The organism is Sagittula salina, from assembly GCF_017813235.1.
In the GTDB taxonomy this organism is placed as follows: Bacteria; Pseudomonadota; Alphaproteobacteria; order Rhodobacterales; family Rhodobacteraceae; genus Sagittula; species Sagittula salina.
This window is the reverse complement of the sequence record NZ_JAGISH010000001.1, coordinates 510,214-622,186: the sequence shown is the minus strand read 5'-3', so window position 1 is coordinate 622,186 and position 111,973 is coordinate 510,214. Positions and strand designations below refer to the sequence as shown.

The 111,973-nt window shown below is 64.3% G+C and carries 108 protein-coding genes, 2 tRNA genes and 1 riboswitch (2 of these 111 running past the window's edge); of the genes, 30 read left to right on the top strand and 80 right to left on the bottom strand.

Annotated features, from left to right (window positions below):
* The 7 genes from rpe to J5474_RS02875 form a co-directional block, all read right to left on the bottom strand.
* A protein-coding gene (gene rpe, locus J5474_RS02905) for a ribulose-phosphate 3-epimerase (protein ID WP_209359128.1) crosses the window boundary here: on the bottom strand, positions 1 to 315 show its start. It extends 363 nt beyond the left edge of the window; the window shows 315 of its 678 coding nt (coding positions 1-315); it begins with the start codon at positions 313 to 315; its stop codon lies beyond the left edge, outside the window.
* 40 nt (positions 316 to 355) lie between these two features.
* Positions 356 to 1,285 carry a 2-hydroxyacid dehydrogenase gene (locus J5474_RS02900; protein WP_209359126.1) on the bottom strand — a complete coding sequence of 310 codons (930 nt, stop codon included), beginning with the start codon at positions 1,283 to 1,285 and terminating at the stop codon, positions 356 to 358.
* Between the two features lie 127 nt (positions 1,286 to 1,412).
* The gene (rodA, locus tag J5474_RS02895) at positions 1,413 to 2,552 is read right to left on the bottom strand and encodes a rod shape-determining protein RodA (RefSeq protein ID WP_209359124.1); all 1,140 of its coding nucleotides are present in this window, start codon (positions 2,550 to 2,552) and stop codon (positions 1,413 to 1,415) included.
* A gap of 139 nt (positions 2,553 to 2,691) precedes the next feature.
* On the bottom strand, positions 2,692 to 4,608 hold the full coding sequence (gene mrdA, locus J5474_RS02890) for a penicillin-binding protein 2 (RefSeq protein WP_209359121.1): 1,917 nt from the start codon (positions 4,606 to 4,608) through the stop codon (positions 2,692 to 2,694).
* A 21-nt stretch (positions 4,609 to 4,629) separates the two neighbouring features.
* Complete coding sequence (locus J5474_RS02885) at positions 4,630 to 5,169, bottom strand: rod shape-determining protein MreD (RefSeq protein WP_209359119.1); 540 nt, start codon at positions 5,167 to 5,169, stop codon at positions 4,630 to 4,632.
* Complete coding sequence (mreC, locus tag J5474_RS02880; protein ID WP_209359117.1) at positions 5,162 to 6,085, bottom strand: rod shape-determining protein MreC; 924 nt, start codon at positions 6,083 to 6,085, stop codon at positions 5,162 to 5,164. Before mreC ends, J5474_RS02885 begins: the two co-directional genes overlap by 8 nt.
* Before the next feature lie 133 nt (positions 6,086 to 6,218).
* Positions 6,219 to 7,265 carry a rod shape-determining protein gene (locus J5474_RS02875; RefSeq protein ID WP_005858869.1) on the bottom strand — a complete coding sequence of 349 codons (1,047 nt, stop codon included), beginning with the start codon at positions 7,263 to 7,265 and terminating at the stop codon, positions 6,219 to 6,221.
* A 478-nt stretch (positions 7,266 to 7,743) separates the two neighbouring features.
* Between J5474_RS02875 and J5474_RS02870 the strand changes: the two genes are divergently transcribed.
* Positions 7,744 to 10,248 (top strand): GcvT family protein, encoded by a 2,505-nt coding sequence (locus J5474_RS02870; RefSeq protein ID WP_209359499.1) that lies wholly within the window; start codon positions 7,744 to 7,746, stop codon positions 10,246 to 10,248.
* Between the two features lie 186 nt (positions 10,249 to 10,434).
* Entirely contained in the window at positions 10,435 to 10,884 is a 450-nt protein-coding gene (locus J5474_RS02865) for a YtoQ family protein (RefSeq protein WP_209359115.1), read from the top strand.
* 74 nt (positions 10,885 to 10,958) lie between these two features.
* On the opposite strand, the gene J5474_RS02860 is transcribed toward J5474_RS02865, so the two are convergent.
* Positions 10,959 to 11,657, bottom strand: coding sequence for a glutathione S-transferase family protein (locus J5474_RS02860; protein WP_209359112.1), 699 nt, complete (start codon positions 11,655 to 11,657; stop codon positions 10,959 to 10,961).
* A 145-nt stretch (positions 11,658 to 11,802) separates the two neighbouring features.
* Between J5474_RS02860 and mscL the strand changes: the two genes are divergently transcribed.
* The 3 genes from mscL to J5474_RS02845 all read left to right on the top strand — a co-directional run bounded on the left by mscL (position 11,803) and on the right by J5474_RS02845 (position 14,108).
* Positions 11,803 to 12,237 (top strand): large conductance mechanosensitive channel protein MscL, encoded by a 435-nt coding sequence (gene mscL / locus J5474_RS02855; protein WP_209359110.1) that lies wholly within the window; start codon positions 11,803 to 11,805, stop codon positions 12,235 to 12,237.
* A 71-nt stretch (positions 12,238 to 12,308) separates the two neighbouring features.
* A riboswitch (cobalamin riboswitch) is annotated at positions 12,309 to 12,483 on the top strand.
* A gap of 45 nt (positions 12,484 to 12,528) precedes the next feature.
* Positions 12,529 to 13,203 (top strand): 5,6-dimethylbenzimidazole synthase, encoded by a 675-nt coding sequence (gene bluB, locus J5474_RS02850; protein ID WP_209359108.1) that lies wholly within the window; start codon positions 12,529 to 12,531, stop codon positions 13,201 to 13,203.
* Between the two features lie 128 nt (positions 13,204 to 13,331).
* Complete coding sequence (locus tag J5474_RS02845; protein ID WP_209359107.1) at positions 13,332 to 14,108, top strand: transglutaminase-like domain-containing protein; 777 nt, start codon at positions 13,332 to 13,334, stop codon at positions 14,106 to 14,108.
* Between the two features lie 36 nt (positions 14,109 to 14,144).
* On the opposite strand, the gene J5474_RS02840 is transcribed toward J5474_RS02845, so the two are convergent.
* Entirely contained in the window at positions 14,145 to 15,131 is a 987-nt protein-coding gene (locus tag J5474_RS02840; RefSeq protein WP_209359105.1) for a class 1 fructose-bisphosphatase, read from the bottom strand.
* A 200-nt stretch (positions 15,132 to 15,331) separates the two neighbouring features.
* Positions 15,332 to 16,447: an alanine dehydrogenase gene (gene ald, locus J5474_RS02835; protein WP_209359103.1), complete on the bottom strand. Its 1,116-nt coding sequence runs from the start codon at positions 16,445 to 16,447 to the stop codon at positions 15,332 to 15,334.
* A 149-nt stretch (positions 16,448 to 16,596) separates the two neighbouring features.
* Here ald and J5474_RS02830 point away from each other — a divergent pair, with 149 nt between their 5' ends.
* Together J5474_RS02830 and J5474_RS02825 are read left to right on the top strand one after the other, a co-directional pair.
* Positions 16,597 to 17,055 carry an Lrp/AsnC family transcriptional regulator gene (locus tag J5474_RS02830; protein WP_209359101.1) on the top strand — a complete coding sequence of 153 codons (459 nt, stop codon included), beginning with the start codon at positions 16,597 to 16,599 and terminating at the stop codon, positions 17,053 to 17,055.
* 78 nt (positions 17,056 to 17,133) lie between these two features.
* Positions 17,134 to 18,720, top strand: coding sequence for a GMC family oxidoreductase (locus tag J5474_RS02825; RefSeq protein WP_209359099.1), 1,587 nt, complete (start codon positions 17,134 to 17,136; stop codon positions 18,718 to 18,720).
* An 82-nt stretch (positions 18,721 to 18,802) separates the two neighbouring features.
* On the opposite strand, the gene ccoS is transcribed toward J5474_RS02825, so the two are convergent.
* The 5 genes from ccoS to J5474_RS02800 all read right to left on the bottom strand — a co-directional run bounded on the left by ccoS (position 18,803) and on the right by J5474_RS02800 (position 24,105).
* Positions 18,803 to 18,964, bottom strand: coding sequence for a cbb3-type cytochrome oxidase assembly protein CcoS (gene ccoS, locus J5474_RS02820; protein ID WP_209359097.1), 162 nt, complete (start codon positions 18,962 to 18,964; stop codon positions 18,803 to 18,805).
* Between the two features lie 15 nt (positions 18,965 to 18,979).
* Complete coding sequence (locus J5474_RS02815) at positions 18,980 to 21,166, bottom strand: heavy metal translocating P-type ATPase (RefSeq protein WP_209359094.1); 2,187 nt, start codon at positions 21,164 to 21,166, stop codon at positions 18,980 to 18,982.
* 27 nt (positions 21,167 to 21,193) lie between these two features.
* A complete protein-coding gene (locus J5474_RS02810; protein ID WP_425342853.1) occupies positions 21,194 to 21,673 on the bottom strand; it encodes a FixH family protein in 480 nt (159 codons plus the stop codon).
* A complete protein-coding gene (gene ccoG / locus J5474_RS02805; RefSeq protein WP_209359092.1) occupies positions 21,673 to 23,091 on the bottom strand; it encodes a cytochrome c oxidase accessory protein CcoG in 1,419 nt (472 codons plus the stop codon). The genes J5474_RS02810 and ccoG overlap by 1 nt, the downstream gene beginning before the upstream one ends.
* A gap of 132 nt (positions 23,092 to 23,223) precedes the next feature.
* A complete protein-coding gene (locus tag J5474_RS02800; RefSeq protein WP_209359090.1) occupies positions 23,224 to 24,105 on the bottom strand; it encodes a LysR family transcriptional regulator in 882 nt (293 codons plus the stop codon).
* 96 nt (positions 24,106 to 24,201) lie between these two features.
* Here J5474_RS02800 and J5474_RS02795 point away from each other — a divergent pair, with 96 nt between their 5' ends.
* Entirely contained in the window at positions 24,202 to 24,357 is a 156-nt protein-coding gene (locus J5474_RS02795; protein WP_209359087.1) for a hypothetical protein, read from the top strand.
* Between the two features lie 718 nt (positions 24,358 to 25,075).
* On the opposite strand, the gene ccoP is transcribed toward J5474_RS02795, so the two are convergent.
* Genes ccoP through ccoN form a run of 4 tightly spaced genes read right to left on the bottom strand, consistent with a single transcriptional unit; the run spans position 25,076 to position 28,566 of the window.
* On the bottom strand, positions 25,076 to 25,972 hold the full coding sequence (gene ccoP / locus J5474_RS02790; RefSeq protein ID WP_209359086.1) for a cytochrome-c oxidase, cbb3-type subunit III: 897 nt from the start codon (positions 25,970 to 25,972) through the stop codon (positions 25,076 to 25,078).
* A gap of 13 nt (positions 25,973 to 25,985) precedes the next feature.
* Complete coding sequence (locus tag J5474_RS02785; RefSeq protein WP_209359084.1) at positions 25,986 to 26,171, bottom strand: cbb3-type cytochrome c oxidase subunit 3; 186 nt, start codon at positions 26,169 to 26,171, stop codon at positions 25,986 to 25,988.
* Positions 26,172 to 26,181: 10 nt separating this feature from the next.
* On the bottom strand, positions 26,182 to 26,943 hold the full coding sequence (gene ccoO / locus J5474_RS02780) for a cytochrome-c oxidase, cbb3-type subunit II (RefSeq protein ID WP_209359082.1): 762 nt from the start codon (positions 26,941 to 26,943) through the stop codon (positions 26,182 to 26,184).
* Between the two features lie 12 nt (positions 26,944 to 26,955).
* Positions 26,956 to 28,566 (bottom strand): cytochrome-c oxidase, cbb3-type subunit I, encoded by a 1,611-nt coding sequence (gene ccoN / locus J5474_RS02775; RefSeq protein WP_209359080.1) that lies wholly within the window; start codon positions 28,564 to 28,566, stop codon positions 26,956 to 26,958.
* A 195-nt stretch (positions 28,567 to 28,761) separates the two neighbouring features.
* Here ccoN and J5474_RS02770 point away from each other — a divergent pair, with 195 nt between their 5' ends.
* Positions 28,762 to 29,604 carry a universal stress protein gene (locus J5474_RS02770; protein WP_209359078.1) on the top strand — a complete coding sequence of 281 codons (843 nt, stop codon included), beginning with the start codon at positions 28,762 to 28,764 and terminating at the stop codon, positions 29,602 to 29,604.
* Between the two features lie 39 nt (positions 29,605 to 29,643).
* On the opposite strand, the gene J5474_RS02765 is transcribed toward J5474_RS02770, so the two are convergent.
* Entirely contained in the window at positions 29,644 to 30,102 is a 459-nt protein-coding gene (locus J5474_RS02765) for a MarR family winged helix-turn-helix transcriptional regulator (protein ID WP_209359075.1), read from the bottom strand.
* A 55-nt stretch (positions 30,103 to 30,157) separates the two neighbouring features.
* Here J5474_RS02765 and J5474_RS22970 point away from each other — a divergent pair, with 55 nt between their 5' ends.
* Together J5474_RS22970 and J5474_RS22965 are read left to right on the top strand one after the other, a co-directional pair.
* Entirely contained in the window at positions 30,158 to 30,331 is a 174-nt protein-coding gene (locus tag J5474_RS22970) for a DUF1428 family protein (protein WP_280842482.1), read from the top strand.
* Between the two features lie 34 nt (positions 30,332 to 30,365).
* Positions 30,366 to 30,509: a DUF1428 domain-containing protein gene (locus J5474_RS22965; RefSeq protein ID WP_342454001.1), complete on the top strand. Its 144-nt coding sequence runs from the start codon at positions 30,366 to 30,368 to the stop codon at positions 30,507 to 30,509.
* Positions 30,510 to 30,532: 23 nt separating this feature from the next.
* Here J5474_RS22965 and J5474_RS02755 read toward each other — a convergent pair whose 3' ends face one another.
* Positions 30,533 to 31,462 (bottom strand): PhzF family phenazine biosynthesis protein, encoded by a 930-nt coding sequence (locus J5474_RS02755; protein WP_209359073.1) that lies wholly within the window; start codon positions 31,460 to 31,462, stop codon positions 30,533 to 30,535.
* Positions 31,431 to 32,183: a transcriptional regulator FnrL gene (fnrL, locus tag J5474_RS02750; protein WP_209359071.1), complete on the bottom strand. Its 753-nt coding sequence runs from the start codon at positions 32,181 to 32,183 to the stop codon at positions 31,431 to 31,433. Before fnrL ends, J5474_RS02755 begins: the two co-directional genes overlap by 32 nt.
* 72 nt (positions 32,184 to 32,255) lie before the next feature.
* Between fnrL and hemN the strand changes: the two genes are divergently transcribed.
* Positions 32,256 to 33,611, top strand: coding sequence for an oxygen-independent coproporphyrinogen III oxidase (gene hemN / locus J5474_RS02745; protein WP_209359069.1), 1,356 nt, complete (start codon positions 32,256 to 32,258; stop codon positions 33,609 to 33,611).
* 30 nt (positions 33,612 to 33,641) lie between these two features.
* Here hemN and J5474_RS02740 read toward each other — a convergent pair whose 3' ends face one another.
* The 5 genes from J5474_RS02740 to J5474_RS02720 all read right to left on the bottom strand — a co-directional run bounded on the left by J5474_RS02740 (position 33,642) and on the right by J5474_RS02720 (position 40,527).
* Entirely contained in the window at positions 33,642 to 35,231 is a 1,590-nt protein-coding gene (locus J5474_RS02740; RefSeq protein ID WP_209359067.1) for an ABC transporter ATP-binding protein, read from the bottom strand.
* The gene (locus J5474_RS02735; protein ID WP_209359065.1) at positions 35,228 to 36,436 is read right to left on the bottom strand and encodes an ABC transporter permease; all 1,209 of its coding nucleotides are present in this window, start codon (positions 36,434 to 36,436) and stop codon (positions 35,228 to 35,230) included. The genes J5474_RS02740 and J5474_RS02735 overlap by 4 nt, the downstream gene beginning before the upstream one ends.
* 1 nt (position 36,437) lies before the next feature.
* Positions 36,438 to 37,523 carry a microcin C ABC transporter permease YejB gene (locus tag J5474_RS02730; protein WP_209359063.1) on the bottom strand — a complete coding sequence of 362 codons (1,086 nt, stop codon included), beginning with the start codon at positions 37,521 to 37,523 and terminating at the stop codon, positions 36,438 to 36,440.
* A 62-nt stretch (positions 37,524 to 37,585) separates the two neighbouring features.
* Complete coding sequence (locus J5474_RS02725) at positions 37,586 to 39,532, bottom strand: extracellular solute-binding protein (protein ID WP_245216194.1); 1,947 nt, start codon at positions 39,530 to 39,532, stop codon at positions 37,586 to 37,588.
* A 482-nt stretch (positions 39,533 to 40,014) separates the two neighbouring features.
* Positions 40,015 to 40,527 carry a c-type cytochrome gene (locus J5474_RS02720; protein WP_209359061.1) on the bottom strand — a complete coding sequence of 171 codons (513 nt, stop codon included), beginning with the start codon at positions 40,525 to 40,527 and terminating at the stop codon, positions 40,015 to 40,017.
* 170 nt (positions 40,528 to 40,697) lie between these two features.
* Here J5474_RS02720 and J5474_RS02715 point away from each other — a divergent pair, with 170 nt between their 5' ends.
* Positions 40,698 to 41,531: a prephenate dehydratase gene (locus J5474_RS02715; protein ID WP_209359059.1), complete on the top strand. Its 834-nt coding sequence runs from the start codon at positions 40,698 to 40,700 to the stop codon at positions 41,529 to 41,531.
* A gap of 144 nt (positions 41,532 to 41,675) precedes the next feature.
* Here J5474_RS02715 and J5474_RS02710 read toward each other — a convergent pair whose 3' ends face one another.
* Positions 41,676 to 42,125, bottom strand: a complete 450-nt coding sequence (locus J5474_RS02710; protein WP_209359058.1) for a methylated-DNA--[protein]-cysteine S-methyltransferase — start codon at positions 42,123 to 42,125, stop codon at positions 41,676 to 41,678.
* A gap of 176 nt (positions 42,126 to 42,301) precedes the next feature.
* On the opposite strand from J5474_RS02710, the gene J5474_RS02705 reads away from it, so the two are divergent.
* Complete coding sequence (locus J5474_RS02705; RefSeq protein ID WP_209359056.1) at positions 42,302 to 42,787, top strand: hypothetical protein; 486 nt, start codon at positions 42,302 to 42,304, stop codon at positions 42,785 to 42,787.
* 3 nt (positions 42,788 to 42,790) lie between these two features.
* On the opposite strand, the gene J5474_RS02700 is transcribed toward J5474_RS02705, so the two are convergent.
* The 3 genes from J5474_RS02700 to J5474_RS02690 all read right to left on the bottom strand — a co-directional run bounded on the left by J5474_RS02700 (position 42,791) and on the right by J5474_RS02690 (position 45,916).
* Positions 42,791 to 43,375, bottom strand: a complete 585-nt coding sequence (locus J5474_RS02700; RefSeq protein WP_209359054.1) for a TadE/TadG family type IV pilus assembly protein — start codon at positions 43,373 to 43,375, stop codon at positions 42,791 to 42,793.
* A gap of 11 nt (positions 43,376 to 43,386) precedes the next feature.
* Positions 43,387 to 43,920: a TadE/TadG family type IV pilus assembly protein gene (locus J5474_RS02695; protein ID WP_209359052.1), complete on the bottom strand. Its 534-nt coding sequence runs from the start codon at positions 43,918 to 43,920 to the stop codon at positions 43,387 to 43,389.
* 127 nt (positions 43,921 to 44,047) lie between these two features.
* Positions 44,048 to 45,916, bottom strand: a complete 1,869-nt coding sequence (locus J5474_RS02690) for a Tad domain-containing protein (RefSeq protein WP_209359051.1) — start codon at positions 45,914 to 45,916, stop codon at positions 44,048 to 44,050.
* 350 nt (positions 45,917 to 46,266) lie between these two features.
* Between J5474_RS02690 and J5474_RS02685 the strand changes: the two genes are divergently transcribed.
* Positions 46,267 to 47,694, top strand: a complete 1,428-nt coding sequence (locus J5474_RS02685) for a Glu/Leu/Phe/Val family dehydrogenase (RefSeq protein WP_209359049.1) — start codon at positions 46,267 to 46,269, stop codon at positions 47,692 to 47,694.
* 573 nt (positions 47,695 to 48,267) lie between these two features.
* Here the strand turns inward: J5474_RS02685 and J5474_RS02680 are convergent.
* A tRNA-Phe gene (locus J5474_RS02680) sits at positions 48,268 to 48,342 on the bottom strand.
* A gap of 135 nt (positions 48,343 to 48,477) precedes the next feature.
* Between J5474_RS02680 and mnmH the strand changes: the two genes are divergently transcribed.
* On the top strand, positions 48,478 to 49,545 hold the full coding sequence (gene mnmH / locus J5474_RS02675) for a tRNA 2-selenouridine(34) synthase MnmH (protein ID WP_209359047.1): 1,068 nt from the start codon (positions 48,478 to 48,480) through the stop codon (positions 49,543 to 49,545).
* Here mnmH and selD read toward each other — a convergent pair.
* The 20 genes from selD to J5474_RS02575 all read right to left on the bottom strand — a co-directional run bounded on the left by selD (position 49,527) and on the right by J5474_RS02575 (position 69,081).
* Positions 49,527 to 51,656 (bottom strand): selenide, water dikinase SelD, encoded by a 2,130-nt coding sequence (selD, locus tag J5474_RS02670; protein ID WP_209359045.1) that lies wholly within the window; start codon positions 51,654 to 51,656, stop codon positions 49,527 to 49,529. The two genes, mnmH and selD, sit on opposite strands and share 19 nt — an antisense overlap.
* A gap of 119 nt (positions 51,657 to 51,775) precedes the next feature.
* A complete protein-coding gene (locus J5474_RS02665) occupies positions 51,776 to 52,312 on the bottom strand; it encodes a chemotaxis protein CheD (RefSeq protein WP_209359043.1) in 537 nt (178 codons plus the stop codon).
* Positions 52,309 to 53,424, bottom strand: a complete 1,116-nt coding sequence (locus tag J5474_RS02660; RefSeq protein WP_209359041.1) for a CheB methylesterase domain-containing protein — start codon at positions 53,422 to 53,424, stop codon at positions 52,309 to 52,311. The genes J5474_RS02665 and J5474_RS02660 overlap by 4 nt, the downstream gene beginning before the upstream one ends.
* 66 nt (positions 53,425 to 53,490) lie before the next feature.
* Positions 53,491 to 53,847, bottom strand: a complete 357-nt coding sequence (locus tag J5474_RS02655) for a chemotaxis protein (RefSeq protein WP_209359039.1) — start codon at positions 53,845 to 53,847, stop codon at positions 53,491 to 53,493.
* Entirely contained in the window at positions 53,847 to 54,233 is a 387-nt protein-coding gene (locus tag J5474_RS02650) for a response regulator (protein WP_209359038.1), read from the bottom strand. Before J5474_RS02650 ends, J5474_RS02655 begins: the two co-directional genes overlap by 1 nt.
* 12 nt (positions 54,234 to 54,245) lie before the next feature.
* Positions 54,246 to 55,118: a CheR family methyltransferase gene (locus tag J5474_RS02645; RefSeq protein ID WP_209359036.1), complete on the bottom strand. Its 873-nt coding sequence runs from the start codon at positions 55,116 to 55,118 to the stop codon at positions 54,246 to 54,248.
* Entirely contained in the window at positions 55,115 to 55,582 is a 468-nt protein-coding gene (locus tag J5474_RS02640) for a chemotaxis protein CheW (RefSeq protein ID WP_209359034.1), read from the bottom strand. The genes J5474_RS02645 and J5474_RS02640 overlap by 4 nt, the downstream gene beginning before the upstream one ends.
* Positions 55,575 to 57,716 carry a chemotaxis protein CheA gene (locus J5474_RS02635; RefSeq protein ID WP_209359032.1) on the bottom strand — a complete coding sequence of 714 codons (2,142 nt, stop codon included), beginning with the start codon at positions 57,714 to 57,716 and terminating at the stop codon, positions 55,575 to 55,577. The genes J5474_RS02640 and J5474_RS02635 overlap by 8 nt, the downstream gene beginning before the upstream one ends.
* Positions 57,716 to 58,090 carry a response regulator gene (locus J5474_RS02630; RefSeq protein ID WP_209359030.1) on the bottom strand — a complete coding sequence of 125 codons (375 nt, stop codon included), beginning with the start codon at positions 58,088 to 58,090 and terminating at the stop codon, positions 57,716 to 57,718. Before J5474_RS02630 ends, J5474_RS02635 begins: the two co-directional genes overlap by 1 nt.
* Entirely contained in the window at positions 58,087 to 58,383 is a 297-nt protein-coding gene (locus tag J5474_RS02625) for an STAS domain-containing protein (protein ID WP_245216193.1), read from the bottom strand. Before J5474_RS02625 ends, J5474_RS02630 begins: the two co-directional genes overlap by 4 nt.
* A 407-nt stretch (positions 58,384 to 58,790) precedes the next feature.
* On the bottom strand, positions 58,791 to 60,989 hold the full coding sequence (locus J5474_RS02620; protein WP_209359027.1) for a 3-hydroxyacyl-CoA dehydrogenase NAD-binding domain-containing protein: 2,199 nt from the start codon (positions 60,987 to 60,989) through the stop codon (positions 58,791 to 58,793).
* Positions 60,990 to 61,030: 41 nt separating this feature from the next.
* Positions 61,031 to 61,954, bottom strand: coding sequence for a cupin domain-containing protein (locus tag J5474_RS23090; protein WP_209359024.1), 924 nt, complete (start codon positions 61,952 to 61,954; stop codon positions 61,031 to 61,033).
* A gap of 166 nt (positions 61,955 to 62,120) precedes the next feature.
* Positions 62,121 to 63,332: an acetyl-CoA C-acetyltransferase gene (locus tag J5474_RS02610; RefSeq protein WP_209359022.1), complete on the bottom strand. Its 1,212-nt coding sequence runs from the start codon at positions 63,330 to 63,332 to the stop codon at positions 62,121 to 62,123.
* A 33-nt stretch (positions 63,333 to 63,365) separates the two neighbouring features.
* A complete protein-coding gene (locus J5474_RS02605) occupies positions 63,366 to 64,004 on the bottom strand; it encodes a glutathione S-transferase family protein (RefSeq protein ID WP_209359020.1) in 639 nt (212 codons plus the stop codon).
* Between the two features lie 316 nt (positions 64,005 to 64,320).
* Positions 64,321 to 65,454 carry an acyl-CoA dehydrogenase family protein gene (locus tag J5474_RS02600; RefSeq protein ID WP_209359017.1) on the bottom strand — a complete coding sequence of 378 codons (1,134 nt, stop codon included), beginning with the start codon at positions 65,452 to 65,454 and terminating at the stop codon, positions 64,321 to 64,323.
* The gene (locus J5474_RS02595; RefSeq protein ID WP_209359015.1) at positions 65,451 to 65,972 is read right to left on the bottom strand and encodes a hypothetical protein; all 522 of its coding nucleotides are present in this window, start codon (positions 65,970 to 65,972) and stop codon (positions 65,451 to 65,453) included. The genes J5474_RS02600 and J5474_RS02595 overlap by 4 nt, the downstream gene beginning before the upstream one ends.
* The gene (locus J5474_RS02590) at positions 65,969 to 66,181 is read right to left on the bottom strand and encodes a hypothetical protein (RefSeq protein ID WP_209359013.1); all 213 of its coding nucleotides are present in this window, start codon (positions 66,179 to 66,181) and stop codon (positions 65,969 to 65,971) included. Before J5474_RS02590 ends, J5474_RS02595 begins: the two co-directional genes overlap by 4 nt.
* 42 nt (positions 66,182 to 66,223) lie before the next feature.
* Positions 66,224 to 68,005: an acyl-CoA dehydrogenase C-terminal domain-containing protein gene (locus J5474_RS02585; RefSeq protein WP_209359011.1), complete on the bottom strand. Its 1,782-nt coding sequence runs from the start codon at positions 68,003 to 68,005 to the stop codon at positions 66,224 to 66,226.
* 56 nt (positions 68,006 to 68,061) lie between these two features.
* A complete protein-coding gene (locus J5474_RS02580) occupies positions 68,062 to 68,463 on the bottom strand; it encodes a MerR family transcriptional regulator (RefSeq protein WP_209359009.1) in 402 nt (133 codons plus the stop codon).
* 225 nt (positions 68,464 to 68,688) lie between these two features.
* Positions 68,689 to 69,081, bottom strand: coding sequence for a MerR family transcriptional regulator (locus J5474_RS02575; RefSeq protein WP_209359006.1), 393 nt, complete (start codon positions 69,079 to 69,081; stop codon positions 68,689 to 68,691).
* Between the two features lie 367 nt (positions 69,082 to 69,448).
* Between J5474_RS02575 and J5474_RS02570 the strand changes: the two genes are divergently transcribed.
* On the top strand, positions 69,449 to 69,907 hold the full coding sequence (locus J5474_RS02570) for a PaaI family thioesterase (protein WP_209359004.1): 459 nt from the start codon (positions 69,449 to 69,451) through the stop codon (positions 69,905 to 69,907).
* Between the two features lies 1 nt (position 69,908).
* Positions 69,909 to 70,421 carry a PaaI family thioesterase gene (locus J5474_RS02565; RefSeq protein WP_209359002.1) on the top strand — a complete coding sequence of 171 codons (513 nt, stop codon included), beginning with the start codon at positions 69,909 to 69,911 and terminating at the stop codon, positions 70,419 to 70,421.
* A 426-nt stretch (positions 70,422 to 70,847) separates the two neighbouring features.
* Here the strand turns inward: J5474_RS02565 and J5474_RS02560 are convergent, their stop codons facing one another.
* Complete coding sequence (locus tag J5474_RS02560) at positions 70,848 to 71,594, bottom strand: recombinase family protein (RefSeq protein ID WP_280842481.1); 747 nt, start codon at positions 71,592 to 71,594, stop codon at positions 70,848 to 70,850.
* Positions 71,595 to 71,966: 372 nt separating this feature from the next.
* Between J5474_RS02560 and J5474_RS02555 the strand changes: the two genes are divergently transcribed.
* On the top strand, positions 71,967 to 75,362 hold the full coding sequence (locus tag J5474_RS02555) for an AAA domain-containing protein (RefSeq protein WP_209358998.1): 3,396 nt from the start codon (positions 71,967 to 71,969) through the stop codon (positions 75,360 to 75,362).
* A gap of 157 nt (positions 75,363 to 75,519) precedes the next feature.
* Here the strand turns inward: J5474_RS02555 and tnpC are convergent, their stop codons facing one another.
* Entirely contained in the window at positions 75,520 to 76,470 is a 951-nt protein-coding gene (tnpC, locus tag J5474_RS02550; RefSeq protein ID WP_425342856.1) for an IS66 family transposase, read from the bottom strand.
* Positions 76,471 to 76,594: 124 nt separating this feature from the next.
* Between tnpC and J5474_RS02545 the strand changes: the two genes are divergently transcribed.
* Positions 76,595 to 77,920, top strand: coding sequence for an MATE family efflux transporter (locus J5474_RS02545; RefSeq protein WP_209359495.1), 1,326 nt, complete (start codon positions 76,595 to 76,597; stop codon positions 77,918 to 77,920).
* On the opposite strand, the gene J5474_RS02540 is transcribed toward J5474_RS02545, so the two are convergent.
* Positions 77,901 to 78,974: a transglutaminase-like domain-containing protein gene (locus J5474_RS02540; protein WP_209358996.1), complete on the bottom strand. Its 1,074-nt coding sequence runs from the start codon at positions 78,972 to 78,974 to the stop codon at positions 77,901 to 77,903. The two genes, J5474_RS02545 and J5474_RS02540, sit on opposite strands and share 20 nt — an antisense overlap.
* Positions 78,975 to 79,257: 283 nt before the next feature.
* On the opposite strand from J5474_RS02540, the gene trpB reads away from it, so the two are divergent.
* The 3 genes from trpB to J5474_RS02525 all read left to right on the top strand — a co-directional run bounded on the left by trpB (position 79,258) and on the right by J5474_RS02525 (position 81,693).
* Entirely contained in the window at positions 79,258 to 80,478 is a 1,221-nt protein-coding gene (trpB, locus tag J5474_RS02535) for a tryptophan synthase subunit beta (RefSeq protein WP_209358994.1), read from the top strand.
* Between the two features lie 262 nt (positions 80,479 to 80,740).
* The gene (locus J5474_RS02530) at positions 80,741 to 81,190 is read left to right on the top strand and encodes a hypothetical protein (RefSeq protein WP_209358992.1); all 450 of its coding nucleotides are present in this window, start codon (positions 80,741 to 80,743) and stop codon (positions 81,188 to 81,190) included.
* Positions 81,187 to 81,693, top strand: coding sequence for a helix-turn-helix transcriptional regulator (locus J5474_RS02525; RefSeq protein ID WP_342454000.1), 507 nt, complete (start codon positions 81,187 to 81,189; stop codon positions 81,691 to 81,693). The genes J5474_RS02530 and J5474_RS02525 overlap by 4 nt, the downstream gene beginning before the upstream one ends.
* Positions 81,694 to 81,808: 115 nt before the next feature.
* Here J5474_RS02525 and J5474_RS02520 read toward each other — a convergent pair whose 3' ends face one another.
* From J5474_RS02520 to trpA, 9 genes are all read right to left on the bottom strand, one after another.
* The gene (locus tag J5474_RS02520; RefSeq protein ID WP_209358990.1) at positions 81,809 to 82,183 is read right to left on the bottom strand and encodes a DUF2237 family protein; all 375 of its coding nucleotides are present in this window, start codon (positions 82,181 to 82,183) and stop codon (positions 81,809 to 81,811) included.
* Positions 82,180 to 83,337, bottom strand: coding sequence for a serine hydrolase domain-containing protein (locus J5474_RS02515; RefSeq protein WP_209358988.1), 1,158 nt, complete (start codon positions 83,335 to 83,337; stop codon positions 82,180 to 82,182). The genes J5474_RS02520 and J5474_RS02515 overlap by 4 nt, the downstream gene beginning before the upstream one ends.
* Positions 83,337 to 84,014 (bottom strand): aminoacyl-tRNA hydrolase, encoded by a 678-nt coding sequence (gene pth / locus J5474_RS02510; RefSeq protein ID WP_209358986.1) that lies wholly within the window; start codon positions 84,012 to 84,014, stop codon positions 83,337 to 83,339. Before pth ends, J5474_RS02515 begins: the two co-directional genes overlap by 1 nt.
* Before the next feature lie 103 nt (positions 84,015 to 84,117).
* Positions 84,118 to 84,744 carry a 50S ribosomal protein L25/general stress protein Ctc gene (locus J5474_RS02505; RefSeq protein WP_209358984.1) on the bottom strand — a complete coding sequence of 209 codons (627 nt, stop codon included), beginning with the start codon at positions 84,742 to 84,744 and terminating at the stop codon, positions 84,118 to 84,120.
* A gap of 104 nt (positions 84,745 to 84,848) precedes the next feature.
* On the bottom strand, positions 84,849 to 85,271 hold the full coding sequence (locus tag J5474_RS02500) for a hypothetical protein (protein WP_209358983.1): 423 nt from the start codon (positions 85,269 to 85,271) through the stop codon (positions 84,849 to 84,851).
* A 303-nt stretch (positions 85,272 to 85,574) separates the two neighbouring features.
* On the bottom strand, positions 85,575 to 86,333 hold the full coding sequence (locus tag J5474_RS02495; RefSeq protein WP_209358982.1) for a pentapeptide repeat-containing protein: 759 nt from the start codon (positions 86,331 to 86,333) through the stop codon (positions 85,575 to 85,577).
* The gene (locus tag J5474_RS02490; protein ID WP_209358980.1) at positions 86,333 to 86,908 is read right to left on the bottom strand and encodes a hypothetical protein; all 576 of its coding nucleotides are present in this window, start codon (positions 86,906 to 86,908) and stop codon (positions 86,333 to 86,335) included. Before J5474_RS02490 ends, J5474_RS02495 begins: the two co-directional genes overlap by 1 nt.
* A 269-nt stretch (positions 86,909 to 87,177) precedes the next feature.
* Entirely contained in the window at positions 87,178 to 88,341 is a 1,164-nt protein-coding gene (locus J5474_RS02485) for an alpha-hydroxy acid oxidase (RefSeq protein ID WP_209358978.1), read from the bottom strand.
* A 159-nt stretch (positions 88,342 to 88,500) separates the two neighbouring features.
* Positions 88,501 to 89,292 carry a tryptophan synthase subunit alpha gene (gene trpA, locus J5474_RS02480; protein WP_209358976.1) on the bottom strand — a complete coding sequence of 264 codons (792 nt, stop codon included), beginning with the start codon at positions 89,290 to 89,292 and terminating at the stop codon, positions 88,501 to 88,503.
* Positions 89,293 to 89,375: 83 nt separating this feature from the next.
* On the opposite strand from trpA, the gene J5474_RS02475 reads away from it, so the two are divergent.
* On the top strand, positions 89,376 to 90,269 hold the full coding sequence (locus tag J5474_RS02475) for an NAD-dependent epimerase/dehydratase family protein (RefSeq protein ID WP_209358974.1): 894 nt from the start codon (positions 89,376 to 89,378) through the stop codon (positions 90,267 to 90,269).
* A 248-nt stretch (positions 90,270 to 90,517) separates the two neighbouring features.
* Positions 90,518 to 91,489, top strand: a complete 972-nt coding sequence (gene ppk2 / locus J5474_RS02470; protein WP_209358972.1) for a polyphosphate kinase 2 — start codon at positions 90,518 to 90,520, stop codon at positions 91,487 to 91,489.
* A 274-nt stretch (positions 91,490 to 91,763) separates the two neighbouring features.
* On the opposite strand, the gene J5474_RS02465 is transcribed toward ppk2, so the two are convergent.
* Positions 91,764 to 92,399, bottom strand: coding sequence for a TIGR02453 family protein (locus J5474_RS02465; RefSeq protein WP_209358970.1), 636 nt, complete (start codon positions 92,397 to 92,399; stop codon positions 91,764 to 91,766).
* Between the two features lie 263 nt (positions 92,400 to 92,662).
* On the opposite strand from J5474_RS02465, the gene J5474_RS02460 reads away from it, so the two are divergent.
* The 4 genes from J5474_RS02460 to J5474_RS02445 all read left to right on the top strand — a co-directional run bounded on the left by J5474_RS02460 (position 92,663) and on the right by J5474_RS02445 (position 97,424).
* Positions 92,663 to 94,162 carry an MATE family efflux transporter gene (locus tag J5474_RS02460; RefSeq protein ID WP_342453999.1) on the top strand — a complete coding sequence of 500 codons (1,500 nt, stop codon included), beginning with the start codon at positions 92,663 to 92,665 and terminating at the stop codon, positions 94,160 to 94,162.
* A gap of 220 nt (positions 94,163 to 94,382) precedes the next feature.
* On the top strand, positions 94,383 to 94,769 hold the full coding sequence (locus J5474_RS02455; protein WP_245216192.1) for a DUF805 domain-containing protein: 387 nt from the start codon (positions 94,383 to 94,385) through the stop codon (positions 94,767 to 94,769).
* A 395-nt stretch (positions 94,770 to 95,164) separates the two neighbouring features.
* Complete coding sequence (gene ychF / locus J5474_RS02450) at positions 95,165 to 96,262, top strand: redox-regulated ATPase YchF (RefSeq protein WP_209358968.1); 1,098 nt, start codon at positions 95,165 to 95,167, stop codon at positions 96,260 to 96,262.
* Positions 96,263 to 96,434: 172 nt separating this feature from the next.
* Positions 96,435 to 97,424 (top strand): SLAC1 anion channel family protein, encoded by a 990-nt coding sequence (locus J5474_RS02445; RefSeq protein WP_209358966.1) that lies wholly within the window; start codon positions 96,435 to 96,437, stop codon positions 97,422 to 97,424.
* 291 nt (positions 97,425 to 97,715) lie between these two features.
* On the opposite strand, the gene J5474_RS02440 is transcribed toward J5474_RS02445, so the two are convergent.
* From J5474_RS02440 to J5474_RS02370, 15 genes are all read right to left on the bottom strand, one after another.
* Positions 97,716 to 98,426 carry an FkbM family methyltransferase gene (locus J5474_RS02440; RefSeq protein WP_209358964.1) on the bottom strand — a complete coding sequence of 237 codons (711 nt, stop codon included), beginning with the start codon at positions 98,424 to 98,426 and terminating at the stop codon, positions 97,716 to 97,718.
* Positions 98,427 to 98,493: 67 nt separating this feature from the next.
* Positions 98,494 to 98,570: transfer RNA gene (locus tag J5474_RS02435), tRNA-Met, on the bottom strand.
* 161 nt (positions 98,571 to 98,731) lie between these two features.
* Positions 98,732 to 100,045, bottom strand: coding sequence for a P-loop NTPase family protein (locus J5474_RS02430; RefSeq protein WP_209358962.1), 1,314 nt, complete (start codon positions 100,043 to 100,045; stop codon positions 98,732 to 98,734).
* Between the two features lie 239 nt (positions 100,046 to 100,284).
* Positions 100,285 to 100,788: an A24 family peptidase gene (locus J5474_RS02425; RefSeq protein ID WP_209359491.1), complete on the bottom strand. Its 504-nt coding sequence runs from the start codon at positions 100,786 to 100,788 to the stop codon at positions 100,285 to 100,287.
* An 18-nt stretch (positions 100,789 to 100,806) separates the two neighbouring features.
* Positions 100,807 to 101,661 (bottom strand): tetratricopeptide repeat protein, encoded by an 855-nt coding sequence (locus tag J5474_RS02420; protein WP_209358960.1) that lies wholly within the window; start codon positions 101,659 to 101,661, stop codon positions 100,807 to 100,809.
* Between the two features lie 155 nt (positions 101,662 to 101,816).
* Positions 101,817 to 102,344, bottom strand: a complete 528-nt coding sequence (locus J5474_RS02415; protein WP_245216191.1) for a tetratricopeptide repeat protein — start codon at positions 102,342 to 102,344, stop codon at positions 101,817 to 101,819.
* 236 nt (positions 102,345 to 102,580) lie between these two features.
* Positions 102,581 to 103,552 (bottom strand): type II secretion system F family protein, encoded by a 972-nt coding sequence (locus J5474_RS02410; RefSeq protein ID WP_209358955.1) that lies wholly within the window; start codon positions 103,550 to 103,552, stop codon positions 102,581 to 102,583.
* A 13-nt stretch (positions 103,553 to 103,565) separates the two neighbouring features.
* Entirely contained in the window at positions 103,566 to 104,531 is a 966-nt protein-coding gene (locus J5474_RS02405) for a type II secretion system F family protein (RefSeq protein WP_209358953.1), read from the bottom strand.
* 61 nt (positions 104,532 to 104,592) lie between these two features.
* Positions 104,593 to 106,038 carry a TadA family conjugal transfer-associated ATPase gene (locus J5474_RS02400; protein ID WP_209358951.1) on the bottom strand — a complete coding sequence of 482 codons (1,446 nt, stop codon included), beginning with the start codon at positions 106,036 to 106,038 and terminating at the stop codon, positions 104,593 to 104,595.
* A gap of 14 nt (positions 106,039 to 106,052) precedes the next feature.
* Positions 106,053 to 107,297: a CpaE/TadZ family protein gene (locus J5474_RS02395; RefSeq protein WP_209358949.1), complete on the bottom strand. Its 1,245-nt coding sequence runs from the start codon at positions 107,295 to 107,297 to the stop codon at positions 106,053 to 106,055.
* 313 nt (positions 107,298 to 107,610) lie between these two features.
* The gene (locus J5474_RS02390; protein WP_209358947.1) at positions 107,611 to 108,285 is read right to left on the bottom strand and encodes an OmpA family protein; all 675 of its coding nucleotides are present in this window, start codon (positions 108,283 to 108,285) and stop codon (positions 107,611 to 107,613) included.
* A gap of 8 nt (positions 108,286 to 108,293) precedes the next feature.
* Complete coding sequence (locus tag J5474_RS02385) at positions 108,294 to 109,718, bottom strand: type II and III secretion system protein family protein (protein WP_209358945.1); 1,425 nt, start codon at positions 109,716 to 109,718, stop codon at positions 108,294 to 108,296.
* Positions 109,719 to 109,943: 225 nt separating this feature from the next.
* Entirely contained in the window at positions 109,944 to 110,795 is an 852-nt protein-coding gene (gene cpaB / locus J5474_RS02380) for a Flp pilus assembly protein CpaB (protein WP_209358943.1), read from the bottom strand.
* A 202-nt stretch (positions 110,796 to 110,997) separates the two neighbouring features.
* Positions 110,998 to 111,192, bottom strand: coding sequence for a hypothetical protein (locus J5474_RS02375; protein WP_209358941.1), 195 nt, complete (start codon positions 111,190 to 111,192; stop codon positions 110,998 to 111,000).
* Positions 111,193 to 111,400: 208 nt separating this feature from the next.
* A complete protein-coding gene (locus tag J5474_RS02370; RefSeq protein ID WP_209358940.1) occupies positions 111,401 to 111,598 on the bottom strand; it encodes a Flp family type IVb pilin in 198 nt (65 codons plus the stop codon).
* 371 nt (positions 111,599 to 111,969) lie between these two features.
* Here J5474_RS02370 and J5474_RS02365 point away from each other — a divergent pair, with 371 nt between their 5' ends.
* Positions 111,970 to 111,973 carry the 5' end (the start) of a lytic transglycosylase domain-containing protein gene (locus J5474_RS02365; RefSeq protein WP_209358938.1) on the top strand. Its footprint extends 866 nt past the window's final position, so 4 of the gene's 870 nt are visible here — the first part of the coding sequence; it begins with the start codon at positions 111,970 to 111,972; its stop codon lies off the right edge, out of view.

Sequence of the window (111,973 nt, the reverse complement as noted above, 5' to 3'; positions counted from 1 at the left end):
AAGCGTGCGGTGCGGGTGCGGTCCGGCCTCGACGTGGGCGGTCAGCATGTCGGCGCCCGCGTCGGCGTAGGCGTCGATGTAGGCGTCCACTGGGGCGATCATCAGGTGCACGTCCATGAAGGTTTTAACATGGTGGCGGAACGCCTTCACCGCCGGCGGGCCGAATGTGAGGTTCGGCACGAAGTGCCCGTCCATCACGTCGACGTGGATCCAGTCGGCGCCCTGCGCCTCGACGGCCTGAATTTCGCGACCGAAGTCGGCGAAGTCCGCGGACAGGATGGAGGGGGCGATTTTCACGCTGCGGTCAAAGGTCATGGGCTTGCGCTCCTGGGCAGGGACTGGACGTTCGGGCCGTTTAGTAGCCTGCGGTGCGGTCCACAAGGTGGTGGAGTGTCTCGCCGCGCTCGGCACGGGCGATATTGCGGGCAATGACACGGGCGGCGCTGTCGGGCCGCGTGGTGGAGGCGATATGCGGTGTGACGGTGATGCGCCGGTGGCACCAGAACGCATGGTCGCGGGGCAGAGGTTCAGTGCGGAAGGTGTCGAGCGTCGCGTGGGAGACGTTCGCATCGAGTGCTGTCAGCAAGGCTTCGTCGTCGATCAGCGGACCACGACCGGGGTTCAGGATCACCGCCCCCTGCGGCAGGCGGGCAAGGGTGTCGGCATTGATCAGGTTGGTGGTGGCGGGCGTGTCGGGTAGCAGAAGGATGAGGATCTGCGCGGTCGTCAGCGCGGCATCGAGACCTTCGGCCCCGGCAAGACAGGTCACGCCTGGCACGTCCTTTTTTGACCGCGACCAGCCGGTGACGTGGAAACCGATCTGTGTGAGCGCCCGCGCGCAGGCCTGCCCGAGTGCGCCCAGTCCAAGGATGGTTACGGGGCGGTCCTTTGCCAGCGGTGGCGGCGTGTCGTCCCAGATCCTTTCCGGGTTCACGATATGCGCGTCCATCCCCAGGTGATGGCGCAGGGTGTGGCCGGTGACCCATTCGACCATGCCCTGCGTCAGGCCTTCGTCGTCGACCATGCGGGTGAGGGGGGCGGCAAGCGTCGGGTTCTTCACCACCTTTTCCACCCCGGCCCAGAGGTTCATCACTGCCTTGAGCCGGGTGTAGGGGGTGAAGTCCCGTACCGTCGAGTTGGGTGCGTAGACGATGTAGTCGACCTCCGCGGGGGGCAAGTCGGTGGCGAGGGTGTATTGCAGGTCTTCGTCATCGAGTGCGCTGCGCAGGTGGGTTTCATAGTCGTCCCAGGCCTCGGTCAGGGCGGCGAAGAGGATGTTCGGCATGGTGTGTCCTTCGTTGGCCGGAGAGGGGCGCTGCCCCCCGGCGCTGCGCGCCTCCCCCGGGAGTATTTTCGCCAAGGAGAAGCAGCAGGGGCGCCCGGGTGCAAGCCGATAGCGCCCCGGCGGGAGGCTAGCGCGGGCGGTGTACGTGGGCGCTCTGGACCAGACCGAAGGCGAGCATGAGCACCAGCATGGCCGAGCCGCCGTAGGAGACGAGCGGAAGGGGCACGCCAACGACGGGGGCGAGGCCCATGACCATGGACATGTTGACCGCATAGAACAGGAAGAAGGTCAGGCCGATGCCGAGGATCAGTAGCGAGGAGAAGCGGTCACGGTTCTGGAGCGCGGCGGAGATGCAGAAGACGAGGATCAGCACGTAAAGCACCAGAAGGGAGAAGCCGCCGACGAAGCCGAACTCCTCCGCCAGGGTATTGAAGATGAAGTCGGTGTGCTTTTCGGGCAGGAAGTTCAGGCGCGATTGCGTCCCTTGCATGAACCCGCGCCCGGTCCAGCCCCCCGATCCCATGGCGATCTTGGCCTGGGTGATGTGATAACCGGCGCCCAGCGGGTCCGAAGACGGGTCGAGGAAGGTGTCGATGCGGCGGAACTGGTAATCCTTCAGGAGCTGCCAGTCGGTGCCGCGCGACTGGAACACCCCCCAGACGGCACCGACGCCTGCGCCGATCACCGTGGCGAAGTAGAGCCAGTGCACGCCCGCAAGGAACATCATCAGCCCGCCCGCGATCATCAGCAGAAGCGCGGTGCCGAGGTCGGGCTGGCTCAGCACCAGCCCCGTGGGGGCAAGGATGATGACGATGGGGATGAGCACCCAGAGCGGCCGCGATGTCTTCGACAGCGGGAGCCAGTCGTAATAGGCGGCAAGCAGCACCACGAGGCTGATTTTCATCAGTTCCGAAGGTTGCAGCCGCATGAACCCGAGCTCGATCCAGCGTTGCGCGCCCATGCCGATGGCGCCGAAGAACTCCACCAGAACCAGCAGGAAGAAGGACAGAGCGTAAAAGACCACCGCCATGTTGCGCCAGAACCAGATCGGCACCATGCCCACGACGAGCATCACCGCGAGTCCCACCACATAGCGTTTCATCTGCGGCTCGGCCCATGGCGTCCATGAACCGCCCGCGACGGAGTAAAGCATCAGGAAACCGATGCAGGCGACCGCCGAGAGCAGCAGCACGATGGGCCAGTTGATCGCCAGAACCTTGCGCCAGCCCGAAGGCACTGTCTTGACGTTATACTCCAGATAGGTCACGCGCGGCGTTCCTGCTTCTTTGGTTCGCAAATACCTCGATGGGGGTTCGGGGGAAGCAGCGCTTCCCCCGATTGCGCGCGCCCGCAGGGCGCGCGCCGGCCGCCTTGCTGCGCAAGGCGGAACCGCTTCGCCGCGCCCGTCACGCCCGGCTCGCCATCTGTTCGACCCGTGCCCGTCGCTCGCGTGCCAGCCGTTCCTGTTGCGCTTCGATGTGCTTTCGGTCCTTCGCGGGGTATGCGCCCAGCGGCGGATCGCCGTTATAGAGCGCCTGCAACGTGATGTCGCGCGCGATGGGCGCGGCCGTGCGCGAGCCCCCGACGCCGTGTTCCACCACCACCGCCACCGCGATCGTCGGGTTGTCGTAGGGCGCGAAATTGACGAACAACGCGTGGTCGCGGTCTTCCCAGGGGTCCGCCTCGGAGGTGATGCGGGACACCACCTGCGCCGTACCGGTCTTCCCCGCGAGCCGCATCCCCTCGGCGATGATGCGCGAACTGTAGGCGGTGCCTCGGCGGTCGTTCGACACTGCGTACATGCCTTTGCGCACCTGCATCAGGTGGTTGGGATTGAGCCCGAGGTCGTCACCGCCCAGGTGCGGTGTTTCGATGCCGTCGATCGACCGTACCAGCCGCGGCGAGACAGAGCGCCCGGTCGCCACGCGTCCAGCCATCACCGCCAGTTGCAGCGGCGAGGTCAACACAAAGCCCTGCCCGATGGCGGCGTTCACCGAATCGCCGATCACCCACTCCGCGCCGCGTTCGCGCCGCTTCCATTCCTTGTCCGGTACCAGGCCCGAAGTCACCGCCGACATGGGGATCGGGTGCGCCTGGCCAAGCCCCAGCCGCCGCGCCATGGCGGCGATGCGCTCGATTCCGACCTTCAGGGACAGGTCGTAGTAGAAGACGTCACACGAATGCTGCAGCGACCCCACGAGGTTCACATGGCCGTGGCCGGACCGCTTCCAGCACCGGAAGGAGCGTGACCCGACCTCGTAGCTGCCGGAGCAATACGTGGTGTCCTCGGGCGACAGCAGTCCCGCTTCCAGCGCCGCCAGCGCGGTTACCATCTTGAACGTGGACCCCGGCGGGTAGGCGTCCTGCACCGTCTTGGAGGCCAGAGGCCGGTGGTCGTTCTGGTTCAGCGCGTTGAAATCCGTGTGGCTGATGCCGCGCACGAAAAGGTTGGGATCGTAAGAGGGCGCGGAAGCGATGGCCAGCAGGTCGCCTCGCTCAAGTCCGAGCACCACGGCAGAAGCGCTTTCACCTGCCAGCCGCGCCTGAACGTATTCCTGCAGCTCCGTGTCCACGGTCAGCTGGATGTCGGAGCCGGAGGTGCCCTCGCGCCGGTCGAGTTCGCGCATGACGCGGCCGACTGCGTTGACCTCGACCCGTTTGGCGCCCGCGGTGCCGCGCAGCAATTCCTCGTGCTTGGCTTCCAGGCCGACCTTGCCGACCTGAAAACGCGGGATGCGCAGGAGAGGCGGCGGGTCTTCGTAGCGCGACAGGTCCCGTTCCGACACCGGGCCCACGTAGCCCGCCACATGCGCAAAGAGGTCGCGCTGGGGGTAGGTGCGCGACAGGCCGACCTCGGTGGTGACGCCGGGCAGGGCGGGGGCGTTCACTGCCACGCGGGAGATGTCTTCCCAGCTCACACGTTCCGCGATGGTGACGGGGATGAAGGGCGGCGTGCGTTCCATTTCGGTCAGGGCGCGGTTCAGGTCGTTTTCGTCAAGTTCGACCAGCTGGCCCAACCGCCCGATGACGGTCGTTACGTCGCCCGCGTCTTCGCGCGTCAGCGTGATGCGGTAGGTCGGTTCGTTGTCGGCGATGACCCGCCCGTTGCGGTCAAAGATGCGTCCACGCGCCGGCGGGATGAGCCGAATGTTGATGCGGTTCTCCTCCGCCAGCAGGCGGAATTCGTCCGCCTGATCGACCTGCAGGTGGTGCATCCGCGCGCCCAGCGTCGCGGCGAACCCCATCTGCAGGCCGCCGAGGATCAGCCCGCGGCGGGTGATGCGGCGGGCGCTGTCGATGGTTTCACGGGGGCTGCGTCGCATGGGCGGGTCCCTCAGGGCAGGTTACAGGCTGCGTCCGGTATGGTCGTATTCGCCGGGGGTGGAGCGGCGCACGCCGAAGACGAGGTAGGAAAGCGCGGCGACCACCGGGTAGGCGGCCACGGTCATACCATATTGCATCAGCGTCAACGACAGCATTCCGGGCGAGATGATCAAGATCGCGAGAGTGAGCCGGTAAAGCAGGGTGATCACCAGAAGCGTCATGGCGGCGGCCAGCCATTCGGCAAAGAAGGTGTTTTCGCGTACCTGACGCCCGCGCGATTTCAGAAATTCGGAAGCCAGCAACACCAGCAGCGCCCAGAGCGCGGGCGGGCGCTGGAACAGCAGGTCGGCCAGCAGCATGACCAGTGCGATCGACAGCGCGGGCACGTAGTCGGGGCGGCGCAGGCACCACGCAAAGGTCAGCACGGTCAGCCAGTCGGGCCCGGCAAAGCGCGCCGGCATCATCTGCAGCGGCAGCAGATGGACGAAGATTATCGCCATCGCCAGCGCCGGGTAGGCGGCGCGCATGGCCCAAAGCCGGGCGGGGCCGTTCTCAGCCATCGCTCGGGGTGTCCTCGGGGAGCGGGGCGCTTCCGGCGTCCGGGTCCGAATCCGGCAGGTCTTCGGGCAGAATCAGGCCGGAGGGGTTCGACACCCGCCGCGCGCCGTGATCGCGCAGGACTCGCAGGAATTCGAGCCGCTCGTAGTCGGCGGACAGACGCACGCGGAGGCGGCCGCCGGGATCTTCGGCGACCTGTCCGATCAGTAGCCCCGGCGGAAAGACCTCACCGTCGCCGGAGGTCACGATGCGGTCGCCCGGACGCACGAGATCGGGGTTTTCGAGAAAGTCGATGGGCGGCGCCGCAGTGTTGTCGCCAACGATCAGTGCGCGCTGACCGGAGGGCTGGATTTCGGCGGGGATGCGGCTGGTGGCGTCGGTCAGCAGGATCACGCGCGAGGTGTTGCGCCCGACGCCGGAGACGCGGCCGACAACACCGATGCCGTCCATCGTGGCCCATCCGTCGACGATGCCATCGCGGGAGCCGACGTTGATCAGCACCGACTGCCGGAAGGGACTGCCGGAATCGGCCAGTACCACGGCGGTGATATAGGTCAGGCGCGGGTCGAGGCGCACGTTGTTCAGGTCACGCAGGCGGGCATTCTCCTGCTCCAGTTGCAGGGCGGCCTCTTTCCACGCGGTCATCTGGCGCAATTCGCGGCGCAACTCGTCGTTCTGTTCGCCCAGCCGCTGGTAGGACTGAAAGTCGCGCACCAGCTTGACCGTGCCGGAGACGGGCGCCATGGCCCAGTCCATGTTCGGCACCACGCGGTCGATCACCTGCGCGCGAAACCGTTCGACGCGCGGGCTGTCGATGCGCCAGACGAGGAAGATGGCGAGCAGCACGATCACAAGCACCGCGAGAAGCAGACGCTTCAGCGGGCCGGTGTAGTCGTCGGATGTGCGGTCGCTGGCCATGGGTCAGGAATACCTAAGCCTGTGTGCGGGTCGCAAGACGGTGTGAGGAACGGCGCGCAAAACGGGCCGGTGTACGGAACCGGTCGGGGCGCGGGCTGATTTTTCTGCGAAAAATCAGCCCGCGCCCCATCGGTCAGCTATCGTAGTCGATGGCGTGGCGCAGCTGCTTCTCGTATTCCAGCGCCTTGCCGGTGCCAAGTGCCACGCAGTTCAGCGATTCGTCCGCGATGGACACAGCCAGCCCGGTCTGCTCGCGCAGGGCCAGATCCAGATCGCCCAGCAGCGCACCGCCGCCTGTCAGCATGACGCCACGGTCGACGATGTCGGCGGCGAGGTCCGGCGGCGTGGCTTCCAGCGCGGTCATCACCGCCTCGCAGATCGCCTGCACCGGTTCGGACAGTGCTTCCGCCACCTGTGCCTGCGAGATCTCCGTCTCCTTCGGGACGCCGTTCAGCAGGTCGCGGCCCCGGATCTGCATGGACGACCCGCGCCCGTCGTCGGGCATCCGCGCCGTGCCGATGGAGGTCTTGATCCGTTCGGCGGTGGACTCGCCGACCAGCAGGTTCTGCTGGCGGCGCAGGTAGTTGATGATGGCCTCGTCCATTCGGTCGCCACCCACGCGCACGGAGCGAGCGTAGACGATGTCACCGAGCGAGAGGACGGCCACCTCGGTGGTGCCGCCGCCGATGTCCACGACCATGTTGCCGGTGGGGTCGGTGATGGGCATGCCTGCGCCGATGGCCGCTGCGATGGGCTCCGCGATCAGGCCGGCCTTGCGCGCGCCGGCGGACAGGACCGACTGCCGGATGGCGCGTTTTTCGACGGGTGTCGCGCCGTGCGGCACGCAGACGATGATCTTCGGCTTGGAGAACGTCGAACGGCGATGAACCTTGCGGATGAATTCCTTGATCATCGCCTCGGCGGTGTCGAAATCGGCGATGACACCTTCGCGCATCGGGCGGATCGCCTCGATGGAGCCGGGCGTTCGGCCCAGCATCAGCTTGGCGTCCTCGCCCACGGCGAGTACTTTCTTCACCCCGTCCTTGATGTGGTAGGCCACGACAGAGGGTTCCGACAGGACGACGCCCTTGCCCTTGACGTAGACCAGCGTGTTCGCGGTCCCGAGGTCGATGGCCATGTCCGATGAGAACATGCCAAGGAGTCTGTCCATGCCAAACATTCGATACTGCCTCATTCGCGCAGGTTTTGCGCGCCCAATTGCCCGGTGGGTCCTCGACTCTGACGAGTGGGGACAGCGGCTCTTATAGGCAGGTGGCTTCGCTTGCGAAAGGGGGCGCGCCGCGCAAATCAGCGGGGAACCGCCGCAAGCGCCAGGTAGCATGGCATCTGACTGCCACGGCGGGCGCGGGCCGTCGTGGGGATCTCCTCCCACGGGGGGTGGGCGCCGCTGAAAACTGCCGTCGCGGGCGCCACTCTGCGGGTCGCGCTGTGCGGCAGTCGGTCAGTCTGCCGCGACGGCCCGCCTCCGGATCAATGGGCGACCGACGGTCTGGTCCTCTCCGACCTGCCGAACGGCCAAGGCCGCGCCGGCTGTCGGTTTTGGTTGGCGGAATGTCGGGTAGGCCGCGCGGCGTTGGGTGCTTGGGGTAATAAGGGTAAGAGAATCCATGCCCTCGAGACCAGCGGAGCGCACCACGATGAAGACCCATGTCAAAGCCCTTGTCGTCGGTGGCGGTGCCGTCGGCACCTCCATCGCCTATCACCTTGCCCGCGCGGGGTGGGACGACGTCATGCTGCTGGAGCGCGACGAACTGACGAGCGGCTCGACCTGGCACGCGGCGGGGCTGTTGCCGTACTTCAACATGAGCTACGCCACGACCCATATCCACGACTACTCCATCAAGTTCTACAAGACGCTGGAGGCGGAAACCGGGCTGGACGCGGGGTTCTTCGTGGTGGGCAACCTGCGCATGGCGCAAACGGATGTGCGCATGGACGAGTACATGGTTTATGCCACCACCGCCGAAAGCTGCGGCGTGCCCTACGAGTGGCTGTCCCCGGCGCAGATCGCGGATCGCTGGCCGCTGATCCGCACGGACGACCTGAAGGGCGCGCTCTACCACCCGACGGACGGCTACATAAACCCGGCCGACGTGACCATGGCCATGGCCAAGGGCGCCCGCCAGCGCGGCGTGACAATCGAACGCAAGTGGCAGGTGGACGGATACGAATGGACCGGCTCGGAGTGGCGCGTCACCGTCACGAAGATGGTGGAGCGGGGCGGCAACCTCGTGCCCTCCGACGAACGGCGGGTCATCACCGCCGAGCATGTAGTCACCGCCACCGGCAACCACGCGCAGCGTACCGCGTGGCTGCTGGGCATCAAGACGCCGGCCATCCCGGTGGAACATCAGTTCATTGTCACCGAACCTGACCCGGCGCTGGTGGACTGGCGCAAGACAAACGGCCAGCACCCGGTGATCCGCGACGCGGATGCGAAATGGTACGTGCGCGAGGAGCGCGGCGGCTGGATCCTCGGCCCCTATGAACGCAACGCGCCCGCGCGTTTCCGCCACGGGGTGCCCGACAGTTTCCGCGCCGATCTCTTCCCGCTGGATCTGGAGCGGATCGAGGAGGAATACATGTCCTTCATCCACCGCATTCCCTCGTCGGAAGAGGTCGGTCTGAAGGACGATTTCAACGGCCCGATCTGCTACACGCCGGACGGCAACCCGCTGATCGGTCCGGCGCCGGGGCTGCGCAACATGTGGCTGGCCGAAGGCTTCTCCTTCGGGATCACCGCCGCTGGTGGCGCGGGCCATTACCTCGCCCAGATGATGGTCGACGGGGAGGCGGAAATCGACATGGCCTCGCTCGATCCCAAGCGGTTCGGAGCCTGGCAGACGACCGACTGGGCCGTGGCAAAGAACGAAGAGGCCTACGAACACGTCTACATCCTGCACCACCCGGACGAGGAACGCCCCGCCGCGCGGCCCTTGCGCACTTCGCCCGCCTACGACCGGCAGGCAAAGCTCGGCGCGCAGTTCGGTTGCGTGAACGGCTGGGAGCGGCCGAATTATTACGGGCCGCTCGACGCGGGGCCGGACTTCGACCATGACGCCCGAAGTTTCCGCCGTGGCGGCTGGTGGCAATACGCCGTGGAAGAGGCCAAGGCCATCCGTGAGGGCGTCGGTCTGATCGACGCCACCGCCTTTGCCAAGCATCGCGTGACGGGGGCGGGGGCGACCGCCTTCCTCGACCGGTTGACCTGCAACAAGCTGCCGAAGGTCGGCCGGATCAACCTGACCTATGCCCTGACCACGCGCGGCACGACGCGGACGGAATACACCATCGTGCGCCACGCGGAGCAGGATTTCTACCTCGTCTCCGCCGGGGCCTGGGCGGCTTATGACGGCGACTTCCTTCAGAAGGCGGCAGAGGATTTCATGGCCGAGACCGGCCAGCTCGTGATCGTGCAGGACGTGACGACGCAATGGGGTGTCTTTGCCATCGCCGGGCCGAAGTCGCGCGCCGTTCTGGCAAAACTCATCCGCGACGCGGACCCGGGCACCGCCCTGTCGAACAAGCGCTTCCCCTGGCTCTCGGCGCGGCAGATCGAGCTGGGCATGGTTCCGGTCAATGCCATCCGCGTGGCCTACACGGGCGAACTTGGGTGGGAACTGCACCACCCCATCGAGATGCAGAACCACCTGTGGGATCGGCTGATGGAAGCAGGGGCCGAGCACGGCATCCGACCCGTCGGTGCTCGCGCCCAGAACTGGTTGCGGCAGGAGAAGTCCTACCGCGCCTTTGGCAACGAACTGGGCCGCGATGCGACGCCGCTGGAGGCCGACCTGCCGCGCTTTGTCGACCTCACGAAAGACTTTGCCGGCAAGGAGGCTATGCAGACGCTGGGCATTCGGTCAAAATGCGTGACGCTCCTGGTCGACGGGCCGGACGATGCCGACCCCTGGGGCCGCGAGGTGCTCTATACCGAAGGCGGCGAACGGGCTGGTCGCCTGACGTCGGGCGGTTACTCCGTGGCCTTCGGCAAGTCCATCGGCATGGGCTATGTGAAGCCCGACCTCGCCGTCGAAGGCACGCGTCTTAAGGTGAAGATGTTTGACTGCCTCTGGGAGGCCACTGTCACCTGCGACAGCCCGTATGACCCGAAGAACGAGACCATCCGCAAGGACGGCTGACCGCTCTCTCACCGCCGCGCGATCCGGCACTTTTGACCGGGACGCGCGCTCTGCTTCTTCGGTTGGCAAATACCCGCGGGGGTGTGGGGGCAGCGCCCCCACCGCGCCGCATGGGCGCGCGGGCATTGCCATCGGGGGACGGGTGCCTATGCTGCGGGTCAACCTGTAAATGAGGGAGGTCAGCACATGGCACTGAAAGTTTACCTCTCGGGCGAGATCCACACGGACTGGCGCGAGCAGATCATGAACGGCGCGGCGGGGCTCGATGTCACATTCGACGCGCCTGTGACGGATCACGCGGCCTCTGACGACTGTGGCGTCGCGATCCTCGGGGCGGAGCCGGACAAGTTCTGGCACGACCGCAAGGGTGCGCAGGTGAACGCCATCCGTACCCGCCGCGGGATCGAAGGGGCGGACGTGGTCGTCGTGCGCTTTGGCGAGAAATACAAACAGTGGAACGCGGCATTCGACGCGGGCTATGCTGCGGCATCGGGCAAGGCGATCATCACCCTCCACCCCGAAGAACACGATCATGCGCTCAAGGAAGTCGACGCCGCTGCGTTGGCGATGGCGCGCACGCCCGCGCAGGTCGTGCAGATCCTCACCTACGTGTTGAACGGCACCCTGCCGGGCTAAGGGTGCCGGGCTAAGGGACGGGCAGGTCGGGCAAATTCCCGGCCTGCCTATGGTCGACCCGAATGCGAGCAGGCTCAGCCCTCGCGCGGGGGAACCACCAGACCGCTCTGCACTGCCGGGCGGTCGAGGAAACGCTTCAGGTATGCCTGCACGCCCGGAAAACTGTCCCAGCCGATAGCCTCTTTCACGCCATAGAATTCGAGCGCGTTGATCCACGGACCCAGCGCGATATCGGCAATGGAGTATGGTCCGGCGATCCATTCGCGATCCGCCAGCCGGTTCTCCACCACGCGCAGCAGGCGCGCGGTTTCGGTCAGGTAACGTTCGCGCGGGCGCGGGTCTTCGATCTCCGACCCGGCGAATTTGAAGAAATAGCCCATCTGCCCGAACATCGGGCCGACGCCACCCATCTGGAACATCAGCCACTGGGTGACGGCGGCCCGTTCATGCGCGGTCTCGCCGAGGAACATCCCCGTCTTTTCCGCGAGATACAGCAGGATCGCCCCGGATTCGAACAGCGCCAGCGGTTCGCCGTCCGGGCCGTCGGGGTCGATTATGGCGGGGATCTTGCCATTGGGGTTCAGCGCGAGGAACGCATCGGAGCGCGTCTCATTGTCGAGCAGAGAAACCCGGTGCACTTCATAGGGAAGGCCGGTTTCTTCGAGCATGATGGAGACCTTCACACCGTTGGGTGTGGGGAACGAATAAAGCTGCAGCCGCTCGGGGTGCTGCGCGGGCCATCTGGCCGTTATCGGATGGTCGGGAGTTGTCATGTGGGGCCTTTCAGGGGTGTCCGACGGGAAATCTATTGCTCTTTTCCCGTATTCCCAACGCGGCGTCTGTGCGAAGGATCATTTTGCATTAAACATGCTCGGAACCCGGAAGGAAAAAGCCGGGCAATCAAACGGGAAACAGCACATGATCCAGGAATTCCGCGATTTCATCGCCAAGGGCAACGTCATCGACCTCGCCGTGGGTATCATCATCGGCGCGGCCTTCACCGCGATCGTCAACTCTCTGGTGGCGGATATCATCAACCCGATCATCGCGCTATTTACCGGCGGTGTCGATTTCTCGGGCTGGTTCTATGCGCTCGATGGCAGCGAATACGCGTCTTTGCAGGCGGCTACGGACGCGGGCGCGCCGGTCTTTGCCATCGGGAAGTTCGTCATGGCGATCATCAACTTCTTCATCGTGGCCTTCGTGGTCTTCATGCTGGTGAAGGCGGTGAACCGCGCCAAGAAGGCAGCGATCAAGGAACGCAAAGAGGGCCAGCCCGCAGAAACCACGCCCGCCGGCCCTTCGGAGCTGGATGTGCTGCTGGAAATCCGTGACGCGCTGAAAAAGACCTGAGAGAGGCAGAACCCCGGCCTGTCGGCAGGGCGAACCCCCGGGGCATTGGCTTGCCTTGGGGGTTTTTCTTTGCAATTCAGGGCGTGTCAGGTGCCCCCGAGGGGGAGAATCGGGAAGCCGGGGAAGAACCGGCGCGGGCCCGCCGCTGTGACGGGGACGGGGAGGCAAGAGCCACTGGGTCAACCGGGAAGGCGCCTTTTCCGGGTGATCCGAAGCCAGAAGACCGGCCTGACGGCATGATTCTCCTGCGTGGACGGCAGGGGGCGTTTGGCCATTTCGGGAGGGGTTCCCATGAGCCTTGAGTCCACCTGCGCGCCCAAGGCGGCGCGCGTTTTCACCGATGACGAACGGCAGGCGCTGCACGACGTGATCGCGCACCGGCGCGACGTGCGCAACGAGTTCCTGCCCGACCCGGTCGCGCCGGAGGTGTTGCGCCGCATCTTGATGGCGGCCCATGCGGCGCCCTCGGTCGGGCTGTCGCAGCCGTGGGATTTCATCCTGATCCGCGACCCGGGCATGCGGGCGCGGGTGAAGGCGCTGTTCGAGGCCGCGAATGCGCAGGCCGCCGCGATGTTTCCGGAGGAGAAGCGCAGCCAGTACGCCGCCCTGAAACTGGAAGGGATCGAGACGGCGCCTCTGAGCATCGCGGTCACCTGCGACCGGTCGCGTGGCGGGGAGGTCGTGCTGGGACGGACGCATCAACGCGACATGGACCTTTATTCCTGCGTCTGCGCGGTACAGAACCTGTGGCTTGCGGCCCGGGTCGAGGGCGTCGGCGTCGGCTGGGTCAGTATCGTCGAGGAGGCGGCGCTGGGCCCGCTCCTTGGACTGCCGGACCACGTCCGCGTGGTCGCATGGCTCTGCGTGGGGTACGTGCGCGATCTCTTCGACGGCCCTGAACTGGAAGCGCGCGGCTGGGCCCGCGCCCGCGCACTTGACGCCCACATCCGCGAGGAACACTGGTAGGCAGCTACGTGGAGAGTGCGCCTCTCCACGTAGCGCATCGCGCGCGACGAGGCGGAAACCGCCCGGCACACCTTGAACCCGCGTCACCGCGCGCCACGTCACGGGGCAAAGCCGGAGGCAAACAGACCATGCGCATGACCATCGACGTCGCGATGCACTACCGGGTGGCGGAGCCCACCACCGCCTTTCTCGCCATCGAGGCAGCCCGAACGGAGGGGCAGGTGGTACTCTCCGAGACCCTGGACCTGGGCACCGCCCAACCGTCGCGCATCGCGGGAGATTCAGGGGTGGGAGAGCGGCTCTGGCTGCAATTGCCGGGGGACGATCTGCGCATCACCTACCGCGCAGAGGTCGAGGTGAACCGCCAGGTGGCGGGGCTTGGCCAGCTTGCCGCCGTGCCGCTGCATCGCATCCCTGGCGACGTCGCGCCCTATCTCCGGCCCTCGCGCTACTGCCAGTCAGACAAGTTCGTGACCTTCGTCGGCAGACAGTTCGCGGGCCGCGAAGGCGGGGCGAAGGTAGCCGCCATCCGCGACTGGATCGAACGCGAACTGTCTTACGTGCCGGGCAGTTCGGACGCGGATACCAACGTGCTGGAGACCTTCGCAGGGCGGCAGGGCGTGTGCCGCGACTACGCGCACCTTATGTGTTCCATGGTGCGCGCCGCGTCCATCCCGGCACGCATGGTGGCGGCCTACGGCCCGGACGTGACACCGCAGGATTTCCACGCGGTGGCGCAGGTCTGGCTGGAGGACGGCTGGCACCTTGTCGATGCCACCGGCATGTGCGCGGCGGACGGTCTCGCGGTCATTGCGGTGGGGCGGGATGCCTATGACATCGCCTTTCTCGACACATGGGCGCCGGTCGAACTTGTCTCGCAGGAGGTCTACGCCCGGCGCACCTGACGCCTGGCGTGTCCGAAGTGGGGCGCGTCTGCGGTCCTATGCCGTCAGGTGATCTCCGATCACGGCGACCTCATTGCGGCTGCCAAAGACCAGCGGGGTCTTTGCGTGGTGGCTGGCGGGAGTCTTGTCGAGGATATCGACCCTTCCATCCGTGGCGCTGCCGCCCGCCGCCTCGATGAGGAAGGCGATGGGGAAGGCCTCGTAGACCAGCCGGAGGTAACCGTCGCGATAGGCCGGCCGCGGATCGGCGGGCAGCAGAAAGGTGCCGCCCTGCCGCAGGATCCGATGCAGATCGCCCACGGCGGCGGCAATCCAGCGCATGTTGAAATCGCGCCTGCGCGGCCCGTCCGCCCCTTGCAGAAGCCCGTCGACATAGGCGCGCAGACCCGGCTCCCAACGCCGCAGGTTCGAGGCGTTGAAGGCCACGGTGGACGACTCCGGCTGAATGCTGACCGATGGCGCATCGACGTGCCACTGCCGGCTGATCGGGTCCAGCGTCGCGATGGCGACGCCCTCTCCGGTCGAATAGCCGAAATCCACGCTGTGCCCGAAGGAAACATAGGCGGCGGCGATCATCTCGCGCCCCTCTCGGAGGAAATCGTGTCCGGCGGGGAAGATGGAAAAAAGTGCCCCCAGCGGCGCGCCGATGCCGATGCTGCCCGATCCGTCGATCGGGTCCATGGCAACGTCGTATTTTCCCTGGGGGTTCAGACGGATGACGCCTTCCGCCTCTTCCGAAAGGACCTGTGACACTGACGCACCCGCGAGCGCGTCGAGGTAGTGCAGATGCGCCGCGAGGTCGAGCGCCTTCACCCGGTCGCCGCTTTCGTTGGTGCCAACGATGGCGGTGGGATCGCCCGGCACATGGCCTTGCGCCAGACGCAGACCCAGCGGGATCGCCGCGTGCGCGATGGTGCGCAGCAGCGCCCCGAGGTCGGGGTCGATGGCGCACTGAGCCAGCACATCCGCGAGCAGCGGCGCGGTCGATTCACTGTCGAGGTCGAGCGAAAGGGGCGTTGTCATGGGACTAGGGCCTTTGGTCAGGGCCCCGACGCGGGGGCCATCCCTGTCTTCCCGAAGCCGGGCTGGACTGTCCAGCCGAATGTGCAGGCGCGACGCCGGTTGCGAATAGTGGAGAAGAAACCGCCCCTGAAACCTGAGAGGTGCCCGGGGCGCGCCCATATTCGACGACCCTGGCCGGGGACCGCGCCCGTGCCCCGCGCTCAGGCGAGCGCCGCTTCGGGCGTGATCGCCGGCAGTCCCAGCGCCTCGCCCACGGGCGCATTGGTGAGCTGGCCCGCGTGCACGTTCAGGCCGCGCGCGAGATGCGCATCGGCGCGGCAGGCCTGCCGCCAGCCTTTGTCCGCCAGTTCGAGCATGAAGGGCAGTGTCGCGTTGCCCAAAGCCAGCGTCGACGTGCGCGCCACGGCGCCCGGCATGTTGGCGACGCAGTAATGCACAATGCCGTCGACCTCGTAGATCGGGTCCTGGTGGGTGGTGGCCTTCGAGGTCTCGAAACAGCCTCCCTGGTCGATCGCCACATCGACGATCACAGCGCCGGGTTTCATCGTGGACAGTTGCGCGCGGGAGACCAGCTTTGGTGCGGCCGCACCCGGGATCAGCACGGCCCCGATCACCATGTCGGCCTCCGCCACCAGTTCCGCCGTGTTGCCTGCCGAGGCGTAGCGCGTACGGAAGACCGACCCGAAGGTGTCGTCGAGATAGCGCATTCGGGGCAGCGAGCGGTCAAGCACGGTGACCTCCGCGCCCATGCCCGCCGCGATACGCGCCGCATGGGTGCCCACCACGCCGCCGCCGATCACGGCGACCCTTGCAGGGCCCACGCCCGGCACGCCGCCCATCAGGACGCCGCGTCCGCCGTTGGCCTTTTGCAGCGCCCAGGCGCCGACCTGCGGTGCGAGACGCCCGGCGACCTCCGACATGGGCGCGAGCAGGGGCAGCCCGCCGCGCGCGTCTGTCACTGTCTCGTAGGCAATGCAGGTGGCGCCGGATTTCAGCAGGTCGGCGGTCTGCTCCGGATCGGGAGCGAGGTGAAGGTAGGTAAACAGTACCTGGCCCTCACGCAGCATGGCGCGCTCGGCGGCCTGCGGCTCCTTGACCTTGACGATCATGTCAGCCTCGGCAAAGACCTCCCGGGCAGTTTCGATAATCTGCGCGCCTGCAGCGGTGTAATCCGCGTCCGAAAAACCCGCGCCAAGGCCCGCGCCACTCTGGATAAGCACCTTGTGGCCGTGCGCCACGGCCTCCTGCGCGGCGTTCGGCGTGATGCCGACGCGGAATTCCTGGGGTTTGACCTCGGTGGGGCAGCCGATCTGCATGGCGGTCTCCTGTTGGCGGGTTGGCCGGTTGGGTTTGCGGCAGGATGCCACGATATACGCGCAAAACGGTGCCTGAATTGCGCTTGGCAGCGCTAATCCGTGCACGTATCTTCGACAACAAAGCGCTTTGGCCGGAGAAATCTTCGCACATGACCCTGGACGAGACGGATCGGCGTATCCTGCGGGAACTGCAGAAACGGGGTCGCATCTCCAACGCCGACCTGAGCGAGGCGGTCAACCTGTCGCCCTCCGCCTGCCATCGCCGCGTGCAGCGTCTGGAGGCGGACGGGTTGATCCGCGACTACGTGGCGCTGCTGGACGCGCGCCGGATGGGTCTGCCGACGACGGTCTTTGTCGAGATCACGCTGAGTGCGCAAGCCGACGAGGTGCTGGAAGCCTTCGAGACGGCAGTGCAGCGGGTGCCGGCGGTGCTGGAATGTCACCTGATGGCGGGCACGGCGGATTACATCCTGAAGGTGGTGGCCGAGGACACCGAGGATTTCGCCCGCATTCACCGCCAGTATCTGACCCGGCTTCCGGGAGTGGCGCAAATGCAGTCTTCCTTTGCCCTGCGCACCGTGTTCAAGACCACCGCCCTGCCAGTCTGACGCTGGCCCCGAAGGACGGGCTTGAGGCTGCCCACGCCCTGCGCCAAGGTGGCGCGACCAACGGGAGGGGAGAGCGGAATGGAAGGCGCCTGGGATCACATCGTGGTGGGCGCGGGCAGCGCCGGTTGCGTGCTGGCGCGGCGCCTGTCGGATGCGGGACGGCGGGTGCTGCTGCTGGAAGCCGGCGGGCGCGACACCTACCACTGGGTGCATATCCCGATGGGCTACCTCTACTGCATCAACAACCCGCGCACGGACTGGTGCTACCGCACCGCCGAGGAGCCGGAGCTGGGCGGGCGCTCTCTGCTCTACCCGCGTGGCAAAGTGCTGGGCGGCTGTTCCTCGATCAACGGGATGCTCTACCTGCGTGGCCAGGCGGCGGATTACGACGGCTGGCGCCAGATGGGGCTGACCGGCTGGGGCTGGGACGACGTGCTGCCGTACTTCAGGAAGTCCGAGGATTACGTTGACGGCCCGACCGAACACCACGGCGCGGGCGGCGAATGGCGGGTGGAGAACCAGCGCCTGCACTGGGAGGTTCTGGATGACTGGATCCGTGCGGCTGAGGCCGAGGGCATCCCGCGTAACGACGATTTCAACACCGGCGACAATGAGGGCGTGGGCTACTTCCGCGTCAACCAGCGCCGTGGCTTGCGGATGAACACCGCAAAGGCCTTTTTGCGCGGCGCTGCGGAGGGGCTTTTGCGGGTGGAGACCGGCTGTCATGTGAAGCGGCTGCTGATCGAGGGCGGCCGCGTGACGGGCGTGGCGTTTGACCAGGCGGGTGTGGCCCGCGAGGCGCGTTGCGGCGGTGAGGTGGTGCTGTCCGCCGGGGCGATCGGGTCGCCGCAGATCCTGCAATTGTCGGGCGTGGGTCCATCGGATCTGTTGCGGGAGCACGGCATAGACGTGCAGCGCGACGCGCCCGGCGTCGGGGCGAACCTGCAGGATCACCTGCAACTGCGCTGCGCCTGGCGGCTGACCGGGGCGAAGACGCTGAACACTCTGGCAAATTCCCTGATCGGCAAGGGGCTGATCGGCATGGACTACGTGTTCCGCAGGCGCGGGCCGATGTCGATGGCCCCGTCGCAGCTGGGAGCCTTCACCCGCTCGCGCGAGGGGCTGGCGACGGCAGATCTGGAGTACCACGTACAGCCGCTCTCGCTCGAGGCTTTCGGCCAGCCGCTGCACGACTACCCGGCAATGACGGCAAGCGTCTGCAACCTGCGCCCCGAAAGCCGGGGCACGGTGACCATCGCCTCTGCCGATCACCGCGACGCGCCCCGGATCGCGCCGAACTATCTGTCGACCGAAGGAGACCGCCGCGTTGCGGTGGATTCGATCCGGCTGACGCGGCGGATCATGGCGCAGAACGCGCTGGCGAAATACGCGCCCGAGGAGATCAAGCCGGGGCCGGGCTTTGGCACGGACGAGGAACTGGAAGCGGCGGCGGGGCAGATCGGGACGACGATCTTCCACCCGGTCTCGACCGTGCGGATGGGCATGGAGGAAGCCGCCCCCCTCGACGCGCAGTGCCGGTTCAAGAGGCTGCCGGGCCTGCGCGTGGCGGATGCCAGCGTGATGCCGCGGATCGTGTCGGGCAACACCAATTCACCCACCATCATGATCGCGGAAAAAGTCGCGGATTTGATGCTGGCCGGCTGAGGCACTGAGTATCGGTGGAGGGAACTCCGCCTCCCGCCTGCGGCTCCCCCCCGGAGTATTTTCGCCAAGAAGAAGCCTGTGGTCAGTCCTGCTTGGGCCGGTCGTCGTAGTCGCCAGACAGGATGCGCCGAGCGTCGCCTTCCGGATCTTCGTACTGGTTCGCGCGCAGGGTGAAAACGAAGAAGGCAAGCCCAAGCCCGCCGAGGACGAGGGAGATCGGAATCAGGTAGGTCAGGATGTTCATGCGGGTCCTCGCGGTCTAGCGCAGGCGCAGGGCGTTCAGGGATACGGTAATCGAACTCGACGACATGGCCAAGGCGGCGATCAGCGGCGAACACAGCCCCGCCACGGCCAGCGGCACGGCGATGACGTTGTACCAGGTGGCAATGGTGAAGTTTTCGCGGATGCGTTTGACGGCTTTCCGGGCGGTGTTCAGCGCCTCGGGGATCGGGGCGAGCGACTGACCCAGCAGCACGATGTCGGAGGCGACGCGGGCGGCGTCCAGCGCCGAGGCCGGGCTGATCGAGGCATGGGCGGCGGTGAGCGCCGCCGTGTCGTTCAGCCCATCGCCCACCATGAGCACGCGGGCGCCCGCGTCGGTCAGGGCCTGCACGCGGGCGGCCTTGTCGGCGGGGAGGGCTTCGGCCATCCATTGGGCGATATCCAGGCGGCGGGCGAGGCTTTCGACGGCACCGGGGGTGTCGCCCGAGAGCAGGACGACGGTCAGGCCCTGTGACTGCAAGGCGGCGACCGCCTCTGCGGCGCCTTCGCGCAGGCGGTCGGTGAAAAGGAAGGGCTGCGGGTCGCCGTCGCCCACACGGAGCCATGTGGCGGTCTGGTGGGTGGGCGTGGCCCTTACCCAGGCGGCGCGGCCAAGGCGGACGGGCTGGCCACGCCAAAGCCCTTCGGTGCCATACCCGGGGATCTCGCGCAGGTCGGTCACCTGCGCGCGGGGTATGTCGGCCGACCGGATGGCGGCGGTCAGGGCGCGGCTGAGCGGGTGGTTCGAGCCCTCGGACAGAGCGCGCGCGACGGAGAGATCGGCGGTGGTGAAAGCGTCGAGGCCCACCAGCTCCGGGATGCCTGCCGTCAGCGTGCCGGTCTTGTCAAAGACCACCGTGTCGACCTGAGCCAGCCGCTCCAGTGCGGTGGCGTCCTTGATCAGCAGCCCCTTGCGAAACAGCCGTCCGGAGGCAGCCGTGGTCACCGCTGGCACGGCAAGCCCAAGCGCGCAGGGGCAGGTGATTATCAGCACGGCAGCGGCGATGTTCAGGGCTACGCGCAGGTCGCCCGAGTAGACCAGCCAGCCGACGAAGGCGAGGGCCGACAGGATGTGCACGCCCGGCGCGTAGAGTTTCGCCGCGCGGTCGGCCAGCGAGGTGTAGCGCGAGCGTCCGGATTCCGCGATGGCGACGAGGTCGGCCATGCGCGCCAGCGAGGTGTCTCGGCCGACGGCGCTGGCGCGGATGGTGAGTGGGCCGGTGAGGTTGACCTCGCCCGCGCCGACGGCGCGGCCCGGTTCGGCGAGCACGGGCAGTGTTTCCCCCGTGAGGAGCGAGCGGTCGAGTTCCGATGTGCCGTCGGTGATTTCTCCGTCCACCGGCATCCGGCCGCCGGGACGGACGCGGATCAGATCGCCGATGCGCAGGACAGCGACGGGCACCTGTTCTTCGCCGGTATCCGTCACACGGAAGGCGCGCGGCACCTCCAGGGCGGCCAGTTCCTCCGCGGCGGAGCGCGCCACCGACCGGGTGCGGTGGTCGAGGTAACGCCCGGTCAGCAGGAAAAACGTCAGCGCGATGGCGGCGTCGAAATAGGCGTGTTCTCCCGACAGCGCGGTTTCATAGAGCGAGGTGACGATGGCCAGCCCGATGGCAAGGCTGATCGGCACGTCCATGTTCAACTGCCGCGCCTTCAGCGCCATCCATGCATTGCGAAAAAACGGCTGCGCGGAAAACGCCACGGCGGGCAGGACAATGACGGCGGAGATCCAGTGGAACATGTCGCGCGTCTCGCCCTCCGCTCCGGACCAGACGGCCACCGACAGCAGCATGACGTTCATCGCGGCGAACCCCGCCACGGCGAGCCGCATCAGGAGGTCGCGGCCCGCGCGGTCGGTGGCGGTGGCACCCAGCGCGGTGGCGTCCAGTTCGTGCGCCTCGTAGCCCGCGCCTTCGACCACGGGGATGACGTCCTCTGCGGTCAGGTCTGGCGAGGCCTCAATGGCGACACGCTTCATGGTCAGGTTGACGCGGGCGGAGCGGACGCGCGGGTCCGCCTGCAGCGCGCGTTCCACCGTGGACATGCAGGCGGCGCAGTGGATCGTCGGCAGCGACAGGACGATATGCGCGTCGCGGGGCAGGTCGCGCGACGCCAGCGCCTCTGCCGCAGGGGCGGCGACGCAGGCGGGGCAGGCAGAGGCGGAGGGGCGCAGCGTGGCGGTCATGAGCGTCATCGTGTCGGGGCTGGGGCGTCAGAAGGGCATGCGCAGTTCGAGGCGTTGCTCGAAGGGCGTACCGTCCTCTGCGCGTGCCTTGATCCACAAGTCCCAGTTGCCGGGGTTCAGGGTTTCCTCCGCCACATAGGCGGTGCCGTCCCAGTCGAATTCCGGCACCACATCCTCCGACACGTTGGTCGGGCGGCCCAGCGTGACGTCCAGAGCATTCACCCGCACCGGATAGCCCTTTGCATCATTGATCGTCAGGATCAGCCGCCCCGCGTCAAGCCGCGCCGCCACGTCCCAGCCCAGTGCCTGCTGCGCATCGCGCCGCGCGTCAAAGGTCTGGCTGGCGATATAGCCGTTCTCCACCTCCAGCCCCGGAAAGGTCTTTACCGCGTTCACCGCGAGCGCGATGTTCACACCGATGATCACGGAGAAGGCCCCGGCGAAGCCTGCGAAAACGTGCCATCCCTTGAGCCGAAAACCGGTATCCTGTGGGTCCGTCGTCATCATCAGTTCGCCCTTCCGTTGAAAATGGTGTCCTTGTATGCGCGGTCGCCGTTCGACAGGTCCTCCACCCAGAAGCGGAAGGGGGTGCGCTCGGCCTCTGCCGGGGCGGCGCCCTTCGGCGCGATCACGTAGACTTTCTGCAGGTAGGTTTCGTTTGCCGGGACGGTGACCGTTTCGTAGGGCGTGCCCTCCAGCTGGACGCGCAGGAAATCGTTGCCGTTCAGCGTGATCCGGAAGGGCCGGTCCTCGCCGTGCTTGTTCAGCAGGCGCAGGTCATAGGTGTTGCGGATCGACCCGTCCGAGAGTGTCACAAAGGTCGGGTTGCGCACCGGGGCCACGGTCATCTCGATCTCCGGCCGGATAAAGAGCGCAAAGACCAGCCCGACGCCGACCAGCGACCAGAGCGCCGTATACATCAGCGTGCGCGGCCGGAACACATGCTGCCAGACCGGGCGCGGGCTGTGGCCCTGGCGTTCGCGCGGCTCGTCAGAAAGCGCGAGGTAGTCGATCAGACCGCGCGGCTTGCCCACCCGGGCCATCACGTCGTCGCAGGCGTCGATGCAAAGCGCGCAGGTGATGCACTCCAACTGCTGGCCGTCGCGGATGTCGATGCCCATCGGGCAGACGTTGACGCAGGCGTTGCAGTCGATGCAGTCGCCAAGGGCGTCGCGGTCCTTGCCCTTGCCGCGCGGCTCCCCGCGCCATTCGCGATAGGCCACCGTCAGCGTATCCTCGTCCATCATGGCGGCCTGGATACGCGGCCACGGGCAGGCGTAGATACAGATCTGTTCGCGGGCGAAACCGCCAAAGAAGAAGGTGGTCAGGGTCAGGATCAGCATTGTGGTATAGGCGACGGGGTGCGCGTTCAGCGTCACCAGATCGCGCAGGAGCGTCGGCGCATCGGCAAAGTAGAAGACCCAGGCCCCCCCGGTCGCCAGGCCGATGAGGAACCATAGAACCCATTTGGTCAGCCGCAGGCGGAGCTTCGTCAGGTCCAGCTTCTTTTGCCGGTGCAGGCGAAGGCGGGCGTTGCGGTCACCCTCCACCCAGCGTTCCACGAGTATGAAAAGATCGGTCCAGACGGTTTGCGGGCAGGTATAGCCGCACCAGACCCGCCCCAGCGCGGAGGTGAACAGGAAAAGCCCGAGCCCCGCCATGATCAGCAGACCGGCGACAAAGTAGAACTCATGCGGCCAGATCTCGATCCAGAAGAAGAAGAACCGCCGCCCGGCGAGGTCAATCAGCACCGCCTGGTCGGGCAGTTGCGGACCCCGGTCCCAGCGGATCCACGGCGTGATGTAGTAGATCCCCAATGTGACGATCATGATGATCCATTTGAGATTGCGGAACGGCCCGCTGACCCGCCGCGGAAAGATCGGTTCGCGCGCGGCGTAAAGGCTGGGGGGGCTGCTGTCCGACACGGGGAATCGCTCCGTTTTTCTGCGTCTTCAGGGGTGCTTTTCCCAGACAGGCGTTGCGGGATCCTTGACCTGCATCAATTTCTGACTCTGGGACTGAGGTTTTCCGGCAGGCCGACGTCTCTTCGACCCGCGTCAGGCTGTGGCGGGGCGCGCGGCGCGCCGCATCCACCGCAGGAATGCCTTCAACGGCGGGCGTGCGATTCCGGGGCGAGTGACGATCCAGTAGCCCAACGTTTCCTTGTCGGTAAACAGGACCCGCAGGCGTCCGGCGGCAATGTCCGGCTCCGCCAGCAGGCGGGCGAGGATGGCAACGCCCTGACCCTGCCGGGCGGCCTCCAGCATCAGGTTGCCGGGCAGCGAGGTCATGCCAAGCCCGGCGTCCGGCGTCAGCCCATGCTGTGCGAACCACGCGGTTGCCTCGTTGGTGCCAAGCTCCTGCAGCCAGTGGTAGCGGCGCAGCGCTTCGGGGTTTGTGATCTCCCTGTCACCGATGAGACTGGGCGTCGCGACCACCGCGATGGGACTGCGCAGGATCAGTTCCGCCTCCAACCCGGGCCAGTGGCCGTCGCCGTAGCGCAGGGCAACGTCGATGCCGCCCGGCTCCAAGGGACGCAGGGCAGCGGTGGGATCGATCATCAAACCGATTTCGGGGTGTTCGGCGCGAAACCGTGCCAGGCGCGGCATCAGCCACGCGGTGGCGAAGGTCGGCGTAGTGGACACCTGCAGGGGCCGCTCTGCCTCCGCTCCGGTCAGCATGTCGACGGCGGCGGTGATCTGGCCAAAGCCCTCGCGCAGGGCGCGTGCCAGCGTTTCGCCCTCGGGGGTCAGGGCCATGCGGCGACCCTCTCGGTTCAGAAGCGGGATCCCGAGGTGCGCTTCGAGTGCGCGCAGTTGCTGGCTGATGGCAGCGTGACTGACATTCAGCAAGGCACCGGCGGCATTGATGTTACCCGCCTCCGCATAGGCGTGAAAGGCGCGGAGGGCGGACAGCGGGGGCAGGCGGGAGAGGGACATGCGAAAGCTGGGCTTACATTTGGAATATCTTCCGGAGTCGCATGGCGCGGGCCTACGCGTCAAGGTGAGGCAGGACGTAGCGGAAAGGAGACCGCCATGATGAAGACGCTCGCCCGCAGCTTCATGCTTGCAACTTTCACCCGAACCGAGGGCTGTGCTCCGACCCAGCAGTGCTACACGGCCCGGGTCGACCTGCCGCGCCTGCGCTGGCAACCCGAAAGCCCGCCGCACCGGACCCCGATACCGCAGTAACCGGACTCCCGGGGGGACGCCGTCGTGCGTGCCGTCGAATGGTCCGACGAGTGGTCCGCGACTGGACCGGAGATGGGTCCGCCCACCGGGCCGCCCTTCGTGCGGGATACGCCCACCGATGGTTGCTCGCTTTTATCTGAAACGAAATGGCGCCGGTGCCCCAGGAAACGCGCGAACAGGACAGGACACCGACGCCATGCAACCCGGTCTTGTCTCCGGGTATCTTGCGGTACGAGGGTGATGGCCCCGAACCTTGTAACCCTTATGTGGGATTCGGTTTAAGGAAGCCTTGACCTGTATCAATATCCGGTAAATGGGCAGATATTGCGACCGCTGGTGTGGTCGAGTCTTTCGGCAATTCCATCCCGGCGCCACCGCCGTTGCTGGTGGTGCAGTTTGCCAGGTGTCAAGCGGCGTGTCCGCACATTTCCCCCAGCCATCGAGGGGGCGATGTCGGCGGCCAGACCCGCGACGCCAGAGATTGTCGTGAGCTGCGGCATGTCCTCGTCCGCATGCCCATGAACGGCAGGGAGGAAGAACCTCAGCACCCGCATTCCGAAAGAATTGAGGCGGACGGCCCCGCTCTGCCCTGTGATGGGCGGGCTGATGGCGTCAGGTCCGTTGAAATGGCGAAAACGGGCTGTGCGGCGCGCGTGAAAAAGCCCCCCGGCCTTTCGGACGGGGGGCGAAGGGACGAAACATGGTCTGAGGCGGGGCGCTACTCGCTCGCCTCGCCGCCGCCCAGACCGTGGACATACAGGACCACGGCGCGGACTTCGGCCTCCGACAGGTCGGCCCCGCCCATGGGGGGCATCTGGCCGTAGCGGGCGTTCCAGACGGTTTCGTGGATCGCCTCGTAATCCCCGCCATAAAGCCAGATGGAATCCGCGAGGTTGGGCGCGCCCTGTGTCCGGTCGCCGGTGCCATCGTCGCCGTGGCAGGCAGCACAATTGTCGGCAAAGACCTGCGCGCCGTCCTCGACCAGCGCGGGGTCGCGCGGCTCTTCGGACAGGGACATGACGTAGTTCACCACGGCTGCGATCTGAGGCTTGTCCAGCAGTTCGTCGCGGCCAAAGGCTGGCATCTCCGAAGTCCGCACGTAGTCCTCGTCCGTGGGCTGGCGGATGCCGGTGTGCACGGAGGTATAGATTTCCTCGACGGAACCGCCCCAGAGCCAGTCGTCGTCCAGCAGGTTGGGATAGCCCTTGTTGCCCGCCGCGCCATCGCCGTGGCACTGTGCGCACCAGGACCGGAAGATCGCCGCGCCCGCATTGCCCGCGTAGCGGTGCAGGTCGGACCCGGTGTCCTGTGACAACGCCACGAGGTCGGCGTTGGCCAGTTCCTGGTTGATCGGCGCGTTCGCCTGCTCGACGCGGGCGATCTCCTGCGCGACCTCGCCACGGGTGGAGAACCGGAGGATGCCCGAGGTCGCCGAATGGATACCCGGCCAGGCGGGATAGGCGATGGTGTAGCCGATGCCCCAGACGATGCAGGCGTAGAAGGTCCACAGCCACCACTTCGGCAGCGGCTTGTTGTACTCCTCGATGCCGTCCCAGGAATGGCCGGTCGTCTCGTAGTCGTGGCCCGGCTTGATGTTCTTCTTGTTGTCGCTCATCGCATGAGCCTCCTTATGGTTCGCGACGGTCGGCCGGGGCGGGCCGATCATCATGCCGGAAGGGGATATTTGCAGCGTCCTCCTGCCCCTTGCGGGACCCGGGCAGAAGCGCCCAGATCACCACTCCGGCGAAGAAGACGCACATGGCGAGCAGGCCCCAGCTGTCGGCGAGCTGGCGGAGAAAGGAATAGGTTTCCATGTCCGCCCCCTTACCGGCTCGCGTCCGGGGTGAAGGTCGAGAAATCGACCATCGTGCCCAGCACCTGGAGGTAGGCGACCAGAGCGTCCATCTCGGACACGCCCGGCGCGCCGTCGAAGTTCCGAACGTTCACGTCCTCGCCGTAGCGCTCCATCAGCCCGTCGTAATCGCTGTCGGGGTCTGCCTGCGCGAGGAAATCGACTTGTGCGTTCTCCAGCATCTCGTCGTTGTAGGGCACGCCGACCAGCGCATTGGTCGCCATGATGTCACCGATCATCGTGGCGGAGATCTGGCCGGAGATCAGCCCGGCCCCGTCGTCCAGCATCCGGTGCGACAGGTAGTCGTACTGCGGCATGACAGAGACCGGCACCACCGACTGCGGGTCGATCAGGTGATCGACGTGCCACTCGTCCGAGTAGCGGCCACCGACGCGGGCGAGGTCGGGCCCGGTCCGTTTCGACCCCCACTGGAACGGGTGTTCGTACTGCGATTCAGCCGCAAGGCTGTAATGGCCGTAGCGCTCCACCTCGTCGCGCATCGGGCGGATCATCTGGCTGTGGCAGACGTAACAGCCCTCGCGCAGGTAGACCTCCCGCCCCGCCATTTCGAGCGGCGTATAGGGGCGGATGCCCTCCACGTCCTCGATGGTGTTCTCGAGGTAGAAAAGTGGCACGATCTGCACGAGCCCCCCGATGGTCACCACGAGGAAGGCAAAGACGGCCAGCAGGGTGACGTTTTTTTCCAGAATGGCGTGTTTGTTCAGGATACCCATTGTCGGCCCTCCTTATTCGGCTGGCGTGGCATGGGCCACGGCGGCGCTTGCCTCGACGGCAGGCGAACGACGCGCAGTCATCCACAGGTTGTAGCACATGATCAGGGCGCCCGCGACATACATCAGGCCGCCTATGGCACGCACCACGTACATCGGGAACTTGGCCGCCACGGTGTCGGCAAAGCTGTTCACGAGGAATCCGTTGGCATCCACTTCGCGCCACATAAGACCTTCCATGATGCCGGTCACCCACATGGCGGCGGCGTAGAAGACGATACCGATGGTCGCGAGCCAGAAGTGCCAGCTGACCAGACCGAGCGAATAGAGCCGGTCGCGGTTCCACAGTTTCGGCACCAGGTAATACAGCGCGCCAAAGGTGATCATGCCGTTCCAGCCCAGCGCGCCTGAATGCACATGGCCGATGGTCCAGTCGGTGTAATGCGACAGCGAATTCACCGCCCGGATCGACATCATCGGCCCTTCGAAGGTCGACATGCCGTAGAAGCCGACAGAGATCACCATCATGCGGATCACCGGGTCGGTGCGCAATTTGTCCCAGGCCCCCGAGAGGGTCATCAGACCGTTGATCATGCCACCCCAGGACGGCATCCACAGGATGATCGAGAACACCATGCCCAGCGTCGACGCCCAGTCGGGCAGGGCGGTGTAATGCAGGTGGTGCGGACCGGCCCAGATGTAGATGAAGATCAGCGCCCAGAAGTGGATGATCGACAGCTTGTAGGAAAAGACGGGACGTTCGGCCTGCTTCGGGATGAAGTAATACATCATGCCGAGAAAGCCTGCCGTCAGGAAGAAGCCCACGGCGTTGTGGCCGTACCACCACTGTACCATGGCATCCTGTACGCCCGAAAACACCTGCACCGATTTGGACCCCCAGATCGACACCGGGATGGCGAGATTGTTGAACACATGCAGCATGGCGACGGTAATGATGAAGGACAGGTAGAACCAGTTCGCGACGTAAATGTGCGGCTCCTTGCGTTTCACGATCGTGCCGACGAAGACCGCGAGGTAGGCCAGCCAGACCACGGTCAGCAGCCAGTCCACGTACCACTCCGGTTCGGCATATTCCTTGCCGTGGGTCGCGCCCAGCACGTAGCCGGTGGCTGCCAGCACGATCACCAGCTGGTAACCCCAGAAGACGAACCATGCGAGGTTGCCGCCCCAAAGCCGCGCGGCAGAGGTCCGCTGCACCACGTAGAATGACGTCGCGATCAGCGCATTGCCACCAAAGGCGAAGATCACCGCCGAGGTATGCAGCGGGCGCAGGCGACCGAAGTTCATGTAACCTTCGGACCAGTCGAAGTTCAGCGCCGGAAATGCCAGCTGCGCCGCGATGAACGTTCCGGCGAGAAAGCCCACGACGCCCCAGAAGGCTGTGGCGATCACGCCGTAACGGATCACGCCGTCCATGTATCGTGTTTCGTCGATGGGCCTGATCGGTTCGTCGGTGTTCCGCAGAACGATGACAAAGGTGATCGCGGCTGCCAGCATGATGGTTAGTGCGTTCACCAGATAAGCCACATCCCGTGCAAAATTGGCGGCGACCGCGGCAAATATCGCGATCACGCCAAGCACGATGAGCTTGAGGTAATTGTGCATGTTTCGTCCCTTCGTCTTACCCATACGATTCGTACGTCCGCCTGGGCGGTTTTTTAGACTGGGACGGTCATGCCGCTTTTTGGGTAAACACGACCTTGATCTGCATCAATGGATGGCGACTGCGGGCTTGATACGCGTCAAGGTGCGACGAATGGCGCCTGGGTACAAAGGGCGGAAACCAACAGGAGAACGGACATGGCTTACAAGACCTTGCTCACAGTCATCACCGACCGCGACCTCATGGCGGGTACGCTCGATGCTGCGGCGACGCTCGCCGGGGGGCTGGACGCGCACCTCGATGTGCTGTGCCTCGGGGTCGACCGCACGCAGACCGGATACTACTACGCGGGCGCCAACGCCATGGTCCTGCAGGAAACCCTGACCCGCGCCTCCGCCGATGCCGACGCGCTCGCATCCGCGGCGCGCGCCCATCTGGCGAAATACGACATCCGCTGGGGGCTGGATCACGGCGTGGCGCAGCTGGCCGACATCGGTCGCCACGTCGCCGCCCACGCGCGGTTTTCCGATCTCGTGGTCCTGCCGAAACCCTACGGCGACGGCTGCGGCGTCGAGCTTGAGCCGGTCATCGAGGGTGCGCTTTTCGAAGGCGGCGTGCCCGTGCTCGTCTCCCCCGGCCCGAAGGTGCCGATTTCCGCCACGCCGCAGCGTGTCGTGCTGGCATGGAACGAAAGCAGCGAGTCCCTGCGCGCGATCCGCGCGGCGTTGCCGCTCCTCAAGGGGGCGGAGGTCGCGCATGTGGTGGTCATCGACCCGCCGCAGCACGGGGCGAGCCGCTCCGATCCCGGGGGGATGCTGTCGCAATACCTCGCCCGCCATGGCGTGAAGCCGGAGATCGAGGTACTGGCCAAGACGCTGCCGCGCGTCTCGGACGTGCTGATCCGTCATGCCACCGACGTTGATGCCGAACTCGTGGTGATGGGGGCCTACGGGCACTCGCGTTTTCGCGAAGCGATCCTTGGCGGCGCAACCCGCTATATGCTGGAACAGGCGGGCATCCCGGTGCTGATGGCCCACTGACCGGCCGGAGGAGAGGGGCGGTGCGCAGGCCGCCCCTTTTCAGCCTCCTGCCCCCAGCCGCACCAGCGCGGCTTTCAGACCGTCGAGATCGATATCGCCCAGTGCCGCGTCCACCTCGTTGTGCACCGAGCGCCAGATCGGCACCGCATGCTTCATCGCCGCACGCCCCGCGACGGTCAGGCGCAGCCTGCGCGCGCGGCGGTCGCTCCGGTCCGGCAGGCCTTCGACCAGCCCGCGCCGTTCCAGTACCTTCAGCGCCGCCGTCAACGTCGTGCGATCCATGGCGAGGAAGGGGGCAAGGTCCGCGATGCGCGGCGGTTCCGGCCGGTTCAGCGCCATCATCAGCGAAAACTGCCCGTTGTTCAGCCCGACCGGCTTCAACGCTGCATCGAACCGCCGCGCCAAGGCTCGCGCCGCACGCTGTGCGTGCAAACACAGGCAACGGTCCCTCACTTCGAGGGTGGTCGCGATCGGCAGGTCCGGGTCCATCTCATTCATGTTGATATCAATTTGATGGGCCTTCTTCTGGATCGCGTCAACAGGAGGGCATCGCATGTCCTGCGTCCGGGGCTTCGTACTCGCCGTGGCAGAGAAAGTCCGCGCCGCCTACCTTGAGAGCGCCACGTTCAACTGGCCGCTGTTCCGCAACCATGGCGCTACGGCGCATTGGGAGTGCTGGGAGGCTGGCGTGCCAGAGGGTGCCGTAACGCCTTCCCGATGGTGGTAAACGCGCGCCAGGGGAGGCGGTCGTTTTCTCTTGGGTGATCTTTCCCGACAGGGCCACGGCCGAGGCCTGCCACCAGAATTTTGGCAGAGACCCGCGCTGGGAGACGCTGGCCATGCCCTGCGACGGGAAGCGCATGATCTTCGACTCCTTCGACGTGCTCTTTGCCGAAGGGGCCTGATACGCCCGCGTCTTTGCAGGCACTCATGCTGCGGGCAGCGTGATCCGCCCCGCGCTGACCGGCACGGCGCTGCCCCGGACAAACACCGCCGTGATGGTATCCCCGTCCGAATGCACGGTCAGCGTGATTTCCGAAGGGCGCCCCATTTCCACGCCCTGATGCAGGGTGAACTGGTCGCTGCCGCGCAAGTTCCCCGCCGCACGCAGCTGCCCCGCGAGGATTGCGGCGGCAGAGCCCGTTGCCGGGTCTTCCGGCAGGCCCGCCGCCGGGGCGAACATGCGGGCACGGAAATCGCAGGCCTCACCGGGGCTGTAGAGATACATGTGGTCCACCCCCGCCGCCGCCGTCACCCGCGACCACGCCGGTTCGCAGGGGCGCGCGGTGGCCAGCGCCGCCAGATCGCACACCGGTACATAAAGGAACGTCGGCCCGCCCCGCCACAGCCCCGGGCGGTGGTTGCCAAAGCCCACGGCCTCCGTCGCCAGTCCAAGTGCCTCGGCCAGGGCGTCCGCTTCGGGCGGAACACGGTCCGTCGCCTGCGGCACCACTGGCGCGCGGAATTCGGCCATCAACTGGCCTTCCGCGCGCCAGACCGTCACCGGCACCAGGCCCGCTTCTTCTTCCAGCACGATCCGAGTCTCGAAGTCGCCGTCCGGCGCGGTCTTCAGCGCGAGGTGAATGGCGCAGCCGATGGTCGGATGCCCGGCAAAGGAGATCTCCGCCGCAGGCAGAAAGATCCGCACCCGCGCGTCATGCGCGGCATCGCGCGGCGCCTGGACAAAGATTGTCTCCGACAGGTTGAACTCCCGCGCGATGGTCTGCATCTGGGCATCGCTCAGCGCGTCGGCGTCTTCGACGATGGCCAGCGGATTGCCGGTATAGGCGCGCCGGGTGAAGACATCGCAGGTCGCAAAGCCGAGGTCAGACAAGCATTCCCCCGTCGGTGTCGTCACCGGCTTCTTCCATCAGGCGTTCGAGGTCGGGCACGGTGACGTGGCGCTTGCCCGCCAGCACGATCACGCCGTCTTTCTTCAGGGCAGAAATCTGGCGGGATACAGTTTCGAGCGTCAGGCCGAGGTAATCGGCCATCGCCTCTCGTGTCAGCGGCAGTTCGAAGGCGACCGATCCATCCTGTGCCCGGGTGGTCATGTGCAGGGAGGCATCCCGGCGCGCAATGATCGCCAGCAGGGAGGCGATCTTTTCCCGCGCGGTCTTGCGCCCCAGCACCAGCATCCACTCACGCGCGGCATCGAGTTCGTCCAGCGTCATCTCCAGCAGGCGCTGCGCAATATGCGGCGTGCGCAGCATCATCTCCTCGAAGGGAGACTTGCGGAAGCAGCACATCACCAGATCGGTGGTCGCAATCACGTCATAGGCTGCCGTCAGGCGCCCGGGACGGCCGACGAAATCGGACGGCAGCAGCAGGCCAACCATCTGGGTGCGCCCGTCCTCCATCGTCTGTGTCAGTGAGGCGATGCCCGAGACGACCGAACCCACGAAGTCCATTTTGTCGCCTGACCAGATCACCATCTGGCCAGCCTCGAATTTGCGGTAATACTTGATCTCTTCCAGCCGCTCGAGTTCATCCGACTCGCAGCGGGCGCAGACCGCCCGGTGACGGATCGGACACTGGTCGCAATCCTGATGCACAGTCAGGCTTCTTTCGTTCAACATCTGGTCCCTGCACCCCCACGGAATTGATCTGCGTCAAAGTAAGTTGACCTATCCTCACGTAACCCTACGCGCATGAAGATGCGAACACAACTTGCACGACTCGGACTGTTTGACTCCAGGGTGCCGCGCTATACCTCTTATCCGACCGCCCCGCACTTCAGCGAAGCTATTGCTCCTCCGCAGTTTCAGGAATGGATTCAGGCCATTCCTGAAGATGGGGACATATCTCTTTATTTGCATGTTCCCTTTTGTCGCAGGCTGTGCTGGTTTTGCGCCTGCCGTACGCAAGGCACCGCGACAGGCAGCCCTGTACGCGCATACGTTGAAACGCTCGAGGCCGAGCTGAAGCTTTTGCGGGGACATTTGCCACGCGGTGTGCGGCTGAAGCACCTGCATTGGGGCGGAGGCACACCGACGCTACTGGAACCCGAACTGATGAAGCGGCTGATCGCGGCGGTGCGCGAGACGGCGGAATTCGCCGAGGGTGCCGAGTTCTCCGTCGAGATCGACCCGAACGAAATCGATGCGGCGCGGCTCGATGCGCTGGTCGAGGGCGGCATGACCCGCGCCTCCATCGGGGTGCAGGACTTCGATCCCGCAATTCAGGCGGCGATCGGCCGCGAACAGGGCTACGCGCTGACCCGCAGGGTGGTGGACATGATCCGCGATCGTGGCGTGACCAGCCTGAACACCGACATCCTCTTTGGCCTGCCCTACCAGACCCGCGCGCGCATCACCGAGACGGTGCAGAAGCTTCTCAGCTTCGCCCCCGACCGGGTCGCGCTCTATGGTTACGCGCATGTGCCGTGGATGGCGAAGCGGCAGCAGATGATCTCGTCGGACGTGCTGCCCACGCCGGAAGAACGGCTCGATCTGTTCGAAACCGCGCGCAAGCTTTTCCTTTGGGACGGTTACGCCGAGATTGGCATCGACCACTTCGCCGCGCCCTCCGACGGGCTGGCGCTGGCGGCGCGCACGGGTCGCCTGCGCCGCAATTTCCAGGGCTACACCGCCGATGGGGCCGAGGTGCTGATCGGCGTCGGCGCCTCTTCCATCTCGCGCTTTCCGCAGGGCTACGCGCAGAATGCCCCGGGCACATCAGCGCATGTGAAGGCGATTTGCGAGAACCGGTTCTCTACCGCCCGCGGCCACGCCTTCGACGGTGAGGACCTGATGCGCAGCCGCCTGATCGAGGCATTGATGTGCGATTTCCACATCGACGCGGCGGAGATCGAGCGCGACTTCGACGTGCCCAAGATGCGCTTGTTCGAGATGTTTCACGCCGTAGATGCACAGTTCGACAACCTGCTAGAGGTCACCGAGGACGGGCTGTTCATTCCCGAAAGGGCGCGCCCGCTGACCCGCATGGTTGCGCGCAGTTTCGATGCCTACGACCTCGCGAAGGCGGGACATTCCTCAGCCATCTGACGCGAAACCGACGCCCGGGGTGGCTTGCCGTCAGACCACCTCGAAGGCGGCGCGCAACAGAGTCCGCGTATAGTCCGTCCGCGGGTTTTCGAAGATCTGCTCGGCGGTTCCGGTCTCCACCACGTCACCCTGTTTCATCACGATGACCTTGTGGCTCATGGCGCGTACGACCTTCAGGTCGTGGCTGATGAACAGATAGGCGAGGTCGTATTTCCGCTGCAGGTCGCGCAGCAGGTTCACGATCTGCACCTGCACCGTCATGTCGAGCGCCGAGGTCGGCTCGTCCAGCACCACCAACCGGGGCCGCAGGACCATGGCGCGCGCGATGGCGATGCGCTGGCGCTGTCCGCCGGAAAACTCGTGCGGGTAGCGGTGCATCGCGGCAGGATCGAGGCCGACCTCCACCATCACCTCGGCCACCTGTTCGCGGAACGACCCCTGCGCGGGCGAGCCGTGCACATGCAGCCCCTCCGCTATGATCTGCTCGCAGGTCATGCGCGGGGAAAGCGACCCGAACGGGTCCTGAAACACGATCTGCATTTCTGAACGCAGCCGTCGCAGCCGCCGTGTCGACCAGGTTCGTACGTCCTCGCCACGAAAGCGGATGCCGCCTTCGGAGTTGATCAGCCGCATGATCGCCAGCGCCAGCGTCGTCTTGCCCGATCCGCTTTCGCCTACGATCCCCACGGTCTCGCCGGCCCGGACCGACATCGACGCGTCGTTCACCGCCTTCACGTAGCCGTCGGTGCGCTTCATCAAACCCTTCTGGATCGGGAACCAGATCTTCAGATGCTCGGTTGCGGCGATTTCTTCCGCGTCCTCGGCCACTGGATCGGGCTTTCCCGTGCTTTCAGCCGATAAAAGTTTCACCGTATAGGGGTGCTGCGGGTTGTCGAAAATTTCCTTCGTCACGCCCTGTTCGACGATCTCGCCGTCTTTCATCACACAGACCCGGTCGGCGATCTTGCGCACGATATTCAGGTCATGGGTGATGAACAACATCCCCATGCCTTCCTTCTGCTTGATGTCTTCCAGCAGGTCGAGGATCTGGGCCTGAATGGTGACGTCCAGTGCCGTGGTCGGTTCGTCCGCGATCAAGAGTTCCGGCCCGTTCGCCAGCGCCATGGCGATCATCACGCGCTGCCGCTGCCCGCCGGACAGCTGGTGCGGGTAGGACCCGAGCCGTGTTTCCGGGTCGCGGATGCCGACACGGGTCAGCAGTTCGATGATGCGCCGACGCGCCTCCGGACCAGCCACGCCCTGATGCAGCAGGATCGATTCCGCCAGCTGTTTTTCCAGCGTGTGCAGGGGATTGAGCGAGGTCATCGGCTCCTGGAAGATGAACGATATGTCGTTGCCGCGCACCTTCTGGAGGGTGCGGGCGGACGCGCCGATCATCTCCTCTCCGTTGTAGGTAGCCGACCCGCTGACCTCCGCGTTGTCGCCCAGCAGCGACACCGTGGACAGCGCGGAAACCGATTTTCCCGACCCGGATTCGCCCACCAGCGCCAGCGTCTCGCCCCGGTCGATGTGGAAGGATACGCCCCGGACCGCCAGTTGCGTCCTGCCGTCCTGGCGGAAGGCCACCTTCAGGTCGTTCACGTCGAGGATACGGCTCATGCGAAGGTCTTTCTAGGATCGAAGGCATCCCGCACGCCTTCGAAGATGAAGACGAGCAGCGACAGCATCACGGCGAAGACGGAAAAGCCGGTAAAGGCCAGCCACGGCGCCTGTAGGTTCTGCTTGGCCTGCAGGGTCAATTCGCCGAGCGAAGGCGCTGACGAGGGCAGGCCGAAGCCGAGAAAGTCGAGCCCCGCGAGCGTGGAGATCGTCCCCGTCACGAGGAACGGCAGGAAGGTCAGCGTCGCCACCATTGCGTTTGGCAGCACGTGGCGGAACATGATGGTCCGGTCCGAAACCCCCAGCGCCTTGGCCGCGCGCACGTATTCGAGGTTGCGCGCCCGCAGGAATTCCGCCCGGACCACGCCCACAAGCGCGGTCCAGCTGAACAGGATCGTCAGGATCAGCAGCAGCGAGAAGCTGCGCCCGAAGATCGCGAACATGATGATGATGACGTAGAGCGACGGAATCGCGCCCCAGATCTCGATCACCCGCTGAAAGATCAGGTCGAGCCAGCCGCCAAAGTAACCCTGCACCGCGCCCGCAATGACGCCGATAAGGGAGGCCACAACCGTCACCACGAGGGTAAAGACGATCGACAGCCGGAAGCCGTATATGACCCGCGCCAGCACGTCGCGTTTCGTGTCGTCGGTGCCCAGCCAGTTGTCGCCGCGCTTGTCAGGGGGCAGCAGGCCGAAGTGCCGCTCGCCGTCCTCGCCTTCGTAGAAACCGATGACATCCGGGGGCAGGGGAGCCGCGCCGGAGCGGTCCACCGGCGTGTCGAAACTGTAGCGGATCAGCGGCCAGATCAGGCTGCCCTCTTCGAACCCTTCCCCGGCAAAGCCGCCCTCATCAATCTGCCGAATGATGGCTTCGGGTTCGTCGAAACAACTCTCCAGCCCGCCGGAACGGATCAGGCAGGCCACCTCCGGCGCGCGGTAATCGGCCTCCGTTCGGAAATCGCCGCCGAATGCGGTTTCGGGGTAGAAGTTGAACACCGGATAGAACGTCTCGCCTCTGTAGGTGACGAGGATCGGCTTGTCGTTGGCTATGAACTCCGCCACCAGCGACAAACCAAAGAGAATGGCAAAGATCCACAGCGACCACAGCGCGCGTCGGTTGCGCTTGAAGTTGGCCCAGCGACGCTTGTTCAGGGGCGAGAGGGTGAAGAATCCGCGCTTTTCTTCGGGGAGGGTGTAGGTCATCTCACCCCTCCCGCTTGTCGAAATCGATGCGGGGATCGACGAAGACGTACATCAGGTCCGACAGGATCGCGATGGCCATGCCGATCAGGGACGACAGGAACAGTGTCCCGAAGATCACCGGGTAGTCGCGCTGCACCGCCGCCTCGAACCCCAGCCGCCCCAGCCCGTCAAGGGAGAAGATCGTCTCGATGATGATAGAGCCGCCGAAGAAGACGCCGATGAACACGCCCGGCAGGCCCGCGATGACGATCAGCATGGCGTTGCGGAAGACGTGGCCGTACAGCACGCGCTTCTCCGACAGTCCCTTGGCACGAGCGGTCATCACGTACTGCTTCTTGATCTCGTCGAGGAAGGAGTTCTTGGTCAGCAGCGTCAGCGTGGCAAAGGCGGATATGGTCGAGGCCGTCACCGGCAGCGCGATGTGCCAGAAGTAGTCCGCCACCTTGCCCAGCAGGCTCAGGTTTTCCCAGTTGTCCGAGGTCAGCCCCCTGAGCGGAAAGATCTGCCAGTAGGACCCGCCCGCGAACAGCACCAGAAGCAGGATCGCGAAGAGGAAGCCGGGGATCGCATAGGCCACGATGATCACGCCCGACGTCCATGTGTCAAAGGACGATCCGTCCCGCACCGCCTTGCGGATACCCAGCGGGATCGACACCACGTAGGCGATCAGCGTTGACCACAGCCCCAGCGTGATCGATACCGGCATCTTCTCCAGCACCAGGTCGATCACCGATATGGACCGAAAGTAGCTCTCTCCGAAATCCAGCCGCATGTAGTTCCACATCATGTTCAGGAACCGTTCCAGCGGCGGCTTGTCGAAGCCGAACTCCTTTTCGAGTTCCTCGATGAACTCCTTCGGCAGGCCCCGCGCGCCAACATAGTCCGAGTCCGAGCCAAAGGTCTCCTCGCCCACGTCCTGACTGCCCCCCGCAAAGCCGGAGGTCACGTCGCCCTCGCCCTGCATCTTGGCAAGCACCTGTTCGACGGGGCCGCCGGGCACGAATTGCACCAGCACGAAGTTGAAGATCATGATCCCCAGAAGCGTGGGGATGATAAGAAGGAAACGTCTGAAGATATAGGCGGCCATGGTCGCTCAGTTCACCTGATTCTTGTTTATGCCGGGGTCGTCGTGGCTGCGGGAAAGCGGCATCATTTCACGACGCCGCGCTCCTTCAGGTCTGCGTGTTTCTCTGCGTTGAACCACCAGAAGTCCAGCACGCCCAACGCATATTTCGGCAGCGGGTCGGGGCGTTCGAACATATCGTAGGCGGCCACCCAGTAGGCGGGGACAAAGCCTTCGGCCACCTGGATCCGCTCCCATCGCAGCGCGCGGTCCAGCGCGGTCAGCGCCGTCACCTCGTCCTCGCGCGTCGTGGTCATCAGCGCCGCCTCCACGATGGCATCCACCATCGGGCTCTGCAGCGCGGCGGGATTATAGGAGGACACCACGGCCGTCTCCGATCCGAAAAGCTGTTTCAGTCCCGTTCCGGCGGTGGCAAAGGTCAGGATGCGCGTGTGGATCAGGTCATAATCCTTGTCGAGGAACCGCTGCTGGCCCTGCGCGCTGTCCACCTTCGTCGCATCGACTGCGATGCCCCAGTCGGTCAGCGTGCGCACGTAGGTCTCGATAGAGCTGAGCCGCACGTCGTCCCAGGTGGAAATCACGAGGAAATCGAGCGTCATCTGCTGACCTTCCGCGTTCATCAGCTTGCCTTCGGCGTTCAGCGTCCAGCCCTCGGCCTCTAGCAGTGCCAGGCCCTTGCGCTTGTTGCGACGGTCGATGGGGGTGCGCGGGTCGGAGGTGTGCGGCATCACCGCCTCCTCCGTCAGCATCTCAGGCGGCACCACGTCGCCCAGCGACTTCAGCAATTCCAGCTCCGCGCCTTCGGGGACACCCGTCGCCGCCCAGTCCTGCCCCTGCACAAAGGACGTGCGCTGCTCTGTCAGGCTGTACTGCAGCGACTCCCGAACCCACTCGTAGTTGAACGCAAGGCTCAGCGCGTGGCGGATGTTGCGGTTGTCCAGCGGCCTGCGTGTGGTGTTGAATATGATGCCGGTGTTGTTCGGCGCGGTCTCGTCGGGGATCTCTTCCTTCACCACGTCGCCACGCTCCAGCGCCGGGAAATCGTAGCCCGTCGCCCAGCGCTTGGTCGATCCTTCCTGCCGAAAGGTGGTGATGCCCGCCTTGAAGGCCTCGAATTCCGCCGTGTCGTCGGCGAAATACTCGAACCGCACGCGGTCGAAGTTGAACCGCCCCCGGTTCGCCGGATGGTTCCAGCCCCAGTAATTCTGGTCGCGTTCGTAGACAACGAAGCGGTTGAATTCGTAATCCGCCACCTGGTAGGGGCCGGACGCCATGGGCGATTGCACCGAAGGCTCGTCCAGCCGCTCGCCCGTCTCCTTGTACCAGTCCTCCGAAAAGATCGGCGTGCCGCCCACCTGATCGATCAGCGACCGGCGCGAAATGCCGTCCGCGAAGATGAACTTGCAGGTCAGGTCGTCGATCACTTCCGCGCCGACCACACGTTCCGCGACAGAGCGCGCGTAGGACCGGATGCCCTGCTCCAGGAACAGGTTATGCGTAAAGATCACGTCCCGCGCCGTCAGCGGCTGGCCATTGCGGAATGTCACGTCGTCCCGCAGATGGAAGACGACCCAGGACTGATCCTCCGGGTACTCCACCTCGCGGGCGATCAGGCAATAGGCGTCGGTCAGCGTGTCGGCGGGCAGACCGCCACCCCAGGGCATCTCTCCGAACAGCGATTCCGCCACGACCGAGGACGAGGTTTCCGGATTGCCGCGCCAGGCCCAGCGGTTGAACCCGTCAAAGGTGCCGCGCGCGCCCAGCACGATCTCGCCGCCGCGCGGCGCGTCGGGGTTTACATAGTCCCAGTGCTCGAAACCTGCCGGGTAGTGCAGATCGCCGTAGAAGGAATAACCATGCGCCTTGATCAGGTTGGCCGAAGCCTCGCCCATCGGTGCCGAGGCGTGGCTGTCGGCCCAGCCGGTGCGCGGCAGGAGCGGCGCTGTGGCTGAGGCCCCCAGCAGCCCGAGGGCGTGGCGGCGGTTCATCTGGAACGGCGTGGATCTGGTCATTCCCGGTCTCCCCTCTGGCCGCGCGTGGCAACGCGTGATGCGTCCATGTCTCGGCAATTATGGTTAATTTTAAGCTAAGTTGACTGCATGACCACATTCAAGCCGAGAATAAAGGGGGGGCTTCGGCTTGACGGCTTTGTGACGCCCGCGGGGCGGCGATCTGCCGGGGCGGCTGCGCCGTCCGGTGCGGTCGTCGAGGGATGTAAGGGGGGCTCTGGCCGGGAACTCGGGATTCGGACAGGTCCGGGGCAGGGGGCCGGACCTGTGGCGCACGGACTTGGTGGAGGGGAATTGGGTGGGCCGGATTCCGAAAGACAAGGAGCGTTGGCGAAGGTCCGCAAGGGCAGGTCACCGAACGCGCCTGAATTCGCAGCAGCCTGAACAAGGCGGCCTGTGTCAGAGCGACCGGAATTAAAAGACCGGAATCAGAAGGGCCGCGACCCTTTCGGATGCGGCCCTGTTCCTGCGCTCGGTCGAAACGATCAGCTGATGGTTTCGAGGTAGGCGATCAGGTTGACACGATCCTCCGCCTTGGGCAGGCCCTTGAAACTCATGGTGGTGCCCGGCGCGGTGCCCTTGGGGTTTTCGATGAAGTGGAAGAGGTTCTCCGGCGTCCAGTTATCGCCCACCTGCTGCAGTGCGCCCGAGTAGTTGAAGCCGTCGACCGCACCGATCCCGCGGTTCACCACGCCGTCAAGATGCGGGCCGGTGGCGTTCGATCCGTCGATCTTGTGGCAGGCCTTGCACTTGCCAAAGACCTTCTCGCCCTTGCCCGCATCTGCGGAGGCCATCAGCGTGGCGAAGTCAACTTCGGGCTCGGCCTCGGCGGGTTCGTCGCTGCCTGCCTCGATGACATAGGCTGCGGCATGTTCCTCGCCATGGGCGCCGGCGCCGCCGTGGTACACGGTCTCTGCCGCCCATTTGCCCAGCAGGTAGATCAGCAGGGCGCCGCAGACGCCGCCCACAACCTTGGTCATTGTCATCGTGTCAAACATGAGATGCCCTGTTCGTCTAAGATGTGTCCGTCGCGCGGGTATCTACGGCTTCCCTTTGCCGGTGGCAAGCGATAGAAGCCGCGACCAATCGCCCTTGCGGGCGGGGAATGCCGGTAATTTGCCACGCGTCGCACGGCTTTGGCCGTTCGACGCGCCTCGGGAGGACCCTCATGACACACCGCATCGCCTTTCAGGGGGAACTTGGCGCCTATTCCCATCAGGCCTGTGTCGACGCGCGGCCGGGGGCGGAGGTGCTGCCATGCCAGACCTTCGAGGATGTCATCGATGCGGTTCGGCAGGGGCGTGCCGACCTTGCCATGCTGCCGGTGGAAAACACTACCTACGGGCGCGTCGCCGACATCCACCGCTTGCTGCCGGAATCCGGGCTGAAGATCGTCGACGAGGCCTTCGTCCGTGTGCATATCTCGCTGATGGCACTGCCCGGCGTGGTGATCGAGGATCTGGAGGTCGTGCGCGCCCACCCGGTGCTGATCCCGCAGGCGGCGAGCTTCCTGAAGAAATATGGCATCCGCGGCGAATCCTGGGCCGACAGCGCGGGGGCAGCGGCAGAAATCGCCCGCGATGGGCTGAAGACCGTTGGCGCGCTGGCCTCCGACCTTGCCGCCGAAATCAACGGGTTGCAGATCCTCGCGCGCCACATCGAGGACCACGCCCACAACACCACCCGTTTCCTGCTGATGTCGCCTGAGGCGGACAATACCCGCCGGGGCGAGCATGGCATGATGACCACCTTCGTTTTTCAGGTGCGCAACATTCCCGCGGCGCTTTACAAGGCGATGGGCGGCTTTGCCACCAACGGCGTCAACATGACCAAGCTGGAAAGCTACATGGTCGGCGGTTCCTTTACCGCGACGCAATTCTACGCCGATATCGAGGGCCACCCCGAGGATCCGGCCGTTGCCCGCGCGCTGGAGGAACTGGCCTATTTCACCTCAATGCTGGAGATCCTCGGCGTCTACCCGCGGGACGCGGGCCGGGACTGAGCGGTTTGGGCCGGGCGGTTTCGCCTCGCGTGGCGAGGCGATCGGCGCGCGACCTTCGGCCGCGCGGTGGGGGCGCTGCCCCCAGACCCCCGCGGTATTTCCGAACCAAAGAAGCAGGTGCGGCGCCCGGTCCCCTAGGAAGGACTAGATCAGCAAGCCTGCCGCGCCCTCGTGGCGGAGCAGGAAGACCTTCGTCTCCACGCCGCCTGCGGAAAAGCCACCGAGGCCCCGGCTGCCCAGAACCCGGTGGCAAGGCACGATGAGGGGCAGCGGGTTGCCGCCGCAGCCGCGTCCCGCTGCCCGCGCCGAGACCCCCAGGGCGTGTGCCATTTGGACGTAAGTTGCCGTTTCGCCGAGGGGAATTTCCGCCATCCAGTCGCATGCGGCGCGCTGGAAGGGGCTGGCTCCGACTTCGAGCGGCAGGTCGAAGCGCGTCAGCCTGCCAGCATACCACGCCTGTACCTGGCGGGCGGCCTCGTCGAGCAGGGGCGTGCGCTCCATCCCGCCCATGCGCCAGCCGCAGGCAATGAGCCTGCCGCCGTCCTCTTCCAGTAAAAAGGGTCCATTCCGCGTGTCGAGGGTGAAGCTGGGCATGATGGTTCGTTCCCTGGAAGATACCTGCGGCTCCGCGTTGGTTCGTGGCTGTGACCTTTGGGAGCGACACTGCCATGTCGCCCGCCGGGGCGCAAAGCGCGGCGTGGGGCGCCCTTGGCGCTTTCCCCCGCCTGCGCCAGCCGCTAGGAGGGGGGCGAGACGAGAGGGGACGCGCGATGAACGACACACAGGAACTGGCCCGCATCGGGGCCACCGCACCGCGACGGGTGATCGGCGTGGGCGCGATGGCGCTTCTGGGGGGGCTGCTGCTGTACCTTGCCGTGGCCGAACCGCCGCAGGCCATGTTCTGGCAGGTCTTCCTGATCGCACTTGGCGGTTTTGCCCTGTGGTTCGCCATGCGCATGTGGGAGGCCACCGGCCACACGCTCATCCTGACGGAGGACGCGCTGACCGACAGCGACGGCACGCTGGTCGCCCGCCTCGACAATATCGAAAAGGTCGACCGCTCGACTTTTGCGATGAAGCCTTCGAACGGTTTCCTTATCCTGCTCGGGACCCCCGACGGCGCTGCCTGGCGTCCGGGCCTGTGGTGGCGCATGGGGCGGCGTATCGCCATCGGCGGCGTCACCTCCGGCGCGGTGACAAAGCCCGTGGCGGACGTGATCGCGGCCCTGCTGGTGCAGCAGGGCGACGAAGACTGAGGATCAGCTGTTCAGGTTGCCCCGCACGTAAGGGATCTGCGGTGCATAGCGCGGGCTGGTAAAGCTGTAGGTCCGGATGTCGAAGGCGCCGATGCCAACATCGAAGGCCGGTTCCCAGTCTTCCCAGGTTTCCACGATCAGAAGCTGTTCGTTGTCCATGCCAGCGGGCAGCATAGTGCGGTAGGTCGCCATGTCGGCGTCACTCAGGTTGTTGGACCGGCCGCGCAGAGTCGACCCGCGCTGGCGGGACCAGACCACCGACCAGGAGTCTTTGTCGGCGTCGTACTGCACCACGGCGATGCGCATATCCGTCAGGGCATCATCGGATTTTGTCAGGGTCGTCAGCAAGTCGAATGCGCCATCGACATAGGCGCCGTTGATGCCGTTCGTCTCGCGCGAGATCATGTCGGCAATCACATAGTTGGCCTTCTGGTTGACGCTTTGCTGGTGGAAGGCGTCGAAATAGACCCAGCCCACGCCGAACAGCCACAGCAGGATGGGCATCACGATAATCGATTCCACGTTTACGTAGCCTTCGGTGTCGCGGCTGAACCGGGACAGGGCGGCCTTTAGGCGCTTTTTCATCATCTGATCCTTCCTCAGCTCGGTTCGTTCACGAAGGCGGTGGTGGCGGTGAGGGCAAAATACCCTTCACCGTCTTTCGGCAGGCTCGCGTTGAGCCCGCCTGTGGGGGAAATCGGTTTGAACTTGTAGCAGGCGCGCAGGAATACGACCTGACCGCCTCGGCCGTAGGTGAAGTGGCGCTGCGGCGACACTGGCTGCACCATGTCGCGGCAGTCGATGGTCATCGGCGGCTCGGACCAGGCCAGGATGTCGACGGGGATCATTTCAAGCTGGAGCGTGTCGTTGCAATCCGGCAGGAACTTCGCCTTTTCGCAGATCTCGGCCTTGAATGAATCGTGGGTGGCGGGGCCGTTCCCCAGCTTGACCTCGCGCATGGTCTGGTCGAGCGCCCGTTCGAGCAGGACCTGACGGACGGTGATCACCCCCAGCTCCATCGCGGAGACGATCAACATGATGAAGATCGGCATCCAGAGGGCGACAGCCGGGACCATGGAGCCGTTTTCAGCGGTCCGGAAACGGCGCAGCTTGGAGAGAATGGCACGGGTCATTGTCTTGGCCTTTGGTCAGTGTTTCCTGATCCCGCGCAGGCATGCACAGGGCGGTTCCGTGGTCTTTCGGGGCCCGCGGCCGGGGCCGCTCCGGGCGCCGCGCGGGTCTTTGGAAGGAGTCTTCAGATCATTCCGTCAGGCGCAGTTCCACGAGCATGTCCGAGATCGAGGAGAATGCGTCGATCAGCTGGCCGCCCGTAACGTCATAGAAATGTGCCGGCGAGGAGGCGCAGCTGCCCATGGCGCGGCGGCCGCGTTCGGGGGCCTCCACGCCGATGGAGTAGACCACCATGCCTTTCTGCTTGGCGGCTTCGCAGATCCGGTCCAGACGGTTGTCCGCCGTGCGGCCATCCACCTTCACCTCCCAGGCGTAGTAGGCGTCGCGGTACTGCTGGTAGGAAGCCTTGCCATCGATGAAGGCCTGCCAGATCCAGCGGTTGGCATATTCGCTGACCTTCACGGTGCTGAAGAGCTCCATCCAGTTCAGCTGCACCGGCGCATAGTTGGTACAGTCCAGGTTGCCATCGGAGGTACCCGCCAATTCGGAATAGTCGATGGAAGTTATGGTTTCCAGCAGCGTGCTCTGGCCGGAGTTGCCACCCGCGCTCTGGTAGGTGGAGCACTTGAGCTTCCTTCGCGAACGCCCCGAGTCCGACTCGATGGTCGCCACGCCGTCCACCAATGGGGCGGCCCCGTCCATCACCCAGGAATAGGGTCCGTTGTTGTAGCGCGGCGTCCGGCCCGAGGCATGCGGCCAGTAGAACACATCGCGATGGTCGCCGGGATTGTCGATGACCCGGATCGACCAGCGGTCGTCGCCGGTACCCGGGGTGCCGTGATCGTCAACCCAGACGTTGGACATGTTGTCCGGGTTCTTCATGTAGTCCTTCAGGTCGCGTTGTTCGGTGTTCTCGCCATCTGTCATGACGACGACGAACTTCTGCGTCGTGCTCTCGTAGGCGGCGGGGCGGTACTGCGCGGCCTCGGGCGACAGGCCCGCGTCGGCGAGATCGGCGATCACCTCCTTGGCCGTGGGGTCAAGCAGCGCGACGCCCCACTTCATCCCGAGGTCGATCGCGGTATTGCCCTGCGCCACCAGCCCGTCGATGAAACCGTTGATCATCGCCTTGTCGGCGCTGTGCGCGATGATGTTGCCGGTGGTCCCGGTGGAGCACCACGGCTGATCGACAAAGATGTCGCGGCCCGATGACGGGTCGAACGGAGCGATCTGCCCCATCGGCGTATCCGGATCCAGCTCGGTCGTGTCGAACTGCGCATCGGTGAACGTCGCGCAGGTGGAAAAGTTGTGGTTCATCTCGATGGCATAACGCGCAGCCAGCTCCGGCCCGAGGTTCACCGTCGCGTTGTAGGGGATGATGGAAATAGTCACGCGGCTGTCGTTGCCGCCTTCGCCCAGAACAGTGTCGACAAAAGTCTTCGCCGCCGACTTCAGCTGTGCGAGCTTCCGTCCCGACATGGACCCGGAGATATCCAGCACAAGGCTGATTTCCGTCGGTGCCACGGAGTTTTCCGCCGTAGCTCTGCCGGTGACTTCCAGCGCGTCGATCCCCAGCAGCGACAGGAAGGTGGAGTCGACCTCGCTCTTGCCCTCAGCGGTCACACGGCGGCTGCCCTGGCTCGCATCGGGATCCACGCTGTCCAGCATCTCCTCCATGTCCATGGCGCGGAAGTAGTCGCGCACCACAAGCTCCTCGTCGCGGGTGTTGTTCATGTTCGCCGCCGCCAGAACTGCACGGTCCAGCGTGTGCTGCACCTTGTTGCGGCGCAATTCGGCATGCATCATGTCGATGCCGATCCCGGCAAAGATCATCATGATCAGCGAACCGGTCAGCGCGATGTAGGACATCGCACCGGCCTGATCGTTCCAGAAGCGACCCAGCCACCCGCCAGTGGCGGAGCGGCGCGCGGGCATATCCTTGTGAGCGGTCAGGTCCCGGTCGGCCGGGAAGGCTTTGGGTATCTTGCGCAGCATCATCAGGGCACCTTGCGGTTCGGGGCCAGTCGCAAACAAATAAGCGACCCGACCTTTCGGATGACCCTTTTTGACCGGTCAAGATGGCTGAATTTGGGCAGTTTGACTCACAATTTTGTAAGACTTTAACTGAATTTCGGGCAAAGTCCCGATATATCGGCTGCTTTGTTTCCCGGGTCGGGAAAATACCCGTCACCGTGTCCCGAAAAATGGTTGACTGTACGACTCGGAGCCAGATGCTGCCTTGGCCCGTTCGTTTCGTAATGTCACAAACAGGTATAAAGGGAATTTGGGTATGTTCCCACCACCTCATAAGTATAGTCTGTGCGAGCAGGCGAAGAGGAGCCACCGGAATGACTGCGCCGCAGCCCACATTTCGCGACAGTGTCGACCTGATGTACAACCGCGCCGTGGCGCTGATGGATCTTGAGCCGGGGCTGGAGGAAAAGATCCGCGTCTGCAACGCCACCTATACGGTGCGCTTCGGTGTTCGCCTGCGGGGGCGGATCATGACCTTTACGGGATACCGCTCGGTGCATTCCGAACATCTGGAGCCGGTGAAGGGCGGTGTCCGCTTCGCCTCGACCGTGGATCAGGACGAGGTCGAGGCGCTTGCTGCGCTCATGACCTACAAATGCGCTCTGGTGGAGGTGCCTTTTGGCGGTTCGAAGGGCGGCCTCTGCATCGACCCCCGGCAATATGACGAACACGAACTGGAACAGATCACCCGCCGTTTCGCCTATGAACTCATTCGCCGCGACCTGATTTCGCCCGCGCTGAACGTGCCCGCGCCCGACATGGGCACTTCGGAACGGGAAATGGCGTGGATCGCCGACCAATACGCCCGGATGCACCCGACCGACATCAATGCCCGCGCCTGCGTCACCGGCAAGCCGCAGACCTTCGGTGGCATTCAGGGCAGAGTGGAGGCCACGGGACGCGGCGTGCAATACGCCCTGCGCGAATTCTTCCGCCACGCGGAAGACGCGCAAAGGGCCGGGCTCTCGGGCGATCTGGAGGGCAAGACAGTCGTGGTCCAGGGGCTCGGCAATGTGGGCTATCACGCGGCCAAATTCCTCAGCCAGGAGGACGGCGCAAGAATCATTGGTATCGTGGAACACGACGGCGCGCTCTTCGATCCCGAGGGCCTGAACGTTGAGGCCGTGCACGACTGGCTGACAAAGCATGGCGGCGTCACCGGCTACCACGAGGCCAATACCGTGGCGGAGGGCGCAAAGGTGCTGGAGGAAGCCTGCGACATCCTCATTCCCGCCGCGACCGAGGGAGTCATTACAGTGGACAACGCGGAGCGGATCAACGCCCGCCTCATCATCGAGGCCGCCAACGGCCCCGTCACCGCCGGGGCGGACGACATCCTGCGCCGCCGCGGTGTTCTGGTCATTCCCGATCTTTTCGCCAACGCGGGCGGGGTAAGCGTTTCCTACTTCGAATGGGTAAAGAACCTGTCGCACATCCGTTTTGGCCGGATGGAGCGGCGGCAGGAGGAAGCGCGGCACAGGCTGGTGGTGAAGGAGCTGGAGCGGCTCGACCGCGCCATGGGGGCGGCGTGGTCGCTGCAACCGGATTTTCGTGACCGCTACCTGCGCGGGGCGGACGAACTGGAACTGGTGCGCTCCGGTCTCGATGACACCATGCGCGCCGCCTATCAAACCATGCGCGAACTCTGGCAGGGGCGGGAGGAGGTCACCGACCTGCGCACCGCCGCCTACATGGTGGCCATTGCCCGTATAGCGCGGACCTACACCGCAAAGGGCATCTGACCGCCCCGGCCCGCTCTGCCGGGTCAAGCCGGATCGCGGCGGGGCTGAATGGGCCACGCGAACGGGTGGCCGACTTTCGCCAGAAGATCTCTTCAGCCCTGTTCACAAGGCCCGCGCCGACGCGCAGCCACGGTTCCGACCCGGCACCCTCGCGAAAGGGCCGAGCAGCCCCCTTGGTAGAAGGTGAAAAAGAGGCGCCGGTATACAGAGCGCACGGCAGACGCCGCCGATTGGCCCCAGAACCGGCACCCGAGGACCGACCGCCTGTCCCGCCCCGGACATGTGGTGCCACCCCACAGAAACCAATCGCGCCCAAACTTCCCAACACGATGCGGCCGCCCGCATGTGACGACGATGGCCCGGGAGGCCGCGACCACGGCTCATAGGGTCCGCAGCGAGTACGAGACCCTGGAGGACGAATAGCGGTGCCACAGTTCCCGGGGAGCACGACGGCCGAAGTAGAAGATTCCGGCCATCACAAATGAAAACGGAACAGAAGTCGGGGTGATCGTGGTCTTCGCCTCTGCAAGATCAAGTCAAAGCTGAGGTTTTCCAATAGCTTAGCGAAGCAAATGGTGCCCGGGGGCGGAATCGAACCACCGACACGAGGATTTTCAATCCACTGCTCTACCCCTGAGCTACCCGGGCACTGGGTGAAGGGCGCTGCCCCTCGGGTGGTGGCGGAATAGCTGAGCCACAAACCGGTGTCCAGAGCTAAATTCAGCTTTTTTATCCCGCCTGCAAAGCCTTTCGCGGGCGGCCGCGAAGGGCTATCAGGGGGCCATGACACTCACCCCGAAAACGCTCTCCGAGATATTCGATCACGGCTTTGACACGGTCATCGACGTGCGGAGCCCCGCGGAATTCGCCGAGGATCATGTGCCCGGCGCGATTAACCTGCCGGTCCTCGATAACGAGGAGCGGGCCCACGTGGGGACGATCTACAAGCAGGAAAGCCCCTTCAAGGCGCGCAAGCTGGGAGCCGCGCTGGTCTTCGAGAACGCCGCAAGGCACGTATCGGGGCCGCTGGCGGAGCATGACGGGGCGTGGCGTCCGCTGGTCTATTGCTGGCGCGGCGGGCAGCGGTCGGGGACTTTTGCTTGGATGCTGAAGGAGATCGGCTGGCGATCAGACGTGGTGCAGGGCGGGTATCGGACCTTCCGGCGGTTGGTGAAAGACTATCTCTATGACCGGCTCCTGCCTTTTGCCATGGTGCAACTGGGTGGCTACACCGGTACCGCCAAGACCGCGCTTCTGCCACTGATCGCGGCGCGCGGCGTGCAGGTGCTGGACCTCGAGGCGCTGGCCCATCACCGCGGCTCGTTGTTGGGGGGCATGCCAGGAGGGCAGCCGGCGCAGAAGGCGTTCGAAACCCGATTGGCGCAGGCGCTGCATACGTTCGACCCCGGGCGGCCTGTACTGGTGGAGGCCGAGAGTTCAAAGATCGGCGAACTGAACCTCCCCCCCTCAGTCTGGGAGGCTATGAAGGCGGCGCCGTGGCTGGAACTGGAGGTGCCACTAGGCGCGCGCGCGCGATACCTGGCGGCGGCCTATGCCGACATCCTAGCCGATCCGGAGGCGCTTGCGGCGAAGCTGAAACCGCTGCGCTTCCATCGCGGTCATGACTTGGTGGATGAATGGTGCCGCCTGAGCGCGGCCGGGGAGACGGAGGCGCTTTGCCGCACCTTGGCTGCTGATCACTACGATCCGGCTTATCGGAAGGCGATGCAGGCGATTGCGCCGACGATTCTGGAACGGTTCGAGACCCCCACGTTGGACGATGCCGCGCTGGAGGCGCTCGCCAACCGCATCGCCGCGCGCCTGGAGCGGGTTCAGACCACGCGCAAGTAGCCCGGCTGGCCGGTGACCTCGCCGATTTCCGCGGCGGGATAGCCCGCGTCAATCAGCCGTTGCAACGTGTCCCCCGGCGGCACAGCTGCCAGAAGGCCCCCCGCGGTCTGCGGATCGAACAGCAGATCGTGGCGCGCGTCCTGGGGGAGTTCCGGCATGACCAATCGGTTTTCGCCATGCAGGGAGGCGCGTAGTCCGCTCTCTGCCAGCGCATGCGCGCCCGTCATCACTGGTACCGCATCGAGCCAGAGTTCCGCCCCGCTGCCGGAGTTCATGCAAATGTTGTGCAGATGTCCGAGCAACCCGAAGCCGGTCACATCCGTCATGGCATGGGCGCCCGAGAGGATTTCCGATGCCCGGCGCTGTGAGACCGTCATCAGCCTCAAGGCCTGCGCGACCCAAGCGCCCTGCGCCTGACCCATCATCTCCGCCGCCATGATGAGGCCGGACCCGATGGGTTTTGTCAGGATCAGCCGGTCGCCCGGGCGCGCGCCCTTCAGCGTGATTGGCGCGCGGTCGCAACGGCCCAGCACGGTAAAGCCGATGGTCGTTTCCGCCCCCTGCGAGGAATGGCCACCGACGATCTCCGCCCCGGCATCTTCCATGACGGCGCGGCCGGCCTCCATGATCTCCCGCAGGATGCGGGTCGCGATCCGCCCGGAGGCCTGTCGGATCACGAGGTTCGCCGTCGCTGCCTTAGGGCGACCGCCCATGGCCCAGATATCGCCGAGCGCGTGATGCGCAGCGATCTCCGTCATGGCGATGGGGTCCAGCAGGCTTTCGCGCAGGTGGTCGGTGCTCAACACCAGCTGCGCGCCGTCGATGCTCACCACCGCCGCGTCGTCGCCCGGCATCGCGTCACCCGATCCGGCTTGCAGCGCGGCAATCAGCGCGGGTTGCCCTACCTTGGCGCCGCAGCCGCCACAGAGTGGCTTGCCCCGCAACAGATCGTCGAGTCCTTCGGCGTGCTCTTTCGGGGCTGCCGGACGCTCCATTGCGGGCAGGTCACTGAACTTCTTCATGAAGGTCTGGTCGATACGGTCCTTGCAACGCCACACCCAGCCGCCGGAGAAAGACCATCCAAAGCGGTCGCCAAGCGCGGCTTTCTCGCCCAGTGATATCAACTTCAGGTAATTCGACTGCGGCACATAACGGCGCCGCGGCGACCGCCCCGCTAGGCTGGCGCGCAGGTTGTCATACAGCACGGGGGCTTGCCGGACCGCGTAGACCCCGGCCTTGGGGCGGGGGGTCGAAACCATATGCGCACAGTCGCCGACGGCAAAGATGCCGGGGGTGGAGGTCTCCAGCGTGGGGCCGACCTCGACAAACCCCTCGTGCAGGGCCAAATCGCTGTTCTGCAGCCAGTCCTGGGGGCGCGCACCCGTCGCGCCACAGACAAAACGGGCCGGGATCGCGCCCTTGTCCGTGTGCAATCCCTCGGCAGTGACCTCGGTTACGTTGGTGTGTTCGTGAAGCGTGACGCGCTGCGTTTCCAGAGCGGACCTGAGGCGTTGGGCCGCGCGCTCCGGAAGTGCGGCCAACACTCTCCCGCTTTCTACAATGTGCACCTGGGCCGGACGACCGCGCGCCCGCATCGCGTGAGCGAAGGCCATGGCAATCTCCGCACCGGCGACGCCGCCGCCAATCACCGCCACCTGTGCCGGGCCGGTCTGATCGAGATAAGCGCGCCAAGCAGAAGCAAAGCGCCCGAGCGGTTTCGCCGGAACCGCGTATTGGGCAAAACCGGGCAACTGTGGCATCTCGCTGGTGATGCCGATGTCGATGGAGGCGGTATCGAAATCGATCCGCCGCCCCGAAGCCAGCGTGACGGCGCGTGCAATCGGGTCGAGCCCGGTGGCCCGGTCGATCAGCAAGCGTGCCCCGGCAAAGCGCGCCAGCCGTACGAGATCGATGTCCAGCGCATCGCGGCTGTAATGCCCGGCAAGGTGGCCGGGCAACATCCCGGAATAGGGCGCGGTTGGCTCGGGGTTGATGACCGTCACGCGGGTGCCCGGCAGGGGTGTCATGCCCCAGCGTTTCAACACGATCGCATGGGTATGACCACCGCCGATAAGCAAGAGGTCCCGCGTGAATGGCCAATCCTGTCGCATGCGCTGTCGCCCCCCTCAAAGCCGGACCCGACGCGGGTCCGTCCTTAGGTGGTGTCGGTTTGCTGGTGCGGGTGCAAGACCGCATTTCCGCGCAATCGCCCACCGGACGGTTGGCACATTCAGAACAATACGATGCCCTCGGCCTTTGCCGGACGCGGTGGCAGCGCGGGCTTCTCCACCGGCACCGGTTCCGCCTCGCCGGTCACCAGAAGCTGCCTCACTCGGCCTGACGTGGGCCAGAAGCGGATGCGACGGGCTGAATTCCCGCCCGTGCTCTCGGCTACGCATGGAATCTCTTCGTCCGCGAGGAAGGCTTTCGCGAAGGCGGCGTTGGATGCGCCGATGTCGCGCAGGTTTCCCATCATGCTGGCACCGCCAAACATCTTTGCCTGTATGCGGCTGCGGTCTGCTCCCTGCTTCAACATGCCGTTGATCAGTAGTTCCATGGCGTACGCGCCGTAGCGCACGTTCTCACCTTCCGCGCCTTCGCGCGATGGCAGCAGGAAATGATTCATCCCCCCGATCCCCCGCGTGGCGTCGAAGAGGCACACCGCGATGCAGGAACCCAGTACGGTAGTGAGCACCGCAGAGGGATCCTCCGAGATCATGTAGTCGCCCTGTATGACGTTGATAAGGTGTTCATGCGGTGCATTCATCTCGGGATCTCCATGGTGCCCCGGACCGGGGTGGAAGCAGCCTGCAGCAACGCAGGACCAATCCGGTCAAGAGGCAGAACTTCCATCGCGGCTCCCAGCTCTGCCGCGGCGCGAGGCATTCCGTAGACGACGCAGCTCTCTTCGTCCTGGCTGAATGTCCGGGCGCCCGCGTCGCGCAGGGTCTTCAGGCCGTCGGCGCCGTCGCGGCCCATGCCCGTCAACAGGGCAGCGACGACGCGTCGGGCCACAGGTACACAGGACTGGAACAGCCGGTCGACCGAGGGAACATGGCCGGCGATGGCCTCCGTCCCCTGCAGGCCACATTCGCGTCCCTGACCGTCTAGCATGACGAGATGGCGCCGCGTGCCCGCGCCGACGGTGACAACGCCGGGACGCAACGGTTTTCCGTCCGTGGCCAGTTCGACTCGTGGCGGACACTGGCGGTCCAGAAGGGCCGCGAGGCTGGCGCCAAACCCCGATCCGGTATGCTGCACGACAAGAGTGGGCGCGCAATTGACCGGGAAGTGTCCTAGAATATTTAGCAAAGCATCGACGCCGCCAGTGCTGGCGCCAATCAGAATGATGGCGCCGCCGTAGGCAGGGCCCGTACCACCGGGCCGATGGGTCAATACGGTCTGATTGGCTTCGGGTCGGTGGTGTCGGAGCGTCACCTGTTCGCCGATTTGCAGGTCTGCCGCAGGCACGCGCTGGGAAGGAGGCCGAGAATGAGGCCGAAACGTCAGCGCGCGTAGTTGCCTCAGAAGCGTCTCCTCCGGTGCATCGGACGCGATGGTGAAAAGGTCGGCGCTACCCGGGGGGCGCGGTGATCGCGCGGGTATCCCGACGGCGCGTGTTGGATCGCGGCCGGCCGTGACCACCATCCAGCGCACGTCGAGGCTGGAAAACAGAGCGCGCATCACCTCGAATTCAGGCATCTCGGCCAGCGTGTCTGCGATTAATACGGCACGGGGAAGGCTGGCCTCCACCTCATTGTAGGTATTCATCAGGTCATGCGCACATGCGGTGACCCGAAAATCCGGCTGTTCGGTGATCAGCCGGGCCAGGCGTCGTGCCTGGTATGGGTTCGGGATGGCGATAACCACGCTTTTCATCAACTCCTCTCCCCCGCCCACGCGGTTCCCCTGCCGACAGCGGCCGGCCCATTCCGTTTCAGTGGTTCAGAACAGCTCAGCATGGCCGGACACCGGGCCGCTCTTTTCTTCGCCGCCGAGACGGATGGCCATATCGCGCAACGGAACGCAACGCAGCGCGGCGCCCGTATCCACCGTGCCGGTGGCATCGGTCTCCCGTGCCAGTTGGCTCAGGAAATCCGCGAGTGCGCCAAGCGACTGCCGCAGCATGTCCAGTTCCTGGAGCATGGTGATGGTCTGGCCGCCGAGTGCCTCGGAGGTGTGGACGAACACCATGTCGAGCCCGTATTCTAGGCGCTCGAGGTTGCCGTACAGCCCCTCCAGTTCCCCGGCGACCCGCTCGGCCGCAACGCTCAGGGGCAGTTGTGTCCCTGCTTCTGGCATCACAACCGTCCCACTACGCTTTCGATGCACTGCTTCATGGAATCTGATGTGAAGGGCTTCTTGATCATGTTGTTCAGACCCAGTCGCTTGGCTTCCGTCACGATCTCCGGCGTCGGACGCCCGGTGACAAGGATGAAACCGATCTTCTGGGTCGCTCCCTGGCTACGTACGGCCTTCAGAAGGCCGAGTCCGTCGAGACCCGGCATGTTGTAATCCGACAGAACCAGATGCACCGGGTTGGAGGAAAGCCGCTCCAACGCGCGCCGCCCATCGTTTTCGGTCACGTAATTCTTGATGCCGATGTCGTCCAATGCCTGGGTAATGAGCCCACGGCTTGTGGCCATATCGTCAACCACCATGACCCGCAGAGAATCTTTCAAGCTCATCTCAGTCTCCTGTTATGCAGTGGGCCGCCCGCCGGGCCCCGAATTTCGATAGCTGGTAATACCGACTCCGCTCAGGGAGTGCGTGGCTGGTCCTGTCACGCGTTCGGAATGCCCGATGAACAGAAAGCCATCCGGCACCAGCATTTCCCGAAAACGTTCCCAGAGGCGCTGCTGTGTTTCCTGATTGAAGTAGATTGCCACGTTCCGACAGAATATGGCATCGAAGGGCCCCTTGAATGGCCACGCGTCCATGAGGTTGAGCTCCGCAAAGGTGATCAGCTTGCGCGGCTCCTCCCCAATGCGGAAGTCCTGATCAGCGACCGGGACGACCTGCGCCTTGCGCATGGTGTCGGGAATGCCCGTGGCCTCTTCGAGAGGGTATTGCCCGTTGCGCGCCCGTTCCACGATCTTGGGATCAATGTCGGTGGCAAGTATCTTCACGTTATGCCGAGCCGCGTCCGGTATTTTTTCGAGTAGCGTCATGGCAATCGAGTAGGGCTCCTGCCCGGAGGAGCAGCCAGCGGACCAGATTCGGACCCGCTGTCCTGCCTTAACGTTCTGGATCATCCGCGGAATGGCTTCATCGCGAAGCATGTCAAAATGGTGCTTCTCCCTGAAGAAGCTGGTGACGTTGGTCGTCAGCGCCGAGATCAACTCCAGCCGTTCGGCGTTCTCTTCCTTCTGGTTAAGAAGCGTGAGGTAAGATTGGAAACTCCCGACTTGCCGCGCTTTCAGTCGCTTCGACAAGCGCGAATAGACCAGAGGCTTCTTGCTCTCGGCAAGATTGAGTCCGAACTCCGTTTGCGCGAGATCGGCGATCGCGCGAAAGTCCGCGTCGCTGAAGGGGATTTCACGCGCGCTGGTGCCAACGTCGCCGGTGGTCATAGGGCGAGCCCTTTGCCTGCTTCGAGGACCGCCTCGAGGTTTACAACCCGGACCATCGTGTCATCGACCGAGATCATGCCGAGAATGCTATGCCGTGTCGCCTCGGACTTTATGTCCGGGGTTTCCTGGATGGCGCTCTTCTCGACGGAGAGGATCTCAGACACCGACTCGACCAGTAAGCCGATGGTTGTCCCTTCAACTGCGGCAACGATCACGACGTTGCGTTCGTTTGCCGGCGTCTTTCCCAACCCGAATCGGGCGGAAAGATCAAAAATAGGGATTACGGCGCCGCGCAGGTTCATGACTCCCAGAACGTCGGGCGGCGTGTGGGGCAGGGCAGTCACCGGCGTCCAGCGTCGGATTTCCCTTATCTGCGTGATTTCCAGGCAGTAGTTCTGACCACCGGCGGAGAAGGTTATGAATTCGAACTGCGTATCTGCGCGAACTTCAGCGGGTTCAGACATTTCGAAGCTCCATTCTAGCTTGCTGAGCAAAGAGATCGGGCCCCGAAGAGTGGCCGAGCTTGATGATTTCTTCTGGGTCGAGGATCAGGGCGATCTTGCCGTCACCCAGAATGGTTGCGGCGGATACGCCCGGGATAGCGGCGTAGTTGCTTTCCAGGCTCTTGATCACCACCTGACGCTGGTCGTGGATCGCCGTCACGCGTAGGGCCGTCATGCCCTGCATTTCGGTACTGACCAGCAACAGGATACCCGTGCCGGACGCTTCCTTGGTTTCCGTAAGTCCGAGGCTGGACGCAACATCCACGATCGGAACATAGGCACCGCGTACACTGACAACCTCGCTGTCGGTCCCCACGAGATGGATATCGCGGGGGTTCGGGCGGATCGTCTCGAGGATGGAGGAGATCGGGATCACCATGGTCTGATCGGCGACGGAAATCACGAAACCGTCCAACACCGCCAGCGTCAGCGGTAGAATGATGCTGAAGGTCGTGCCCTTGCCCTGGGTTGAGGCAATCGAGACCCGCCCCCCCAACGCCTGAACCGCATTCTTCACCACATCCATGCCGACGCCACGTCCTGACAGGGCCGAAACTTGGCCTGCCGTGGAAAAACCCGGCAGGAACAACAGATTGTCGATCTCCGGGTCGGAGAGCTCCGCATCGGCGGCAACGAGGTTCTTTTCGATAGCCTTCTGCAGGATTCGGTCACGATTCAGACCTGCCCCGTCATCGGAGATTTCGATGAAGACGCTCCCCGAACGATGCGCGGCGCTCAACCGGATGGTCCCGGTCGGATCCTTGCCCGCCTCTTCGCGGACTTCCGGTTTCTCCAGTCCGTGGTCGACGGCGTTACGGATCATATGCGTCAACGGATCAGCGAGCCGTTCGATCACTGTTTTGTCGACTTCGGTCGAGTCACCCACTGTGACCAGCTTGGACTTCTTGCTGGTTGCGTCCGATGCTTCCCGCACGATGCGCGACATGCGCTGGAACAGCGGTTTCACGGGCTGTGCGCGAATTGCCATCACGCCTTCCTGGATGTCGCGCGCCAGAAGCTTGTATGCCTCCAACTCGTTTGTCAGATGCGCGACCGTCGGCAGATCCAGTTCTTCGATACGCTGCGAGATCATGGCCTGGTTGATGATCAACTCACCGACGGTGTTGATCAACCTGTCTACCCGGTCCAAATCCACCCGCAGCGTCGGCTTTGGGCCGCGCGATTCCTTGCTGGCTGCGCCACCGCCGCTCTGGGCGGCAGCGGGTTTTGCGGCGGCAGAAGGGGTGGGCTGCTCCGCTATGGCTTGCGGCGTTTCCTCCGGTTCCGGGGGGGATGCACTCGCGGGTCCCGGTAACTCAGCCTGTACCTGCGGCAGGGCCTCCGTCGCCGCTTCGTCCACGCTTACATCCAGCGAGCAGAGCCCTTCCACGAATTCAAATACCTCATGCAACGTGGTCTCCGTATCGCCGGTGACCAGCTTCAGCGTCCAGGAGATCACCGCGTCGTTCGGATCAAAATCGTCGAAGCTGGGCAAGTCGTTCACGTCCGCCTCGACCGTCAGGGCTCCCAGTTCTGCCAGAGCGTCGAAGATCAACAGCGGCTCGTGGCCGTTCTCGTAGAGCGAGCGGTCGGGCTTGAACTTGATGGTGAAGGCACGCTCGGAGGGCGTCGCTTCCTCGATCGGGACTTCAACAGCAGGGCCGTCGAAGTCCAGTGTCAGTGCGTCGAAGTTGAAGTCCTCTTGCGCCGTCTCGCCACCGAGGTAGCTTTCGAGCTCCTTGATCAGGCCACTTTCGGCCTCCTCGTTCAGATCGGACTCGTCGCGGGCGGCCGTCACCAGATCCGTCAACTGGTCGCCGGAGCGATGGAAAAGTGCCATCAGCTTCTCGTCGATCTGCAATTGCTTGTCGCGGACCTTGTCCATCACGGTTTCGAACGCGTGGGCAAAGCCCACGAGGCGATCCAAGGCGAAGGCACCTGCGCCGCCCTTGATCGAGTGGACGGACCGGAAGACCGCGTTGATGGTCTCCATATCCTCCGGGTTTTCCTCGAGAAGGGAAAGCCCCTCCACGAGCGATTCGAGAAGCTCTTCGCACTCCTCGAAGAAGGTGTCTCTGATTGAATTGCCGCCCATCAGCCTATATGTCCCGTCAGGCGCCGCAGAACGGAAACGAGCGACGCGTCATCGAATGGTTTCACGATCCAGCCCGTGGCACCGGCGTTACGCGCACGTGCCTTCAGGTCGTCGGAGCTTTCGGTGGTCAATACCAGAATCGGCACGTTGGTGCGGTTGGGCCCGCTGCGCAACGTATCGATCACGCCGAAGCCATCCATCTTCGGCATGTTGATATCGGTTATTACAACGTCGGGATCGACTTCCGGGAAAACATCCACCCCTTCCTGCCCGTCGCAGGCAGAGTGGAACTCGAACCCGGCGCCTTCCAGCGACACGCGCAGGAGGTTCCGGATTGTGCGGGAATCGTCGATCGCCAGGACCTTCGTCGTCATTGGGGCATCTCCCTGTCGAAATGGGCGGCCGGGAGGCCAAGCCGTTCGAGCCCCTCCCGGAAAGTGGGTGACATGTCCGTGACCTCGAAACTGACGTCGTCCATCACCCATTGCTTTTGCGCGACCAGCAGTAGTTGCAGCCGGTGCGAATCCAGCCGCGAAACATCGCGGGCTGAAACAGTGACGGGCGACTTGCGGGCGTTCAAAAGAAACGAGACCAACGGATCCTCGCCGGATCGGGCACGTGACGGACCTAGAGCGTGAAAATTGATGTCTGGCATCGCGAACTGCATCCCTCGTGGCACGGTGTACGCCCTCGGGCGACACGTCTGACGCCAAGGAGGAATACGCACGCTGTCTTAACAAACGGTTCCGAGCGTCTCGGAAACAGGGGGGCGTATGGTGACCCTTGTCAGGCGGCTCGTGGGGCTGCGTTGCGTCATCCCCTGGAGGGGTAATTTAATTGATATAATTCAGTCTCTTGGGGGTGTGAATGCAAGGTGCCCCAGACCGTGCCGGAGGCACCCCTGCGCGGAGATTGAAAACTGAAAATTGTCGGAATGGAAACGAGGCGACCCGTGCGCGAGGGCTTGGAAGCCGGACGGTGTCGCGTGCCTTGCCGGACAATACCTCCGAAAACGAGACGAGGCCCCGCATGGGGGCCTCGCGCATCACCGGATCGCCGGTGGGACCCGACGGATCAGGCGGCCTCCGACACGTCTCCGAAGCGGCCGTAGAAGCTTTGGTTCTTCTCCGCCATGTCCCGCAGCAGATCAGGGCAGTGGAACCGCGCACCGTGCGCGTCCTCCAGCTGATCGCAGCGATCCGCCGCATAGGGCGCGCCGAGCATGTCCAGCCACGACAGCGGCCCCCCCGACCACGGCGCGAAGCCCCAGCCGAGGATGGCGCCCACGTCGCCCTCGCGGATATCCATCAGCACGCCTTCTTCCAGCGCGCGCACGGCCTCCAGTGACTGCACGAAAAGCAGACGGTGCTGCACGTCGATCAGCGCGGGCTGTTCCTTTGCCTGCGGGTATTGCTCCGTCACCACCCCGGACAGACCCAGACGCTTGCCCTTCTCGTCATAGTCGTAGAAGCCCGCTTTGGCCTTGCGGCCCAGCCGGCCTTCGCCTTCCATCCAGAAGATCACTTCGTCGACCTCGCCATCCGGGTAGGCGTCGCCCATGGCGGCCTTTGTGGCCCGCGCGATCTTTGCGCCGAGATCGATCGACGTCTCGTCCACCAGTTGCAGCGGACCCAGAGGCATGCCGACCATCTTCGCGGCGTTCTCGATCAGGGCAGGGGCCACGCCTTCCTTTACCATCCGGATGCCTTCGTTGATGTAGGGGATGATGCAGCGATTTGCGTAGAAGAACCGCGCATCGTTCACAACGATGGGTGTCTTGCGGATCTGGCGCACGAAATCCAACGCCTTCGCCACCGCGCGGTCGCCAGTCTCGCCGCCCTTGATGATCTCCACCAGCATCATCTTCTCGACGGGCGAGAAGAAGTGGATACCGATGAACTGCTCGGCATTCTTCGACGCCTTCGCCAGTTCGGAGATCGGCAGTGTGGAGGTGTTGGTGGCAAAGATGCAGTCTTCTTTCGTGACCGCATCCACCGCCTTCGTCACCTCGGCCTTTACCTTCGGGTCCTCGAAGACCGCCTCGATGATGAGGTCGGCATCGCTCAGTGCGGCGTAATCGGTAGTCGCCGTGATGCGCGACAGCACTTCTTCCTTCTTCTCGGGCGTGGCTTTCTTCTTGGCGATGCCCTTGTCCATGAAGCTTTCGGTATAGGCCTTGCCGCGGTCTGCGGCCTCCTGCTTCTGGTCGATCAGCACCACCTCGATGCCAGCCTGCGCCGATACCAGCGCGATGCCCGCGCCCATCATGCCGGCACCCAGCACGCCGACCTTCTTTACGCGCTGATCCGGTACATCCGTCGGGCGCACAGCACCTTTTTCCAACGCTTCCTTGTTGATGAAGAGCGAGCGGATCATGTTCCCCGAGGAGGGGTTCATCAGTACGTTGGTGAACCAGCGCGCCTCGATCTTGAGCGCGGTGTCAAAGGGCACCAGCGCGCCTTCGTAGACTGCGCTCAGCAATGCCTTGGCCGCTGGGTAGACGCCCTTTGTCTTGCCGTTCACCATCGCCGACGCACCGACGAATGTCATGAAGCCCGCCGGGTGGTAGGGTGCGCCGCCGGGCATCTTGTAGCCCTTGGCGTCCCACGGTTTCAGGATGTCGGCGTCCTTGGCGTTCAGCACCCACTCCTTTGCCGCCGCCAGCGGATCCGCGACCACCTCGTCGATGATGCCTGCGGCCTTCGCCTTGGCAGGCGCCATCATCTTGCCTTCCAGCAGGAAGGGCGAGGCCGCCATGGCGCCCATCTTGCGCACCAGGCGCGTGGTGCCGCCCATGCCCGGGAAGATGCCGACCATGATTTCCGGCAGGCCGATCTTGGCCTTCGGGTTGTCGGCGCAGAAGATGCGATGCGTCGCCAGCGGGATCTCAAGGCCGATGCCGAGAGCAGTGCCGGGCAGGGCGGCGGCAATCGGTTTGCCACCCTTGTTGGTCTTGGCATCCATGCCTGCACGCTCGATCTTGCGCAGGATGCCATGCGCGCCCATCAGCCCTTCGAACAGGCCGCGTGCAGGATCATCGCCCGCGCTTTCCTTCATCCTGGCGATGACGTTCAGGTCCATCCCGCCGGCAAAGCTGTCCTTGCCGGAGGCGATCACGATCCCCTTCACCGCATCATCGGCCAGCGCGTCGTCGACCAGCCCTTCCAGTTGCGGCCAGGCCTCCATCGACATTACGTTCATTGACTTGCCCGGCACGTCCCAGGTGATCACCGCGACGCCGTCGGCGCCCTTTTCCATTGTGAAATCGGTCATCTCTCTCTCCTCTATGGCGCGGGCACATGGGGCCGCGCGCGTCAGTCCAATTCGAATTTCAGGTCCTGTCCGATGCCGGCATCGCCACGCGACCACTTGATATGGCCGAGTGAGCTGATGATGCGTGCGATGCGCCAGTCGCCTGCGTGGCGTTCCAGCCGGAAGGTCGTGATGAAAGGCTCTACGATCGCCTCGTTACCGCAGAAAAAGCAGACTTCCGCCTCTACGATGCAGGTCTCCGCATCCGGGGAGGTCACGCGCTGAACCTCGCGCGTGATACCGGTAATGCCCCGTTCCACGATGGCCTCGCGGTACAGGTCGAAGTCCTCATGGACCGCGGTTTCCGTGGTGAGCGTGTAGCCTTCGCCAGAGCGCGGGGTAACCCGCGCCGGCAGATGGAAGCACGCCCGGTAAAGTTCCGGACGCCCTTCCAGCAGAGACCGCGTCAGCTGAGCGCTGATCGGAGCGAATGCCTCTTCGCCGGGTCCGCTGCGCTGCGCCGCCGCGCCGAAGGGCGTACCGTCGCGATGCGTGAAGCACGACCCCTCCGCGGTGGTTTCCACCTTCATGTCGATGTCGGAATACCACACGCAATCCGTCTCCGTCCGGGTGCCGACGACGACAAAGGCCGCCTCCGCCCCGGAACGGTTCAGCAGGTGGTGCCCGTCCGACTGTCCCGCCGGGAAAGCGGCACAGTCGCCCACGGTCAGCTCGGTTTCGCCATCGTCCTCGACCAGTACCAGCGTGCCCTGCGTGACAATCAGGAATTCGTCCTGCTCCTCGTGCCAGTGGCGCTGCGAGGACATTGCCCCAGGGTCGAGCCGCACGAGGTTGGCGCCGAATTGCGTCAGCCCGCCCGCATCGCCAAGGCAGCGATAATGCCGCCCGGCCACCGCCGCGTCATGGGGCGCGGGATAGCTGGAGCCGCTGTGTTCCTGGAGGATGGCGATATCGACCTTCGGCATCGGGTTCAATCCTTGGCTGTCTGTGTCCTGCGGGACCGCGCGCGAGAGTGGCGCGGCCCGTCCGCACCCATCTTGGACGTGCAAACGGGGCGCGGGCAAGCTGCATGACCTGTCAACGAGGTGTCATGCCTGCAAACTCGCCGTTTCACGCGCGGTTGCCGCAGGGTCAGACCCGCTCGATGATCGTCGCGGCACCCATGCCCGATGCGATGCAGAGCGTGGCAAGGCCGGTGCCCTTGCCGGTACGCTCCAGCTCGTCCAGCAGGGTGCCGATGATGATCGCACCTGTGGCACCCAGCGGATGCCCCATGGCGATGGAGCCGCCGTTGACGTTCACCCTGTCGTTCGAGACATCAAAGGCCTGCATGAAACGCAGCACAACCGAGGCAAATGCCTCGTTAACCTCGAAGAGGTCGATGTCGGAGATCGACATGCCGGCATCCTTCAGGATCTTCTCTGTCGCCGGGACGGGGCCGGTCAGCATGATGGTCGGATCGGTCCCGATCTTGCAGGTGGCCCGGATGCGGGCGCGGGGCTTCAGCCCGTACTGCTCACCGAACGCCTTGTTGCCGATCAGGACCGCAGCCGAGCCGTCCACGATACCCGAGGAGTTGCCCGCGTGGTGGATGTGGTTGATCCGCTCCAGGTGCGGGTACTTCATCAGCGCGATGGCGTCGAAGCCGGGCATCATCTCACCCATCTCCTTGAAGGAGGGCTTGAGCGCGCCCAAGGACTGCATGTCGGTGCCCGGGCGCATGTACTCGTCGCGGTCAAGGATCGGCAGGCCGTTGACGTCGCGCACGGTGATGACCGATTTGGCAAAGCGGTTGTCCGCCCAGGCCTCCGCCGCGCGCCGCTGGCTCTCGACAGCCAGCGCGTCGGCGTCATCGCGAGTAAAGCCGTATTCGGTGGCTATGATGTCGGCCGAAATGCCCTGCGGGACGAAATACTTCTCCATGGCCACGCTCGGATCGACGGCGATCGCCGCTCCGTCCGAACCCATGGCCACGCGGCCCATCATCTCCACGCCACCGGCAATGTAGGCTTGGCCTGCGCCGCCTTTCACCTGGTTGGCGGCCAGGTTCACCGCCTCCATGCCGGAGGCGCAGAAGCGGTTGATGGCCAAACCGGGGATCGATTCATCGAGGTCCGACGCCAGCACCGCCGAACGCGCGAGGCAGCCGCCCTGTTCGCCCACCTGGGTCACGTTCCCCCAGATCACGTCCTCGACGGCGTGCCCGTCGAGCCCGTTGCGCTCCTTCACCGCGTTCAGAACCTGCGCGGAGAGCCGCAGCGAGGTCACCTCGTGCAGGCTGCCGTCCTTGCGGCCCTTGCCGCGGGGCGTGCGCAGGGCGTCATAGATATAGGCTTCGGTCATCTTGTTGTGTCCTTCTTGCGTCGGAATGTCGTGTCAGGCCCTGTCCGCGGGGGAGCCGGGCATCAGGTCGTAGGGAGCCTTCCAGCCGGGCAGCCCCTGGATGTTTCTCAGCCAGCGGTCGATATTCGGCCACTGGCTGCGGTCGAACCCGAATTCCTCCGGGTAGAAGAGGTAGCCGCAGCAGGTCAGGTCGGCGTTTGTGGGGGCGTCGCCCACGATCCAGTCGCGCCCGTCGAGATGCTTGTCGAGTACGCCATAGGCCGCCTTCAGCCGCCCCTGGTTGAAGGCGATCACCTCGGCAGGCCGCTTTTCCTCGGGCAGGAAGTTCATCAGGAACCGCGTCATCCCCGCCATGGAGGAGAACTTGTGATTGTCCCACAGCACCCAGCGCAGCACTTCACGCTTCTCTTCCGGCGTGTCGCCGCCGAAGTGGCCGTAAGTATCCGTCAGGTATTGCTGGATCACGCCCGACTGGCTGAGCCGAACCTCGCTATCCACCAGCACTGGGCATTCGCCCATCTCGTTGACCTCGGCGCGGTACTCCGGGCTGCGTGTTTCGCCGTTGAAGAAGTCGACCTTCACCGCCTCCCAGTCCAGCCCGGCCAGTTCCAGCGCCAGAGCTGCCTTGTAGGAATGCCCCGATTCACCGAAGCAGTAGAGTTTCATCGCCATCGCGCCGTCCTCCCGTCGCGTTTGTTTCTCGTTCGGGACCGGGGGTTTCACACCCCCGGACCCCCGTGGAGGTATTTGGAAAGCAAAGAAGCACAGGCGCGCTTCTCTCGTAACGGGGTATTAAGGTTAATCCCGCTATCGTGCCGTCACGGTACAGGCTGGAGAGCCGATGACCGTAAGCGGAGAAGCCCTGCGCCTAGCCAGAGGCGCAGGCATGGGAGGTCGAATGCTGCCCCGGTTAGGGGCCCGAAACCCGACCTTCCTGCTTCTCTGCTTTCATAAATACTCACTTCCTCCCTCGTCACGCGCGCTGCCGTCAGAGGGCGCGCGCGATCAATTCCTTCATGATCTCGTTGGTGCCACCGTAGATGCGTTGCACTCTTGCGTCGGTCCACATCTCCGCCACCGCATATTCCTGCATGAAGCCGTAGCCGCCGTGCAGCTGGACGCAGTCGTCAAGCACTTCGCCCTGCGTGTCGGATAGCCAGTACTTCGCCATTGCGGCCTTTTCGACGCTCAGTTCGCTCTTAAGGTGCTCCGTCATGCAAGCGTCGAGGAACGCGCGCGCCACGGTAGTCTTGGTTTGGCATTCCGCCAGCTTGAAGCGGGTGTTCTGGAACTGGGTCAGCGGGCCGCCGAAGGCTTCTCGTTCCTTGCAGTAGGCAATGGTGCGTGCCATCGCGCCCTCCATTGCGCCCACCGCGCCGCAGCCGATGATCAGACGCTCCTGCGGGAGCTGCTTCATCATTTGGTAGAATCCCTGACCTTCCTTGCCACCCAGCAAGTTCTCGGGTGGCAGTTCGACGGCATCGAAGAACAGCTCGGAGGTATCCGCCGCGTGGCAGCCGATCTTTTCCAGGTTGCGGCCGCGGGTAAAGCCTTCGGCGGTTTCGGTCTCGACTACCATGAGTGAAGTGCCTTTGGACCCCTGCGCCGGGTCGGTCTTGGCCGCCACCACGATCAGGTTGGCGTGCTGGCCGTTGGTGATGAAGGTTTTCTGCCCCGAAAGCCGGTAGCCGTTGCCTTCGCGGACCGCGCGGGTCTTCAGCCGCTGGACGTCCGACCCGCCTGAGGGCTCGGTCATCGCCAGCGCGCCGATCAGTTCGCCGGTGACCATCTTCGGTAGCCAGCGCCGTTTCTGCTCTTCGGTGCCGTAGGACAGAATGTAATGCGCCACGATACCGGAGTGGATGCCGTGACCCCAGCTGGCGAGGTTGGCGCGCGAGGCCTCCATCAGGATGACGGCTTCGTGGCCGAAATCGCCGCCTGCGCCGCCATATTCCTCGGGGATGGAGGGGCAGAGCAGGCCGAGTTCGCCAGCCTGCTGCCAGGTCTCCGGGTCCATCTGCCCCTGCTTGCGCCACTTGTCATAGAGCGGCTGCCACTCGGCCTCGATGAACTTCCGCGTCATCTCCGCCAGCATGGCGTGTTCTTCGGTCATCCAACTCATTGCGGGGCCTTCAACGCCGTCACGGGTCCGGCCATGTCGGGGAAGACCTGTGACAGAAGGGCACCGTGCATCGGGCTTTCGATCCGCACGAAATACCACGTTTCGTCCTCGACGAGAGCCAGCATCGGGGTTGTCGTCTCGGGGACGCCCAGCGCCGGAAAGGCGCTTTGCGCGGTGGTGACGGCAAAGGCGCGGCCGCCATCGGCGTGCTGCACCGCGACGCCGTCGAGTGGCACGTCAAAGCGCGCATCGTCGAAGGTGACCGTATCGGCGATGGACTGGATCTGCTTGCCCATCATGGCGCGCAGGCCCTCGGGATCGGTCCCGGCCTGCGCCGCTACCGCCACCAGGAGCGAGGGCGGCATGTAGTCCAGCGCCGCGGTGAACTGGCCTTCGGCCATCAAAGCCTCATAGGCGTCGGCGCGAACGGTCAGCGCCTCCAGCGTGCCGTCCTGCGCCAGCGCGGGGCCGGTGATGGGCAGCGCCAGAAGGGCCGGGATCAGGGTTCGGGAAATCATCGCTTGCGCTCCTCCAGCTCTGCGTTGAACAGCCTGAGCCGGTGGCCGAGGGCATCGGCGTCGGTCACACTGTCAAAATGTTCGAACAGGAAGGACAGGGCCTCGCCTTCGTCCAGCCCGGCCTCCTGGGCGAACCGTTTCAGGCCACGGTAGCCATCCTCGGTCATCGCCACAGGAAAACGTCGCGTCAGACGGAAACGTTTCGGCATCTGCTCCTCCGTAAGTGGGGTGGGGTTTGCCCCACCTTCCCCTCAGAACAGATCGGCGTCCAGCGCCATCACCGGGTCGGCACCGCTCTCGATGCGATTGAGGTGGGTAGCGGTCATCGGCAACTGGCGCGCCATGTAGAAGCGCCCCGTAGCGACCTTGGCTTTCAGCCATTCGGCATCGCCATCGCCCGCCGCCAACCGGTCCTCCGCCGCGACTGCCATCCTTGCCCACATAAGGCCAAGGCAGACGTGCCCGAAGAGGTGCATGAAGTCATACGACCCCGAAAGCGCCGCGTTCGGGTTCTTCATGCCATTCTGCATGAAAAACATGCCCGCCGCCTGCAGATCCTTCGAGGCGGCCTTCAGCGGGTCACGGAAATTCTTGTCGAAGCCCTCCGAACGGCCCTTCGTTTCCTTGATGAAGTCGGTGACCATCGCGAAGAAGGCCATCACGTGCTTGCCGCCGTCCTGCGCCAGCTTGCGGCCCACAAGGTCCAGCGCCTGCACGCCGTTCGCGCCTTCGTAGATCATCGCGATCCGGGCGTCGCGGGCGAATTGCGACATGCCCCATTCCTCGATGTAGCCGTGGCCGCCGTAGACCTGCTGTGCGGCCGTCGCCATCTCGAAGCCCTTGTCCGTCAGGAACCCCTTGATCACCGGCGTCAGCAGCGAAATCAGCCCGTTCGCCGCCTCGTCGCTATTGCGATGCGCGCGGTCGATCATCTGCGCACCCCAGTAGGTAAAGGCCCGCGCCCCTTCAACAAAGGACTTCTGCTCCATGAGGTTACGCCGGATGTCGGGGTGCACGATCAACGGATCGGCGGGACCGTCGGGGTTCTTCGCGCCCGTCACGTCGCGCCCCTGCAGGCGGTCCTTCGCGTAGATTACCGCATTCTGATAGGCGGCCTCGGCCTGGGCGTAGCCCTGCAGGCCCACACCCAGACGCGCCTCGTTCATCATGGTGAACATGGCGCGCATGCCCTTGTGCTCCTGCCCCAGCAGGTAGCCCGTGGCGCCATCGTAGTTCATCACGCAGGTCGAATTGCCGTGAATCCCCATCTTTTCTTCGATCTTGCCGACCGAGACGCCGTTGCGCTCGCCCACCATGCCATCGGCACCAACCAGGAACTTCGGCACGACAAAGAGCGACACGCCCTTGATGCCGTCCGGGCCACCGGGGATCTTCGCCAGAACGAGGTGAACAACGTTCTCGCTCATGTCGTGGTCACCAGCGGAGATGAAGATCTTCTGACCGGTGACCTTGTAGCTGCCGTCCGCCTGCGGTTCCGCCTTCGTGCGCATCAGGCCCAGATCGGTGCCGCAATGCGGCTCCGTCAGGTTCATGGTGCCGGTCCACTCGCAGGTGACCATCTTCGGCAGCCATGTGGCCTTCTGTTCGTCGGTGCCATGCGTATGGATCGCCGAATAGGCGCCATGCGTCAGGCCCTGATACATGTTAAAGGCCATGTTGGCCGCCGAGAACTGTTCGCCCACGGCGGTCGCCACGACATAGGGCAACCCCTGGCCGCCATACTCGGGATCACAATCGAGCGCGGTCCAGCCGCCTTCACGCACCGCGTCGAAGGCTGCCTTGAACCCCTCCGGCGTGCGGACCACGCCGTTCTCCAGAACGCACCCCTGCGTGTCGCCCACCGTATTCAGCGGCGCGGTCACGTCGCGGGCCACCTTGCCCGCCTCGTCGAGGATCGCTTCAAGCGTCTCGCGATCGAGGTCGTCGTAACCCGGAATGTCCGCCTCGCCCACTTTCAGCAGGTCGTTCAGCACGAACATCTGGTCTTTGACAGGTGCGTTGTAGCTCGGCATGTCTCTCTCCCGTTATCCTCGCCGGTCCCTCGTCCCGGCCCGTGGGCGGCAGAAGATTACTCCGCCGCCGCCTTGTTCTCCATCGACGCGATCATCTTCGCGCCCCATTCCATCTGGTCCTTCAGCTCGCCGATGGCGACATCCAGTTCCTCGCGCTGCCGGATCATCTCCGCCATCCGCGCCTCGGCGATCTCGTAGGCCTTGTGCAGCTGGGTGCGCTGCTGGTCGCCGACGCTGTACAGGTCCAGAAGCTGGCGAATATCCTCAAGGCTGAACCCGAACCGCTTGCCCCGCAGGATCAGCGTAAGCCGCGCCCGCTCGCGCCGCGTGTACAGCCGTTTCTGGCCTTCGCGGATCGGCGTCAGCAGTTCCTTCTGCTCGTAAAAACGCAGGGTTCTGGGGGTCACCTCGTAGGCGTCGCACATCTCCCGGATGGTCATCAGTTTGTCTTCGGTCATCGTCGCGTTTCCTCGCTTTACGTTGCGGCTCGGCGGGAAGTGCGATGTCTCGGCCCTCCTTACAATGGGAGATGCCGTTGACGTAACTTCAACGCTACGTCATTTCGCAACTTACGTAACTTCCCGCAAGCTCATTGGCTGAAAGTGGTAATTTCGTTGCGGCCGACGACGAGGCCAGAGTAGGGAATTCCCCACCCGCCAAGCCGCGTCTTCAAACCGCTTTGGTTAATTTCGGCGATCCCGGGCGTTCGTTCCGAGCGAATGCGTCGTCTCGTCCCGAAGCGCTTTGAGCTCGGCCATGGCCTCTTCAAGCTGCGTCTTCTGCTCTGCCAGTTCCGCCAGCTGGCGATCGGCCATTTCGACCCAGGTCTTCATCTGGGCCTCGGTTCCTTCCTTCTCATAGATCAGGAGCCATTGCCGGATATCCTCCAGCTGAAAGCCGAACTTGCGACCGCGCAGGATCAGGGTCATCCGCGCAATTTCGCGCGGGCCGTAGAATCGCGACCGGCCCTCCTTTTTCGGGGTGAGCAACTCGATATACTCGTAATACCTCAAGGTGCGCGGGGTCACATCGAACTTCGCACACATTTCCTTGAAGCTCAGACGCACGTCTTCCATTCCAAAGCCTCGGTTTCATCCCCGGCTTTACGCTAGTGCGCCGCGCACCCGAGGACAACCATTCAGGCGGATAGCCGCGCAACCCTGCGGTTGCTTGCCGATGGCCCGATGACGGGCACCGAGTGAGCAAACCTTCGGCCCTCCGGGAACGGGCTGGAGCCGGCCCTGAATTGGGCCTGAACTGGGCCTGAACTGGGCCTGAACTGGGCCTGAACTGGGCATGAACTGGGCCTGAACTGGGCCCCGGCGCCAGCCGACGCGGGGCCGCGGCAGGGGGCGTCGGGGCAGCGATTGACCCCGCCGGGGACCCGTGCCACCGTCCGGGCGACCGACCGGATCGCTCTTCCGCCAAGGACAGGACAGCACCATGACCGCCGACAAGGCCCGCATCGCAAAGCAGTTCATCGAAACCATTCCCCATTCCCGCGCGCTGGGGATGCGCATCACCGAGATCGGCGATGGCGTGGCCGCGATCGAGATGCCCTATGACGACCGCTTCATCGGCGATCCGGAAACGGGGGTGATACACGGTGGCGCGGTCTCCGCCCTGATGGATACCTGCGGCGGGGCGGCAGTGATGAGCCATCCGCGCGCGCCGGCAGGCACTGCGACGATCAACCTGCGCATCGACTATATGCGCCCCGCCACGCCGGGCCAGACCATCCGCGCGCGGGCCGAATGCTATCATATCACGCGCTCGGTCGCCTTCATCCGCGCGACGGCGCTCGACGATGATTCAGACCGCCCCGTGGCGACAGCGACCGGCGCTTTCACCGTCGAACCCTCGCGCAGCGACGCGGCAAAAACACGCAAGGAGGGCAACTGACATGGCACGCCAGACCCCCGAACCCGTCCAGGTGGTCAAGCAACGTCGCGATGCGGCGCTCTCGGCGCTGGTGCACGGCGTGCCCTATATCGCGTGGCTCGGCGTGCAGTTCGACCGCCGCGGCGATGAACTCACCGCCGTGTTGCCCTTCCACGAAGAGCTCATCGGCAACCCCTTCCTGCCCGCCATCCACGGCGGTGTGACCTCGGCCTTTCTCGAGGTCACCGCCATGATCACGCTGAACTGGACATGGCTCTGGTCGGACATCGAATCCGGCGCACTCGATGCCGAATCGATGGTACAGGGCCAGATGCCGCGCCTGCCAAAAACCATCGATTTCACGGTGGACTACCTCCGTTCGGGACTGCCGCGCGACGCCTACGCCCGCGCCTTCGTCACCCGCTCCGGGCGCCGCTACGCTTCCGTTCGTGCAGAGGCGTGGCAGGATAACCGCGACAAACCTTTTGCGCAGGCCACGGCGCATTTCCTGATGCCGCGCAACGACACAGCATGACGCGGGGCGTGATCAAAGCCTGATCCGGACCCGAACCGGACCTGTTCCAGTCCTGCCCCAAGCCGGAATGTCGGGCAGGGTCCTCTTCTCATTGAGGAAGACTTCGTTGAAAAGGTTCGCCCGGGTTTCCGCGATCCGCGCGAGACCCGCAACATGCCGGCCCAGGGCCACGCGGTCGATGTGGACTCAGTCGGGCGCGAAAAGGTCACTGCCCCCGACACGGCCTGCCGCCTCCCTTCCGGTGGTATTTCGCACCAAAGCCGCCAAGACCGGGCCCCTGCTTCTTTGGTCCCACAAATACCGCGGGGGAGTCCGCCGCAGGCGGGCGGGGGCAGCGCCCCCCGCTGCTTTGCCGTTATTTGCAGTTTTGCGGGCAGCCCGTCGGCACGTCCATGCCGGCCCCTGGGCGCCAATGCTGCAAGGGTTTCAGCACATGAGATGCGCGGGCGGGAGGCCCTCGAGCTCCGGGGCGAGGAGCGCGGCGAAGTCGGTTTCCAGCTTCGCCGACAGGCCGTGTTGCGCGGCGGGATCGGGGATCAGGACAACGCGCCGGATGATCGGGCGCAGGAACTGGCCGGTCTGGTCGACGAGGTCGGGATCGCTCAGCAGTTGCTCCATCCGCGCGATGGCGCCCTCGAAGAGGGTGGCCGGGTCGGGCATGGTGGTGGATGCGGTCTCGGCCTTTGCGCGGAGGTGGCGCGGGTGACCTGGGCACGGCGCCGCATCCTCGACGATGTCGTAGCCATAGGCCGAGGAATGCGTCCGGTTGCGTGCCAGCGCGCCCTGCATGCCGCGCTTCATATGCGCCCCGATCATCTCCGAGAGCATCTGCGCGCCGTAGCCCTGCAGCAGCACCGTCATGAAGTTCTGCGGCCCCTCGATCACAGAGTAAAGCTGGATGCCCCGGAGCGTGAACAGGTCCCAGGCTTCGAGCGTGTGGGTCAGGTTGCGGCTGAGCCGGCCGACCGCCCCGGTCACGATGGTGTCGAAGGCACCGTCCGCGTCCGCCAGCAGCTTCAGGAAGCCCGGGCGATCCTTCTTGCGGCCGGTCATCGCTTGGTCGGTATAGACCTCGACCGGCTCCAAGACCTCGCGCGCGCAGTGCTCCCGCCCCATCTGCAGCTGGTCCTCGATCAAGGTCTCCTCCTGCTGGGTGGAGTTGTAGCGTCGCATAGCGGTGCGGAAGGTCTGCGCGATCGCGGCGGCACTCGGCGCCCCAGTCAGTATGGGAGCGGAAACACCGATCTCACAATCGTGGAACACCACTCAACCAGGATGACGGCCCGTTACGGTCCAGACCAGGCCTTGGCAATAATCGCTCTCGCTGCGGCGCGGCGCCCTCGAACCTGACATTGCCATCCCGTTGCCTTGCCGCCCGGACTTCTTGTGAACAATCTTTGGCTGATACGGAACGCAACCGTTCTTCGCTGGTGAGACCGCCACTTGTCCTCCTTCCTCCGAAAGGCCAATAATCAGAAAAAATTCTGGGCAAGCTAAGGCGATTGCTCAGTATTCTATCCGAGAATTGTTCCAAGGCGCTTCTTCATGTCTGCATCCCTTTCCAACGTCCTTCGGTATTGGCGGACATCGCTTGCAGATGGCGCACTCGGAGAAGGGACGTTTCGGGCGGCGGATCAAAAACGCTTCAACAAGCTCCCGAATGACGCTCTCAAGACAGGCTGCCTGTCAAAACAGCTGGTTCAGACGCTGTTTCAAGGAAAGGATGGCGCCGGAACGGTTTCGGTTCGCTTCTGGCCCTTGGTGACCGCACGAAGGGCTTCGCATGCTGCCTCGCGCGCGGATGGCATGCCGGAGATGGTTGCCCCGGTGGTCACCGAGGGCTTTGTGGATCGGGCAGGAAGGCTTGTGCCGACGCGCAATGCCATAGCGCGCGATCTGCTGACACCGTTGCCCCGCGGTGCCTTTGCACTTGGGTCGGTGGAGGCGCTTGACGCATTCCTGACGACGACACCCTTGCCAGAAACAACGACCGCCGACGTATGGCAGGACTATCGCCAGCATTGCCGCCAGATGGTCGACGCACTGTCGCCGGGTTGGCCCTCGGACGAAACCGAATACCTCCCGATTGGCAGCGGCTTCATCGAAGTGTCTGAAGGTGCCGATGCAACGGTGCGAGGGATGCTGGATCTCTACGACAGTCTGCTGGCTGACGAGCCGGATGCGCCGCTTCTGCGCCAAATTGGCGGTCCTACCAGATCAGATAGGGCACCGGATGTCTCCATCGAGCGGGCATTCGCCCGGCGCCTCGGACATTCGAATCCGCATTTCCCGCTGGCAGAACACCAACGGCATGTCCTGGCATGGCTCGATGCCGCGAAACCTGGCGAGGTGATTGCGGTGAACGGGCCGCCCGGGACCGGCAAGACAACCATGCTGCTCTCGGCCGTGGCGGGACTATGGGTGAAAACCGCGCTCGACGGAGGCGACCCGCCGGTGATTGTGGCGGCGTCGTCCAACAATCAGGCGGTCACCAACATCATCGACGCCTTCGGCAAGGATTTCGCAGTGGGCGAGGGTGTGTTCGCCGGGCGCTGGTTGCCGGATATCAAGAGCTTCGGGGTGTTCCTGCCGTCGCATTCTAGGCGCATGGAAGCCGCACAACGCTACCAGACGGAGGCCTTTCAGGCGGAATGCGAGTCCGTAGCCTATGTCGAACGCGCCAAGATCGCCTGGCTGGAAGCGGCTGGAAAGGCCTTCCCGGAGTCCGAGGGGGCGGACGTCGCCGGGTTTGTTGAGAAGCTCCGGCATAGGTTGACTGATGAGGTCAATAAACTCCGAGACCTCGATACGGCATTGGACCGCCGCAAATCCTGCGCTGCTGCCCTCTTGTCGGAGCTCGGCAAAGATCCGGATACAGAGCAGGCCCGCCGCGCAGATACAGTCCACGCCAGTCGCAAAGAGGCCGATCGACTGGCGGCCGCGCACATGACGCTCACCCATTATCTCGCCTCGGAGTCCTGGCTCATCGGCATGTTCGGGTTCTTGTCCTCGGTCAAGCGCAAGCGCGCCTTGCGGGCGCGACTGGCTATCGGAGAGGATCTGGACGTTGTACAGGACGTAACCCGCATCGAGGATATCGACACGCGTGTGACGGATGCCCTGAGAGACCGCAAGAAGGCCCTGTCCATCGCCGAGCAGAGCCTGTCCCGCGCCGAAAGCGTGAGGGAGCAGACGTTGGCCAGCGAATTGGCGTGGCGCAAGGCCAAGGAACGCTTCGGAGGCTCGGAGAACTTAAGCGAACTGGAAAAGCAGGCAGACATCGGCACGCGTTTCGAACTCTTCCTGCTCGCGACCCATTATTGGGAAGGGCGTTGGCTCATGGCGATGGAGGCCGATCTCGGCACTATCACCACATCGCATGACAAGACCGGCCGAAAGGCCGTCGAGCCGCGCTGGAAACGCCGGATGATGCTGACGCCATGCGCCGTGGCCACTTTCGCCAGCCTGCCCGGGAAACTTTCCTGCAGCCGGTACCAGGGCGGCAAATTCGCGAAGGACAGCCTGTACAACTTCATCGACCTGCTGATCGTAGACGAGGCCGGGCAGGTCCTGCCCGAGGTCGCCGGCGCCTCGTTCGCCTTGGCCAAACGCGCGCTGGTTATCGGCGATACGCAGCAGATCGAGCCGATCTCAGCCGTGCCGGGCCCCGTCGATATCGGGAATCTCAGAGACAGCGGATTGATCGATGGTGAAGAGGTCCCGGACCAGATCAACGTCAGTGGTGTTCGGTCGACGAGCGGCAGCGCCATGCGCCTCGCGCAACAGGCCTGCCAGATCGCTCCCTGGCCCGAATTGGACAGAGGGCTCTTTCTGTTCGAACATCGCCGTTGCCATGACGAAATCATCGGGTTCAGCAACGCCCTGTGCTACAAGGGCAAACTGCGCCCGATGCGTGGCCCGGCCCCGTCGGACGCTCCGCTACCTGCGCTTGGCTATTTGCATGTCGAAGGTCGTGCGTTCACGAGTGGCGGAAGCCGCGCCAACCCGGTCGAGGCCCGGACCATCGCCGCCTGGCTGAAGGACAGCCGTGCCTTGCTCGAAGGCCGCTATGGTCGCCCATTGGAGCAGGTTGTCGGGGTCGTCACTCCTTTTGGCCAGCAAGTGCGCGCCATCCGCGACGCCTGCACCGCACGTGGCATCACCGTCTCGGGACGCGACGGCATGACAATCGGCACCGTACACGCCCTGCAAGGCGCTGAACGGCCCGTGGTGATCTTTTCGCCCGTCTATTCCAAACACGCCGACGGAGGGTTCATCGACGCCTCGCCCAGCATGCTGAACGTGACCGTCTCGCGCGCGAAGGACAGCTGCCTCGTCTTCGGCGACATGGATGTTCTCGCCACCGCCCGGAGCGGTTCCCCCCGTGCCTTGTTGTCCGAATTCCTGGCCGCAAGGGGCAAGGCGTTGGATTTTGCCATGGAACCCCGCGAAGACCTGACACGAGGCGAGGCAAAGATCGAGATGCTTCAACATGCCGCCGAGCACGACGTCTTCTTGCTGGATGCTCTGAGAGGCGAAGGTCGCAGATACATGATCATCAGCCCTTGGGTCGTCGCCGGAACCATCGAGAGGACCGGGCTGCTGGATGCCATGGCGACGGCACGCCAGCGTGGAGCCAACATCGAGGTCTTTTCCGACCCATTGCTGAACACCGGCCCCGCAGCGGGCGGGCTCAGCCAGATGGATGCCGTCGAGCGCAGGCTCGCCGAACTTGGCGTAGCAATGCACAGGGTCCCAAAGCTGCACAGCAAGATTGTGACGGTCGACAAGGATCTCCTTTGCGCCGGATCGTTCAACTGGCTGAGCGCAGATCGGAAAGGACAATACGCCAGGCACGAAACCTCGTTCGTCTACCGCGGCAAACACCTTGAAGACGAAATCAAAACCATCCGCGACGGCCTCATGCAGCGCGCGAAGTAATACCCGCCCCTCAACGGACCTACGTCCCGATGGCCATCGCTGCGATGCAGCTTCCCTCAACCGGCCATCGATGGCATCATGCACCATGATCTGACCATCAATCGGTCGCCCCCGGTGCTTGCCTCGTTCATCGGCAAGCATCCGGCGTAGGCCGCGGTCATGCAGCGAGTTGGCGCACCGGTGGCTGCCAGTTCCAGGGCAGAAGGTCCGACACCCGTGAGGCCGTGGTGTTGGGCAGTCTTGCGAGGACGTCGGTGAGCCAAGCCTGCGGGTCGATGTCTTTGATCTTGGCGGTGACGATCAGGGAATACATGAAGGCCGCGCGGTCGCCGCCGCGTTCCGATCCGGCGAAGAGCCATGATTTCCGGCCGGACGCCACGCCGCGCAGCGCCCTTTCGGCCGCGTTGTTCGTCAGGCAGATGCGCCCGCCCTCGAGGAACCTTGTGAAGGCGGACCAGCGGTCCTTTGCGCGCATGTAGCCGATCGCCTTGGCGACCGGATTGTGGCGGGACAGGACGCCCAACTCGGAGCGCATCCAGCCGTGCAAGTCTTCGACGAGCGGGGCCGCCCGTTGCCGGGTCTCGAGCCGTGCGCTGGCATCCATGCCCTTGATCTGGCGCTCAAGGTCGAAGATGGCATCGATCCTGGCCACCGCCTCGAGTGCGATGGGCGATTTGTCGTGAGCAACCTTGCCCTTGTGGGCACGCCCCTGGATGTCGGCGAGTTCCAGGAACATGCGTCGGGCATGGCTCCAGCACAGCGCGCTCGGATCACGGTCGCCGCGGTAAAGATCGTTGTAACCGCCATAGGCATCCGCCTGCAGGATGCCCTGCCACCCGGCGAGATGTCGGTTCGGTTGGGCCATCCCGCGATCCCGGGAGACGTGGAACAGCGCGGCCGGTGCTGCCCCGCCGCCGAAGGGACGATCGTCGCGGACATAGGTCCAGAGCCGGGCCGTCTGCGTTCCGCCCTTTGCCAGAAGCGGCACCGTGGTGTCGTCCATTGCCCGGCAGGCGCATGCGAAGCATGCTGCCGAGAGGGGCCATGCAGGCGGTTGCCATCGAGGGCAACCGTTGGGCGCCTTGCTCCATCGGAGCGGCGCAATCACCTTGACCTGGCTACGTTCCACCCTTCATCTGTGCACCGGACAGAACGCAGGAGCCCCAGTGCAGACCGCCGAGCAGACCGCCCCGACTCCCGCCAGTGCCCCCGCGAGCGACCCGGCCCGAACCGTGGCCAGCACCCCGATCACCCATTCCCGTGTGCTGAAAATCGCCTTTCCGATTCTCCTCGCGAATGTCACCGTACCCATTCTGGGCGCGGTCGATACCGGTGTCGTCGGACAGATCCCCGCGCCCGAACCCATCGCCGCCGTCGGCGTTGGCGCCATCGTGCTGACCTCGGTCTACTGGATCTTCGGCTTTCTGCGCATGGGCACCGCCGGGCTGACCGCGCAGGCCACCGGGCAGGGCAATGGTGCCGAGGTCGCGGCCCTGCTCACCCGCTCCCTCATGATCGGCGCGCTCGGCGGCGTTGCTCTCATCCTGCTGCAATCGCTCATCTTCGCCGGAGCCTTTGCCCTGTCCCCTGCCTCGCGAGAGGTCGAATCCCTTGCTCGCCAGTACATGACGATCCGCATCTGGTCGGCCCCTGCCGCCATTGCCATCTACGGCATCAACGGCTGGCTCATTGCGCAGGAACGCGCCCGCCAGGTTCTCGCTCTCCAGCTCTGGATGAACGGCGCCAATGTCGGGCTTGACCTCTTCTTCGTGCTCTCGCTGGGCTGGGGCGTGCAGGGCGTCGCGTTCGCCACCTTCCTGTCGGAATGGTCCGGCCTCGCGCTCGGCCTCTGGCTTTGCCGCGCTGCCTTCGGTCAGCCCGCGTGGCGCGACATGGCCCGCGTCTTCGACCGGGCAAAGCTGAAACGCATGGCTGTCGTCAACACCGACATCCTGATCCGATCGCTCCTGTTGCAGGCGATCTTCACCTCGTTCCTGCTGCTGGGCGGACGGTTCGATTCCACCACGCTCGCCGCCAATCAGGTGCTTTTGCAGTTCCTCTCCATCACCGCCTACGCGCTGGACGGCTTCGCTTTCGCGGCAGAGGCGCTGGTGGGGCAGGCCCTCGGTGCCCGCGCGGCGGACAAACTCAGGCGGGCGGCGGTGCTCACCAGCCTCTGGGGCTTGATCTCCAACTTCATCTTCATGCTGGCCTTCGCCCTTGCCGGGGGCTGGATCATCGACCTCATGGCGACCGATCCGACGGTGCGGGATGCTGCGCGGCTCTACCTGCCGTGGATGGTGGCGGCCCCGCTGGTGGGGCTGGCGTCGTGGATGCTCGACGGTATCTTCATCGGGGCGACGCGGACGGCGGACATGCGCAACATGATGGCGTTGTCCTTTGCCGCCTATGCCGTCGCCGTCTATGTGCTCATGCCGATCATGGGCAATCACGGACTCTGGGCCGCGCTCATGATCAGTTTCATCGCGCGGGGGGCGACGCTCGCCCTCCGCTATCCTGCGCTGGAACGTGCGGCGCTTACAGCGGCCGCGCCGTGATCCGGTAGACAAAGGCGTCCGGGTCCAGTTCGTCCTGCGCGCGCCCGCCGATTTCCGCCTGCGGGTACATCATGAAAGGCAGGGTGCGCTCCGACCCTTTCAGCTGGACGTCATGGGCGTCGTTCAGGCACAGCCAGTTGCCTTCGGAGGCGCCGAACAGTGCCGCGCGCACGTCCTGCACCGCCGTATCCTCCAGCGTCAGCGTCTTCGGCGGCTCTTCGAGAACGACCTTGCGCACGTCCGCCGGATCCGCCGGAACCCAGCCGATCCCCTCGACGAAGACCTCCGCCCGGCAGTGCTGCGCCTTTGTCACCACTTCGGACCCGGCGCCAAGGCTCTTGTAGCCGAAGTCCGACGGCGCCACGCGCAGACCGTAAAGATCGCGCGCTGGCAGCCCAGCAGCGCGCGCCAACCCTACGTAGAGCGCGTTCAGGTCGGCGCATTTGCCCGTCAGGTCGCCCGTCTCCAGCATGGAGGCGATGTCCCCCAGCCCGCAACCCCGCGTTTCGGGATCGCGTTCGGTCTGTTCCACCACCCAGTCGTAGATGCGCTTTGCCTTGTCGGCGTCGTTGACGGCGCCATCGGTGATCTCCTGCGCCGTCTTCAGGACAAGGCCGTTCAGTGGCAGCAGCGCGGTGGCGCGCAGATTGCGGGCGCGGGCCTCCTCCGACAGTGTGGCGCCGGTCCAGGCGGTCAGTTCCACCGCTCGGCTCTGGACGGCGGCACGGCTCACCACCTCCAGCACCGCGGGGGAGGACCCCTTGTCGAATACCGCGTGCACATAGGCCACGCCCTGTTCGGCATCCGTCACCAGCTCGGCCTTGCCGGTGGTCTTGAACGTGGTCTCGCCGGGGCGCGACCAGTGCGGGTCCGTCAGATAGGGCACCGGCACCCAGACCTGCGCCGCTTTGCCCCCGCGCGGCAGTTCCACCCGCGTGGTCAGCTCAAAGGCGCGCCAGCCTTCGGGCTTTGGCGCGTAGGCGGCAAGGACCGCGCGGGGCAGGGCCGCAGCAGCGGCAAGCCCGGTCATCGCGGAGCGTCGGTTGAGGATCATGGCGTCGTCCTTGGTCACGGGAAATCGTCGCAGCCCCTATAGGCCGACGCGGCCAGTGCTTCAACGCTCGGGCGTAGGGTGGGCGATACATTCAATTCGTGCGATTTTGCCCCGGTGGCGCGCCCGCCGGCCCGTCCACGGGCCATCCACACCCGATCCGTCGGCCCGGTTCCGGCGCGGTTCTGGACCCGCCGCACCCCTTGGCGGTCAGCGGATTTTTTGCCTCTGGCCTTTTGCGCACCACATCCACTATGCAGTTGCGGTCAATCAGGGGAGAGGCGCAATGGACGATCTCGTAAACAGCTTCATGAACGGGCCCGATGAAAAGGGTCGTTTCGGCATCTTCGGCGGGCGCTTCGTGTCCGAGACGTTGATGCCGCTGATCCTCTCGCTCGAGGAAGAATACGAGAAGGCCAAGACCGATGACTCCTTCTGGGAGGAAATGGACTGGCTGTGGAAGCACTACGTGGGCCGTCCCTCGCCGCTGTATTACGCGGAGCGCCTGACGGACCGTCTGGGCGGCGCCAAGATCTACCTCAAGCGCGACGAGTTGAACCACACCGGCGCGCATAAGATCAACAATGTGCTGGGCCAGATCATCCTTGCCCGCCGCATGGGCAAGACCCGCATCATCGCTGAAACGGGTGCCGGCCAGCATGGCGTGGCGACGGCGACTGTCTGCGCCAAGTTCGGCCTGAAATGTGTCGTCTACATGGGCGCGCATGACGTCGAGCGTCAGCAGCCCAACGTCTTTCGGATGCGTCTGCTGGGCGCGGAGGTGATCCCCGTGACCTCTGGCCGCGGGACGCTGAAGGACGCCATGAATGACGCGCTGCGCGACTGGGTGACCAACGTACGCGACACCTTCTACTGCATCGGCACGGTGGCAGGTCCGCACCCGTACCCGGCCATGGTCCGCGATTTCCAATCGATCATCGGCAAGGAAGCCAGGGAACAGATGATGGAGCAGGAGGGCCGTCTGCCCGACACGCTCGTCGCCGCCATCGGAGGCGGATCCAACGCCATGGGGCTGTTCTACCCCTTCCTCGACGACAAGGGCGTCAGGATCATCGGCGTCGAGGCGGGCGGCAAGGGCGTCAACGACAAGATGGAGCATTGCGCGTCCCTGACCGGCGGGCGTCCTGGCGTTCTGCATGGCAACCGCACCTACTTGTTGCAGGATGACGACGGGCAGATACTCGAGGGCTTCTCGATCTCCGCCGGTCTCGATTATCCCGGGATCGGGCCGGAACACGCCTGGCTGCACGATATCGGGCGCGCCGAATATGTGGCGATCACCGACAAGGAGGCGCTCGAGGCCTTCCAGCTGTGCTGCGCGACCGAAGGCATCATCCCCGCGCTCGAACCGTCCCACGCACTCGCCCATGTGATGAAGATCGCACCGGACCTGCCAGAGGATCACCTGATCTGCATGAACATGTGCGGACGGGGGGACAAGGACATCTTCACGGTGGCAAAGCACCTCGGCTTTGACATGGGCTAAAAGCCTGACGGTAAAGGCTGTAAACCTGAGTTTATGGCCTTTACTTCTGTGGTTTATTGCTGTTTTCGCCGTCGGCACCCAAATTTATCGTCGATGCGGTGGTGCGCTTGTCGGGTCCTGAAACGCGAAGCGAATGTCCCCAACACCTGCTCCGCGTGCGGCAAGCTCTCTGGATCTCGACAGTGTTTGCGGCGCACCACCGTATCGCCCTATCCTTGACCGACTCACTGATGCAGGTGCCCCGAACCCCAGGAGACGTGGTATGGCCGGACGTTTTCCGTTCCCGAGGCTCTGTGCCGTCGCGCTGATGCTGGCGGGGCAGGGCGCTTCGGCACAAAGCGCGCTCGACACTGTGGTCGATCAGCTCGAGACTCAGCGCTACGAGGAAATCGAGATCCGGCGCACCTTCCTCGGTCGCATCCGTATCAACGCCACCGGGCAGGGGCGCGCGAGAGAGATCGTCATCAACCCCTCCACCGGTGCCATTCTACGCGACTACACGAGCACGGACCGCCCCGCCACCGATGACAGCGGCACCACACCGGGCCGCCCGGAGCCACGTGCCAAGGGCGACCACCGTGCCGTACCGCCGGACCTTGATGATCACCCCGAGCCCCGCGATCGCGACGACAGGCCCGACCCTGATGATCGCCCGGACCGCGACGACCGGGGTGCGGCACTCGCGCCCCCCGCAGGAACACCAGGCGCGTGACCCCCCGCGCGGGTTTCGCCCTGCTCATGCTTTTGCAGCTCGGCTGCGGCGGCTTCCTGTTGCTCGATATCCTCGCCTCGCTCTTTGGCATCCAGTACCGACCGCTGTCCTGGGCCCTCATGGAACTCATCCAGATCGGTGCCGTGCTGGGCCTGCTCCTCGGTGTCGGGGGCAGCATTCTTCTCATGCGGCAGGCGACCCGGCGCCAGCAGGACGCCGAATCCCGCCTCCGCCTCGCCTCCGGCGCTTTCATGGAAGTGATCGAGGAACGCTTCGCGGACTGGGCACTCAGCCCGGCGGAACGCGACGTGGCGATGTTCTTGATCAAGGGGCTGTCGACAGCCGAGATCGCCGTCCTGCGTCACACATCGGAAGGCACCGTAAAGGCGCAGACCAACGCGATTTACCGCAAGGCGGGCGTATCCGGGCGCGCGCAACTCCTCAGCCTCTTCATCGAAGATCTGCTGGATGAGCCCGTCAGGCGCGCGGAGGATGCAGCCTAATTCTGTGGATAGATTGGAAATTGGCAAGAATTTCGGTGCTGGACCCCTCAGACAGCACCTTTCCTATCGCTTATTAACGGCACCGCTCAGGATAACAATCAACGGACCGTCTTCCCTAGCCCTGCCACGCATGCGCTTCGAGCACCGCCAGCGGCATGACCTCCAGCGCGCGGATATGGGTCGCAGAAAGGTTCACCTTTGGCGCGCAACCCTCGTCATGGGCCTGTAAAAACCGCTCTGCGCACAAGCACCAGCGATCACCCGGCTTCAACCCCGCAAAGCGGAATGCCGGCATCGGGGACGAAAGATCATTGCCGACGTATTTGGAGAAGGCCAGAAACTCCGCCGTCATCACCGCGCATACCGTATGGTTGCCGCGATCCTCGACGCAGGTGTTGCAGGCGCCATCGCGGAAAAAACCGGTCAGCGGCTGCTGGGAACAGGTCTCAAGCGGCCCGCCCAAGACATTGATCGAAGGATCCTTTTTCATACCTTGCCCTCTCCTGTTGCGATGCGTCGAAACATGTCGAGCGCATCCTCGAACGCACCGTGCTCGCGAAAATTCCGGTCTGCCGCGTTCACGGCGATGACCGTGCCGCTGCTTCGGTCGATGTAGACGTATTGCCCGTAGACCCCGCGCGCCATGAATTCGCCCGGCCGCGCATCCGCAGCCATCCACCACTGATAGCCGTATTGCCGTGCGCCTTCCTTCGTGCGCGCGGAGGGCCGGGTGCTTTCCGCCACCCAGTCGGCGGGCACGATCTGGCGACCCCCGAAACGCCCCATCTGACGGAACATTTCTCCCATGCGGCTGTAGTCGCGCGTCGTCAGGTTCAGCCCGCCCAAGGCGAAAGCCACCCCGTAACCGTCTGTCAGATAATAGGGTTGGCCATATGTACCCAGCGGGCGCAGTAGCTTCTCCGCCATCAGATCGGGCAGATCGCGACCGGTCGCCGCGCGCGCCACCATGCCCAGCACATGCGTGTCGATGGAGACGTATTCCCACGCCTCTCCCGGCGAGTGTGCGCGGACCGTCAGCCCTGCGGCAAAGCGGTCCATCGACCCACCCAGCGCCAGAACACGTCCCATCTTGTTGATGTCGCTCCAGAAGTCGAGGTAATCCTCATCGAATTCCACCCCCGAGGACATCTGCAAAACGTTGAGGATCGTGACGCCATCGTAGGCCGATCCCTTCAGCTCAGGGACATATTCCACCACTTGGGCACCGAGCGAGTCCACATGACCTTCGGCCACGAGGATGCCGAAAAGCCCCGACAAATAGGATTTCGCCACCGACCACGAAATCCGCTCGTCGGCTTGCCCGGTGCCCAGCCGGTAGGCTTCATGCACCCGCACGCCGCTTTTCAGGATCACCACGCCGGTGATGGCGCGCCGCTTCAGCCAGGCGTCCCAGCCATCGGGCAGCGTCACCGCGGGTCCCTCCGGCAGCGGCTCCGGTGCGGCGCCCGCGTCCAGCGGCACGGCACGAAACAGCGAGTCCATATGGCTGAAATTCCAGACGATGCGGTCCTCGGAAAACAGGCTCTGCACCGCCATCAGCCGGATGATATCCTCTCGTTTCCATGCGGCAAGACTCGCCAGAACGACCGCCAGAACCGCCAGCGCGTATCCCAGCCGCCGCATCACCGGAACTTGTCCGCGAGGCGCTGCAAAGGGTTGCGCGTGTCCGTCTGTGGTTCGGGTTCCTGCTTGGGGGCGGGGGCGTCGGGCTTTGGTGTCTTTGAGGACCGAGCCGGAGCCACGCGCCGCGCCACGGCGTTCTGAAAACCTGATTGGTCGCCTCCAGCCAACGCCGGGGCCCCGTCGGAGATCCCGCGCAAGAGGTCGTCCAGCCAGTCCTGATCAGCCTTGTGGAAATCGTGCAGCACATAGGCCGCCACCAGCTCCTTGCGACCCGGATGCCCGATACCCAGCCGCACCCGCCGGTAGGCCTCGCCGATATGCGCATGGATCGAACGCAGCCCGTTGTGGCCGGCATGACCGCCCCCCACCTTTACCCGGCATTTACCGGGGGCGAGGTCCAATTCGTCGTGAAAGACTGTGACATCGCCGGGCTCGAGCTTGTAGAAGCGCATGGCCTCGCCGACCGACTGGCCAGAGAGGTTCATGAAGGTGCCCGGTTTCAAAAGGAGGACTTTTTCATTGCCCAGCCGCCCTTCGGCGCAATGTCCCTGAAAACGGGATTTCCAAGGGCCAAAGCCGTGGTCCTCCGCGATCCGGTCAAGTGCCATAAAGCCGATGTTGTGCCGGTTGCCCGCGTATTTGGCGCCGGGATTACCGAGACCCGTAAATATCTGCACCTTGTCCTCCGTTTGTGTCCCGCCCTGTCTACGGCAGGTGGCCGCAACGGAAAAGGCCCCCGCCGATGGGCGAGGGCCTTCGAGGTAAGCAAGGAACGGAGGATTACTCCTCGACGGCCTCTGCTGCTGTTTCTTCTTCTTCGTCGTCGGACGCGGCCAGACCCGAGGGGGCCGAGATATTGGCAATCACGAAGTTCCGGTCGATGGTCGCCTTCACGCCTTCCGGCAGGGTGACGTCGTTGATGTGCACGATGTCGCCGATCTTGAGGCCGGTGAGGTCGACGGTGATCTTCTCCGGGATGTCCCCGGCGGTGACGACCAGTTCGACTTCGTTGCGGACCACGGTCAGCACGCCGCCGCGCTTGATGCCGGGCGCGGCCTCTTCGTTGATGAACTCGACGGGGATGTAGAGGTTCACCTTCGAGGTGCGGCGCAGACGCATGAAGTCGACGTGCGTCGGCAGGTCCTTCACGATGTCACGCTGAACGTCGCGGCAGATGACGCGGACGTCGTCGTGACCTTCGACCTGCAGGTTCCACAGGGTGGACTTGAAGCGACCTTCCTTCAGCTGCTTCAGCAGGACGTTGAAGGGCATCTGGATCGGAAGCGGCTCTTTTTCGCCACCGAAAACGATGCCCGGAACCATGCCGTCGCGGCGTGCCTGACGAGCGGCGCCCTTGCCTGTCCCCGTCCGTTCCTGAGCTTGAAGATCAGGGATCTCACCAGCCATGTTGTATCTCCTAGGGTTAAGGGGGTGCCTCCAAGGCTGTCACCCCGCATGAAGCGTGGCCTTTAGGATGGATCGGGGGGATTGGCAAGGGCTTTGTGGCCGCCTCAGATCTTGATGCCGCTGAGGTAGTAGACCTCGACGGAGACGTCGCCGTGGGCGATCTGCTCGCGCAGGGCGCGGGACTTGTCATGGGGCCAGGACTGCTGGGCGGCGGGGCAGAGGGCACGAAGACCGAGGCCGATGCTCGCGGGGCGGGTCAGTGCGTCGACCCATGAGGCGAAATTGAAATACCGGGTGGCATCCTCGGAGAGGTTGGGTTCGGCGTCGAACTGGAGGTAGCGGTGCGGGGGCAGGCCGTTGCGGTTGCCGATATTGCCGCCGTTGATGGCGGCGGTGAGGACCGCTTCGGAAGCCTGGTTCCAGCCGACGGCGGCATGGGCGCGTCCGCTCCAGCGGGCAGCGGCGAGGGTCTGGGCAGCGTAGAGTTCGGTGTAGGGAAGGGACGGGAGGAGGAAATGTCCGGCCATGGTGGCGCTCCTGATCTGAAAACGGATTCATCCGTCAAACGGGACGGGCACGCGCAAAATACCGGGTGGCGGAATATCCGCCGGGGCCGAAGAATGGGGCCCCTGAGGCGGACTCTATGTCAGGTTGAGCAATGGCGCAATGGGTCGGGTGGGGCCCCGGGTGACGGCTCCCAGAGGTTTCGCGGCGAAACCTGTGTTTGTTTTCAATGGGTTGTACTGGCTTGCGCCCGGAGAGAGGTTGAAATTCGGTTATCCGAGCGCGCGGTGGAAGGCAATCGGTAAAGCGTCATAGTGTTGCCATCCTCAATAGCCGATTCTCGCGAATGCTTCGGTCAAGTCGTTAGGTTCAATTGTCGCCATGCCTTTAAGGCTGATCGTGTGCTGTTTTTCACTAACAACTTTAACAAGCCTCTCGTAGATGTGTTCCGAAAGGGACGAGGGAGAATTTCTAAGCTGATTTGCGATCGAGTCTATCGAGAATATTGCGGTTCGTTCCCTGCCTGTTCGGCTTCGGGCGCGAGATAAACGCTTTTTTAACAAAGTTTGCGCTTTTCCCCGCAGCGTCTTGAATTGATGGGCTGACAAGTCTTTGGGTATAAATCCGGAAAAGTCGAGGAAAGTCTCAAGGTCTGACGCGTTTGTTGCGGCAGATATCATGTACGTAACAACGTGAGGGGTCTTTCCAAATTCTGTGGTAAGCTCATTAAGGAGAAGCCTTCGATTGTTGGGTGTGGTGACTGCCTCTATTTGCTGCATCTTTAACACAATTGGTAAGCTGTCGCGATCGATCCAATCAATTTTTGCGTTTCCAAAAATCGTTGTGTCGTCGATTAGTGTGTTTGAGTTCTTGGCCGATTGCCTAAGGTCCGATCCTGAAAAATCGAAACCTCTTAGATCGGCCCCGCAAAAGTCCAGATTCCGCAGATTGGTATGCTGGAAATCTCGCTTGGGGTCTAGCCCGGAAGCCTTCACGAGAAGATCAAAACGAGGCGTGTTACTCTCATATACCGCTTTTATTGCTCGAAGGTCTTCGTGGTCTAGGTAGTCTTCAACAAGGCGCATCACTCCTCCACTACTTCGCTTCGGGAAATTGCGACGAATGAACTTGACCTGCCTCCAAGTGAGTTGGCGGACTCACGTGCTATGGCACGTTTCAGTATCTGGGAGATAATTGCATCCTTGTTCCTCCATTCTAACATCGATCTGTTTAGCTTGTTTCCCTGCTTTGCCTTGACCTCGATGCTTCGCCTAGAAACTTGCACCTCGCCAGTTATGGCGAACCGATTTCCTCCACTCTTTTTTCTAATTTCGCACAGTGTGGCCCCGGGAATTGCGGTCCCCTCAATTGGCTCACTTGAGTCACCGGAGACAGAGCGTGCTCTGATCTCCCAGCTATCGTTGGGACGCGCCTCTACAGGAAGATAATGCTTGTTTTGCTCGCGTGACCGCGTTCGCTTAGCTTCGCCGCCAATTTTTGCCGTGGTATTTCCGCCGTAACTGGCGTCTACGCTGGCGTTTGCTCCGATGCTAGCAGATGCATCAGACATGGTGTCCAGCCGGTCATTTTCCACAACGTCTTCTAGTAACCTATCTCCAAAGGCTGTGCCGATAACCGACTCAGCGCCCTCCATTGTCAAGCGAAGGTGCGCTCTAAGCACCCCAATTTGGTACTCTCGGTCACCGTACTCAAATAGCATATTTCCAAAAACTAACCGACACACCAATTGTGTGACGTGTTCATCCTTCAAGCATTCTAGCCGAAGTTCGGATAGTTCGGTGAGAGGATTCTGGCTTCTGGATTGAAGACGAGGTTCCTGCAATTTTTATACCTGCTCTGGCTGCGCGCTGCCAGAAGCATATGTATCCTCGGGTTGTGTTTCAATATCGGCATCCCGTTTTAATGGTTTCACCCCCACTCCCCCGAAAACCCCTTCGGCACCATGAGGATGTCCCGGTCCACCGTGTTCACGTCGCGGTGTCCGCAGAGCGCCATGGACATGTCCAGTTCCTTGTGGATGACTTCGAGGGCCTTGGTGACACCGGCTTCGCCCATGGCGCCCAGGCCATAGACATAGGCGCGGCCGATCCAGACGCCCTTGGCGCCCATGGCCACGGCTTTCAGCACGTCCTGGCCGGAGCGGATGCCGCTGTCGAGGTGGACTTCGATCTTGTCGCCCACGGCGTCGAGGATGGGTTCGAGCGCACGGATGGAGGAGAGGGCGCCGTCGAGTTGCCGTCCGCCGTGGTTCGACACCACGATGGCGTCGGCGCCGACGTTGCAGGCCTCCAGCGCGTCGCGGGGGTCGATGATGCCCTTGATGATCAGCGGGCCGTCCCACATGCGGCGGAATTCACGGATGCGGTCCCAGTTCAGCGACTGGTCGAAGCTTTGCGCCGTCCATTCGGTGAGCGAGCGCGGGTTGGTGACGTTCTGCGCGTGGCCGATGATGTTGCGGAAGGTGCGGCGTTCGGTCTGGAGCATCTCCAGCCCCCAGCGGACCTTGGTCGCGAGGTTGGCGACGGATTTCGGGGTGAGTTTCGGCGGCGCGGTGAGGCCGTTCTTCAGGTCCTTGTGGCGCTGGCCGAGAAGCTGGAGGTCGACGGTGATGACGGCGGCGGAGCATTTCGCGGCCTTCGCGCGGTCGAAGAGGCGCTTCATGAAGTCGTCGTCGCGCAGGGTGTAGACCTGCATCCAGAAGGGTTTGGACGTGTTTTCGGCCACGTCCTCGATCGAGCAGATGGACATGGTGGAGAGGCAATAGGGGACGCCGAATTTCTCGGCGGCGCGGGCGGCCTTGATCTCGCCGTCGGCGGATTGCATGCCGGTCAGCCCGACGGGGGCGAGGGCCACGGGCATGGCGACGTCCTGGCCGATCATCTGCGTCCGGGTGGAGCGGTTGGCCATGTCGATGGCAACGCGCTGGCGCAGGTAGATCTGATCGAAGTCGGAGGTGTTCTCGCGGAAGGTCTGTTCCGACCAGGAGCCGGATTCGCAGTAGTCGTAGAACATCTTGGGCACGCGGCGGCGGTGGATGCGCTTGAGATCGTCGATGTTGGTGATGACGGGCATTGGGGCCTCCGGGTGCGAAATTGGTAAGGGAGGGTTACCAATGGGAAGGGGGCCGCGCAAGGGTGATCCGCACCGCGTCCGGTCAGAGGCGGACGCGGTGGCGGGGCGGAACCGACGTACGGGTCCGCCGCCGGGGCAGGGGGAGGCGGACGGGCGCGCTCAGGCGCTGTGCGCGCCGTCCGAGAGGGATCGGACGAAGGCGAGGATCTCGGGGACCGGCTTCTTCTCGGCGATCCGGGCGACGATGGCGGTGCCGACGACGGTGCCGTCGGCCACGGCGGCGATGTCGCGCGCGGACTCGGGCGTGCGCACGCCAAAGCCCACGATGATCGGCAGGTCGGTGGCCTTCTTCAGGCGCGCGACCTCGGGCGCGACGTCGGCAGCCCTGGCCTCGGCCGCGCCGGTGATCCCGGTGATGGAGACGTAGTAGACGAAACCGGAGGTGTTCTGCATCACTTTGGGCAGGCGCTTGTCGTCGGTGGTCGGCGTGGCGAGGCGGATGAAGTTCAGGCCGGCCTTCTGGGCGGGCAGGCAGAGTTCCTCGTCCTCCTCGGGCGGCAGGTCGACGATGATCAGGCCGTCGATGCCGGCCTCCTTTGCCTCCGCGAGGAAGGTGTCGACGCCGCGCGAATAGATCGGGTTGTAGTAGCCCATCAGCACGATGGGGGTCTCGTTGTCGCCGGTACGGAAGTCGCGCACCATCTGCAGCGTCTTCTGCAGCGTCATGCCAGCCTCCAGCGCGCGCTGACCTGCCAGCTGGATCGTCGGTCCGTCGGCCATGGGATCGGTGAAGGGCAGGCCCAGCTCGATCACGTCGACGCCCGCACCCGGCAGGCCCTTCATGACGGCCAGAGACGTCTCGATGTCCGGATCGCCCGCCATGATATAGGAGACAAAGGCTTTCTTCCCTTCGGCGCGGAGTTGGGCGAACTTGGATTCGATGCGGGTCATGGTTGTCTCCGGGTAACGTCCTAGGTCTGTTGCCGGAACGGGGCGGGAAAATCAATGGCTCCGGAATTGGATGGGAGAAAGACATGCGAATTCTGTTTACCGGCGGCGCGGGGAAGGCCGGGCGGCACGTGGTGCCCTACCTTGTGGCGCAGGGGCACAGGGTGCTCAACCTCGACCTTCAGCCGCTGGAGGCGGAGGGGGTGGACAACCTCGTCGTCGACCTTGCGGACGCGGGGCAGGTGTTCTCTGCCATGCAGAGCTACGCGGGCTTCGACGAACTGGAGCCGGGCACCGGCCTGCCGAAATTCGACGCGGTGGTGCATTTCGCCGCCGTGCCGCGCATCCTGCTCAAGCCGGATACAGAGACCTACCGGATCAACACGCAGTCCACCTACAACGTGCTGGAGGCGGCGATGAAGGCGGGCGTGGCCAAGGTCATCTTTGCCTCGTCGGAAACCACCTATGGTGTGTGTTTCGCCGACGGGCACCGCCAGCCGGAGTATCTGCCGATCGACGAGGAGCACCCGACCGTGCCGGAGGACGCCTATGCGCTGTCGAAGGTCTGCAACGAGGCGACGGCGCGGGGCTTTCAGGCCCGGTTCGGGGCAGACATCTACGGACTGCGGATCAACAACGTGATCGAGCCACAGGAATACGCGACGATGTTCCCGGCCTTCGTGACGGATCCGGGTCTGCGGCGGCGCAACATCTTTGCCTATATCGACGTGCGGGATCTGGGCCAGATGGTGGACTGCTGCCTCAGGACCGACGGGCTGGGCTACGAGGTGTTCAACGTTTCAAACGACGATCTGTCTGTGGCGCTGTCGAACGCGGAGGTGCGCGAGCGCTTCTACGGCGGTGTCCCCGTGCGCCGCGAGATGGGCGGCAACGAGACCTTCTACTGCAACCGCAAGGCAAGGGATCTGCTGGGCTTCGCACCGAAGCACAGCTGGCGCGAGGTTCTGACAGAGGTCTGAGGCCGTATCTGCCAAGGGGCGGCCTTGCCCGCCCCGACCCGGGCACGGGCGTCCGCTCCCTGGTCCGGTGACGATACCGCGATGGCCGGGTGGGGGATGGGGGTTTGGGGGAAGCGTTGCTTCCTCCAAATCCGGCGCCCGGTACGGCAGGGGCTGTGCGTGACGGTTGTGGGGGTCGTTGACCCATCTCAAGGCGTCGCGGCCCGTTTCGTGCCACCCTGTGCCCGAAGCCCAGCAGGAGGTCCGTCATGGAAGATCTGAACCCCGCCGTACCGATCCCCCCCGATGCCACACCGTTTCCCGCGCCCGCAGCGCCCGCCGCGCTTGGTCCGCGCAGCCATCCCGTGCCGACACCGGACCAGATACGCCATGCCTTCGAGACCGGGGAATACCCCTACAGCAAGAAACTGACGCGCGCGGCCTACGAGCGGGAGAAGGCAAAGCTGCAGGCGGAGTTGCTGAAGGTGCAGCTTTGGGCGCTGGAGACAGGGCAGAAATTCGTGCTGCTGTTCGAAGGCCGTGATGCCGCGGGCAAGGGCGGCACGATCAAGCGGTTTACCGAGCATCTCAATCCCCGCCTCGCGCGGGTCGTGGCACTGAACAAGCCCTCTGACGCGGAGCGCGGGCAGTGGTACTTCCAGCGCTACATCCGCCACCTGCCCACCGCCGGGGAAATCGTGTTCTATGATCGCTCGTGGTACAATCGCGCCGGCGTCGAGCGGGTCATGGGGTTCTGCGAACCCAACGATTACCTCGAATTCATGCGGCAGGTGCCGGAGCTGGAGCGTATGTTCGTGCGGTCGGGCATCCGGCTTTACAAATACTGGTTCTCGGTCACGCAGGCCGAACAGAGGGCGCGGTTCCTCAGCCGCGAGACCGACCCGCTGAAGCAGTGGAAGCTGTCGCCCATCGACAAGGCTTCGCTGGCGAAATGGGACGATTACACCGAGGCCAAGGAGGCCATGTTCTTCTACACCGATACGGCGGATGCGCCTTGGGTGGTGGTGAAATCAGACGACAAGAAACGCGCCCGGCTGAACTGCATGCGGCATTTCCTGTCGACGCTGGATTACCCGGACAAGGATCACCGGCTGGTCGGGCGGCTCGATCCGCTGATCGTCGGCGGGGCGAGCCATGTGATCCACCGCTCCGCGCATATCCTGGGCACCGCGCTGCACCCCGACACGCGACGGGTCGAGCGCGTCGCGCAGGGGGGCTGAGAGGCAGGTTTCGGGGGGGCGGTCGGAGGCCCGGCTCCTGCGGAGCGGCGCGTAGGAGTATTTGGACCAAGAAGAAACGGAAGCGCGCCTCGCGGAGGGCCTGGATAACGGCGGTGGGGGGGGGGCGTTGTCCCCATCCGGGGCGCGGCCTCGGAGGTGACAGAGAAGCAGAGAAGCAGAGAAGCAGGGCAGGTGGGTGACCGGGGGGCGGGGCCTATGTTTGCGGCCTGAACGGGGGCGTTTGTGGCGGCTGTGGCGGCGGGGCCTGCGCGGGTCAGACGATGCGGGCGAGCCAGTCCATCAGGGGGCGGGCGCGGGACATGGTTCCCGTGATGGCGGTGTAGGGATCGCGGGTGAGGTCCTCTTCGAGGTTGTCGGCCCAGGCCACGAGTCCGGTATGGCGCAGCAGACCCGCGCGGGGATGATCCTCCGGGTAGGGGGCGGGGACGTGATCGAGCGTCGGGTCGTCGCTTCGCCAGCCGGTCAGCAGGGCGGGCAGCGCCTTGCCCCCGGCGCTCGCGACGGCGGCGAGGTAGCGTTCCTGCTGCGGCGTACTGAAGGTCATCACCCCCGCGCCGAGGGTGGCGTAATCCGGCGCGATCCCCAGCATCCATGCCCGCCCGTCGGGCAGCGACCACATCATGTGCAGATGCGTGTGGTAGGGGGTCTTGTCTTCGGTGAAGCGCATGTCGCGGTGCGGGCGGAAGAGTTTGGTCCGGGGGTGGGCGCCCAGATCCGCCGCAAGCCAGAGCGCCACGTCCGCCAGCAGCCGTTCCGCGGGGCGTTTGAGTTGCGAATCGTAGCGGGCCTTGTTGGCGCCGAACCATGCGCGCGTGTTGTCGTGGCCGAGTTCCGCGAGGAACGCCCGCGCATCGGGAAACAGCGACGAGACAAGGATACGATCAGCCATAAAGAATTTTGTTCGAAAAGGGAGTGTGGCGACAGTCTAGCACGCTTGTGCGCGCGTTGCACGTGAAGGGTTGCACATGGAGCGCGCAGCGTCAGGTGACCGAGAGAGCGCAGCGCCAGGTGACGGAGGTGCTCGCCCGTGGCTTTCTGTGGCTTGCTGTGGCTTGCGGGTCGGTTTCCGAAGTAGGGGTCGGTTTGCGGGGCGGGGAAGCTTGCTCTCCGCGCAGGGGGCGCCTAAAGGCTGATCAAATGGATGCCTCGAACATGAAATCTGCTGACAATACCGCCGAAAAACCGGGCGAGATGCCGGCCGATGCGCCGTTTCAGAAAACGCCCGAGAAAACGGGTCGGAACCCGATCCCGGACCCTGCCATGACCTATGCGGACCACCTGCGCGCGGTGCTGGGCCTTGGGGTGCCGCTGATCGGCGGGCATCTGGCGCAGTTTGCCATCGTGCTGACCGACACGGTCGTGCTGGGGTGGTATGGCGTGCCGGAACTGGCGGCACTGACGCTGGCTTCTTCGTTGTTTTTCTCTTTGTTCCTGCTGGGGTCCGGTTTCGGCTGGGCGGTGCTGCCCATGGTCGCGACCTTCGCGGCGCGGGGGGACGAGGGGTCTATCAGGCGGTCCACGCGGATGGCGCTGTGGTGGTCTGTGATCTATTTCGTCGCCGTGCTGCCGGTCCTGTGGTTCTCAGGCCCGGTGCTTCGGCAGATGGGCCAGACGGAAGAGGTGGCCGGGCTGGCGCAGAGCTACCTGAGGATCGCGGGGCTTGGCATGTTGCCGGCAATGGGCGTGGTGGTGGTGAAGAACTACCTCGCCGGGCTGGAGCTGACGCGGGTGGCGTTGTGGCTGACGGTCGCGGCGGCGGTGGCCAACGCGGGGCTGAACTGGGTGCTGGTCTTTGGCCGTTTCGGCCTGCCGGAGATGGGGATTCAGGGCGCGGCGCTGGCTTCGCTCGCGGTGCAGGCGCTGACCTTCGGGCTGGTGCTGGCCTACGCGCTGCGCCGACTGCCGGGATACCGGCTGATGCACAACCTGTGGCGACCCGACGCGGATATGTTCCGGCGGGTCTTTGCGCTGGGGCTGCCGATCGGGCTGACAACGCTGGCGGAGGTCGGGCTGTTCGCGGCGACCTCGGTGTTCATGGGATGGCTGGGCACGGTGCCGCTGGCGGCGCATGGGGTGGTGATGCAGATCGGTTCTGCCGCTTTCATGTTGCAGCTGGGTCTGTCCAATGCCGCGACGGTGCGGGCGGGCAACGCACTGGGCCGCAGCGACGGAGATCACCTGATGCGCGGCGCGCGGGTGATTGCCGCGGTGAGCGTGGTGGTGGCGGGGCTGTCTATCGCAACCTTCCTGAGCATTCCCGAGGTGCTGCTGGGGGCCTTCATCTCGCCGCAGGAGCCGGAGCGGGAGGCGATCCTGCAGGTCGGGCGCGGCCTGTTGATGCTGGCCGCGATGTTCCAGCTGGTCGACGCGCTGCAGGTGATCCACGTTGGTTTCCTGCGCGGGCTGCACGATACGCGCGTGCCGATGGTGATGGCGGCGGTGGCCTACTGGGGCGTCGGGATGCCGGGGGCGCTGATCTTCGGGTTTGGCCTAGGATGGGGCGCGCCGGGGATCTGGTTCGGGTTGGTGCTGGGGCTGACGGCAGCGGCGGTGCTGCTGATGGCCCGCTTCTGGCGGCACGGGCGGGGCATGATCCCGGAGGTGCATGAGACGCCCGACAGGCCCGACAGGCCCGACAGGACCTGGGCCTGACCGTAGGCCCCGGCTGACGCGTTGCCCGAGGGGCCGCGCGCGACTGGTGGGGGGCTGGCGACTGGCGGGGACGCCGATTGCGCCTCTGGGGGTATTCCGGACCCCGCCCATTAAATCGTTGATTGAGCGTTGGGGTCGGGTGTTTACTTTACGGCAGGTCCCTTGCCGGGCCTGCAAGCGCAAAGATTTTCAGATCATACTTTAATCGGGGAGTTCCATCATGGAAGCCACCATGGGTCGTGCGGTGGACAGCCGCAATTACCAGGAAGACGTATCCTACGGCGAGGCTTTGTCGCGCTTCTTCAACGGCTACATCCAGTTCGAGGGACGGTCGAACCGGGGCGAGTTCTGGAAGGCGTGGCTGTGTTGTTTCGGCATTTCGATCCTGGCCGGGATCGTCGACAGCATCATCGGCATGCAGGTCGTCAGCACGATCTTCAGCCTCGCGGTCCTGATCCCCTCCATCGCCATTGCCGCGCGGCGGTTGCACGACATCGACCGGTCAGGCTGGTGGATGCTGATCGCGCTGATCCCCGTCGTCGGCATCATCGTTCTGCTGGTCTGGTACGCGAAGTCGCCTGACCCGGCGCCGAACCGCTTTGGCTGAGGCGCGGGGACTGGCGGGAAGGGCGTCCCCGGCGGGGCGTCCTGTATTGGTGGCCGGGGCGCGGTGGTGAGTGATCGGCGTCGCGGAATGCGGCGCCTGGGCAGGCGGCCCTGTCGGGGCAGTCGACGTTGACCATCCACGGGGGCGACGCGGTCGATGAGCGTACCAAAAGCCCTTGCCCGCAAGGTCGGCTTGCGGGGCATGTGAACCTTGCCGCCTCCGCCAGCGCCTCGAAGACCGCGTGGTGAGGTCGACATTCAGGCGCATGGCGCCCTCTCTGGTCGTATGGATAACAACAGGGCGGGCAGTGGGCTGCGCGTCAAGCGTGGCGCTGCTTGTGTTTCGGTCGGTCTGTGCCTATAGGGCCTCGACCTTGGGCACAAAGGAGCGGTGATATGGGTTTTCGCATGGGGATCGTGGGTCTGCCGAACGTCGGCAAGTCGACCCTGTTCAACGCCTTGACCAGAACCGCCGCAGCACAGGCGGCGAACTTTCCCTTCTGCACCATCGAACCCAACGTGGGCGACGTGGCGGTGCCCGATGCCCGGCTCGACAAACTGGCGGCGATCGCCGGGTCGAAGCAGATCATTCCCACGCGCATGACCTTTGTGGACATCGCGGGCCTGGTGAAGGGCGCATCGAAGGGCGAGGGCCTCGGCAACCAGTTCCTGGCCAATATCCGCGAGACGGATGCCATCGCGCATGTGCTGCGCTGCTTCGAGGATGACGATGTCACCCACGTCGACGGGCGCGTTGATCCGGTTGCCGACGCGGAGACCATCGAGACCGAGCTGATCATTGCCGACATGGAGAGCCTGGAGAAACGGTTGCAGAACATCGTCCGCAAGGTGCGCGGCGGTGACAAGGAAGCGGTCCAGCAGGAGCGCCTGATGAAAGCCGCGCTGGCCGTGCTGGAAGAGGGCAAGCCCGCTCGCGTGGTCGAGGTCGACGACGAGGATCTCAAGCAGTGGAAGATGCTGCAACTTCTGACGTCGAAGCCGATCCTTTACGTCTGCAACGTCGATGAGGGCGAGGCCGCGACCGGCAACGCGCTGTCGCAGAAGGTGGCGGAGATGGCCGCCGCGCAGGGCAATGCGCATGTGGTGATCTCGGCCAAGATCGAAGAGGAAATCAGCCAGCTCGACGCGGAGGAAGCAGAGGAGTTCCTGACGGAGCTCGGGCTGGAGGAGGCGGGTCTCGACCGTCTGATCAAGGCGGGCTACGCGCTGCTGGACCTTGAAACCTACTTTACCGTCGGCCCCAAGGAAGCGCGGGCCTGGACGATCAGGCGCGGCACCTCGGCGCCGCAGGCGGCGGGCGTGATCCACGGCGATTTCGAAAAGGGATTCATCCGCGCGGAAACCATCGCCTACGACGATTTCGTGGCACTGGGCGGCGAGGGGCCGGCAAAGGACGCGGGCAAGATGCGCGCCGAGGGCAAGAGCTACATCGTGCAGGACGGCGACGTTCTGCACTTCCTGTTCAACACCTGAATTCGGCGCAATCCGGGCTACGGGGGGCGGTCGCGGCAGGGGGTCGCGGCGGCCCCTTTTGTTTGGGCGCACGTAGGTATTCGGGCCCGCGCGGGACCGGGATTGATCCATGTCATCGCGGGGCGGCGCGTTGCATTCGATAGGATGTCTGCATCAATCCCGGAGTGCCGTCATGTCCGAAGCAATCCCCGCAGCCGCCGGCCCGTCCGCTGACTCGCGGCTGTCGCATTTTCCGATCACCTTCTTCGCCTCTGTCATGGGGTTGGCTGGGCTGACGCTGGCCACGCATGTGGTTGAGGCGCGTTTCGGCCTCGGACCGGGGGCAAGCCGCGTCCTGCTCGCACTCACGGTGGCGGATTTCGTGCTGGTGGCGGCGGTCTACGCGCTGAAAGCGTGGCGGCATCCGCAGGCGGTGGTCGCGGAGTGGGCGCATCCGGTGCGGCTGGCCTTCTTTCCGGCGGTGTCGATTTCGCTCCTGCTGATCGCCACGGCGGCGCGGGCAGAGTTTCCGGGCGCGGCGCACGTGCTGTGGCTGGCGGGGGCCGGCCTGCAGGGGACGCTGACGCTGGCGGTGGTGTCCGGCTGGATCGGGCGGCGGCCCTTTCAGCCGATGCACCTGTCGCCGGCCTGGTTCATCCCGGCGGTGGGCAACGTAATCGTGCCTGTGGCGGGCGGGGGCTTTGGCCATACGGAACTGGCGTGGATGTTCTTCGCGGTCGGGGTGCTGTTCTGGCTGGTTCTGCTGACGCTGGTGATGAACCGACTGATTTTTCACGACCCGCTGCCTGGGCGGCTCTTGCCGACGCTGGTGATCCTCGTGGCGCCGCCCGCGGTAGGGTTCCTCGCGTGGTTGCAGTTGAACGGTGGTGCGCTGGATGCGTTGGCGCGGGTGCTGTACTATGCGGGTGTCTGGTTCGCGGCCATCGTCGCGCTGCAGGTACCGGGGGTGCTGCGCATCCCCTTCGCGCTGAGCTTCTGGGCGCTGAGCTTCCCGGTGGCGGCATTGACGCTGGCGACGCTGCGGTATGCCGCGCTTGCCGGGTCTGAAGCCCATGACCGGGCAGGGATGGTGCTGTTCGCGGTGCTGGTGGTGGTGGTCGCGGCGCTGGTGGTTCGGACGCTGGGGGCGGCGGTCCGCGGCCAGATCTGCCTCCCGGAGTAGGCGGGAGCAGCGTCGGCAGCTGGTCCAGTCACCGGGCGAGCGGCAATTTCGCGCCACAAAGGAGAGGATGCACGAATCGGTACGAGACGGGCCTCGCCTATCTCCAAAGGGCCGTATCCCTGCTTCTGCAGGGGGCTACCAAGGGTGGTGAAACAGTTGGGGAAGGGTGACGCGGACCTCCTGTTTGCGAGGCATACCTTGGTTGCCCGCAGCGATCCCAAAACCGGCCTCATGCGACCGAGCGTCAGGTCGGACACATGATGCTGGTCCCGGAGGCCACAGTCAGGCAACTCAGAGCGAGCGAAACACGGCGTTGCGCTCCAGCGCGCCGCAGAAGCGATAGGTGAGGGTTGGAAAGAGCCGGGCCAGCTTTTCGGCGTATGCGCGCTGTTGCCAGGCCCTGGGCGCCTCCAGAACGATCACGGGCCGATGTGCCGAAATCAATGCTGGCGCGCCGTCGAGGGCAGGGCTCTCGTGCCCCTCGATGTCGAGCTGAAGCACTGCCACCCGCCGGGTCAGCGGCACGAGATCATCGAGCCGCTTCACGGGGACGTCTATCGTTTCTCCCGCCGCAGGGGCGTCCGCGATCCTGGCCCGCGCCGCCATCGCCTCCCCCGAGGGCTTTGCCACCTGCAGCGGCAGGACCCCTTCCGATGCGCCAACAGCACAGGAATGCAGCGTCACGCGTTTCAGCCCGTTGAGGGCTATGGTCATCTCCGCGGCGGCACGGCTGATGGGGTTGGGTTCGAATGTATGCAGCATCGCCTCGGGGGACAGCCCCGCCCCCAGAGCGGGAAGGAAGTCACCGACAAAGGACCCGCCCGCGACGATGTCCCCGGTATGGCACAAACGTCGCATCAGGCGGATCGTGTCCGGCTCATAGACCCCACCGGCGGAGGAGACCTGCGGCACTTCGCGTGACTTGTAGACCTCCGGAAGGCAGTAGAATCCGTATTCGTTAACGGCAATCGAATAGGGATACTCGGGCTCGGGGATGCGCATCGGGGCCTCGTGGACTTTTGTCCACCGGATGGCCCGCCGGAGCGGCTGTCAAGAATGTGGGGATCGGTGGTGGCGTGGGGGGGACTCGAACCCCCGACCTAACGATTATGAGTCGTTCGCTCTAACCAACTGAGCTACCGCGCCGGACCGTGGGCGGGGTCTAAGGTGACTGGCGCGTGGCGTCAAGCGGGAAAACCCGGGTTTCTGGCATTCCGGCGCCGCTTTTTCCGATGCCGTTGCGACACCGTAATGCACCGTCCGCGTCCGGTGTGCGAGGGCGCCGTCAGCCGTGGCAAAGCCATTGATCACTTTACGATTGTCTCGTCCTTGACGAACATGTTGGCCCAGGCCCGGTCGATCAATTCAGGGGTCATCTTGTAGGGGAGGCCTTCGAAATCGCAGATCGCGATCATCTGGTCGATCAGGAAGACTGGCTGATAGTTGGCGTAAATGCTGCCAATTTCGGGGTAATGGTTCTTGAGCAGGTGAACGAGCGATGCCTCGTCCAGTTGCATCTTCTTCTTCCGCGCGACGAGGGCGAAGATCTTCAGGTAGTTTTCCTGGTTCGGCCCGTCGATCTTGATCTTGAAGAAGATCCGGCGCAGCGCCGCCTGATCGAAGATCTCGTTGGGGTGGAAGTTGGTGGAGAAGATCACGAGCGTGTCGAAGGGGACTTCGAACTTCTCGCCGGACTGGAGGGCAAGAATATCCTTGGCCTCCTCGAGCGGCACGATCCAGCGGTTCACCAGTTTCTGCGGCGGTTCCGCCTGGCGGCCGAGATCGTCGACGATGAAGATGCCGCCGGTCGACTTCAATTGAAGCGGCGCCTGATAGGTGCGTGCGGTGGGGTTGTAGACGAGGTCGAGCATGTTGAGGGAAAGCTCGCCCCCGGTGATGACGGTGGGGCGCTTGCACAGGACATAGCGACGGTCGAACCGCGTCGTGCGGCGCAGGGAGGTGGTGTCCTCCGCATCGGCTGGCGCCTTCGTGTGCACGATGGGGTCGTACATGGCGATGATCTGACCGGAGTATTCCAGCGCCCGCGGCACGTAGATCAGATCGCCCATGGCGTCGCGGATACCGTTTGAAATCGAGGACTTGCCGTTGCCCGGCGGCCCGTACATCAGGATCGAGCGGCCCGAGGACACCGCAGGCCCGAGGTTGGAGATCAGGTCCTCGGGAAGGATCAGGTGCCCCATGGCCTGCAGCAGCTGTTCGCGCGTGATCTGGATATTGCGGATCGACTGGCGTTTGACCTGCTCGCGGTAATCGTCCAGAGGCACCGGCATCGGTCCGAAGTATTCCGACTGTGCCAGAGCGTCGAGCGCGCGCGCCTTGCCGCTGTCGGTCAGCTGGTATGGCATTTCGTTGGCCACCTGCCCGGCGGCTCCCAGTGTGCCCATGGCCTCCAACAGGCCCTGCGCGCGGGCCATGTCGATGATTTCCTGACAGACGGGAACCGGCAGGCAGACGGCGGCGGCGAGATGCGTCACCTTGTTGGTATTCTTGCGAAACAATGTTTTCAGCACGATGTCGCGCATCATGACCGGTGAGAGGTTCATGTCTTCGATGCGGCGCGGCGCGGGGGGCGCCAAGACGGCGCTGGTCTGCATGTTCATCGCTAATTGTCCTGCCCGGAGGTCCTTGGTTGCCAGAATGATTGGGCTTTGTGGCGGCATCGGGGCGGGAGGTGGGAAGTTGGGGGGCGTTCGTGCGCAAGGCAATCGCCGGGGCCGTCTGTCCGGCACCTGCCAGCGCGGCCGCAGGTTCCCGGACTGTTGGGGATGTTCGGCGCCGGAGATTCCCCGCTGTCGCGGCAGTCGAAATCCTGAGCGTGGGTGGGTCGCCTGACGGGGACTCAGGTCCCCGGTTGACCGTAGAGGATGCCCAGGGCGAGGTAGACGGCCAGGGTCGGCCCGAGGGCGAGGCCCATGGGGAACTTCTTGCCCTTGTGCCAGCTGTCCCAATCCGGGGCCAGCCGCCGTAGCGGCGAGTATTTCGCGATGCGGTGACCGATGTAGGCCGCCATCAGCATGGCGCCGAAGAGCAGCATAAAGAGGCTGAGATCACCGAGGTGGATGAAGGGGGCCATGGCTGCGATCCACTTTGCGTCACCCGCGCCCATGGCGCGCGCTGCGGTCAGGGCCATGCCCGCGATCAGCGCGACGACGAAATAGACGTAGCGCCAGAGGTATTCCTGAAAGGGCAAGGCGATCAGCCCGACCACCACGAAGACCGCGAAAAGTGTGACGACCGCGTGATTTGGAATGCGCATCGCCTTCAGATCGGTGAACATGATGTAAAGGCAGAGAGGCGCGGCGAAGGGCAGGAACCATGTGGCCGCGTGTGTGGTGATCGACATCATGGTTCCAGTCCGCCGTCAGGCGCCGTTTTCGAGCGCGTTCAACGCGGTTGCCGCCGCCTCGAAGTGCTGGGGATGCGTTTCCACCGCCTCGCGCAGCAGGCCTTTGCCGATTTGAACATCGCCCCGTTTCACCGCCGCGAGGCCCAGCGTATAAAGTAGTTCGGCCCGCTCCTGCTGGGTCATGGGGATCACGGGCAGGGTGTAGCTGCCCTGAGCGCCGCGTGCCATGACGAGGTTGTTCTTGGCCGTGAACATCGTGTTGTCGGCGCGGATGGCCTCGCCGAAAAGACGCTCCGCGTCCTTGAAATCTCCACGGGTCAGCTTCGAATAGCCCCAGTTGTTCATCACGGAGGCCGGGGTCGTGGTCAGGCCCATGGCAGTCTCGTAGAAACTGTCGGCTTTCGGCCATTCCTTCTTGCTGTCGGCGATCATCGCCTCGAGCCGGTAGCGTTTGTAGGTTTCATGCGTGGGCGGGATGGCGCGCAGCGCCTGCTCCGCCCCGGTCCAGTCATTGGCCCGGATGAGCGCGTCGGCGTATTCGACGCGATCCTCATTGGTGGCGTCGTCGTGCCTGGCCACATGTGCCCAGGCGACCTTGGCCTCCGGGATGCGCTTGGCGCGGATCAGAGACTGGGCAAGGCCGCGCTGCAGATCGATGCGGTCCGGATCCTTGGCCGCGGCGCGCTGGAAGTAATCGACCGCCTCGTTCGGGTCGCCTACCGTCAGCATGACCTGATTGAGGTTTGATTCATCAATGACGTTGACGCCCTGAAACGCGCGGTCCATCTCGGCCTTGTCGATCGCCTTTTCGCAGGCCGTCAGTGCGGTCACGGCGACCACGCACATGGGTACAAGAATGGGGTGGCGCATGCTGCCTGCGTCCTCTTGCTGCTCTGCCTCATCCCGCCTTTGCGGCGGTGTCTTATGCTTTGCCATGCGCCCTCTGGTCGGGGTGCTTCGGCAGATCGGCCCGGCGGGCGGGCACGCTGTGTTTTTCAGTACTCGGTATTTTTCGGTACTGGGTATTATTCGGTACCTGGTGCGATTTCGTATGCGCTGGACCCACGTCGGACCAGCTTGAATGCCGCACCATCGCTTTCATCATAAATGCTATTGTCGAGTTTAGCGAGTGCCAAGCGCAGATTGTCGCGGATTGAGTCGTTTTCGCCATTGTCCAACGCGTAGGCCTTGCGGAAGACCTGAGACGCTTCGGCGGTCTTGCCCCGTTCCATCAGGGTGACGCCAAGGTTGTTCCAGGCCTCGGGCCAGTCCGGCTCCAGTTCGACGGCGCGGCGCAGCAACTGTTCGCTCTGGTTCAGGCGGCCCAGGGCGAGGTTGGACGAACCCAGCGCCACGAGCACCTCCGCAGTCAGCCCGTCGGTTGCGGCCGCGCGCAGATAGGCCTCCAGCGCCAGCTGGTATTCGCGCGCTTCCATCAAACGATGGCCGACGGTCAGCCCGTCCACGGCCTCGCCCGTGGGGTCGAGAGCCGGGGCGAACGGTGTGTCGGGCGGGGCGGGGTCACGGCCGAGGCAGCCAGCAAGAGCGAGCATCAGACCTATCGCGAAAAGCGCGCGTATCTGGGTGTTCATTGCGGACATGCGCCCATGGATCGCTCTTGCTTCAGGTGCTGCTGGTCTGCCGGGACGGCATCGCCAGCCTGCATCCGTGGTGCAGCAATGCCCGCGCGATTGCAACGGTTCGCTGCGTCCGCAAGGCCGGTCCCGGACGGCGAGACGCCCCCGGGCCACAGGCACGGGGGCGTCAAGACAGGTCGGGGCTGCAGCGCTTAGTGGGAAAGCGAGCCCATGGCGGAGATATTGACCACGGAGGGACCCACGAGGATGATGAGCAGGGGCGGCACGGTCAGCATCATGGTCGTCAGGGTCATCTTCGTCGGCAGCTTGTTGGCGGCTTCCTCGGCACGCATCACGCGCTTGTCGCGCATCTCGCTCGCGTAAACACGAAGCGCGTCCGAAATCGACGTCCCGAAGGTCTGCGCCTGGTTCAGAACGGTGACAAAGCTCGATACGTCCTGCGACCCGCAACGTTCCGACATATCGTTCAGCACCTGCCCCTTGTCCTTGCCTGCCTTCATCTCGTTGCTGATGATTTCGAATTCGTCCGCCAGCGCGGGGAACGCGGCGCGGATTTCCTTTGCTACGCGGATGATCGATTGCTCCATCGACTGGCCCGCCTCCACGCAGACAAGCATCATGTCCAGCGCGTCGGGGAAACCCTGCTGGATCTCCTCCTGCCTTTTCTGAGTGCGTTTGTTCACCCAGAACTTCGGCGCGAGATAGCCCACGCATCCGGGCATGAGGATCGTGAACATCTTCGACTGCATCGACGCTTCGGCGGCATCGACGAAGAACAGATAATACAGCGTGCCCATCGTCAGCAGTCCGAGGCCGGCGCTGAACTGGAGGAAGTAGAAGATCTGGACTGCATCCTTCGAACGGTAGCCCGCCTGCAGGAGCTTCAGCCGGATCTCGGAAAGCTCCTTTGCGTCCTGCGGTTCGAGGAACTGCGCGTATTTGTTCAGTTTCTCGTTGCGTTTCTTGTCGCGAAGAACCGCGCGCGCGTTGGCGTCCATCTTTTGCCGCGAGGTTTCGCGCAGCTTGTCCATCGGATCCGGCTTGTGAGCCAGCATCATGGGGATGGTCGCAAGGATCAGCAGGATCGCGAGGCCCGCCACCACCAGCAGGGGTCCGGCTGGCCCCAGCAGGTCGGTAATCATGGTGTTCAGTGTGTCGAGCATGATGGGGTAATCCTCAGACCTTGATGTTAACGAGCCAGCGCATGACGATCATGTTCAGCGCCAGCATGACGCCGACCACCAGACAGGCCGGAATGAACCACGGGTGATCGAGAACGTCGTCGTAGTAATCGGGTTTGGCGATCTGGATGAAAAGCAGCGCGCCGACTGGAAACATGGACAGAAATTTACCCGACCACTGCGCCTCTGCGGTGATCGCCTTTACCCGGCGGAAAAGCCGGAACCGGGCGCGGATCACCTTTGCGAGGCCTTCGAGGATCTCCGCGAGGTTGCCGCCCGCCTGCTGCTGGATGGCCACGGCGACTGCGAGAAAACGCATGTCCTGCATGTCCAGCCGTTCCGCCATGTGTTTCAGTGCCTCGCCGAGGTCGCGTCCATAGGCCGCCTCGTCGGAGATAATACCGAACTCGGTGGCCAGCGGATCCTTGATCTCCTTGGAAACGATGGAGATCGCGGAGGAAAAAGGGTGCCCCACGCGCAGCGACCGCACCATCAGCTCCACCGCGTCGGGTAGCTGTTCCTCGATCATCTTCATGCGTTTGTTGGCCTTCTGGCTGACCCACATATAGACGCCGCCGATCCCCATGAATGCCGCCACAACGATACGCACCGCCACGGAGGTCGTGGTCCCCACGGTCAGCCCGAGGAAGGCAAAGACCGTCGCCGCCGCCATGATCATCATCAGTTGCTGCGGCGTGAATGCGATGGCCGCCTTGTTCGCCTGTTCTGCCAGCAGGGAGTAGATGGGCAGAGATTTGCCCTCCATATGCTGGTCCATCTCCTTGCGAAGCTTGGCAAGAACGTCCTCCCGGTGCTCGCCCTTCTCCAGCATCTCGAGCCGGCGGTTCACCTTGTTCGAGAGGGAGATCGATTTGCCGAAGGCCACGAGGTAGACGCCGTTCACCAGGACGACGACCCCCAGGAAGATCATCCCGTAGATGATGGGTGCTGTGGACAACATGACGATGAACTCGCTTTTCTTCGATCAATGGGACGGGCGGCCGGGCACGGTAACTCGGGTGTCAGTCGGGCCGGAAGGGTTCGTAGATGGAGGAGGGGATGTCGTATCCCCACATCCGGAAGCGTTCGGAAAAGGCCGACCGGACGCCGGTGGCGGTGAAGTGACCGATGATCTTGTTCTCCGGAGTCAGGCCCACGCGCTGGAAGCGAAAGATCTCCTGCATCGAGATGACATCGCCTTCCATGCCGGTGATCTCCGTGATGGAGGTCATCCGGCGCGAACCGTCCTGCAGGCGGGACGCCTGCACGATGAGATTGACCGCCGAGGAGATCTGCGAGCGCATCGCCTTAAGCGGCATGTCGATACCGGCCATGGCGATCATGTTCTCCAGACGTGCGACGCCGTCGCGGGCAGAGTTCGCGTGGATCGTGGTCATCGAGCCGTCGTGGCCGGTGTTCATGGCCTGCAGCATGTCGATGACCTCCTCGCCACGGGTTTCCCCAACGATGATCCTGTCCGGACGCATCCGCAGGGCGTTTTTCAGGCAATCGCGTGGCGTGACAGCCCCTTTGCCCTCCACGTTGGGGGGGCGGGATTCCATGCGCCCCACGTGCGACTGCTGCAACTGGAGTTCCGCGGTGTCCTCGATTGTCAGTATGCGTTCGCTGTCGTCGATGAAGGAGGACAGGGCGTTCAGAGTGGTGGTTTTCCCCGAACCCGTACCGCCGGAGACGATGATGTTCAGTCGGGTCGCCACGGCGGCCTGAAGATAGACGGCCATTTCCTCCGTGAAGGCACCGAACTTCACCAGGTCGTCAATGCCCAGCTTGTCCTTCTTGAATTTCCGGATGGAGACGAGACTGCCGTCGATGGCGATGGGTGGCACCATGGCGTTGAAGCGCGAGCCGTCCATCAAACGGGCATCGACGTAGGGGTTCGATTCATCGACGCGGCGCCCGACGGCGGACACGATCTTGTCGATGATCCGCATCAGGTGCCGTTCATCCTTGAAGGTGATGTCCGAGAGCTGAAGCTTGCCCGACCGTTCGACAAAGATCTGATGCGGCCCGTTCACCAGGATATCGGAAACGGAATCGTCCTTCAGAAGCGCTTCCAGCGGGCCGAGACCCTTCACCTCGTCGTAAAGGTCGTTCATCATCGCGCGCCGCTCTTCGCGGTTCAGGACGATGCCACGCTCGGTCAGGGACTCGGTCGCGATGGAGGAGATTTCGTCACGCAGCTCGGTTTCGGATGCCTGTTCCAGCGCGGCAAGGTTCAGGTTCTCCAGCAGCGCGCGGTGGAGCTCGAGCTTGACCTCCGCGAGGCGTTCCTTGCGCTTCTTTTCCTTGTCGGCGGCGATGGCATTTGGCGCGATCTTCTCTGGCCCCCTGCGGCGCGTGGCCGTGGGCAGACGGGTTTCCGACGATGGCCTCTCGGCAACGGGTTCCGGCGCGACGACCGGTTTGGGTGCCTCGGTTCCGGTGGGCTTCTTGTAGCGTGAAAACATCCAGCGTCTCCGGTTCAGGCCGCTTCGGCGTCATCGGCGCCGATCGCATTCAGCAATTCAGCGAGTTTCACGATTTCCTTGCGCAAGGGGTTTTTCGCGGCGTGGCTGGCCAGAGGAAGGCCGTGGTCGCAAGCCTGCATGACTGCACGTCCTCCGTCGGGCAGTTGCACGTCGAGGGAGATTCCCAGCGAGTCAGCCATGCGCTTCACCCGGCTCTTGCCCTGCAGGTCGGTGAACTTCGGCGCGCGGTTCAGGGCAAAGCGGATCTTGTCGAACGGTAGATCTTCCGACTGCAGCATCCGCTTCAGGCGCAGGGTGTTCTGTGCCGAGCGCATGTCCAGTTCCACGAGGGCAAGGAAAATCTGCGCCTCGTTCAGCACGGTTTCCGTCCAGTGCACCAGGCTGCCGGGCATGTCGATCACCACGTAGTCGAAGTGTTCGCGGGCGATGCCGAGGAGCTTGGACACTTCTGTCGGTCCGATGATGTCCAGCGGCAGAATGTCGGCCGGCGAGGTGAAGACCTGCAGCTTGTCCTCGAAGGACACCAGCGCCTGCCCGAAACTGTCACCATCGGCGGAGTCCATGTCGGAGAGGGTTTCGAAAACGGCCTCGCGGCGGGGCAGGTCAAGGTAGGTCGCAACCGAGCCGAATTGCAGGCCAAAGTCCATCAGGCAGACCTTCGGCCGCTTCGAGCCGGATTTGTGCGTCGCCAGTTCGTAGGCGAGGTTTACCGCCAGTGTCGTGGCGCCGCACCCGCCCGATACGCCTTGGACGGCGATCACCACGCCATTGCCACCGGCAGTCAGTTTCTTCTTCACGGGTCCGCTTTCGGGAACGGTCTCCGGTTCCGGCTCCGGCTCGGGCGCGCGGATACGCGCCACAGCGGCCTCAAGTTCGCCCTCCGGCAGGGGGTAGGGGATGAATTCATCGGCACCGGTGCGCAGCAACTGGTGCAGGGAGGCGGGCGTCACGTCCTCCGCGATCAGGATCACCTTGATCCCGTGTCCCTTGGTGCCGCGAATGATGTCCGCCAGCAGGCTCAGTTCGCCTTCGTCGATGGCATCGATAGCCATGGCCACGAATTCGAGGCTGTCGGCCTCGGGCTGGGTCAGGAAGGCCAGCGCTTCGTCAAAGCCGAGGTCCCCCCAGCCTTCGCCAAGCAATGTCTCCATGTCCTCAATCAGCAGGTCGAAATTCTGTACGTCCCGGCTGATGGTGCAGGCCACGATCGGTGCGGGATCTGCGGGTGTACTCGTCATGCCTCTCGTCCTTCGGTCGCGTGCCCCCGGGACATGGTCACGGCGTTCTGCCGGCCCCCGAAAGACACGGGCGCCGAGTCATGTCGGCGCACGGGTGTCTATCGCCAAACTCCCCCGGAAAGGCGGCAACATTTGGGCCAAAGTTTCGTAATTGTACGGAGTTTCTGGACGCTGACGCCCGGAATGGGCGATTTCGTGACAGCGCAATCCAGCCTTCCATCGGGGTGATATGGAAACGGAAACGGGCCTCCCGGCAAAGGAGGCCCGCTGAAAATAAATTCGTATCAATGACTTGCGGCGTCTGGCCGCGTGGTCAGCCGCCTGTGCCGGCGCTGCCCTGGCCAAGCGTACTCGAAGGTGCAGCGCTGTTGACATACTCGCGGTAGATCACGGCGGCGTATTTACCCTCCAGCACTGTCGGGTGGCTGGCAACAAAGCCCGAGACTTCTGTCACCGTACGCCGGTTGCGCCGCTCGCGGCCTTCGGTAACGATCAGCGGCTGCGTCTCCCCGTAGGAGACTACCGCCTCCAGCCGCGCAGACGAAATCCCCTGGCTGGCGAGGTAGGACACCACCGCCTGTGCCCGTGCCATGCCGAGCCGCTTGTTGTAGGCATTCGAACCCACGGCGTCGGTGTGGCCGTAGACGCGGAACCGCACTTCGGGGAACTGCCGGATCCAGCCAGCTTGCGCGCGCAGCACGGTCATGGCGGTCGCGTCCAGCGCCGAGGAATTGAAGGCAAAGGTCACCGTGGTCGGTACTTCGGAGGCAAAGCGCTGCGACAGATCGTAGACGTATTGCTTTTCGCCGGTCATGATCTGGTGGTTGTTCATGGTGGCGTTGCCGAAATCGCCCGTGTCCGCCTTCATTCCGGCTTCCTTGCGGAATCCGGTCTCGATGCCGCCATCGCCCGAGGGCGAGCATCCAGCCATCGCCAGACACAGCACAAGGCCGGTCAGCGCGAGACGGGGAAGGGGGGTATGTGCCATGGTCGGTCTCATTCCATCACGTAGCCGTAAGAGCCGGAGAAGTCCTGCTTGGCCACTTCGGCGGCCGCACCCTTGCGCGGAGTCCGGACCCCGCCGATGTCGCCGTTCATGAACAGCTGACGCTCGGTCGGGAGGGTGACGCGGTCAGTCGGCAGGGCCAGCGCCTCGCCGCGCGTCGGGGTGACCAGATGCGGCGTGACGATGATCACCAGTTCGGACTGGCTGCGCTGGTATTCCGCGGACCGGAACAGCGCGCCCAGCACCGGCACATCCCCCAGCCACGGGATCTGTTCGTTCTGGTCGTAGAAGTCGTCCTGCAGCAGGCCCGCGATGGCAAAGCTTTCGCCGTCGCGCAGTTCCACCGTGGTCTGCGTCTCGCGCCGTGAGAAACCCGCGATCGTGATCGCGTTCAACGAAACCCCGGTCGTCGTGTCCAGCGACGAAACCGCCGCCTTCAGTTCGAGGTTGATGAGGTCGCCGTCGATCACCCGCGGCGTAAAGGCAAGTTCGACACCGAAAGGCTTGAACTCGATGCTGACGGAATTCTCGCCCTGCGAAACAGGAACCGGATATTCCCCACCTGCGAGGAACGTCGCTTCCTGCCCGGAAAGCGCGGTCAGGTTCGGTTCCGCCAACGTGCGGACCATGCCCTTGCTTTCCATGGCTTCGAGCAGCATCCCGACCTCGAGCCCGCCGGCATTGAAGCCGAGCACGACCGCGCCTTGCGTATTCACGCCGGTGGTGGTGAGCTTGTTCCGGACGAGATCCTCGGTGGCATTGATGGCTGCTGTCCCGGTGCCGACCTCCAACCCCAGCGCGCCGCCGCCGACGGAGCCGCCGGTGGCGAGAGAAGCACGCAGGGCCTTGGACACCGAGCGGCGCATCTCCGCAAAACGGACCTTCAGCATGACCTGCTGGATACCACCCACGACCATCAGGTTCGACACCCGCTCCGGCGCGTAGCGCTGCGCGAGGTCGAGCGCACGCTCCATCCGGGCGATGGACGTCACGGTGCCCGAAAGCACGATGCCGTCGTTTGCGGTGCGCACCTCGATCTTTTCCTCGGGGAGGATCTGCCGAAGGCGTTCCTTGAATTCGGTCACGTCGGGCGCGACGCGCACGTCCACGTTGGTGATAAGCTGGCCTTGCGGATCGAGGATCGTCAGCGTCGTGGTGCCGGGCGCCTTGCCCAGTACATAGATTGTCCGATCCGAGAGAGAGGAAATATCCGCGATCGCCGGGTTGGCGATGGACAGTTCCGCGAAGGGCACATCGCTTTCCACCACCACAGCGCGGTTCATCGGCACGCTCAACACGGATTCGGTACCGGTGCGTACCACGCGGAGGGTCTCCGCATGGACTGGCGCCGACAGGGTCGTGACGCCGAGGGCCAGCCCGGTCAGAGCCACCTTCAGAAAGCCGTCAAATGTCATGTGACCTGCCTTTCGATCACGCCTCAAGAGCAGGTCTTGCCGCCTGCGTTTCCCCATACTCTGCGGTACGACGACATTTTTTGCAAGAATCAAGGTCATACGCGCCGGTCTTTCTGTGGGTAAAGGGTCACAGGCACGCTCTGAGACGGGGCCGGTCCAAAAGCCAAAGGCCCCGCCAGGGAGCAGGGCCTTCGATGTACCGGTGTCGGGACGGAACCGGAGCCGTCAGTTGTTGCAGGGAATCGGGATCATCACGACCTCTGCGCCGCGGCGCACCCGAGTGGCGCAGGTCGGTGCTGCCTGCACGGGTGCGGCCACAGGAGCCTGTTCAATTCCCAGCATCGACATCTGGTCAATCTCGATCGACTGGTCGACGACCGTGTTGTCCTCCACCCCGATCAGCGAGAGCGTAAGACGGCCGGTGGATTGCGCATGGGTCAGAACGGCGACCTGTTCCCGGCTGGCGGCGATGGTGACGGTGCGCGCGATGGTGGTGGAGGTGTTGTCGCTATCGGCGCTCTGGTCCACGGCGATCAGGCGGACGCCCGTCTGGATCAGCTTTGTCACCTCGTTATTGCCTTGGGCACCCGACACGCGGCCGGTCCAGTAAACGTCGACCCGGTCGCCGGGGCGCAGGAAGCCGGATACGCCGGAGGCCACGTCCACCTTGATGGCAAAGGCGCTTTCACCCGGTCGCAGGTGCGACCCGAGGCCTGCGGACCCACCCGGTTCAGACACCTTGGTCGGTAGCAGCGCCTCGTATTTCTCGATGGCCCGCAACGCCACGCGCCGGTCGATGCCCGGCCCCAGAACCGGGTTGTCCTTGGTAAAGGCGCCTTCGGGCAGGATTTCTTCGGGCCAGGGGGCGAGGCGGATGTCCTCTTCCTTGACCTCGTGTCCGTAGGGGATGTCCTTGATCGAGACGTAGATCATCTTGGTCGGGACCGCCGCGACGGTGTTCTTCCTGGCCTCTGTCAGCGCGTTCTCGTAGGCGCCTATGTAGTTCTGCGCCATGTATACGGCGAAACCGGCGAGGCTGATCCCCGCGATCAGGACTAGTCCGAATACAAGTCGCATGGTTGTCTCCTGTAATACGTTGGAAGCCCGGCCAAAGCCGGGCGGCAAGGTGGGCGCGGCATGGTGGGCCGGGTCCCGGTCCTCTCCGCAAGATTTACCGCAAAGGCAGCAGAATTAAGGCCGCATCAAAGCTTTCCCGGGCCGGTTGCAGCGCTTGCCCCTGGTTCGGTACTGCACTTCGATCGCACGCCCGGCGGGGGCGTTACTCTCCCTCGCGCAAAGCGCGAATGTCGTCGGAGGCCGTGGTGATGGCCGTGGCGGTTTCATCGCTGAGAGCAAAGGTCTGATCGCCAAGGACGTGGAACGCACCAATGACCAGGGCGACCATGCCGGCTGTCAGAACGACCCAATCGATCGTGACGGCTCCGTCTTCGTCGATCAAAAAGAGTTTATTCATGTCTGCTCTTTCCTTGCGAGCGTCGCAGCTGCGGGTCTTTTCCAAGTCAGAGCGGCGGCCGCTCGTGGCGATGATCCGGGGGCAGTCGTCTGTCAAATGGACGATGCGCCCCGCAGGCTGCGCGTCAGCCTGTCCCGAACATGCGCAGAAGGGCACGACGGCAAAGCCGCCGTGCCCCTTCAGCAGACCCTTTGGCCAGCTGATTCTATTATTCGCCGTAGCGGCCTTCGACGGCTGCCTCGTTGGTGACGGCGGTTGCGGCTTCGTCGATCAGGTCGAAGGCGTTCTGCGAGATCGTCGAGTAGGCGGCGATTGCCAGGCCCACGACGGCGGCGGTCAGAACGACCCAGTCAACGGTCACGGCGCCAGCTTCGTCGTTGCGGAATGCTTTGAAGAACTTGATCATGGTCTCTCTCCGTAGGTGTGTTGTGTGTTGCTCACGCTAACCAGACCGGGCGTTTCAGCGGGCCTCTCTCTTTGCCCCGCCGCTTGCTGGTATGAGGACATATAGCCCCTGCTTTGGGGCGAGAGTTTGGCCACATTCGTATGTTTTCGCGGTGCAAGAAATATTTTGATAGGTTCCCGTAGGGGTTTGATTAATATATACAAATAAAATCCGGACTTCGCCGGCAGTGCCCATGCCTATATACTTTTGGACAGGGCATTGAGGCCACCCGTTCCCGTTTCCGCAACGGAAGTGGAGTTTGTTTGGAGATTGTGTCAGACTTTCGCAAAGAAAAAAGCCCGCAGAGGGTCCGCAGAGGGAACGAGCAGCCCATGG

Coding starts and splice junctions, on each gene's coding strand:
- J5474_RS02900 (WP_209359126.1), bottom strand. CDS start 1,285: ATGCCGAACATCCTCTTCGCCGCCCTGACCGAGGCCTGGGACGACTAT.
- mrdA (WP_209359121.1), bottom strand. CDS start 4,608: ATGCGACGCAGCCCCCGTGAAACCATCGACAGCGCCCGCCGCATCACC.
- J5474_RS02885 (WP_209359119.1), bottom strand. CDS start 5,169: ATGGCTGAGAACGGCCCCGCCCGGCTTTGGGCCATGCGCGCCGCCTAC.
- mreC (WP_209359117.1), bottom strand. CDS start 6,085: ATGGCCAGCGACCGCACATCCGACGACTACACCGGCCCGCTGAAGCGT.
- J5474_RS02875 (WP_005858869.1), bottom strand. CDS start 7,265: ATGTTTGGCATGGACAGACTCCTTGGCATGTTCTCATCGGACATGGCC.
- J5474_RS02870 (WP_209359499.1), top strand. CDS start 7,744: ATGAAGACCCATGTCAAAGCCCTTGTCGTCGGTGGCGGTGCCGTCGGC.
- J5474_RS02865 (WP_209359115.1), top strand. CDS start 10,435: ATGGCACTGAAAGTTTACCTCTCGGGCGAGATCCACACGGACTGGCGC.
- J5474_RS02860 (WP_209359112.1), bottom strand. CDS start 11,657: ATGACAACTCCCGACCATCCGATAACGGCCAGATGGCCCGCGCAGCAC.
- mscL (WP_209359110.1), top strand. CDS start 11,803: ATGATCCAGGAATTCCGCGATTTCATCGCCAAGGGCAACGTCATCGAC.
- bluB (WP_209359108.1), top strand. CDS start 12,529: ATGAGCCTTGAGTCCACCTGCGCGCCCAAGGCGGCGCGCGTTTTCACC.
- J5474_RS02845 (WP_209359107.1), top strand. CDS start 13,332: ATGCGCATGACCATCGACGTCGCGATGCACTACCGGGTGGCGGAGCCC.
- J5474_RS02840 (WP_209359105.1), bottom strand. CDS start 15,131: ATGACAACGCCCCTTTCGCTCGACCTCGACAGTGAATCGACCGCGCCG.
- ald (WP_209359103.1), bottom strand. CDS start 16,447: ATGCAGATCGGCTGCCCCACCGAGGTCAAACCCCAGGAATTCCGCGTC.
- J5474_RS02830 (WP_209359101.1), top strand. CDS start 16,597: ATGACCCTGGACGAGACGGATCGGCGTATCCTGCGGGAACTGCAGAAA.
- J5474_RS02825 (WP_209359099.1), top strand. CDS start 17,134: ATGGAAGGCGCCTGGGATCACATCGTGGTGGGCGCGGGCAGCGCCGGT.
- ccoS (WP_209359097.1), bottom strand. CDS start 18,964: ATGAACATCCTGACCTACCTGATTCCGATCTCCCTCGTCCTCGGCGGG.
- J5474_RS02815 (WP_209359094.1), bottom strand. CDS start 21,166: ATGACCGCCACGCTGCGCCCCTCCGCCTCTGCCTGCCCCGCCTGCGTC.
- J5474_RS02810 (WP_425342853.1), bottom strand. CDS start 21,673: ATGATGACGACGGACCCACAGGATACCGGTTTTCGGCTCAAGGGATGG.
- J5474_RS02800 (WP_209359090.1), bottom strand. CDS start 24,105: ATGTCCCTCTCCCGCCTGCCCCCGCTGTCCGCCCTCCGCGCCTTTCAC.
- J5474_RS02795 (WP_209359087.1), top strand. CDS start 24,202: ATGATGAAGACGCTCGCCCGCAGCTTCATGCTTGCAACTTTCACCCGA.
- ccoP (WP_209359086.1), bottom strand. CDS start 25,972: ATGAGCGACAACAAGAAGAACATCAAGCCGGGCCACGACTACGAGACG.
- J5474_RS02785 (WP_209359084.1), bottom strand. CDS start 26,171: ATGGAAACCTATTCCTTTCTCCGCCAGCTCGCCGACAGCTGGGGCCTG.
- ccoO (WP_209359082.1), bottom strand. CDS start 26,943: ATGGGTATCCTGAACAAACACGCCATTCTGGAAAAAAACGTCACCCTG.
- ccoN (WP_209359080.1), bottom strand. CDS start 28,566: ATGCACAATTACCTCAAGCTCATCGTGCTTGGCGTGATCGCGATATTT.
- J5474_RS02770 (WP_209359078.1), top strand. CDS start 28,762: ATGGCTTACAAGACCTTGCTCACAGTCATCACCGACCGCGACCTCATG.
- J5474_RS02765 (WP_209359075.1), bottom strand. CDS start 30,102: ATGAATGAGATGGACCCGGACCTGCCGATCGCGACCACCCTCGAAGTG.
- J5474_RS22970 (WP_280842482.1), top strand. CDS start 30,158: ATGTCCTGCGTCCGGGGCTTCGTACTCGCCGTGGCAGAGAAAGTCCGC.
- fnrL (WP_209359071.1), bottom strand. CDS start 32,183: ATGTTGAACGAAAGAAGCCTGACTGTGCATCAGGATTGCGACCAGTGT.
- hemN (WP_209359069.1), top strand. CDS start 32,256: ATGAAGATGCGAACACAACTTGCACGACTCGGACTGTTTGACTCCAGG.
- J5474_RS02740 (WP_209359067.1), bottom strand. CDS start 35,231: ATGAGCCGTATCCTCGACGTGAACGACCTGAAGGTGGCCTTCCGCCAG.
- J5474_RS02735 (WP_209359065.1), bottom strand. CDS start 36,436: ATGACCTACACCCTCCCCGAAGAAAAGCGCGGATTCTTCACCCTCTCG.
- J5474_RS02730 (WP_209359063.1), bottom strand. CDS start 37,523: ATGGCCGCCTATATCTTCAGACGTTTCCTTCTTATCATCCCCACGCTT.
- J5474_RS02725 (WP_245216194.1), bottom strand. CDS start 39,532: ATGACCAGATCCACGCCGTTCCAGATGAACCGCCGCCACGCCCTCGGG.
- J5474_RS02720 (WP_209359061.1), bottom strand. CDS start 40,527: ATGTTTGACACGATGACAATGACCAAGGTTGTGGGCGGCGTCTGCGGC.
- J5474_RS02715 (WP_209359059.1), top strand. CDS start 40,698: ATGACACACCGCATCGCCTTTCAGGGGGAACTTGGCGCCTATTCCCAT.
- J5474_RS02710 (WP_209359058.1), bottom strand. CDS start 42,125: ATGCCCAGCTTCACCCTCGACACGCGGAATGGACCCTTTTTACTGGAA.
- J5474_RS02705 (WP_209359056.1), top strand. CDS start 42,302: ATGAACGACACACAGGAACTGGCCCGCATCGGGGCCACCGCACCGCGA.
- J5474_RS02700 (WP_209359054.1), bottom strand. CDS start 43,375: ATGATGAAAAAGCGCCTAAAGGCCGCCCTGTCCCGGTTCAGCCGCGAC.
- J5474_RS02695 (WP_209359052.1), bottom strand. CDS start 43,920: ATGACCCGTGCCATTCTCTCCAAGCTGCGCCGTTTCCGGACCGCTGAA.
- J5474_RS02690 (WP_209359051.1), bottom strand. CDS start 45,916: ATGATGCTGCGCAAGATACCCAAAGCCTTCCCGGCCGACCGGGACCTG.
- J5474_RS02685 (WP_209359049.1), top strand. CDS start 46,267: ATGACTGCGCCGCAGCCCACATTTCGCGACAGTGTCGACCTGATGTAC.
- mnmH (WP_209359047.1), top strand. CDS start 48,478: ATGACACTCACCCCGAAAACGCTCTCCGAGATATTCGATCACGGCTTT.
- selD (WP_209359045.1), bottom strand. CDS start 51,656: ATGCGACAGGATTGGCCATTCACGCGGGACCTCTTGCTTATCGGCGGT.
- J5474_RS02665 (WP_209359043.1), bottom strand. CDS start 52,312: ATGAATGCACCGCATGAACACCTTATCAACGTCATACAGGGCGACTAC.
- J5474_RS02660 (WP_209359041.1), bottom strand. CDS start 53,424: ATGAAAAGCGTGGTTATCGCCATCCCGAACCCATACCAGGCACGACGC.
- J5474_RS02655 (WP_209359039.1), bottom strand. CDS start 53,847: ATGCCAGAAGCAGGGACACAACTGCCCCTGAGCGTTGCGGCCGAGCGG.
- J5474_RS02650 (WP_209359038.1), bottom strand. CDS start 54,233: ATGAGCTTGAAAGATTCTCTGCGGGTCATGGTGGTTGACGATATGGCC.
- J5474_RS02645 (WP_209359036.1), bottom strand. CDS start 55,118: ATGACCACCGGCGACGTTGGCACCAGCGCGCGTGAAATCCCCTTCAGC.
- J5474_RS02640 (WP_209359034.1), bottom strand. CDS start 55,582: ATGTCTGAACCCGCTGAAGTTCGCGCAGATACGCAGTTCGAATTCATA.
- J5474_RS02635 (WP_209359032.1), bottom strand. CDS start 57,716: ATGGGCGGCAATTCAATCAGAGACACCTTCTTCGAGGAGTGCGAAGAG.
- J5474_RS02630 (WP_209359030.1), bottom strand. CDS start 58,090: ATGACGACGAAGGTCCTGGCGATCGACGATTCCCGCACAATCCGGAAC.
- J5474_RS02625 (WP_245216193.1), bottom strand. CDS start 58,383: ATGCAGTTCGCGATGCCAGACATCAATTTTCACGCTCTAGGTCCGTCA.
- J5474_RS02620 (WP_209359027.1), bottom strand. CDS start 60,989: ATGACCGATTTCACAATGGAAAAGGGCGCCGACGGCGTCGCGGTGATC.
- J5474_RS23090 (WP_209359024.1), bottom strand. CDS start 61,954: ATGCCGAAGGTCGATATCGCCATCCTCCAGGAACACAGCGGCTCCAGC.
- J5474_RS02610 (WP_209359022.1), bottom strand. CDS start 63,332: ATGACCGAAGCCTATATCTATGACGCCCTGCGCACGCCCCGCGGCAAG.
- J5474_RS02605 (WP_209359020.1), bottom strand. CDS start 64,004: ATGGCGATGAAACTCTACTGCTTCGGTGAATCGGGGCATTCCTACAAG.
- J5474_RS02600 (WP_209359017.1), bottom strand. CDS start 65,454: ATGAGTTGGATGACCGAAGAACACGCCATGCTGGCGGAGATGACGCGG.
- J5474_RS02595 (WP_209359015.1), bottom strand. CDS start 65,972: ATGATTTCCCGAACCCTGATCCCGGCCCTTCTGGCGCTGCCCATCACC.
- J5474_RS02590 (WP_209359013.1), bottom strand. CDS start 66,181: ATGCCGAAACGTTTCCGTCTGACGCGACGTTTTCCTGTGGCGATGACC.
- J5474_RS02585 (WP_209359011.1), bottom strand. CDS start 68,005: ATGCCGAGCTACAACGCACCTGTCAAAGACCAGATGTTCGTGCTGAAC.
- J5474_RS02580 (WP_209359009.1), bottom strand. CDS start 68,463: ATGACCGAAGACAAACTGATGACCATCCGGGAGATGTGCGACGCCTAC.
- J5474_RS02575 (WP_209359006.1), bottom strand. CDS start 69,081: ATGGAAGACGTGCGTCTGAGCTTCAAGGAAATGTGTGCGAAGTTCGAT.
- J5474_RS02570 (WP_209359004.1), top strand. CDS start 69,449: ATGACCGCCGACAAGGCCCGCATCGCAAAGCAGTTCATCGAAACCATT.
- J5474_RS02565 (WP_209359002.1), top strand. CDS start 69,909: ATGGCACGCCAGACCCCCGAACCCGTCCAGGTGGTCAAGCAACGTCGC.
- J5474_RS02560 (WP_280842481.1), bottom strand. CDS start 71,594: ATGCGACGCTACAACTCCACCCAGCAGGAGGAGACCTTGATCGAGGAC.
- J5474_RS02555 (WP_209358998.1), top strand. CDS start 71,967: ATGTCTGCATCCCTTTCCAACGTCCTTCGGTATTGGCGGACATCGCTT.
- J5474_RS02540 (WP_209358996.1), bottom strand. CDS start 78,974: ATGATCCTCAACCGACGCTCCGCGATGACCGGGCTTGCCGCTGCTGCG.
- trpB (WP_209358994.1), top strand. CDS start 79,258: ATGGACGATCTCGTAAACAGCTTCATGAACGGGCCCGATGAAAAGGGT.
- J5474_RS02530 (WP_209358992.1), top strand. CDS start 80,741: ATGGCCGGACGTTTTCCGTTCCCGAGGCTCTGTGCCGTCGCGCTGATG.
- J5474_RS02520 (WP_209358990.1), bottom strand. CDS start 82,183: ATGAAAAAGGATCCTTCGATCAATGTCTTGGGCGGGCCGCTTGAGACC.
- J5474_RS02515 (WP_209358988.1), bottom strand. CDS start 83,337: ATGCGGCGGCTGGGATACGCGCTGGCGGTTCTGGCGGTCGTTCTGGCG.
- J5474_RS02505 (WP_209358984.1), bottom strand. CDS start 84,744: ATGGCTGGTGAGATCCCTGATCTTCAAGCTCAGGAACGGACGGGGACA.
- J5474_RS02500 (WP_209358983.1), bottom strand. CDS start 85,271: ATGGCCGGACATTTCCTCCTCCCGTCCCTTCCCTACACCGAACTCTAC.
- J5474_RS02495 (WP_209358982.1), bottom strand. CDS start 86,333: ATGCGCCTTGTTGAAGACTACCTAGACCACGAAGACCTTCGAGCAATA.
- J5474_RS02485 (WP_209358978.1), bottom strand. CDS start 88,341: ATGCCCGTCATCACCAACATCGACGATCTCAAGCGCATCCACCGCCGC.
- trpA (WP_209358976.1), bottom strand. CDS start 89,292: ATGACCCGCATCGAATCCAAGTTCGCCCAACTCCGCGCCGAAGGGAAG.
- J5474_RS02475 (WP_209358974.1), top strand. CDS start 89,376: ATGCGAATTCTGTTTACCGGCGGCGCGGGGAAGGCCGGGCGGCACGTG.
- ppk2 (WP_209358972.1), top strand. CDS start 90,518: ATGGAAGATCTGAACCCCGCCGTACCGATCCCCCCCGATGCCACACCG.
- J5474_RS02465 (WP_209358970.1), bottom strand. CDS start 92,399: ATGGCTGATCGTATCCTTGTCTCGTCGCTGTTTCCCGATGCGCGGGCG.
- J5474_RS02460 (WP_342453999.1), top strand. CDS start 92,663: ATGAAATCTGCTGACAATACCGCCGAAAAACCGGGCGAGATGCCGGCC.
- J5474_RS02455 (WP_245216192.1), top strand. CDS start 94,383: ATGGAAGCCACCATGGGTCGTGCGGTGGACAGCCGCAATTACCAGGAA.
- ychF (WP_209358968.1), top strand. CDS start 95,165: ATGGGTTTTCGCATGGGGATCGTGGGTCTGCCGAACGTCGGCAAGTCG.
- J5474_RS02445 (WP_209358966.1), top strand. CDS start 96,435: ATGTCCGAAGCAATCCCCGCAGCCGCCGGCCCGTCCGCTGACTCGCGG.
- J5474_RS02440 (WP_209358964.1), bottom strand. CDS start 98,426: ATGCGCATCCCCGAGCCCGAGTATCCCTATTCGATTGCCGTTAACGAA.
- J5474_RS02430 (WP_209358962.1), bottom strand. CDS start 100,045: ATGAACATGCAGACCAGCGCCGTCTTGGCGCCCCCCGCGCCGCGCCGC.
- J5474_RS02425 (WP_209359491.1), bottom strand. CDS start 100,788: ATGTCGATCACCACACACGCGGCCACATGGTTCCTGCCCTTCGCCGCG.
- J5474_RS02420 (WP_209358960.1), bottom strand. CDS start 101,661: ATGCGCCACCCCATTCTTGTACCCATGTGCGTGGTCGCCGTGACCGCA.
- J5474_RS02415 (WP_245216191.1), bottom strand. CDS start 102,344: ATGCTCGCTCTTGCTGGCTGCCTCGGCCGTGACCCCGCCCCGCCCGAC.
- J5474_RS02410 (WP_209358955.1), bottom strand. CDS start 103,552: ATGCTCGACACACTGAACACCATGATTACCGACCTGCTGGGGCCAGCC.
- J5474_RS02405 (WP_209358953.1), bottom strand. CDS start 104,531: ATGTTGTCCACAGCACCCATCATCTACGGGATGATCTTCCTGGGGGTC.
- J5474_RS02400 (WP_209358951.1), bottom strand. CDS start 106,038: ATGTTTTCACGCTACAAGAAGCCCACCGGAACCGAGGCACCCAAACCG.
- J5474_RS02395 (WP_209358949.1), bottom strand. CDS start 107,297: ATGACGAGTACACCCGCAGATCCCGCACCGATCGTGGCCTGCACCATC.
- J5474_RS02390 (WP_209358947.1), bottom strand. CDS start 108,285: ATGGCACATACCCCCCTTCCCCGTCTCGCGCTGACCGGCCTTGTGCTG.
- J5474_RS02385 (WP_209358945.1), bottom strand. CDS start 109,718: ATGACATTTGACGGCTTTCTGAAGGTGGCTCTGACCGGGCTGGCCCTC.
- cpaB (WP_209358943.1), bottom strand. CDS start 110,795: ATGCGACTTGTATTCGGACTAGTCCTGATCGCGGGGATCAGCCTCGCC.
- J5474_RS02375 (WP_209358941.1), bottom strand. CDS start 111,192: ATGAATAAACTCTTTTTGATCGACGAAGACGGAGCCGTCACGATCGAT.
- J5474_RS02370 (WP_209358940.1), bottom strand. CDS start 111,598: ATGATCAAGTTCTTCAAAGCATTCCGCAACGACGAAGCTGGCGCCGTG.